Raw genomic sequence first — 115,343 nt, forward strand, 5'->3', positions numbered from 1 at the left:
GTCGCCACCACAGTAATGTTATGGATGTTGCTGGCAAGCTCATAATCGTTAGTAAACGCGGTTACGCCTGCTGCGGTTAACGAAATTTCACCCTCGTCATTGATTTCAAACAGACCATCGAGCGGATCGCTCTCGCCATAAGCAATGGAATAGCTCACGGTCTGCGCTTCAGGATCAGTGGCCGAGACTTGGCCAATCACGGTGCTGTCGAGCGAGTTTTCGTTGTAGCTAAAGACGTAACTGTCGCCTTCGGTTGGCGGCACAAACACCGGCGGCTCGTTGATATCCAACTCATTGAGTGTCACCGATATTTGGTTGCTGTTGCCGGCTGGGTCAGTCGCCACCACGGTAATATTGTGGGTATTGCTGGCGAGCTCATAGTCGTTAGTAAACGCGGTTACGCCTGCTGTGGTTAACGAAATTTCACCCTCAGCGTTGATTTCAAACAGACCATCGAGCGGATCGTTGTCGCCATAAGCAATCGAATAGCTCACGGTCTGCGCTTCCGGATCGCTCGCCGATACTTGGCCAATCACGGTACTATCGAACGAGTTTTCGTTGTAGCTAAAGACGTAACTGTCGCCTTCGGTTGGCGGTACAAACACCGGCGGCTCATTGATATCCAGCTCATTGAGCGTCACCGATATTTGGTTGCTGTTGCCGGCTGGGTCGGTCGCCACCACAGTAATGTTATGGATGTTGCTGGCAAGCTCATAATCGTTGGTGAATGCGGTTACGCCTGCTGCGGTTAACGAAATCTCACCCTCAGCATTGATTTCAAACAGACCATCCAGTGGATCGCTCTCGCCATAAGCAATGGAATAGCTCACGGTCTGCGCTTCAGGATCAGTGGCCGAGACTTGGCCAATCACCGTGCTGTCGAGCGAGTTTTCGTTATAACTAAAGACGTAACTGTCGCCGTCGGTTGGCGGCACAAACACCGGTGGCTCATCGACATCCAATTCACTAAGAGTGATTTCAATCGGCGTAACTTGGTCACCAACAGTAACTAGCACAGTTATGGTGTGCTGATTAGCATCTAACTCGAAATCGTTAGCAAATGAAGCCACACCCTCTTGAGTTAAATGTATTTCGCCTTGTGCATTAATTTCAAAAAGTCCCTCGAGAGGATCGCCTGGCTGAAATTGAATAGAGTACTGAGGAACTTCTCCTTCAAGTAATTCCAAATTGACGACAGCCAGCACATCATCTACCGACGAATTTTCAAAATACTCGAACAGATTAGTGCCTTCAAATACGACCAAGCTTTCTGATACCAACTCAAGTAAAGATAGACTTTGGGTTTCAGACAAGCCTTGAGACTCAAGCCCTGAAGTATCAAAGGAAGTCGATGCCAACAGCTCAGCGCCAGTGCGCTCAACTGTACCAGTTCCGGTAGGGCTTGAACCATTTTGCCCCGCAGCGGTTGCCAAATCAGGATTTTGAGTCGGGTCTTCCCCAGCTTGAATTTGCTCGATCAATTGCGCAATTTCATTATCTACGGAAATATTATTTGCTTCCCCCGAAGTCTCGACCAGTTGAACTTGAATCCCTTCGCTACTGGTTAAGTCTTCTCCTAGCTCGACAATTACCTCACCTGGTTTAGGTGTCTCGCCCGCGGCTAACGTACGAATTTGACCATTAACATCAATAATAATGGTGGCCAACATGATGTTAGAAACATTCGCAGTGTTCATGGTTTCTATCCTTGTATTGCGATGTCGAAGCCAAGCGTTAAATAGACTCGGGGCTTCTATATTGTTTCTTCAAAATTAGCCGAGCCCTTCTATGTTATCTATGTTAATAACAACAAAGTGCTATCGAAAAAATACAACCTATCAATTACATTGATAATTTTTTATTGAACTAACTTCGCACTTTTTAGGCTATTAACTAAGCTTCTTATGATTTAGTTATGTTACCCGCCGTATTTTCTCTGTTATGAAAATTAGGTAGCTCTCACCGACGAATAAGGAGAGTCCTGTGAACTGGAAATATCCCTTGCTCATGAGCTGTACAGCGCTTGCGACCTGGCAGGTAAATGCTCAAACACTCGAACAAGCCGTCGCTATTACGTTAGCGACCAACCCCGAGATCAAAGGCATTTTCAATGAATACGTTAGTTCAGTAAAAGACAACGATGCTAGTGGTGGTGCCTATCTACCCAAACTTGGCATTGATGCTGGAATTGGCTACGAAGGCCTAAGACCACCAACGGAGACTGGTAGACAAGACACCGATTTAACTCGTAAGGAAGCATCTATCACGTTTACACAACTGATTTGGGATGGTTCTTCAACGTGGAATGATATTGATAGAACGGCTGCAGAAGCAGAATCAATTCGTTGGCAAATATTCGCAGATGCATCAGACATCGCGCTGCGAGTCACTCAGGTGTATTTAGAAGCGGTCAAAGCAACCGAAGTATTAGCACTATCAGAGAGTAACTTATCGGTTCACAAAGATATCTATCGTGATATTAAACGCCGCGTGGACTCAGGAGTCGGTTCAACTGCGGATCTATCACAAGTTGCAGCACGTATATCCAAAGCTCACGGCAATTTACTGGCGGCACAAAATAACCTTTTCGATACTCATACTCAGTTTCGCCGTCTAGTCGGACAAGAACCTCTTGGATTGATCTACCCTCGCGCTGACGAATCTAAGCTGCCCCTGTCGTTAAACGATGCATTGGCCGACGCGTATGATAACCACCCTGTGATTAAAGTGGCTAACACTGATGTCGATTCCGCCCGTTTTCAGTACAAGCAATCCAAAGGATCATTCTTTCCCACCTTTTCAATTGAAGCCAGCCAAACCTGGCGTGATGATGCAGCTGGAGATGAAGGACGCAGCGACGAGACTCTAGCCATGCTACGAATGCGTTTCAATCTCTACAATGGTGGTATCGACAATGCTTTGTCGGAGAAAGCCGCTTATCAACTCAATAAATCGAAAGATTTACGCGATGATGCCTATCGTCAAGTCGAAGAGAGTTTACGTCTGTCTTGGAGCGCTCTGGATCTTACCTTGCAACAAAAAGATTTTTTAAGCGATTTTGTCGATTCGACATCGAAAACCGTGATTGCTTATGAGAAACAGTACCAAATTGGTCAGCGCACTTTACTCGACCTACTCAACACCGAAAACGAGTTGTTTGAAGCGCGTAAAGACTATCTTGATGCGCACTATGCTGAGCAGTACGCCAAATATCGTGTGATGAACGCCGCGGGCAACTTACTCGACGCCTTACTGGTCGACATTCCTGAAGAATGGACTCAACGAGTGGAGTACTGATTATGAAGCTTATCAACACAATTTTTATAACCCTCTCCATCACCGTGTTATTGAGTGCCTGTAGCGCAGATAAATATGCCTACATCGACACGCCAGTTGCTAATCAGATTGCCGATCTGCAAGATGATGATCAAGATGGCGTAGTCAATGCTCGCGATTTCTGTCCAGGCACACCAAGCGGAGCTCAAGTTGATAACGATGGCTGCGGCGCGACCATGCGCACCGAAGACAAACGACAATTGAGAATTCTGTTTGCTAATGATTCCTATGAAATTAACCCTGTATTTAGCGACCAAATTCGTAGCATGGCGGAATTTCTAAAAGCCTATCAATCGGCTTCAATTGAAATTCAAGGCTATGCGAGCAAGGTAGGTGAAACCGACTACAACTTAGCACTGTCTAAAAAACGCGCTGTTGCGGTAGAAAAGAAACTGATCTCTTATGGTATTACCCCTAAACGAGTACGAATTGTCGGCTATGGTGAAACTCGATTAGAGGCTTCTGGCGATGACCCAGCTTCGCATGCTGTGAACCGAAAAGTAACCGCAACCGTCGTGGGTCTTACGGAGAATGTTGTCGAAGAGTGGACGATATTTTCTATCAAAGAGAAATAATAAAAGGCCCCGAATCGGGGCCTTTTAATTTCCAAAACCGTCAGTGCTATTTTGCTTTTGGTAGCGATTTACGCAGTAGTGTATAGCCACAAACCGCCGCCAGCGTTGAGCCCATTAAAATGCCTAGGCGGGCATAAGTGTCAAATTCTGCATTCACATCACCAAACGCCAGTGAAGAGATAAAAATCGACATGGTAAAGCCAATACCGCACAACACAGACACCGCAAAAATATGTTTTAAGTTAATACCTTCTGGTAACTTCGCCACACCTAATTTCACTGCAGCCAAGCTAAACGTGAAGATACCGAGAGGCTTACCAACAAACAAACCGAGCGCAACACCAAGTGGCAACATAGAGGTCAAACCGTCAACCGATACACCTTGCAGTGAGATACCCGCGTTAGCAAACGCAAACAGTGGCAAAATAGCGTACGCGACATATGGATGCAATGCGTGTTCTAGATGTTTAAGTGGCGATGACTCGCCTTCTTTACCTTTCAACGGAATCGCGAAACCAATGACTACGCCAGCAAGCGTTGCATGGACACCCGACTTAAGTACCGCTACCCACAAAATCGTACCAGCAATCAAATAAGGCGTTAGCTTAGTAACACGTTTAGCGTTAAGCATGAATAACACGCCGGTCATAATAAACCCGATGGTCAACGCTAATGTCGACAAATCGCCTGTGTAAAACAGCGCAATAATTATGACCACGCCCAAATCATCGATGATCGCCAAAGCCAATAGGAAGACTTTTAAACTGGTTGGAACACGGTTACCAAGCAGCGCCATAATGCCCAGAGCAAACGCAATATCCGTAGCCGCAGGTATTGCCCAGCCTTGAATGGCTTGTGCATCACCCATATTGAATGCCACATACACAAGTGCAGGAGCAAGCATACCACCTAAAGCAGCAATCGCAGGAAAGATCGCCGTTTCTTTAGATTTCAACGCACCATCAAGCAGTTCTCGTTTTACTTCCAAGCCAATTAACAGGAAGAAAATCGCCATCAAGCCATCATTAATCCAGTGAGAAAGTGACATTCCAAAAACATAAGTATGTAACGTACCTTGATACAACTCATTCAACGGTGAGTTGGCGATAACCATAGCGATCGCCGCGGCGATCACAAGCAAAATACCGCCTGCAGACTCCATTTTGAAAAAATCACGAATCACATTAGCCATCAAGCATCCCTTAATAAATATTCATAATTACTAAACAAACAATGCAACAAGTGTAGCGATAACGCTAAGCAAGGAAAAATCGCTTGTTTAGATGTTTTAATTCGGTTTTTCCGATAAAAACCTTTTAATTGAACGTAAAAACCATAGTTATTATACGTCTTTACAGGATAGTTGATTTTAAGAGGATATGACGAAAGAATTGCAGAAATTGGGCAGTTAGTAGCCGACCAACTGCATGAATCCATTACTATTATGGCTGCCAATTGTCTGAATCGCACCCTGCCAATATGGCACCACAAATGGCAACCACTGATGGGCGTTAAGCGGGCTTATTCGAACATTGACACCATACTTAGGTACACGCAGTTCCCACTCGAGTGGTACGGTGCGACCATTTTCTAAAATGTGATGTAGAAGCGGTTCTAGAATAATTTGTTGGTCGTTAAGAGGAATATATTTTCCGTCATTGGTTGCGACATAGCCGATGATAAACGGCGATTGATCTTTCTGCCGGTAGCGGTGAATAGACAAAGTGGAATTATCATCAAGGTGAAGAACAAACCAGTCCCACCCCTGCTGCTTGTCCGACAGCAAACCACTGCCCCACTCTTTGCTCAACCAACCTTGGCCACTAACATCAAGCTCGCGCCCATTATTGAGTTTTAGTTTGCCATTTACATTAAGAAACGGAGAAGCAACATTATAGGAAGCGATCGGCAAGAAAGCGTCCTTTTTAACATAGCCTTTCTCACCAGGTAGCACATAAGGCCCTGTTGCGTTGATATTCAAATCCAGTGAAAAATCATCAGATTGCGCATTAAACTGACCAGGAAATGGCGTGCGTCCCAACGAGCGCCAGCGCCAATTATCAATCCAGACTCGAAACGGACGAACATCCATGCCTGCTTGTCCAATACCACCGCGCGCCACACGTTGTTCATGAATACCCGTCTCCGCGCTGGCAATCGATATATAAGAAATGTAGATCTGCGGGTTGTGCCAGCCGCTTTGGTGCGATTCATCGTTGGCTACGCGAAAGTAACTCCATTCTATTCCGTACTTTTTGCCTCTTTGATCTTCGACATTAGCGAAAAAGTGCCACCATTCATGTTGAAATTCATCATGGAAGCGAAAATCCTTTGGCAGCTCAACCGAAGTATTCGGTAACACCGGCTCAAATACCGATTTGTTTGACGTCGTTAATACCGATTCGTATTCATTGAGCGAAGGAAGTTCAGTGTGAGAGGTTTTCTGCCAATAGAGCCAACCAAACGCAGCCACAGAAACAAAGCCGATAACCGCAACGATTAAAATCAAAATCTTGAAATTTCTTCTCATTACAACGCGTCTCTGAGTAGTTTAATTGGCGTGTTTTTAGCAAGTCTTATCACTGGAATCGCACCAGCGATAACCAAAGACACCATCGCTAGAATACTGGTGTAAAGATAAGAACTTGGAATAAATTGCAGCTCAAGCGTCCAACCAAATGACTGTTTAATGATGATATCAACCACCAATTTCGCCAGCACGATACCAAGTGGCATGGCAATCAAAATCGCAATCGCACCAAAGACGCACAGTTGCAAACACCCAGCCAAAATCAGCTCTTTTCCTGACATGCCTAAACAGCGCAGCAACGCAGAATGCCGCTGACGAGAGATCTCGCCAGCCAAAGTAGCAAAGAAAATACCAAACACGGCAATCACCAAGGTGATATTGCCAAGCGTATCTGCAATCGAGAAAGTACGGTCAAAGACTCGCATCGCCTGCTTGTGAATTCGACTGTTATCGTACAAACGCTCAGAATTGAGTCTAAACACCGACTCTAAACGGTGCTTAAGATTGCTCACATCTGCGCCAGATTTAGCCACAGCACCAAGCGCCACGTTGCCGCTGCCGGCATAAGAATACAGCCAGTTGCGATGCGAAAGCATGATCTGGTTGTACGGATTACCGTAATCGTAATACACCCCGACCACGAGCCAGCTTTCCCCAAGCGTACCTGGTAAGTTGATCTTATCGCCCGGACGAATACCCTGCTTAATTGCCATTGATTCACTGATCATCAAACCGCGGGAATGGTGCAAATGGTACCAGTAATCCGGGATACCGATTTTCACGGTCAACGCATCAAGCTCACCTTGTGAAGCACCAATACTCACCACTTGCATGGTGCCAGTATTACTCGTGACTTCTTTCTCCCAGCGCCACCACACGCTCTTCACATCCGGCTGTTTAATGAGCCAATCACTCATGCGCGCGGCATTACTGGTATTTGGATAAATGTATAAATCCGCCGCTAAACGCTGGTTCAACCATTTGTCGGTGGTGTCGCGAAAGCTGCCCACCATGGTCTCAACGCCAATATTGGCTGCCATCGCAAGCATAAAGCCCATCGTTGCAACACCGCGATAACTCATGCTGGAAGCCGCATCAGCAAAAAACCAGCGGACTTTGACCCAGCGCAGTGAGAACGACAAACTATTAAAGATTTTCCAGATCAGGAATGGGGTGAATAATGCCGCGCTGAGCAACATTAAGCCGATGATAGCAAAGCCCGATTGCTGAGTTTTTGGCGCTTGGTACACCGCAATCGCAGCGACACACAATCCACAAGCCACCAAAGCTTGAATCGCAAACTCGATACCGGCAAAACGCACTAATGACAAACGAGCGCTCAAACGAATCGGCTGAGTGCGAAGCAAACGCACTAAAGGCCATGCACACGCCAAAATGGAGCCTAGGATCGTCATCGACAAACTGTACATACTCGAAGACCAGCTCCAGTTGATCGATAAACCGACGTTGGCGTTATACAGGTCATTCAAACTGTCTGACACCGCAGGAATCAGCTGGTTTGCAAGCAACAGACCAAATATATTGCCGCACAGCCAACTGATGATGATCAGTAGCATTAACTCCAGCATCAGTGCTTGTGCTAATTGCCAACCCGATACGCCCAGTTGGCGCAGCGACCCAACCAAAGGTTGGCGTTGAATAAACGACAGAGAAAGCGCTTGATAGAAAATAAATAGCCCGACAAGGAAAGCCAACATTCCCATCGCGCTCAGGTTAACGTGAAACGCTTTAGTCAGTGATTCAAGCTCGGCACGCGAGCTGCGTGACAATGACATGCCATTTGGTAACAGAGAACGTAAAGCAGACAGTTTTTGATTCGACATTTCGCCGCAAGCAATGACCGAAATCCCCGAACTGCGCTCCATATGACGTAATAGCGAGAGATCGGCGATCACTTGCGTTCCGCTGACCACATCGTTTTCGTCAACCAATAATGGCCCGAGCTTACGGCCATCATCCAGTTCTAAGTAATCGTTAGATGTGACGCTTAAATATTTAGCTAAATCTTCACTGATAAGCACCGGATACGGCGCATGCATTAAGGCTAAGGTTGGAACGTTACCCAGTAACGTATCTTTTTTCAGGTCGATCATTGCCACCGGGTCAATACCGACCAATTGAAGATCACGACCAGACTGGGTTCGCAGACGCAATAACTCCAGCGGCGCACACTCTTTAAAACCATCACGGCGCAACTGAATATAAAAACCTTGGGGAATTTTGTTGATACTGTGTTTAGGGCGGATACGATATGGAAGCGGATTAGCGAACAGCTTTTCGCCATGCTCATAACTGACGCGAGCATGGTGGTTAATAGCCGTTACGCCAACCAAAACCGACACGCCTAGCGTTAATCCTAGCCAGACGAGTAATATTTGGAATGGATAACGTCGGTAATGACCAAGCAGCGCTTTAACTACGGGCCATAACATTCAATACGCCTCCCTGTAGTCGAATACACCCTTCCATATGCTTAGCCACGTGCTCACTGTGCGTCACCAGTAATAACGTGCAATTTAGCTGGCGAGTGAGTGAGGTCAATAAACGCATCACCGCTTCCGCATTGCGTTCATCTAAGCTTCCGGTTGGTTCGTCTGCTAGCAGAATTTGTGGCTCCATGTACAAAGCACGAGCAATCGCCGCGCGTTGCTGTTGTCCACCCGAGGCCTCTTCTGGATAGCGACCAAGTAGAGGCATGAGATTCAGTGACGTGACAATTTGGCGCCACAGCCCTTCATTCTCAGGCAGACCTTTAAGCTGACGGCAAAAACGAATGTTATCGGCGATGTTAAGCGTTGGAAGCAAGTTAAACTGCTGAAAGATAAGACCAATATTGTTACGGCGATACGCGGTACGTCGAGTTTCGGTAACTTCGTGCATGGCAAAATTCGGAAACAGAATTTCACCAGAATCCACAGTATCTAGCCCTGCTATCATATTCAGCAAGGTACTTTTACCGGAACCGCTTTCCCCCATCAGGGCAACTTGTTCACCACGGTCTAAAAACAACTCAGCGCCCTGTAAAACCGGGTGAAATTCTCCACCATCCACATAGCCTTTACAGAGATCTTTAAGTTGTAACATTCAACATCTCACATTCGTTTCATAGGGGTATGTGAGCCTACACCAAAACCGCGCTGGTAGAAAGTGTTTTGGCGGTAGCGTCACAATCTATGCAACTAATATCGTTAACAAAGTCATCTATGCTCAATTCTCAATCAGGTTACGCATCCATTTCTGGCTACGTAGCCGATACAAAGATCCAAACCACTTCACCGCTTCTTCAGTCAGACACAGCCAATACATCCACCAAGCCGCGGCTTGAAAACATAATACGTTGCAGCGTAATCGGTAAAGCGATAGTGATCAGTCGACGCAGAAAGTCGCCTTTAGTATGCTGTAACGCAGTGGAAAACAAAGACAAAGTATCACTCCGTGAATAAATGGCTGACGATGGGAAATTGAAGTGGCCGTTAATATACTGAGATGTTGATAGCCAAACTAGCGAAATCACAGGGGTTGAAAGTGAAGAAAATTTTGGTTTTGGGCGCATCAGGCTACGTCGGTTCGCAGTTACTACGCCAACTGATTGACGAAGGTCATCAAGTCACCGCAGGCGCACGTCAACTCAACTATTTGAAAGCACGCACCAAAAGTCATCCGCTGCTTGAATACCAATACATTGACTTGAGTGACCGTCAAGCCACTTTGGATTTGGTGCGCGATTTTGATGTGGTGTACTTTTTGGTTCACGGGATGGCGCATGGCCACGATTTTATCGATTATGAACTCGCATTAGCCGAAAACTTTCGTGATGCGCTGGCAAACAGCCAAGTAAAGCACGTGATCTATTTAAGTGCGCTGCAACCGCAGACCGCCCATTCTGATCATTTAGAAGCGCGGCGCAAAACCGGTGACATCATTCGCCAAACCCAAGTGCCAGTGACAGAACTGCGCGCCGGCGTCATCATTGGCCCAGGCTCTGCCGCATTTGAGATTATGCGCGATTTTGTTTACAACCTACCGATTCTTATTACCCCTAAATGGGTCGATTCCAAAGCCAATCCAATTGCGCTGGATAACCTCAACCATTACTTGTTAGCACTCAGTCACCACGCTCCTGACCAGCATCAATGCTATGAAGTTGGCGGGCCGGACGTTCTCAGTTATCGAGAACAATTTCAGATCCTTTGCCAGCAAAGTCATCACCCTTATCGACTGCTCGCAACCCGCTGGCTTACGCCATCGATGGCATCGAAATGGTTAAGCTTAATTACCTCAGTGCCCGCCTCAATTGGTAGTGCGCTACTCTCAGGGCTTGAGCACGATTTTATTGCCGATAATCGCGCTATCGATAAACGCTTTCCACAAAATCTAATAAATTTCGAGCAAATGGTGCGCGTCAGCCTGAACCAAGAAGGTCAATTTGTGCGCAGCGATGTATGGGGGTTTGACCCCGCTGCGCTCAAACGCTGGCAACCGGGATTTGGTTACTACCCAAAACAGACCGGAGCCAGCATTGATACCGAGTTAACGGCCAAGGAACTGTGGCAAATCATTCAAACCATTGGCAGTAAAGAGCAAGGTTATTTCTTTGCCAATGCGCTGTGGCGAACTCGCGAATGGCTCGATGTCTTATTTGGTGCGGGAAGGCCGATTCGCCGCTCTCCACCCGGGCCAGATTTAATGGTTGGCGATTATATTGATTCCTGGAAAGTGATTCGCTGTGAGAAAGCACGCTTTTTATCGCTATTTTTTGGTATGAAAGGTCCTGGCCTTGGACGCCTAGAATTTACCATTAGCGATCTAGGCGACAAACGCCGCCTTAATGTCACGGCTTGGTGGCACCCCAAAGGCTTTCCCGGCCTTGTGTATTGGTTTGCGATGATGCCCGCTCACCTATTTATTTTTAAAGGTATGGTACGTGCGATTGTGCGAAAAGCGCGCCGAGCAAAGAAAACAACCTAAACACGCATCTTTTGGGCGAGCAACAGCCTAAAAATAGACACATTCGCATCTAACAACAAAAAGGCCGCAATCACGCGACCTTTCATTTTTAAAATAGATTTAGCGTAGCCAGTTCGTTTTACTCAACTCGACAATTTCATCTCCGCGACCATTGATGATCGCTTTCATCATATAGAGGCTAAATCCTTTGGCATGTTCCATTTTGATTTGTGGTGGCATGGCCAATTCTTGCTTCGCAGTGTCTACTTCAAGCACTACTGGCCCCGGATAGTTGACCGTTTCGGCCAGCGCGCCAGGCAGCGCTTCGGGATCTGAAACATGAATACCCTTGATACCACACGCATTGGCAATATTGGCAAAGCTCGGATTGTCCAAGTCGGTGTCGTCTGACAAATAGCCGCCTGCTTTCATTTCCATTGCCACAAAACCCAATGAGCGATTGTTAAACACCACAATTTTAATTGGCAAGTTTAACTGTTTAAGCGACAACAAATCGCCCATCAGCATCGAAAAGCCCCCATCACCACACATGGCAATCACCTGACGCTCACGGTCTACCGCCTGAGCCCCCATCGCTTGAGACATTGCATTAGCCATCGAGCCGTGATTAAACGAACCGATCAAACGACGTTTGCCATTCATGGCAAGATAACGCGCCGCCCAAACGGTTGGCGTGCCGACATCACACGTAAAAATCGCATCCTTCGCGGCATGTTCACTGACAAGACGCGCCAAATATTGTGGGTGAATCAAGTTATGCGAAGTTTTGCCACTGGCCAAATCGTCCAGATCTTTACGAGCGCTTTGATAATTGGCTAAGCAACTTTTTAAGTGTTTATCTGAACGTCCGGTATGAATCAATGGCAGCAATTTTTGCAGGGTGGTTTTGGTATCGCCCACCACACCAAAATCGATTTGCGCATGACGCCCCAATGAAGCCGGATTGTGGTCAATCTGGACAATTTTGGCTTTCTCAGGATAAAACTCTCGATAAGGAAAACTGGTGCCGATCAAAAGTAGTGTATCGGCTTGCTCCATCGCATGGTAACCCGATGCAAATCCGATCAACCCGGTCATTCCGACATCGTATGGATTGTCGTACTCAAGGTACTCTTTGCCGCGCATTGCGTGCACGATCGGCGCTTGTAGTTTGGCAGCGAGCGCCACCACTTGGTCGTGAGCATCTTTCGTCCCAGCCCCGCATAACAACGTAACTTTGCTGCTGTGGTTTAAGCTGTCGGCTAACTGCTCAAGATCGGCGAGCTCTGGAGTATAAAACGCGGGTTTTGGCAGGCTCCATTTCGGTTTGACGCCCTCTGGCATCGCTTTAAGCGCAACATCGCCCGGCAGAACTAACACCGCCACGTCATTATGCAGTATCGCTTGGCGCATCGCGGTTTCTAAAATAAACGGCATCTGCTCTGGGTTTGAAACTAACTCACAGAAAACACTACACTCTTTGAATAGTTCCTGTGGGTGAGTCTCCTGAAAATAGTTGGTGCCGATTTCTGAAGACGGAATGTGCGCCGCAATCGCCAATACCGGCACTTTATTGCGATGACAATCGTAGAGGCCATTTATCAAGTGCATATTACCCGGACCACAAGAGCCGGCGCACACCGATAATTTACCAGTGATATGGGCTTCTGCACCCGCAGCAAACGCAGCGACCTCTTCGTGTCGAGTACCTAACCATTCAATGCTACCGATTTTTCGTAAACTGTCGCTGATGCCGTTAAGCGAGTCACCAGTGACTCCCCAAATGCGTTCAACACCGGCTTGGCGCAGCGTGTCGGCAATAAAATACGCAATGCTATTACTCATATACTTTCCTCTTTGACTGACTTTATCGTTTTGAATTGATGAGGATTTCCATCAGTGAAAACGTGCTTAAGATCTCACTTTTCCATCATCCTCTTCGACCAAAACTTGTTCAAGTCAAAAATATTTGAATCTTTGCAATATTTTTTTATAAGAGAGTGTTTTTTAGAATTAATGCAACTATGCCCCATCGCTGGGCATTAAAACGCAGCCACAAAAAAGCCGCTGTCATGCAGCGGCGTGTTATGAGTAATAAGCTTGGCGGCTTGAATGCTAGTAATGGACTTATTTCACTTGAAAAGAGAGCGGAATTTCCGCAAGCTGAGTCCCTTGATTGGCCGGAAATACTTTGTATTCACCATGGTATTTCACATTAGACTTGTAGTCGGTGATCTTATGCACCATAAAGCCCGCTTTCGTTGCTGCTTCAACAAAGGCGGCGTGGTGTCCGCGTACAAACCAACTCATCGGCTTCACCAAGTTTTCACCATCAAAACAAGCCTCGCACTGGTTAGCGCACAGTGCCAACGAATTTTGTCCATCGGTATAAATTTGTACTTTACCTGCGCCGACCAAAGCTTCCGAAGTCGACACTTCCCAGCCAGCGGCTTCCATACAATCCAAAAACGCCTCAATCGCGCTGTCTTTAACCGAGTTTTCTGCTGGGTGGTTAGCGAAAAATTCGGCATAGAAACTCGAAATACGCTGAAAGATCATCATCAAAGCGGCATCGTTACCTTTTGAGCGCCCAGCTTTTTGCCAGCGCGTCAAATCATCGCCCACACAACGGTCAAAACGCTGATCTTTTAACGCTTTAGTCACCCAACGCACCAAATAGTGATTGTTGGCCACTGGCGCATTGGCCAATTTGCCGCTTTGGTGTTCGTTGCCAAGCTCTGCTAGAGCGGTGTTGACAAGGTTTTGAATTTCAACGGTATAAGAGGTCATTACGCTTTTCTTCCAAATATCCAATAGCATGCTGCTGACAGCACAGAACATAAACTCATTACGCATAGCATCGGCCAAACCACGCCTGATGGCATCGCGGCGACAATCATACCGATAATTGACCCCATGCCAAACCGTAATGTGCCCGCCAGAGAAGACGCTGTGCCAGCAATGCGCGGATAACCGCTCAACAGTAGCCCCATTGAGTTACTGCCGATAGTCGAGAGCGTACCGATGTACATCACTACAAACGCTACCGTGCCCCAAAGGCCCCAGCCCCAAACCCAGCAAGAGAGCAGCCCTAAACCTGCAATAAGCTGCACTGTCAAACCAAAGCGCAGCATGGCATGAGAACCCACTTTACGTACCAGTTTGCCATTGAGTGTGGTCATAAAGATCATCGCCACAATATTAAGGCCAAACAGATAACCAAAATGCTCTGGACGCACGCCGTAGATATCGATGTAAACAAATGAACCGGCGGTTAAAAACGCAAACATACCTGAAAATGAAAACGCACCGGAGAGCATCAAGCCCATCGCCACTGGATTGGTCAGCAACTTAGAATAGTTGCGCAGCGTGGTCCATAAATGCAGCGGCTGACGATTTTCAACGGGCAGCGTTTCAGGAATTTTCCACATCACCAGCACAATCACCAAAATGGCAAAGATCACTAAGAACCAAAAAATTGCGCGCCAACCAAGTAACACCGCGATATGGCCGCCAATCATCGGGGCAATCAGTGGGGCGATGGTGATGACCAAGGTCACGAACGACATAGTGCGAGCAAAATCTTCGCGGTCAAACATATCGCGGACCACGGCTTGAATGATGACCGCCGCCGCCGCACCAGCAAAACCTTGCGCAGCGCGAACGGTCGTCAGCGCATCGATGCCATGAGTGGTCGCGCTGACCATAGCCGCAACGCCAAAGAAGAACACGCCAAGCAGTAACACTGGGCGACGACCGAAGCTATCAGCAAGCGGACCATGAATTAACTGCCCAACAGCAAATCCCATGGTATAAGCCGTCAAGGTGATTTGTACCTCACCGGCTCCAACACCCAAATCCTTGGCAATGGAAGGCATCGCGGGCAAATACATGTCGATCGCCAGCGGTGTTAATGCGCCAATCGCACCTAAAACCAAAAACAGAAAAAAGCTCAGTTTCGGTGCATTTGTTGATGTTGAAGGCTGGGGTTGCATAAATCTCCTGTTCTCTTAACGATGAGTACCGCCATAAAAGGCGGTACGTCAGACTATTCTTACATTAAATACAAGCTATTAGGCCGGCTATGCTCACTGAAAATGGCGTAAAAAACTAGTTCTAATTAGGAAATAAACTATTTCCTTTGCTTAGTTATTATTTCTAATAACGCTTACTTCCAAATAGAGTCAATCTCTTGCTCTGTCAAAGCACGGTATTCACCAGGCTCTAAGCTCTCATCAAGGATGATGTCACCGATACGTTCTCGGTGTAGATGTTCAACTTTATTGCCAAGCGCAGCGAACATACGTTTCACTTGGTGATATTTGCCTTCATGAATCGTTAGTAATACTTCATGTTCTTTTGCATCGACGATTTCAAGTTTGGCCGGTTTGGTCAGTTCGCGCTCATTTCTCAATTCGATACCTTGGGCAAACTGCTCAACGTAGTGCGCTTCAATCGGGTCAACCAACCATACGCGATAGGTTTTCTCGCATTTGTGTTTTGGCGAAGTAATACGATGTGACCACTGGCCGTCGTCGGTGATCAAAACTAAACCTGTGGTGTCGACATCCAAACGTCCGGCAAAATGCAGGTCTTTACTGTTGACTTCATCAAGCAGCGTAAACGCCGTTTGGTTAAAACCATCTTCATGAGAACAAACAAAGCCTTGTGGCTTAAATAACATCAAATAGCGAGGGCCTGGCTTGGCAAGTTCGCGTCCTTGCCACTCTACACATGCGCCTTCTTGAACTTTAAACGCACCGCTTTTTTGCACGACGTCGTCAACACTGACCTCGCCACTTTTAATGATTTTTGTCGCTTCTCTACGTGTTGCACCCAGTGCATCACACAAATATTTATCTAAACGCATGAATACCTCATTGTTGCTTGCTGCGGTATTATAGTCAGCTAACACCAAATAGTTGAGCTATTTCACAGAATTTATGTACACCTTACGCCCTTACCAAGCCGATTCCGTCAAAGCGGTTCTGCATTACTTTCACAAACACTCCACCCCTGCGGTGATTGTACTTCCCACTGGCGCAGGCAAAAGCTTGGTTATCGCCGAGCTGGCAAGGCTTGCCAAAGGCCGCGTGCTGGTGCTGGCGCACGTCAAGGAGTTGGTTGAGCAAAACCACGGCAAATACGAAGGCTATGGTCAAAAAGGGGCGATATTTTCTGCAGGGCTTGGGCGTAAAGAGACCGACCAACAGGTGGTGTTTGCTTCGGTACAATCTGTAGTGCGTAATCTTGACGCGTTTAAAAACCAGTTTTCGCTGCTAGTGATTGATGAATGCCACCGCGTGCCAGATGACAAAAGCAGCAGCTATCAAAAAGTCATTAGCCATCTGAGAGAGCTCAATCCTGGAATAAAAGTTCTGGGTTTAACGGCAACGCCGTATCGCCTCGGAATGGGCTGGATTTATCAGTATCACACTCGTGGTCAAGTGCGCAGTGAAGAACCGCGCTTTTTCCGCGACTGCATTTTTGAATTGCCGATCCGCTATCTGCTTGATGAACAGTTTCTCACTCCAGCCAAAATGCTCGATACACCGGTACTGAGTTACGATTTCTCTCAGCTCAAACCTGCCAATACGGGGCGCTATAAAGAGTCAGAACTCGACAGCGTGATCGATAAAGACAAGCGCGCCACGCCACAAATTATTCACCAAGTGATTGATATGGCGAAAACTCGCCAAGGCGTGATGATTTTCGCCGCCACAGTGCGCCATGCGAAAGAGATCCACCAGCTTTTGCCGCAAGGTCAAGCGCAGCTTGTGATTGGCGACACGCCAACGCCAGAGCGTGATGACATCATTCAGCGCTTTAAGCAGCGTGAGATCAAATACTTGGTTAACGTATCGGTGCTCACCACCGGGTTTGATGCACCGCATGTCGATTTGATTGCCATTCTTCGCCCCACCGAATCCATCAGCTTGTATCAACAGATTGTCGGGCGCGGGCTGCGTTTATCACCGGGCAAACATGATTGTTTGGTGCTGGATTATGCAGGCAATAGCTACGACCTTTACCAGCCAGAAGTCGGCGATCCCAAACCGGACTCCGACAGCGAAATCATCACCATTCCCTGCCCGGCCTGCGGTTTCAATAATAACTTCTGGGGCAAACTCGATAGCAATGGCTTTTTACTTGAGCACTACGGCCGTAAATGCCAAGGCTTTTTCACTGACGAAGACACTGGCGAGCGTGAACACTGTAACTACCGTTTTCGCGCCAAGTATTGCCCTGAGTGCGGCGCCGATAACGACATTGCCGCGCGTATTTGCCATGAATGCGATGCAACGCTAGTCGACCCAGATAAAAAGCTCAAAGAGGCGCTCAATCTTAAAGATGCATTGGTATTCGAATGTTCCGACATGCAGTTGTCCGTGCACAAGCTTGAGTCAGGGAAAAGCCAACTCAAAGTCACCTACCTTGGTGACAATCAAGCGCAAGTACATGAGTTTTGGCCGCTTTCGACCCAAAAACAAAAGGCAGAGTTCAAAAGTCGCTTCGTGCGCCCACATCTTGCCGACAAACACCGCCCGTTTGAAGAAGCCTCACCAAGTAAAATCGTTGCCAATCAACACCGATTTCGTCCGCCACAATTCGTGATTGCGAGAAAAGTGGGTCGATTCTGGAAAATGCGCGATAAAGTGTTTGAGGATGAGTTGACCCAAGGCTGAACATCATTCACCCTAAATTCATACTAAAACGCGTAAACTCAAGATAAGTATTTGATAGAGGTAACACTTATGAGAGCAACCGTGCTGCCGATTTCACTCACGCTGAGCCTTTTTTTGCTCATTACGCAAGCCTTGGCGCAAGAGACCTCGTCACTCACTGATGGCAATCAAGATCCCCATGCTATCGTTAACGATGTGGTCAAACCTGGCACCGAAGTGGATATCGATGAAGACCAAGATGATGTCTACGAAGCGGTAAAAAATGGCAAAATCCGCCCGTTTTCAGAGCTATATGACGAAGTCGAAAGCGATTTATACGGACGCATTATCAAAGTGGAACTGGAAGAAAACGACGGTGAATGGATCTATGAGCTGAAAATCATCCACGATGGTACTATCGTGCAAGCGCAGTACGCCGCAGCAACATTAGAAATGCGCTTGCTCAAAGGCCACAATTTAAAAAACGTACTGAAAAGCGCCACATTAACAGTAGAGTCGCCCTAACGACAAGTCATAACCTAGCGTGCCACACCGTGCTAAACGCCAGCGCAATTGATAGATAAAAGAAGTGATATTGTTATGAAAATCCTCGTGGTTGAAGACGAGCCTCGCCTTGGCGAACAAATTAGTGAAACCCTAGAACAAGCCGGTTGGGTTCCCGAACTGTCAACCGATGGCATCGATGCTTTGTATCGTGCAACTTCCGAGCAGTGGGATGCGATTGTCCTCGATTTAGGTCTGCCCAAACTCGACGGTTTGACCGTACTAAAAGGCATTCGCGATGAGAACATTAACACACCGGTTGTTATCTTAAGTGCGCGCGATACACTCACTCAGCGCGTTGAAGGCTTAAATGCTGGCGCCGACGATTACCTCACCAAACCGTTCGAGCTTTTAGAACTCGTTGCCCGTCTGCGCGCGCAGCTACGCCGAGCATCAGGCAACGCCTCACCGGTATTACAAGTGGGCGATTTGAGCCTTGATACTCGCACCTCGAAAGTGTTGTGGCAGGGGCAAGCGGTCAGTTTGACGGCGCTGGAATATAAAGTCGTCGCCTACTTTATGCATAACGCCGATAAAGTGATTTCCCGCACCGAACTGGTTGAACATATTTATAAACAAGATTTTGACCGCGACTCCAACACCATTGAGGTGTTTATCGGTCGAATCCGCAAAAAAATTGCGCCACAAGTCATCAAAACCGTGCGCGGCCTTGGGTACCAACTGAATGCCAATTAGATTTACCGGTATCCTCAAGCAGCTCAGCCTGCGTAACCGCCTACTACTGGCTGCATTTATCTGGCTAACCGCGATGATATTGGCAGCGGGCATTGTGGTTCCGACTCAAGTCTACGGTTACATGGTCGACGAAACCAAATCTCAGCTCAGCATCTATATGGATGAACTGGCGGCGAATTTGGAAACCAATAACGCGGGTCAACTTCTGATGCTCAGCAAACTCTCTGACCCGCGTTTTCGCCGCCCATACAGCGGTTTGTATTGGTCGATTGATGCCGGTGAGCACCGTTTGCGCTCGCGTTCATTATGGGATCGCACCATCGAATCTAAACCGCTGAAAAATCGCTTAGTCGGTGCGCGTAACGAGCCATTGATCTACATCGAAAAAACCTTATATCTCCCCGAATACCGAAACCCTGTACACGTTACTATTGGTATTGATGAAAAGCCGATCCGCGCTTCGATTGCCAAATTAAAAAGCCAGCTGTGGATCATTCTTGGTTTACTGTTTGTTGGCCTGCTGATCGTGATGGGTGGGCAGATTTACTGGTCGTTGGCACCGCTTCGCAAGCTACAACAAGATTTGGTTAAGCTGAGAGCTGGCGAACAGAACAGTCTAAACCACAGCTATCCACAAGAAATCTCACCGGTCATTTCCGATTTGAATGCGCTGCTGTTTCATTATCAAGAGCTACTTGAGCGCGCTCGCCACCACGCCGGTAACTTATCGCACGCACTAAAAACCCCAATTTCGGTACTGCGCAATGAAATCGCGGCGCTTTCAGATGCCGACCGCGCTATACTGCAGCCGCCAATTGAGCAGATCCAACAGCAGATTGACTATCACTTAAGTCGCGCACGTATGGCCGGTTCAAAAAACATCCTCGCAGTAAAATCATCACCATCACAGTGTGTAGACACCATTGCCAGCGCCTTTGACAAACTTTATGCCGCGCGAGAATTAACCTTAGTCAACGAATTAGAATCGGAACTTTTGGTTGCGGTGGAAGAGCACGATCTTAGTGAGATGCTAGGTAACCTGCTGGAAAACAGTTACAAATGGGCCAATTCGCTGATTCGAATTTATCATCAGCCCGAGCAAAACGGCTCGGTCAGCATTGTGATTGAAGATGACGGGCCGGGCATTCCAACTGAGAAGCTTTCTAGCGTCCAAAAACGCGGGGTGCGCCTTGATGAGTCAACGCCGGGCAGCGGATTAGGGCTCAATATCGTTACCGAAATGGCGCACAGCTATCGCGGCGCATTCACACTTGAAACCAGTAACTTAGGCGGCGTTAAAGCGATTTTAACCTTAAAGCTCAATCAAGTGACGACCAAAAAACCAAAGCGCAGTTAACTGCCAGAGTCTCGATGGGCGGCATCGTCGCCCTTAACGATTGAAAACACGCGTAAGAATGTCCCTCTAGCCCTTGCTCAACACCCAATTGAATGCTAGTATCCGCGCTCGTTTTAGAAGAATCCTTTCTTTTGAAACTTTACCATAGACGACAAGGTCGCATTGTCGCTATGAATTTATGATTTCTAATTTGAGAGTAATACTATGAAATTTGAAGCAGTAGTACGTACTGAGCTAGGTAAAGGTGCGAGCCGCCGCCTACGTCACGCTGGTCAATTCCCAGGCATCGTTTACGGTGGTGAAGCAGAGCCAGTTTCAATCGCTCTAAACCACGACGAAGTGATCAACCAAATGGACAAACCTGAGTTCTACGAAGGTCTGGTTCTAGTGATCGACGGTGCTGAAGTGAAAGTTAAACCACAAGACGTTCAACGTCACGCTTTCAAGCCAAAAGTTGAGCACATGGACTTCATCCGCATCTAATTTCCCTACCAGGAATTAGTTGGATAAATCCAGCCTTTTGCATATCAGATTTATCGGCCTTACCAACCGAGACATCTAAAAATTCGAAACCCCAGAGACTTACCACCTCTGGGGTTTCACCGTTTTAGGTCCCTACTTTCATCGTTACACCTGGCTTTCTCATCCATCTAGCCATAACGCTTCATTGCGAAGTGCTGCAAAGACCTTAACTCGCACGCACAAAAAGCACGACGTAACATCGTGCTCTAAGTTCAATTCATTATTGAGTAATGACGTTCTTTTATGCCGCCTCACCGATGGCACTGTTTGGTTGTTCAACTCGAAAACCACGACGAATATTGGTAAAGGTTATTCCGGCAAACACTACAATCACCAGCGACAAATGCCACACTTGGCTAAGCCCCATTTGCACCAAAGCCATACTCAGCAGTGAAGATACGATCATCTGCCCGCCTCCCGACATTGCCGCCGCCGCGCCAGCTTGTTTTTTGTACGGTAACATCACCATCGCCTGAGCACACGGCAGCGCAATGCCGTTACCCAAGATCATCAACAGCTGACCGATCATCAAAAACAGCGGCTCGTTTGGACAGAAGAAGAACCACACCGCAGAGCACAGGTGCAGTACCGGAGTAAACATCAGCATTTTTCGAGTGCCGATACGCGGCCTAAAGCGGTTGCAAGTTGAAGTACCAATCAACATTCCCATTGCGGGAATCAAAGCCCACAGCGCGTATTGATCTGAACTCATGCCAATCTGGTTTTGCATGATAAATGGCATCACCGACACTGTGGTGATCATCAAGCTGAAATTGAGCCAGCCAATACTGGCAAAACTCATAAAATAGCTTGAACGAATCAGGCTAGAATACTGTTTCGCCATTGCTTTAACCGACGGGACGCGCGATTTGGCTTTCACGCTTTCTTCAAAACGAAAGGCGATAATAACCCAAGCAAATAACACATACCCCAGCAGCGATACAAACACCATCGACCAGCCAAAATGCGCATTGATAAAGCCGCCAATAACCGGAGCAAACAACGGCGTGATCGAAGCAACCATAGCAATATAAGACATTGCCAGCGGTAACTCGGCGCCGTTGTAACGGTCACGCGTAGAAGCTCGAGCCAACACCGCGCAACAACCAGTGCCTAGCCCTTGTAGAAACCGACCAAGCACCATCCCTGAAAACGACGCTTGGCAGGCGATAACCACACTCAAACCACTGACCGCAATAAGCAAACCACACAGCAGAACCTTTTTCCGGCCTAGCGCATCCGAAATCGGACCATATAAAAATTGCGATGGTCCAAAGCCGAGTAAATAAACACTGACCAGCAATTGGGCTTGGTCCAAGTTAATATTGAAATCTTTGGCAATCCAAGGCAGTGATGGCATTACCAGCCCCATGCTAAGTTGTCCCACGCTGATGATAAGGCAGGCCAAAATAATGGTTCTTTTCTGAATACTGTGGGTCATGAATTTCCTAATACTGAATAAGGCAGATAAATAGCGCGCGAATTACTCTTCGCTCATCGCTTGGCCACGCTGTCTACCATGATGATGGCGCCCCCCGCCATGATGGCCACGACCGCCACCTGCCCCATGTCGTGCACGGCGGCGCAGCGAGCCAGATTCATCATGCTCAATCACTTTGGATTTGACACGTTTAACGGTCGAGAGGCTGGTTTCTGTCTCATCGGCAACTTGCTGAAGGGTCTTTCCTTCTAGCAACAAAGTGGCGATATGCTGATGCTTTTCACGATTGGCCGGACGACCACGAAACTTCTCTTTCCATGCGTCAGGATTGCCTTTTAACGCGCGGCGCCCCATTTCTGCGGCAAAAAGACGATGTTGCTTTTCGGCGTCAGAATACCCTTTTAGTAGGCAAAGTAATACCTTAGTCTCGACGCTGTCTGGCTCAAATGTGAGTTCTTGACTCAAAGTTTGCAAGGTCACTTTTTTTTCTAGCAGTTGGCTGATCAGTTCATGACTGTGTTTGAAGTCAGGCGCTAATGCATTTAGCCACCACAGCGCAAGTGTATCGCCAGGTTGCAAGCTATCAAACAGCTTAGAAAATTGCTCTCGTTCAAGCGCAGGCACACGCCCTTTAACGCGGTCTTGAATCGCCTGCGCCTCAGGAAAGCGCTCTGAGAGCGCTTCAAGTTGGCTATCGAGCTCGCGGTTCTTCGGTGAATAACGGGTGTAAGTATAAACCGTCATACTGTTCTCCTTAATTCTTGTCACTATTAGCTTGTTCAGAAACCGAGGATGACGCTTGGCTTTCACAACATCTGATTTGCTTCACCACTCTCAATACTCACCCTGTCGGTACTCACGACTCATGCTTATCAATAAGCTCATATAACGTTATGGGTCAATATTAGATCGGTTCATAAATATTGTAAACACTAAATGAGCCATTTATTTTTCATCCTTGGTGATTCAATCATTAAACATGGCGTTCTCAACTGAGGTCTCTTTTTCAAGCCAAGGATGTCTGATATGTTGTAACAACAACTTAGCTAGGATCACCGTTTCAGATATAAGGAGATCACATGAAATTATTTGTATTTGAACATTGCCCTTTTTGCATTCGCGCCATGATGACGGCTGGCTACAAAAAGCTCGATGTTGAGCTTGAATACATTCAAAACCACGATGTGGATGCGAGAATCGAAAAAGTGGGCGCCAACATGGTGCCGATTCTGCAAAAAGACGATGGCAGCTATATGGCAGAAAGCTTGGATATCGTTGCTTATCTTGATGGCATTGATGAGTCGGCGCCAATGGCCGCTGCAACCAAAACCGCCGCGATAGACACATGGAAAAAACGCGCTCACCCTTATGAAGGGCCTTTAGTTCATCCTCGCTGGATGAAAATAGACCTGCCAGAGTTTCAGTGCCAACCCGCCAAAGATTGGTACACCAAGAACAAGTCGACCATGATTGGTATGTCGTTTGAGCAAGCACTTGAAAACAGCGCCGAGTATATCGCTCAGATGAACTCGCTGCTGACCAAAATCGACTGGCTCGTGCTGCCTTCAGAAAAGAGCCAAACACTCAGCTATGATGACATTCTCACCTACCCATCGCTGCGGAATCTCACGGTGATAAAAGGCATCGAATTTCCAGAGCGAGTACGCCAATACATCGATGAAGTCACGGCGATCACTCAAATTCCACTCTACGACGACGTCGCAGTTTAACCAGCCCGGCCATAATTACGGCTTCACAGTCAAAAAGCTTTCAATAAATATCGTCAATCCCGATTGCCCATCGGCTGGCGTTATTTATTGATGGCAACACAATTCCATTCGCGGCGTATTCAAGCTGTGTTAGAATCGCGCCCTTTCACCCGCTTGCGCGTTTAACCAACTTAGAGACGACTCATGCCATTTTCAACATTTGGACTGAACCCCGCACTTGTCACTGCCATTTCGGAGCTTGGCTACCAAAAGCCAACCACCATTCAAACCAAAGCAATTCCGGTTATTTTGCAAGGTAAAGACCTGATTGCTGCCGCGCAAACGGGAACCGGTAAGACCGCCAGTTTTGTCTTACCCATTTTGCACCAGCTCAGCCAAGCTCAAACGCAAAAGAAAAAACGCATTCGCGCGCTGATTCTGGTTCCGACCCGCGAGCTCGCCATTCAAGTCGATGAGAAAATTCAGCAATATGCTAAGCATCTGCCACTCACGTCGCTGGCAATGTATGGCGGTGTGGATGAAAAGGCGCAAAAACAAGCGTTGATCGATGGCGTCGACGTATTGGTCGCAACCCCTGGGCGCTTACTGGATATGTACGGCCAACGTGCGGTGTATTTCGAAGAAGTCGAAGTGATGGTGATGGATGAAGCCGACCGCATGTTAGACATGGGCTTTATCGACGACATCAACAAGATTTTGGACCGTTTGCCGAGCGATATTCAGCACCTGCTGTTTTCTGCAACGTTGTCAAACAAAGTGCGCGATTTGGCGAAATCGGCCATTCCCGATCCTTTTGAGATTAGCATTGCCGCCAATCAGGCGTCCAAAGCCAATATTGAGCAATGGCTTATCACCGTGGATAAAGACAAAAAGTCCGCGCTGCTTAGCCATTTAATCAAAGAAAACCAGTGGCAACAGGCGCTGATTTTCATTGAAACCAAACATGGCGCTGCCAAATTAGCCGCCCAGCTTGAAAAACGCGGCATTGAAGCCGAAGCGTTTCACAGTGGGCGTAGCCAAGCGATTCGCACGCGATTACTGGAAGAGTTCAAAGCCGGAAAAATTCGTTATTTGATTGCTACTGGCGTGGGTGCTCGGGGTATCGACATTCATGAATTAACCCGTGTGGTCAATTACGATTTACCCTTCCCTGCCGATGAGTATGTCCATCGCATCGGACGAACTGGCCGCGCGGATGCCAAGGGTGAAGCCATCTCACTGGTGTCAAAAGACAACTTCAAGAACCTGTGTATGATTGAAAGCCGTTTGGGCCACTTGATTGAGCGCCGCGAAGTAGCTGGGTTTGAACCGAAAAAACCGGTACCGATTTCGATTCTAAACTACGTACCCAAACATAAACGCAATCCGCAGCAGTAAAGCTTACACTAAGTCAGTATGAGTGCTGTGAAAGCGCTATACACAAAAAGGCGACCTGAGGTCGCCTTTTCTTTTCGATATCAATCTATGCAAATTATTCGTCGATATCGACGGTTTGCTTGATATAGAGCGAAGGATAGTTTTGACGCATATAACGCTGCTCTTCAACCATATCTTTAAAGGTCGGCCCTTCACTAAGTTTGAGCACCACCTCTTTGCCTTCCACTCTCAGCACGCTGCCTTTTACCCAGACTTGACGGCCTTCATGCAAATTCAACGTCCCAGTAATGCTCACTCCACGGCCAAAACTCGCGCCACCTTCCACTAGCACTCGCAAGCCTTTTTCAGAAACCTCACTCACGTGAAAACGGTATCCAGCTAAACGAATATCTGGCATTGCCCGTTTCGGATAGCAAAGCCGAAAAAATTCGCGCCGCTGTTCAAACTGAGAATCGTCCATAAAATTTCCACTCCGTAAGCCAAGTTCCTGAGTTGCTCGATAAACCGAGCTTTTGCTCAGTATACCGAAAGGTCTAAATGCAACAAGACTCTGACTTCACACAAGTTATTCATTTATGGCGATAAATCACATTTAACCAAACAACCAAGCGATAGCAAAAATCACCACGAAAAACACTAATGTGCATTTGACCAACAACTTGACGTTGGTCGTGCCTCCACGTGGAGGTTCATTACAGCAACCCATAATATCTCCTACTAATACGTTGGCGAGCCTCTACGTTACCCCTTTCCCCAAGGGGAAGGTCAAGCCACCAGCCCGCCTAAAGATGAATTTTTTATGACAGAGCAATCGCACTAAAAGATGGTGAGTTATTTGCTAAACAAACAGATACGCAAACAAACAATTTACATAATATTAACTTGCGCGCTGCATTTAAGAATTTTTGACTGAATTCTGAAAATTCAACATTGACGAAAAAACGCTCGATTTCTAAATTTTAGAGGTACTGTCACTGGGAGGTCATAAATATGAAACGTGCCACAAATTCGTATCGTCTACAAATCATCAAAGAAGTTGCTGTAAAACAAGAACGACTGAAAGGTGGCGATCCGATGGCAGCCTACATTCAAGATTTACTCGATCATCACCCCGAAGGGATTAAAAAAGACGTTGAGTACAACCAACGCTTTGCGGGAAGCCATTTTGACGAACATGTCGGAGGATGGATCAGTGACCGTTGGTCACTCAAATAAATCTTGTTGCGGGCTTACAGGTTGAGTCGATATTTCGCCTGAAGCAGACGGCTTACTTTGAGCCATTTTACGCTTATAGCGTTGCTGACATAACTTAATCACATGGCGCTGCTGAGCCGGCGTCATGTTCAGCCAACCAAATCGCTCTTCGCGTTTACGCATACACCCCTGGCAGTACCCTTTGGCATCCATGGAGCAGATGCCCACACATGGGCTTGGGACGGGGAAAAACTCAAGCTGTTGCATCGTCTCCTATTTGCCTCACATCAATATCGTAAATATAATCAATCACTTCCATTGAAATTCACCGTTAAACTATGACTTAGAGCTGACAAAAAGCTAACCTTGTCAAATATACTAACCAAACTTATTGCAGGACGATATAAAGTCAATACTTCCACACACTGGAGTCAATTTATATGAAGCTTAGTTCAAAAGCGTTACTTGCTACAATGTCACTTCCTTTTGTCATTGCCGGATGCTCAACCATGAAGCCTCAACAAGACATCACTGCCGCAGATTTACAAAATCACCGCTGGGAACTTGTCAATATCAATGGTCAAGACTTCAATCCGACTGCGCGCCAAAAACGACCATTTATTCAAATTAATGACACCCTAAAAACCTCAGGTAATGCGGGATGTAATAATTTTATCGGTCAAGGCGAGCTTAAAGACAATCAATTTCGCGTCGACAAAATGGGCATGACGATGAAAATGTGTATCGGCGACATCATGGACTTTGAACAGTCTATCTCGCAAGCGCTACAAGAGTGGAGTAGCCTGACTCTCGATGGTGATAAATTGATCATCGAAACGGAAGTCAACACCCTGACCTACCAACTCAACGACGCCAATCAATAACGCGAAATTCACGTTTATTACCCTATTGATCATAAACCCCCTATTGATCACAAACCCCATTGAACACAAAGCAGCCACCGGCTGCTTTGTTATTTCTACCGCCATCACAGCTTTATTTGTTTATGTTTCAGAAACATACCAAAGTGACTATTTTTCGTCATAATGAATAGAATCTCAGACTTTTCCGGTCTGAATCATTTAGATTCCATCATTTTACAGGACTTATTATGACAAGGTTGCTGTCACTGCTACTCACAGTTTTGCTTCCATTCTCTGCTTTCGCCCAAGACGATTGGCCCACGACGCTGGAAAAAGCCAAAGGTCAAACGGTGTATTTTCATGCTTGGGGCGGCAGCCAAGAAATCAATAACTACTTAAGCTGGGCAAATGAGCAACTTGAGAAACAATACCAAGTTACTCTCAAGCAGGTCAAAGTCGCGGACATTGCTGAGACCACCACGCGCTTAATCGCGGAAAAAGCCGCGGGTAAAAACAGTGGCGGCAGCGTCGATATGGTTTGGATCAACGGCGAAAACTTCAAATCAATGAAAGACAATAAATTGCTGTTCGGACCGTTTGTTGACCAACTTCCAAACTGGCAATACGTCAATCAATCTCTGCCTGTCGACAGCGATTTTTCCGAACCGACCATGGGGCTTGAAGCGCCTTGGGGCGTAGGCCAGCTAGTGTTTATTTACGATCAAGACAAGCTCAATAATCCTCCGCAATCATTTGCGGAGCTACTGAGCTACGCCAAAGCTTTTCCTAATCGTGTCAGTTACCCTCGCCCACCAGAATTTCATGGCACCAGCTTTTTAAAAGCGCTGTTGATAGAGCTCAGCGGCAACGATCCCGCTTTAGCAAGCCCTGTCTCGGAGGCCGATTTTGCTAAAGTGACCGCGCCGCTGTGGCGTTATCTTGATGAATTTCATCGCTACGCTTGGCGTTCGGGTCAACAATTTCCTGCTAGCAGCGCAGAAACCGTGCAACTGCTCGATGATAACCAGCTCGACCTCGCCATCACATTCAACCCTAACTCAGTGTACGCAGCGCAAGCGAATGGCACACTCGGCAAATCGACCAGCGTCTATGCAATGCAAGCTGGCGCATTGTCTAACATTCACTTCCTTGCCATTCCATGGAACTCCAATGCCAAAGCGGGGGCATTGGTCGCCATCAACTTCTTGCTGAGCCCAGAAGCTCAGTCACGTAAAGGCAATCTCAAAGTATGGGGCGACCCATCGGTACTTAAAAACGACTATTTAACCGGCAGTGCTCATCGCACTCGTCTGTTTGCATCAATCAAAGAGCCACATCCTAGCTGGCAGACAGCACTTGAAAAAGAGTGGCAGCGCCGTTACGGCCATTGATGATTGGTCATCCACGTTCGACTATGCTGTTTCGAATTATTTATTTACTGGTCATTTTGCTATGTATTAGCCCCACACTTCCGGGGCTAATTGGCGTAGTGTTCGCCGCGGTCGGGTATTTGCCTGTCATCGGCTTGAATCATGCTAGCAGCGCCGCTTTTACCGCGTTATGGCACTGGCCCGGCATATCAGATTCAATACTCTTAACGATACTTTCCGGGCTAGTCAGTACTTGCGGGGCAGCACTATTGTGCTTTTCCGTACTGCAACAATTTTGGTTACACTGTCACTGGAGACGTATTGAACCTCTTCTCGCCCCGCTTTTGGCCATGCCTCACGTGGCCTTTGCAATCGGTTTTGCGTTTTTGTTTTCGCCCACCGGGGTTATCGCCCGTCTGGTAACGCAATTCGGCGCCGATTTACAAGCCAGTCAAACCACTTGGTTCATCAATGACCCTTACGCTGTCGGACTAACCTTCGCGCTCGCGCTTAAAGAAATGCCATTTCTAGTGTTGATGAGCATTCCGGTGCTGCAGCAACTCAACCTCAATCACCTGCATCAGACCTGCGCCTCAATGGGCTATAGCCAAAGTCAGTTTTGGTGGAAAGTGGTCTTGCCACAATGGTTAGTAAAAATGCGTTTTTCGCTGTTTGCGGTGCTCGCATATGGCGTATCTGTGGTCGACATTAGCATCATTGTCGGGCCTAAATCGCCGCCTACATTAGCGGTGCTGGTATGGCAGTGGTTCAATGACCCCAATATTGCCATGCTGCCACAAGCCGCCGCTGGCGCCCTGCTACTGTTCGCGATTTTGTCCCTGCTCATGACAGCGATGTGGCTGGGAGAAAAACTGCTGGTGACGGTCAATCGCCAATGGCAATTCTCAGGGCGTTTTGGCATCACTTTACCGGGTAAAAGCGTGTTCGTCTCGGTTATCAGCTTAGTGAGCATAATGATCCCGCTACTGCTGTTGTGGAGCTTTGCTCAGCGTTGGCGCTTCCCTGATTTGTTGCCTTCACAATTCACTGCGCGGTTCTGGCTTTCACAGTGGAATGCTTTCGTCCCGACACTTACCGATAGCCTTATTATTGCCACCATTTCAGCAAGCCTTGCGGTCATCATGGCGCTGATTGCGCAGCAGTATCGCGTCCATCATAGATGGTCTCTGCCGGGCTATATCATTGTGTTGCCAATGTTGATTCCGCAGCTCTCGCTGTTGCTGGGTCTGCAAGTAGCCGCGCTCTCGATAAGTGAACAGAGCTATTATCTATGGGTGATATGGTCACATCTGTTCTTCGCCTTTCCGTTTGTCTATCTAGCGCTCAATGGCCCTTGGCAGAGTTACGATCATCACTACTCACAAATATCCTTAAGCCTTGGCAAGTCGCCGCTGCAGACCTTTTTTAAAGTCAAACTGCGTATTCTGCTCCCGGCGGTTTTATATGCTTGGGCGCTCGGGGCGAGCGTCAGCCTTGCTCAATATTTACCAACGTTAATGCTCGGCGCAGGGCGTATTTCCACCGTCACCACCGAAGCGGTAGCACTGTCGAGTGGCTATGACCGACGCATTAGTGCGATTTACGCACTTTGGCAAGCCATACTGCCCGGGCTGTTTTTCGCTCTGGCAATACTGCTTGGTAAACGCCGCCGTGCAAACCTTGTCTATCCATATTCATCACAGGAAACCGCGAAATCATGACGCTACGCGTAAAAAACCTGACCATTCGCCATCGTCAATCACAGCTGTGCCTATGTGACAACGCCAACTTTGTTATCGAGCCTGGCCGGGTGTTAACCCTGATGGGTCCCAGTGGCTGTGGAAAATCGACTCTGCTTGCGAGCCTTGCAGGCCATCTTGCGCCAGATTTTCACCTCACGGGCAGCGCGACATTAGCGCAAACAGAATTGCTAGATTTGCCCGCTCACCAGCGCCAAGTTGGGATTTTATTTCAGCAAGACTGCCTATTTCCCCATTTGAATGTATGGGAAAACTTAGCGTTTGCTCTGCCCAATCACATCAAAGGCAAGGCCCGCCGCCAGCACGCACTCGACGCACTTGCCACTTTGGAGTTGAACGCTATTGCCGAGCATTTTCCGCAACAAATTTCTGGCGGCCAACGGGCTCGTATCAGTTTGCTGCGCATGCTGCTTGCCCAACCTAAGCTCGCCTTACTCGACGAGCCGTTTAGCCAACTGGATGCCAAATTGAGAACTCAGTTTCGAGATTGGGTGTTTGCCGAACTGCGCCGCGCTAATATTCCAACGTTGCTTGTCACCCATGACAGCCAAGACGCCCCGAACGGGCAAACCGTCATTCACTGGCCTTTGGAGAATCACCATGCTTGATCGCTACAGCACGCGCTGGGTAAAACATCCACTCACCCGTATTGCCATGCTGCTCGATGACGCCGACATCACCGCTAACCAAGTCACCATCGCAGGCTTTGTGGTGGGATTAATTGCCCTTCCCGCACTTGCCTACCAACAATACACTTTGGCGCTGGTTGCGATCCTGCTAAACCGATTATGTGATGGCCTCGACGGCGCACTGGCGCGCATTCAAGGCGTCACTGACGCGGGTGGTTTTCTCGATATTTGCTTAGATTTCTTGTTCTATTCACTGGTGCCGTTCGGCTTTGTTCTTGCCAATCCAGAGCACAACGCCATAGCGGGTGCGTTACTGATTTTTTCTTTTGTCGGCACCGGCAGCAGCTTTTTAGCCTTTGCGATTCAAGCCAGCAAACGCGGCATTATCAATCCGGTTTATCAACATAAATCGCTGTATTACATGGGAGGTTTAACCGAAGGCACCGAAACCATCGGTTGCTTTGTTATCTTGTGTTTACTGCCAGAGCACTTTGCTACCATCGCTTACGTATTCGCGACCGCATGCTGGTTCACCACCGCCACCCGCATTTACTCGGGTTTTCAAACCCTCAAACAAGACTCGGCGGCATAACCCTTGATATACATCAACCGCTAAGCCAATTCATACCAAAGGCGATGTCAAAATAACAACAACGCGGTTAGGCTAAGTTTTTACCCGTTTTCGAGTTCAGCTATGCCAGCCAATTTAGACCGAATTTTGCTCGACATTGCCCTTGGTTTAAGCGCCAACCTCACTTCACACAACCAATATCAACGCTTGATTAAAGGACTTAATCAAGTGATGCCGTGTGATGCCAGTGCATTGCTGGTGTTTGATAACGCAGGTTTTCTGACTCCAGTTGCCAGCAGTGGTCTGCAATCGACAGTCATGGGTCGGCGTTTCTTACCCAGCGACCATCCGCGTCTTGAAGCAATTACCAGTAGCAAAGTACCAGTGCGATTTGATGCCGACTGCACGCTGCCTGATCCGTTTGACGGCATGTTGCTCGCGACCGATCAAGATATTGATGTACACGATTGCATGGGCTGCAGTTTGTATGTCGAACAGCAACTGGTCGGCGCGTTAACCATGGACTCGCTCACGGTAGGCGCCTTTGATAAAGTCGACCATACCGTACTGGAAACCTTTGCCGCTCTCGCCGCAGCCTCGCTTCGCAACCGTGCGATGCTCAAAGCGCTGCGAGCCAAAAACGTCAAACAGCAACATGTCACTGAAATGCTGATCCAACAAGCGCGTAAACAGCAGGGCGAGATGATCGGCTCCAGTAACGAGATGCGAAAACTGCGTCTTGGCATCGACACTGTCGCAACGTCAGATTACTCGGTACTGATAAGCGGTGAAACTGGCAGTGGTAAAGAGTTGGTTGCCCACCAAATCCACGCCCAATCTAGGCGTTGCGATCAGCCGATGGTTTACGTCAACTGCGCAGCATTGGCAGAAAATTTGGCAGAAAGTGAGCTGTTTGGTCATGTCAAAGGCGCGTTTACTGGTGCCAATCAAGCTCGCGCAGGTAAATTTGAGCTTGCCGATGGTGGCAGCTTATTTCTCGATGAAATCGGTGAATTACCTTTGATGTTACAAGCCAAGTTGCTACGCGCAATTCAACACGGTGAAGTGCAGCGTGTTGGCAGTGACCGCAATGTGTTGGTCGATGTAAGAATCATCGCGGCCACCAACCGCGACTTAGTTCAAGAAGTGGCCGACAAGCGTTTTCGCGCCGACCTCTTCCACCGATTAAATGTTTATCCGATCCACGTTCCACCGCTAAGAGAACGCGCGGCGGACATCGCCATGTTATCAGGGTATTTGTTGGATAAGGTTCGCCATCAATTTAATGTTCATGGTCTGCACCTCGACAGCAAAAGCCTTGTTATGCTAGAAAAGCAGCATTGGCCCGGTAATGTTCGCGAGCTTGAACATAGCCTAACCCGAGCGGCACTCAATGCCATTCAGGCGCAAAGCCAAGTGATTCGACTTGAGCATTTTTATCCTCAAGCCGTGATAGCCTCACATTCTGAAAGCGACCCTTTACCCGCTCAACCGACGGCGCTGCGCGAACTTGTCACTGACTATCAAGCACGCATCATTTCCCAAGCACTTGAGCGGCACGATGGCGTTTGGGCCAAAGCAGCGCAATTTCTCAAAACCGACCGCGGTAATCTGTATCGATTGGGTAAAAAGCTGGGGATAGACACCTCCTCAAATAGCCGCTGACCTAGGAGCATTCAGCGCTTGGATGTCAAAAACACACACTCACTGGGTGTCTTTTTGACATCAAAAGATCTTTAAACAACATTAAAGCCTTTAAATTTCAATACTTTATTTAATGGCACGTTCTCTGCTATGAGCAGCAGATAAGATTACGCGTCACTGCGTAAACCCCATCTATCAGCTCAAGGGAGAACAGCATGTTTTGTATTCAATGCGAACAGACCATCAACAGCAAAACCAAAACCGGTTGCAGCTTTGCCAAAGGTATGTGCGGGAAAACAGCCGAAGTATCCGACTTACAAGACGTATTGGTTTACAGCTTACATGGGCTATCAGAGCTTGCCGCTTTGGCCTGGAATCAGGGCATCATCGATGTCGAAATCAATCGCTGGGCGCCACAAGCGTTTTTTGCCACACTCACCAATGTAAATTTCGACCCAGAGCGTATTTTTCAGTTGGCCATGCAAGCGGAAGATTATAAAAGCCGCCTGAAAAGCCAACTTGCTGGCGACATTGTATTCGGTCAAGCCGCCCAATTGACTTTACCTAACGATCCTCAAGCACTGCAGCATTTGGCGCCTGAGCTTGCAGTCAACCGAGGTAAAGATCAGTTGGATGAAGACATCATTAGTCTAAGACTGCTGTGCTTGTATGGTTTGAAAGGCGCTGCGGCCTATTTAGAACATGCGCGAGTCCTTGGTCAAACCAACGACGACATTGACTTACAATACCACCGAATCATGGCTTGGCTCGGCAGCGACCCCACTGACGCCACTGAGCTATTTGATCAAGCGATGCAAATCGGCCTGATGAACTACCAAATCATGGCGATGCTGGATAATGGCGAAACCCAAACCTTTGGTCATCCAACGCCTTCATCGGTCAATACCAAACCGGTAAAAGGCAAATGTATTTTGGTCTCGGGTCACGATTTGCACGATCTAGAGCAAATTCTTATTCAGACTCAAGGCACGGGCATTAACGTCTACACCAATGGCGAAATGCTTCCCGCACATGCCTACCCTGAGCTAAATAAGTACCCTCATTTGGTCGGCAATTACGGCAGTGCATGGCAAAACCAACAACACGAATTCGCCAACTTTCCTGGTGCAATTGTCATGACCTCTAATTGTCTGCTAGACCCAAATCCGGGCGCTTACGCTGAGCGCTTATTTACTCGCAGCATCGTTGCTTGGCCGGGAGTCAGCCACATTGAAGGCGATGATTTTAGTCCTGTGATTGATACGGCCCTAACGCTAGCGGGGTTTGAACACGATGAAATCGAACAGAGGTTAACCGTGGGTTTTGGCCGCAACACTTTGCTTCAAGCTGCACCTGAGGTAGCGAAGCAAGTCAAACTCGGTAACATTAAACACTTTTTCTTAGTCGGTGGCTGTGATGGTGAAAAAGCACAGCGAAGCTACTATCACGACTTTGCCTGCGCAGTCCCTGACGATGCACTTATCATGACACTTGCATGTGGAAAATATCGCTTCAACCATCACCAATTTGGCGATATTGAAGGCATTCCACGCCTATTGGATGTCGGCCAATGCAATGACGCTTATTCGGCAATTCAGTTGGCGCTGTGGCTGAGCAAAGAGTTTGACTGCGACATTAACCAGCTGCCATTAACACTGGTATTGTCATGGTTTGAACAAAAAGCCATCGTTATTCTGCTCACCCTTTTTGCGCTTGGTGTAAAAGGCATCTATGTCGGCCCAACTGCGCCCGCGTTTATGACTCACGGTGTGCTTGAAAGCTTAATTGAACGCTTCGACCTACATCTTATTTCCACCCCACAAGCGGATTTAGAGCAAATTTACGCGGCGTAGTGGTCGACAATGCCTTCAATGTTTACATTCTTACATGTTTAACGGATAGCTAGATCCTTGGACAATAAAAAAGCCAGTCTATCGACTGGCTTTTTCTGCTTTGAATACAGTGAGACTTAATCGTCTGACGTGGCGGAAATACGGTGAATCGACAAATCTGCGCCGTTAAACTCTTCTTCTTCACCAAGACGTAAGCCCATGGTTTTATGCAAAATCCCATACACTATGGTGGCGCCAATCAGCGCAATCGCGACACCGAGCAAGGTGCCAAGAATTTGCACCGTTAAACTCACGCCGCCAAGCCCAGCAAAGCTCTGTTGGCCGAAAATACCTGCTGCAATACCGCCCCATGCGCCGCATACACCGTGAAGAGGCCAAACCCCCAGCACGTCGTCAATTTTGGTTTTTTGTAGCCAAGTAAACAGGTAAACAAACAGTACACCCGCCAATGCGCCAGTCACCAAAGCGCCGATAGGATGCATCAAGTCAGAGCCGGCACATACCGCAACCAAGCCTGCGAGCGGCCCATTGTGTAAGAAACCTGGGTCATTTTTACCCGCGAGAAGCGATGCGATGATACCGCCGACCATCGCCATCAATGAGTTAATTGCCACCAAACCGCTAATGCCATCAAGAGACTGAGCCGACATCACGTTAAAACCAAACCAGCCGACACACAAAATCCACGCGCCCAACGCAAGAAATGGAATATTGGATGGCGCGAAGTTGGTGTGCTTACCCGCTTTAACGCGCCCTTTACGCATACCAAGAAAACACACTGCAACCAATGCAATCCAGCCGCCTACCGCGTGGACGACAACCGAACCAGCAAAGTCATGAAACGGAGCGCCAAATTGGTTTTCAAACCAGCTTTGCACACCGAAATTGCCATTCCAGATGATGCCTTCAAAAAATGGATAAACCAAACCGACCGTAAAAAAGGTAGCGAATAAGATTGGATAAAAGCGCGCACGTTCAGCAATACCACCCGATACAATCGCAGGAATGGCCGCGGCAAAGGTTAACAAAAAGAAAAACTTCACTAACTCATAACCATTGCCTTGCGATAAGGTTTGCGCGTCTTGGAAGAAATGCCCACCATAGGCAACCCAATAACCGATAAAAAAATACGCCAGCGCAGAAACACCAAAATCGGAAAGAATTTTCACCAGTGCATTCACTTGGTTTTTTTGTCGCACCGTGCCAACTTCCAAAAACGCAAAGCCCGCGTGCATTAAAAACACCATAATTGCCCCTAACAGCAAAAATAACGTGTTTGAACTTTGGGTTAGGACTTGTACGACTCCTTGCACCTGCTCCACCGTGGCTGCCATTGATATCACTCTCCGTTATGCCTTTGCACAATTAATGCGCTTAAAATTATTAACAATCACCAAAATGGTGATAAAACATGACTACTGAGCGGAGAAAAGCAAAATACGAGCCAACTCACAATTTAATTCCATTAAATAATTTTATATAAATATCAATATTTTATATTTTAAAGCATCATAAACAGTCACTAAGTAACACTTAAGTGCACCAGTTTGGATCATGATGCGCACCAATAAACACCACCATTGCGCATCATATTGGTGATAGCAATAATTAATTTCAGTTTAATTTACACCATAAATCCTCAAGTTAGTGCAGGCGTTTATTCACTTCCAGTGAGCAAATCGCGAGATATAAAAAAGGCCAGTTTCAAAACCGGCCTTATAACCCAAAGCATCAATGTCTAGCGAAACAGCAGCGCCTTCAACGAAGCTTGTTCATCGATATCGGCAAACTCTGGTGGGTTACTCAAACGCTGCTGGAATTGAAGCTCAGGGGCTTCTTGTTTCATTCCATCAATCAGAAAGTCGCAGCTGACCGCTGGTGAGTTAACACACGCAAGCACTTCACCTTGCTCTGCAAGCAACTCCGGAAGACGGCGCAAAATGCGCTGATAGTCTTTGGTCAAAGCAAAACTGCCTTTTTGAAATGATGGCGGATCGATGATCACTAAATCATAAGGGCCAAATTTCTTAATTTTTCCCCACGATTTGAAAATGTCGTGAGCAAAAAACTTCACTTGATTGAGGTTATGGCCGTTGAGATGATGATTCTCGCGCCCTTTGGATAATGAGGCTTTCGCCATATCAACATTGACGACGTTATCGGCTCCACCCGCAATTGCTGCAACCGAAAAGCCACAGGTATACGCAAATAGGTTTAGGACGTTCTTATGTTTCGCATTGTCACGCACCCAATTACGACCATAACGCATGTCCAAAAATAAGCCGTGGTTTTGGTTGCGGCCAAGGTTTAATTGATAGCGAAGCCCGCTCTCTTCCACCACGGGTGCGGCATCCAACTCGCCCATGACAATCTCAGCGGGATCGCCATCTTGATAGCGATGCTGAATCACAATACTTTGCAGCGCTCTCTGCTGGCAAACAGGCTGCTGGCTTAAATCAACCAATCCACTTCGCAGCGCAGCAAGGAACTCATCCTCTACCTGTTTAAAAACACTGACGATCAGTTGCCCTTGCAGCCAATCGCAGGTCAACTGCTCCAAACCGGGCCAACGGCGACCACGGCCGTGAAATAAACGGCGCACCTCATTCGGTGTGGATTGTAAACTTTCACTAAGGTGTTGAAAAAAAATCGGCAATGCACTTACTTGCATGGGAAAACTCTTGTTATTTGATCGCGTGACGCTAATGCGCCACTGTTTATAATTTGGGCCAATCTAACTGCCATGGCGTTTGCCAGGCATCGAGAGTTTGACTGACTTGCGGCGCAGTCCACTTCTCACCTAAACCATGATATTGGCGCGGGTCGCACACCAGTTCAATCGGTTGTTCTTGATAGTCAAAACGCAGCGCAAAAGCGTGTAGATAACCCCGGTCTGCTTGGCTTGACGGCGAATAAATACTATCGCCAACAATCGATGAACCAATCGAATTAAGCGCGACGCGAATCTGATGAGTCTTTCCCGTATGAGGCTTACAGATAAACAATCGTTCGCCCGGCTGCGCGGCTGCCGAGAGAAACTGCGTCACCGCCGGATTCTCACAGCTATTGACTAACTTCCAACTTGAACGGCGCGAGCGCTGCATGTCACCGCGAATGAGCCCCTGCTTCTTTTTCGGTTTTTTACTGCCAATGGCTACGTAGTACTTTTCCACCTTGCGCTTGGCAAACAGGCCTGATAACTCACTCGCGGCTTGTTGATGCTTAGCGAGTATCAGCAAGCCAGAGGTCATTTTGTCGAGGCGATGCACCAAATATAGCCGTTCAATCCCAAGTTCAAGGGCGACGTGTTGCAATAGCATGGTATCGCCATCGTCTTTATGCACCGACACATTCGGGTGCTTATTAATCACAACAAAGTCTGGATGAGAAAAAACGCTATCAAACATAACCACCGCTCCAATTTGAAGCCATGAAGTATACCGTTTGAAACGGCGAATACCAGTTCAGTGCTACGTGACAGGCATAAAAAAGCCTCCCAATTGGAAGGCTTGATGCTGTGAGGTACCAAAGCACTTAAAGAATCGAGAACAGGAACACCATCACGATAGCAATTGGGCACACTAGGCGTACATACCACGGCCAGATTTTCCAGAACAAACCTTGTTCGATGTCTGGGTTACCTTGCTTAATTTCGTTAAGCAAATTGTTGCGATGCCAGATCCAACCGACAAATACCGCCCACACGGCGCCAAGTAGCGGCTGCATATAAACAGTGGTGAACGTCGCCACAAAGTTAAACAGCGCGCCAAAGTTTAACGAGATAATAATGCTGGTTACCGTGATCAGACCGCCAATCAACCAAGTAGCTTTGCCACGCGTCATATTAAGCTCATCTTGAGCGCACGACACTGGAACTTCAAGTAGTGAAATAGACGACGTCAACGCCGCAATCACCATTAAAACAAAGAACGCGGTACCAATAATGATGCCTGCGCCGCCCATGGTATCAAACATTGATGGCAACACTTGGAACACCAAGTCGCTTGAGCTTATTAGCTCGCCTGCATCATTGAAGATTTGTACGCCGTTATGTTTGGCAACAAACATTGCAGGTAGAATCAATAAGCCAGCACCAAAGGCAACACCAGTATCAATCGCAGCAACTTGAGCGGCTGTTTTTGGAATGTTGACGTCTTTTTTCAGGTAAGAGCCGTAAGCGATCATCGACCCCACACCCAAAGAGAGTGAGAAGAATGCTTGTCCTAATGCGTCAACCAACAGCGGCGCTGTGATATGAGATACATCTGGAATCAAATACATTTTCAGCCCGTCAATCGCGCCGTCTTGGGTGAAGATATAAGCGATCATCACGGCAAATAGCACGAACAGCATTGGCATCAAGCGGGTTGACCATTTTTCAATCCCGTCTGCCACACCGTTTTTCACCACATAGATGGTCAAAAGCGAGAAAATCACTGCCAATACCACGTTACGAGTATCGCCAAAGCTTACCAACCAATCGGAAACGTTGTTCATTCCTAGCACTTCAAAAGTGGGCGCAGCGGAAAAGCCAATTAACCAACCTGCAATAATAGAATAGAAGCTAAGAAGAAGTGACGCCGTCACCATTGCAATCAGACCAAAAAATGTCGCCCCTACACGGTTACGAGTCCAGATGCTGCGCAATGACGCAACCGGGTTAGATTGACCGTGACGACCAATGGTCAACTCTGCCACTAACATCGGAAATGCGAGCAGGAAAACCATGATCAAATAGATCACCAAAAACGCCGCACCACCGTTGCTCGCCGTTTTGGTTGGAAAACCCCATACATTACCAAGACCAACAGCAGAGCCCGCTGCTGCCATAATGAACCCTAATCGTGAAGAAAAGTGTTCTCTTGAATTACTTGCCATAATCGTTCTTTACCACAGTTGTGTTTGTGTTCATCACCTTTCAAAAAGGTGTAAATTAATTTGTACACTTTGCGAAAAAATTGGCTGTTCGCGAAGTGTGGCAAGTAAAGCAGTTTAAAATTAGAATTGGAAGCCCAAACGGTATATTTTTTGGCTTTTGACTTATTTTATACCGTTAAATGCTGATTTTTTGCACACCTATAATCCATCCTTCTTTGTTCCTGCTTTTATATACATTTTTTCACTTATTACTTTACTTGTGGATATTGCTTTCGTGAACTCAAAGCACTGAAGCGGGTTTCTCTGAACTTTATTTCGTTTTAGTATCTAACATCGAAACACTTGATCGGGACCTTACATGGAAAAGTTCTACCATTTCTTAACCTTAGCAAGCATTGTCGTCTACTGGCTGCTGGTTGCCGGTGTGACGCTTCGTGTCGTGCTCAAACGCCGCGCGGTAAGCATTTCTCTTGCTTGGTTGATGATCATTTATATCCTGCCGATCGTCGGTGTTTTGTGCTATTTCCTATTTGGTGAACTCAATTTGGGTAAGAAGCGCGCAGAACGCGCCAAAGACATGTTCAAACCCTTTGAACAGTGGTTTACCGGACTCAACGACTGTAATGCTCACTCCCCTGAAACCTTTGGTCGTCACATCTATAAAATTGACGAACTGTGTAACCACCGTTTAGGCCTGCCAGCCTTAAGCGGTAACACTTTGTCTTTGCAAAGTGCGCCGAGCGATATTCTGCACTCAATCATTAAAGATATTGAAAAAGCAGAAACCTCGATTCAAATGGTGTTTTATATTTGGCACCCAGGCGGTTTGGTCGACTCGGTCGGTACCGCTCTGATTCAAGCCGCGAAACGAGGCGTCAATGTACGGTTGCTGCTCGACTCTGCAGGCAGTCCACGCTTTTTCCGCAGCCCTTGGCACACGATGATGAAAGATGCCGGTATCGAAGTGATTCAAGCACTGGAAGTCAGCCCATGGCGGATATTCCTACGTCGCCTCGATTTACGTCAGCATCGCAAGATCATCGTTATCGATGAAAAAGTCGCTTATACCGGGTCCATGAACATGGTTGACCCGGCTTATTTCAAGCAAAACTCCGGCGTTGGCCAATGGATCGACATTATGGTGCGCGTGACTGGCCCAACGGTAAACGTGATTTCAGCCATTCACTGTTGGGACTGGGAAGTGGAAACCGGAAAGCGCATGTTACCCTCTTTACCAGAATGCCATATTGAACCTGAGCAAAGCCCACACCACCCGATTCAGGTCGTGCCATCCGGTCCGGGCATGCCGGAACATCTCATCCATCAAGTGCTGACGCTGGCAATCAATCAAGCGAATGAATCGGTGCGTATTACCACTCCGTATTTCGTCCCAAGCGCCGATTTAGTAGAAACGCTAAAAATGACCGCTCAACGCGGAATTGAAGTGGAGTTGATTATTCCGCTTAAAAACGATTCGCTCATGGTGCAGTGGGCATCGCGGGCATTCTATTCAGAGTTGATGTACGCTGGAGTGAAAATTTACGAATTTTATGGCGGCTTGCTGCATACCAAATCGGTGGTGATCGATAAGCAGTTTTGCTTAGTCGGAACCGTCAATATGGATATGCGTAGCCTATGGCTCAACTTTGAACTTACGCTCGCGATTGACGATGAGGCCTTTACCGAGCAGATGTATCAACTGCAGCAGAGCTATATCGAAAACGCTCATGAAGTGGTGCTTGAGAAGTGGCAACAACGTAGCTTTTATTCTCGTTTTTTAGAAAGGCTTTTCTATCTTTTCAATCCATTGCTGTAAATTATTGCCCTAACTTAAGTTATTCAGCACTTTTTTATCTGAGATAGAAGAAACTGACTGGCTAACAATTGTGCACAAAGCCATTTTAGCCCTTGATATTCAAGCGTTCACATGATTTAAATAGATCATAACTTTAAGACAAGGAACGCTTATGTCGCAAGACAAACAAACCAAGTTAATCACCGCTGGTCGCGATAAGAAATGGACCAACGGCGTGGTTAACCCTCCCGTACAAAGAGCCTCGACTGTGGTGTTTGATACCGTAGCAGATAAGAACTACGCCACCATCAATCGCGCGAACAAAACCTTGTTCTATGGCCGTCGAGGCACCACCACCCATTTTGCTCTACAAGATGCAATGACCGAAATCGAAGGCGGCGCAGGATGCGCCCTGTACCCATGTGGTACGGCCGCGATTTCAAACAGCATTTTGGCGTTTGTTGAAACTGGCGATCATATCTTGATGGTCGATACCTGTTACGAGCCAACGCGCGATTTTTGCGAAAAAATCCTTAAAAAGATGGGCATAGAGACCACCTATTACGAGCCAACTATTGGCGCTGGGATTGCGGATCTGATTCAACCCAACACCAAATTACTGTTCTGTGAATCGCCAGGCTCGATCACCATGGAAGTGCAAGACATTCCGACCTTGTCGCGTATCGCCCATGAAAACGACATCATCGTAATGCTAGATAACACTTGGGCCGCGGGCGTCAACTTCTCACCATTTGAACACGGCGTTGATATCTCCATTCAAGCCGCGACCAAATATATTGTTGGCCACTCTGATGTCATGCTTGGCACGGCTGTGGCGTGCAGCGAATATTGGGATCAACTGCGAGAACAGAGCTACTTGATGGGTCAATGCATCTCACCAGATGACGCCTATTTGGGCCTGCGCGGTCTACGCACGTTAGATTTGCGCTTAAAACAGCACGCAGAGAGCAGTTTGAAAGTGGCCAAATGGCTGCAAACCCGCCCAGAAGTGGATCATGTTCGTCACCCTGCGCTTGAAAGTTGCCCCGGCCATGAGTTTTTTGCCCGCGATTTTACCGGCGGTAACGGTCTGTTCTCATTTGTACTCAAAACCAGCGAACCTCGCGCGACCACAGCCCTGCTTGATGGTATGACACACTTTAGTATGGGTTACTCATGGGGTGGATTTGAAAGCCTGATTTTGGCGAACGAGCCGAAGAGCTTCAACAGTTTGAGAACGGTTGCCAATCCAGGTTTTGAAGGTACTTTAATTCGCCTACATATCGGCTTAGAAAATGTGGATGACCTAATCGCGGATTTGGAAGCCGGCCTTAGTCGCTATAACTCTATGGTGCTTGAGAAAGCCGCCAGCGAAGAGTAATTTCCGGTCAGCCAATCCTAAAAAGTCTGCGTAATGCAGACTTTTTTATTGCTCTCAAAAAGCTATTTTACAAACGCTCAATTGAGCTTTTTACTGCAACCCACCAGGTGGTCGTCAACCATGCCCATCGCCTGCATAAATGAATAGCAGATGGTTTCACCGACAAATTTAAAGCCACGTTTTTTGAGAAATTTACTCATTGCCTTGGAAATATCCGTCGACACGGGCACTTGCTCCATGCTTTGCCAATGATTGACAATCGGCTTATGGTCAACAAACTGCCACAGCGCGTTTGAAAGCGAACCAAACTCCTGCTGCAAGGCTAATGCGGCGCGAGCATTACTAAATACCGAAGCAATTTTGCCGCGATGTTTCACCACATCAAAGTTGTCGATGATCGCCTCGACATCTTGCAGTTGCTTTTGTGCTAATCGGATCAAGTCGTAGTTATCAAACGCCGCGCGATACCCTTCACGTTTTTTTAAAATCGTTATCCAACTTAAACCCGCCTGCGCCCCTTCAAGGGTAATGAATTCAAACAGCACCTGATCATCGTAAACCGCCACACCCCATTCGCGGTCGTGATAGTCTTTTTCGAGTGGATGCTTCAACGCCCAAGCGCACGTCATATCGGTGGTCATCATTTCCTCACTTTTCGGGCAAAAAAATACGCTGTAAATTCACGACAGCGTATCATCCTTTGGGCATGAGTGTATTCGCTAGCGGTCATAAAGTCGCGCGTTGAATAGACTAAAGATTTTTAAATTCTCGGTTAACCTTGAACGATTCCGAGGTCACGTAAGCTTCCATATTCTTAATTTTATTTTCAATGCTGCCAAAATCGCGCTCAAGCGTCGCCAACAGTTCACTCACGCCCTGACCTGACTGCCACGGCTTATTTTTCAGCGTGTGTTCACGAGTCGATTGAACATTATCACGATAGTTCTGCGGCGTTTTTTCCAACATCAGCGTCATGGCAAAATACACCAACACAACTAAAAAGCTGCCGCCAAGTAGAAAGGCAGAAATCACCAGTATGCGCACCACCCAGACTTCCATGCCGAAGTAATTCGCTAGCCCCGCACACACACCAGCAATTTTGCCATTAACCGGATCGCGATATAAATCACTCATAACGGTTTCTCCAACTTGGTGACTCCGCATCTAAAATACGCTCAAGTGTTTCTAGGCGAGTTTGTAAGCCGCGCGCTTTTTCCGTCAGCATATGAATGCGTTCGTGATCATCACTCGACAAGTTATTACTCATTTTTCGTTTGCTACGGTAATGAAGAATAAGCCAAAGCGGCGCCACAAAAATCAGGAATACGATCAGTGGACCAGAAAACAAAACCGAAGACATCATAGTTAGCTCCTGTAAAAGACAAAGCCGCTAGGCCGCGGCCTTGTCTAAATAGATAAGAAATTGAATAGACTCTATTTACTACTGTTTATTTTCCATTTCTGCTTTCAGCTTGGCGAGCTCTTTTTCAATTTCGTCTTGTGCTTGCAGCTCAGCAAATTCTTGTTCTAAAGATTTGCCTTCAGAACTGGCGGAATAGAGATCCGCTTCCGCTTCAAGCTCATCAATTTTACGTGAATACTGCTCAAACTTTGCCATTGCTTCGCTGGTGCGAGCGGTATGCAGATGCTTTTGTACATCGCGGCGATTCGACGCAGCTTGATTACGAATGGCCAGCGCTTGTTGCTTAGCGCGTGTTTCAGTAATTTTGCTCTCAAGCTTAGTAATCTCACCAGTGAGCTTTTCGATGGTTTCTTCGACCAGCGTTTGCTCGGTACGCAGACCTTTCAATACATCTTGCAACTTTTGTTTTTCAATCAGCGCTGCACGAGCGAGATCTTCACGTTGCTTGGCCAAGGCTAGCGTGGCTTTGTTTTGCCACTCATTGACTTGCGATTCAATGCTGTCGACTTTACGAGATAACTCTTTTTTATCGGCAATCGCTTTGGCCGAATTGGTGCGAACTTCCACCAAGGTGTCTTCCATCTCTTGAATGATCAGGCGAATCATTTTTTCTGGGTCTTCCGCTTTATCCAGCAGAGCGCTGATGTTGGAATTTACAATATCGGTGAATCGAGAAAAGATGCCCATGTGACACTCCTTAACTAAGATAAACAATCAAGCGCAAAAACTCGCTCAGTTGCTATAGGTATATCAACAAGCGTGCCAAAAATATAATCCTTAAAAATCAAAATGTTATAAAAATGGTACTTGTATAAAACTCTCAACCATGATGAATTTAACCAACTATTGGCGAAATTCACCAACTGGACAACCTCGATGGAACAAAATTTAATCGGTCAGTCGCCGGCATTCCTCAGCGTGCTGGATAAAGTGTCGAAATTGGCGGCAATTGACCGCCCAGTATTGATCATCGGCGAACGCGGTACTGGTAAAGAACTGATTGCGCAGCGCCTGCACTATTTATCCAAACGCTGGGATCAGCCGTTAGTGTCATTAAACTGCGCAACCTTAAGTGAAGGATTGATCGACTCCGAGCTGTTTGGTCACGAATCGGGGGCGTTTACCGGCTCACGCGGTCAACACAAAGGTCGTTTTGAACGCGCGGAAAACGGCACCTTGTTTCTTGACGAGCTCGCCACGGCGCCGCTGTTGGTACAAGAAAAGCTGCTGCGAGTGATAGAATACGGGCAATATGAACGTGTCGGCGGCGATAAACTTCTCAGCGCCAATGTCCGTTTGGTTTGTGCGACCAATGCCGATTTGCCGCAAATGGCTCAAGACGGCGAGTTTCGCGCCGATTTGCTCGACCGTTTAGCCTTTGACGTGGTGCACTTGCCGCCGCTTCGTCAGCGCCAACAAGACATTCTGCTGCTTGCCGAGCACTACGCGATCAAAATGTGCCGTGAAATCGGTTTAAGTTACTTTGTCGGCTTTACCACCCATGCTCAGCAAGCCCTGCTCGACTATCCGTGGCCCGGCAATGTCCGCGAGCTGAAAAATGTCGTGGAACGTGCGATTTATCAGCACGGCTTTAACGAACAAGCGATTGATAGCCTGCAGTTCAACCCGTTTGCAGCGGATGGGCAGAGCGAACAACCATCTGACGACAGCATTGAGCCATCCACAATATCGCCAAACAGTGAAGAACCTACTAGTAAATTTCACTTTCCTATTGATTACAAAACCTGGCAGGCAGACCAAGACATTGCTGTGCTGACCGCTGCAATGGAGCACGCCAAATTTAATCAACGCAAAGCGGCTGAAATAATGGGTTTGAGCTACCATCAATTTCGCGGAATGATTAGAAAGTATCAACTCTCTAACCTATCTTAAACTAAAAGGTTTTACTGTTTTTCATTTGGTCTGTAATAGCAAAAATGGTAAATTACACGGATCCACAGACATCGGGGAAAAACGCCCTGTCTTGTTTATCAACATTGAGCTCTCTATGAAGGCTTTAGCACAACTGACACTAGGTTTAATTAGTCTCAGCTTACTTGCTGGGTGTGGCAAAGACATTGACCACTCCAAAATCAAACAAACAGGGTTTGTCTATTGCGGACAAGCGGGACCAGAAACCTTTAATCCACAGTTGGTGGATAGTGGTATCACCTCGGAAACGTTGAGTCCTCAACTTTACGATACGCTGCTCACCCTTGATCCAAGCAGCTATCAACCGATCGCCAATTTGGCGACCCATTGGTCGGTCAATGATGCCGGCACGGAATACACTTTCCATTTGCGCAGCGGCGTTGAGTTTCATCATACCGCGTGGTTCACCCCAACACGTCCGCTTAACGCAAGCGATGTGGTGTTTAGCTTTGATCGCATCATCAATGAAAACAACCCTTATCACGACGTTGGCGGTAACCGTTACCCTTGGTTTTATGGCATCGATTTTCAGAATTTAGTCACCAAAGTCGAAGCGCTGTCAGACTCCGAGGTGAAGTTTACTTTGAGCCGCCCCGACAACAGTTTCTTGTCCAATATCGCCACCAGCCATGCGGTAATTTTGTCTGAAGAGTACGCCAATCAACTGGAAATCAGCGACGATAAGGCCAAGATCGACACTCAGCCAGTGGGGACTGGGCCGTTTTATCTTGAAGATTACCAAGTTAATGATTTGATTCGCCTAAAGCGCCACGATTTATATTGGAAGGCGCCTGCACTAATGAAACAGGTGGTGTTTGACATTTCTCACCGTGGCACAGGCACACTCGCGAAATTACTACGCAATGAGTGCGACGTTTTAAGCTCGCCGATTTCGAGCCAGATTCCGATCATCGAAGCGAGCAAAAATATTGAGCTCACCGCCAAGCCAACCATGAATGTGTCGTTTATCGCCGTCAATACCAAACACCCGGCGCTCAACGACGTCCGTGTTCGCAAAGCGCTCAACTACGCCATCAACCGTCAAAACATTCTCGATTCTGTCTATTACGGTACTGGCACACAAGCGTATTCCCTGCTGCCACCGGATTCTTGGGCTTACCAAAAAGACAACACGCAAATTCGTTACGATCGTAACTACGCCATCGCACTGCTGCGTGAAGCCGGGTTTGATAAAGGCTTGTCGCTCACCATGTCAGTGCCACTTGAACCGCGTTCTTACAACCCAAGCCCACGTAAAACCGCAGAGTTGATTCAATCCAATTTTGCCGATATCGGTGTGCGTTTGAGAATTATCACCGACGACCGTTTTGACCGCCAGCAAGCGGTGCAAAGCGACAGCGACTTGTATCTGACCGGTTGGATTGCCGATACCGGCGACCCAGATAACTTTTTGCGACCGCTGCTCTCTTGTTACTCACACAGTGCTGGCGTTAATATTGCAGGATGGTGTAACCCAGATTTTGATTTCTTGCTCGATCTCGCTTTGGAAGTCGATAAAATGCGTTACCGAATTAACTTATACAAGCAGGCACAAAACATTCTCAATGAGACGTTTCCAGTGATACCACTTAGCCACGGAATGCAATTTCGCGCTCACACTAAAACGCTGAAAGGTTTTCGCGTCAGTCCGTTTAATGCTCAGCCGTTTGATCTTGTCGAGAGGGTGAAATAGATGGTTCTGTATTCAATTCGACGTTTTAATCTCTTTATCATCACCTTGCTGATTTTAACCATGGTCGGCTTCAGTTTAGTGCGCCTAGACCCAACTTCTCATTGGAGCGATTTGGGCTTTTGGCAAGGCTGGTCAACCTATGTCGGCGAGTTGCTGCACCTCAATTTCGGCGTCAACAAAAATGGTGTCGCGGTGATCGAAGAGCTCAAAGTGGTGTTCCCGGCAACGCTTGAGCTATGTTTGATCGCATTTGTGCTATCGCTGCTAATAGGCATTCCACTTGGTACCATGGCGGGAATGCGCCAAGGAAAATGGACCGACAACATTATTTCGTTTATCTCGATGTCTGGTTATTCAGCGCCGATTTTTTGGGTCGCGCTGATGATGATCATGTTGTTTTCACTAAAGTTTCAAGTTTTTCCCGTGTCTGGACGCTACAACTTACTGTATGACTTTAAACACGTGACAGGCTTTTCTATCATCGACGCGTTTTTGTCCCAGGGCGAATATCGTGCCCACGCACTGAAAAGCGTGCTTGAACACATCATGCTGCCCTGCTTTGTGCTTGCCCTTACGCCAACCACTCAAGTGATTGGCCAAATGCGCACCGCCGTTGCCGAAGTGATGCGTCAAAACTACATTCGCGCGGCGCGCATCAAAGGTTTATCGACTTACGAAATCGTCACCCAGCATGTGCTGCGAAACGCCATTCCCCCCATCATTCCAAAAATCGGCGTACAGCTATCGACGATGTTGACGCTGGCGATTGTCACCGAATCGATTTTCAACTGGCCAGGCATTGGCCGCTGGCTTTTGGACGCCTTGTCTAATCAAGATTACGTTTCAATTCAAGCTGGAGTGATTGTGGTTGCCAGTTTGGTGTTGACTGCCAATATTCTCTCAGATCTTATCGGCGCGATGATCAACCCGCTCGTCAGGAAGGAATGGTATGCTAACAAATAGTGTTTATCAGGAAGAGCACATTCCGACTCAGTTTGAACGCTTTTGGCGCAGCTATCGTGCCAACAGTATGGCTATGTTTGCGCTGTGGTGCTTGGTACTGATTGTGTTGATTACCCTTACCGCGCCGTGGATTGCCCCTAATGATCCGCAAATGCAAACCGGCGAACTGCTGCTACCGCCATCCTGGAACCCAGCGGGAACCGTGGACTACTTTCTTGGCACCGATGATTTAGGCCGCGACATCTTATCGCGCCTGATTGATGGCTCGCGATTAACCTTTGGCTACGCGGTGGTGATTTCCGCTATTGCCGCGATGATCGGCTGTATTATCGGTATTTTTGCGGGCATGACCAAAGGTTTACTATCCAGCACCCTGAACCATTTGCTTGATACTGTCATGTCAATTCCGTCGCTGCTGCTAGCGATCATTTTTGTCGCCTTTTTAGGCTTTGGCGAATTCAATATCTTACTCGCCATTGGTCTTGCTTTGATTCCACGCTTTATTCGTTCCGTGTACCTTGCAGTGCATCGCGAAGTGGAAAAAGATTACATCATGGCGGCGCGTTTGGACGGTGCTAACGATTTCTACCTATTGTGGAACTCGATTCTGCCCAATATTCTCGTGGTTATCGCCTCTGAAATTACTATGGCGCTGACTATCGCGATTTTAGACATTACCGCGCTCGGCTTTTTGGGCCTTGGCGCTCAAGCGCCAAGTACCGAATGGGGCGCCATTTTAGGCGACTCGGTAGAACTGATTTACTTAGCGCCTTGGACGGTAACCCTACCCGGCCTTGCCATTATGTTTACCGTTATCATTATTAACTTAGTCGGCGAAGGCGTTCGACGCGCACTCAACGCAGGTACTGAATAATGGCTCTTTTAGATATTCGCCATCTGACGATAGAGATCGAAACGCCGCAAGGTTTGATGAAGGCTGTTGACCGCATGAGCCTGACCATGACCGAAGGTGAAATTCGCGGTTTGGTGGGCGAGTCCGGCTCTGGAAAAAGTTTGGTGGCCAAAGCCATCGTTGGGGTTATGAAAGATAACTGGCGCGTGTCGGCAGACCGCATGCGCCTTGGCAATATTGATCTTTTACAACTCACGCCTCGTGAACGGCGCCGCGTCATTGCGCGTGATATCGCGATGATTTTCCAAGAGCCATCAACCTGTTTGGACCCTTCCGAAGAAGTGGGTCGTCAGCTTATCGAATCGATCCCCTCACGGGCATTTGAAGGCAAATGGTGGCAGCGTTTTAAATGGCGCCGTAAACAAGCGAAAGGTTTGCTGCACAAAGTCGGTATTAAAGATCACCGCCGAGTAATGAAAAGCTACCCGTATGAACTGACCGACGGTGAGTGTCAAAAAGTGATGATCGCGATGGCGATCGCCGCCAAGCCGAAATTGCTGATTGCCGATGAGCCAACCAATGACTTGGACCCGATCACCCAGTCGCAAATTCTGCGCTTGTTAAGTCGTATGAATCAGATCAACAACACCACTATCATGTTGATTGGCCACGACTTAACCACGATTACTCAGTGGGCGAACCGTATTACAGTGATGTATTGCGGCCAATCGGTGGAATCGGCCGACACCAAGAAAATCATGACCAAGCCGAAGCACCCGTACACTGCGGCACTACTCAAAGCGATGCCGGATTTTGATGACAAGATTCCGCACAAGCAGAAACTGCAGTCTTTGCCAGGCTCCATTCCACCACTTCAGCATTTACCTATTGGTTGTCGTCTGGGTCCGCGCTGTCCATATGCGCAAAGACAATGCGTTGAAATTCCGCGTACCCAACGAATCAAAAATCACAAATTTGCGTGCCATTTTCCGCTCAATACAGAAAAGAAAACCTTAGACAAAAAGCCGCTGGAGAAAAAATTGGCCGACAAAAAAGTGGATAAAGCTTTGATGGAGAAACGCGCATGAGCTCGTTGCTAGAAGTTGCCGGTCTTAGCAAAGACTTTGTCACGCGCCCAGGCTTGTTTCGCAAACAGATTCACCATGCGGTGAAACCAGTCAATTTTACCCTTGAAGCCGGTCAAACCATTGGTTTTATGGGTCAAAATGGCTCGGGAAAATCCACTCTGGCGCGCATGCTGGCGGGTGTGGTTGAACCCACTTCCGGTGAAATTCGCGTCAATGGCGAGTTGTTGGAGCATCAAGACTATTCGACTCGCTGCAAGCTGATTAGAATGATCTTTCAAGACCCAAACACTTCACTCAATCCGCGAATTCAAATCGGGCGTATTTTAGAAGGCCCACTGATTCGAAACACCAGCATGAGCCCAGAAGCGCGCACCAAACGGGTGAAAGAAACGCTGCTGCGCGTCGGTTTGCTGCCTGAGCACGCCTACTTCTATCCGCAAATGTTGGCAACCGGTCAGAAGCAGCGGGTCTGTTTGGCCAGAGCACTGATTCTACAGCCGTCGATCATCGTTGCCGATGAAGCGCTCAACGGTTTGGACATGGCGATGCGTTCGCAGATTTTAAACCTATTCTTAGAACTTCAAGAAGAGATGGGCGTATCGTTTGTCTACGTTTCGCAACATATTGGCGTAATTAAACACATCACCGATAAAGTGATTGTGATGCACGAAGGTGAAGTCGTCGAAGCCGGCCCGACCCAAGATGTGCTCGCCAACCCAAGCCACCCTATTACACAGCGAATGATCGATAGCCACTTTAATAAAGCGCCACTGGTCAAATAAGTTGCGGTTAAACACCATAAGCCCAAGCCCATTGCTTGGGCTTTTTTATTGGCTAAATTTCATCCACATGCCGCAACTTGATGCAGATGTCAATTCAGCCAATTGAGCGACTTTTATTGAAGTGTGATTGAGACAAGAATTTCGTTACGCCCTATCACTGATTTTGTGAACCAATTGTCCTTTCTAGTTAACAACCGTTCTCAGCTAATAATATTAGTAATAATATTATGGACAACAATAATACCTCATAAAAACCCTACACAAGAATCAGACAAGGAAGAACCTATGGCTTCATCGATTGAGATCAAAAATCTAACCAAAGCGTTTGATGGCTCAAAGGTTTTAGACGATATCACCTTCCATATTAATGAACGAGAATTCATCGTTTTCCTTGGCCCATCGGGCTGTGGAAAATCCACTTTACTGCGCATGATCGCAGGCCTTGAAAACCTCAGCGACGGCGAAATCTGGATGGACGGCAAACGTCTCGATACGCTGGCACCGGGCAGTCGCAATATCTCAATGGTTTTCCAAAGCTACGCACTCTACCCGCACATGACAGTGGAAGAAAACATGACCTTTGGTCTAAAAAACATAGGGACAGAAAAAGCAGTGATCAATAAACGTGTCGCCGAAGCGTCACGTATCCTAGAAATAGAACATTTACTCAAACGTAAGCCAGCAGAATTGTCGGGGGGTCAACGTCAACGTGTTGCAATTGGCCGCGCCATCGTCCGTGAGCCAAGCGCGTTCCTATTTGATGAGCCGCTGTCTAACCTTGACGCCGCGCTACGAAGCCGCACTCGTATCGAATTGGCTCAGCTTCACCAACGCGTTAACGCAACCATGATCTACGTTACCCACGATCAGGTTGAAGCAATGACACTGGCTGACCGCATCGTTGTGCTCAACCAAACCAAGATTGAACAAATTGGCACGCCAATTGAAATTTATCAGCGTCCAGCAAGTAAATTTGTCGCGGGGTTTGTCGGTTCGCCAGCGATGAACTTCCTTGCCGTTGAGCGTTTAGATGTGCAGCACCAACGCGCGGTGCTCACTGTGGCCAATTTCGAACCTCTAGCCACCACCATTCATGCCGACAGTTTGCCGCTCAATGACCAATTTGAAATGGGCATTCGTGCTGAAGATCTCTATGTCACAGAGGCTGACGCTCGCTGCCATGCGACCGGTATCGTTAATTTCATTGAACGTCTTGGCGATCGTACTTTGGTGTATGTGGAACTGGCAAATGGTCAAATGCTGATTGCCGAAGCGAGCAGTAAAGAGCACATCGAAATCAACCAAGCCATCGGCTTAAATGTTGACCTTGAATCCATTCACCTATTTGATTCCAAAGAAAAAGCTTATCACGGGGGTGCGCTATGATTCAGCCAGCCGCCTCCGCCAAAGAGCGCTGGGGGAATTTTTTATTCGTCACCCCCTATTTGATCGTGTTTGTCACCATGATCGTGATTCCGCTGATCTGGGGCATCCATTTAAGCTTTCAAAAAGTCGACCTGTTTGGTCCAGGGAAATTTGTTGGCTTAAGTAACTACGAACGCCTGTTCAGCAATAAAATCTTTCTTCAGACCGTTTGGAACACGTGTTATTTCGTGCTGTTTACCGTGCCGATTCTGGTGCTTATCGGGCTATTTTTAGCCTTGGCGCTCAATCAGCAAACTCGCGTTGCTAACGTACTGCGCGGCATTTTCTTCGCTTCCACTATCTTGTCGGTCACTGTGGTGACGCTTATCTGGCGAATCATTTTCATCCCCAATGATGGCTTCATGGCGATGGTGTTTCAGTGGTTTAACTTGCAGCCGATTCCGTTCTTATCGAGCCCCGATTGGTCTTTGCACTCGATTGGTATTGCCACGATTTGGTGGTGTTTGGGTTTGCCGATGATTCTGTTTACGGCGGCGTTGCAACAAATTCCAAAAGAGCTGTATGAAGCCGCTGCGCTGGACAATGCCAGTAAGTGGACCACGTTCAGACGCATCACCTTGCCGTCTATCACGCGCACTATCATTTTGGTCACCATCATTGAAATCGTGATGCAATTCCAACTGTTTGGCCAGGCGCTGTTGATGACCAACGGTGGACCAAACAACTCATCACGCTCAATCGTCATGTTCATTTATGACGCTGGCTTCCGTCGTTGGGATATTGGTATGGCGGCCGCGGCATCACAAGTGCTGTTTTTGATTATTCTCCTCGCCGCACTGGCCCAATTCGCCATCAGCCGTAAGAAAGGATAAGGATTATGAGTGAAATGAGAATCTCCTCAACCCAAGGTATGGCGCAAACATCGTCCAGTAATCGCCAGCAAGAAACCTATCAGCCCAACGCGCAAAAGACCACCAAAGCGATTTTGTGGCTCACTATTGTGCTGTCTTTCATCATGCTGGCACCATTTTTATGGATGGTTGGCCTGAGTTTGAAAGACAACCAGGAGCTGATGCTAGGCACTGACGCGGTATTCCAGTTCCCTTACACATTGCAAAACTATATCGATATTTTCCACAACTCAGCGGTATTCCAATGGTTGTTGAACAGCATCGTCGTATCCGGCTCAATGACACTGGGGGTACTTGTACTATCGTCATTAGCCGGGTACGCGTTCGCCCGCTTGGACTTTCCATTTAAGAAAACCCTGTTTGTGATTGTATTGATGGGCCTTGCGGTACCAGAGCAAGCAGTGATCATTGCGCGCCACCAACTATTTAGCGAGTTCCAGCTGCACAATACCTATTTAGGCCTTGTGCTACCTGGTTTATCTGCGCCGTTTGGGGTGTTTTTGATGACGCAGTTTTTCAAAGCCATTCCGAAAGAAATTGATGAAGCGGCGATCATGGATAACGCCTCGAAATTCAAAATCTTTTGGAAAGTGCTGTTGCCACTGACAGTTCCCGCGCAGGCAACCTTAGCGATTTTAACGTTTTTAACCTCGTGGAATGACTACTTCTGGCCGCTGATTTCGGCGACCGATAAGTCGATGTACACCATCACCATCGGGATTGCTTCGTCGCAAACCAACTTTGCACAAAGTGAAGGCTTGGGCTTTTTGAGCTCGCAAGCGATTTTCTCAGCAATTCCAATTATTTTGGTTTACATCTTTTTCCAAAAACACATTGTTACTGCCGTTGCCGGCGGCGCAGTGAAACAGTAACCGCAAGGAAACTGGACCCGCAGTCGCGGCGCTATGTCGCGACTGCAAACAACAACCAAAGCAAAACATAAATAACCCAAACGTGAACTGCCTATCTGCTCAACCTAGGGTCAATAGGCAAACCCCAACGATAACAAAAGGCTTTGCTATGAAAACCTACTTATCCACTCTGTCATTAGCCATAGGCTGCTTGGTCTCTGCGACCGCAGTTCAGGCTAAAACCGAATTGAACATACAGCGCTTTTTTGGCGCGTGTGAAGCGGAGTACGGTCAGTCAACTGACGTCAGTTCCGCTTCCGGCGAGTGTGGCATCATGACCACCCTGCTGAATAAATTTGATAAAGAAAACCCCGATATCGAGGTTCACGTTTCCACCGTGGAATGGCCGGGATACGATCAGCTCACCGCGCAAATGGCTTCTCGCACGCCGCCAGATGTCGTCACTATGCACAACTCGGTGATTTCCGACTACCAATCACGTAATTTGATTGTGCCGATCGACCAATTCTTAGCTCAAGAGAAAATCGATAAATCGACCTTCACACCAACCGCAACCAACGGTGTGACTCGTGATGGTCAATTTTACGGCTTGCCAATCGATACTTGGACCATGTTATTCCACATCAATATGGACTTGATGAAACAAGCCAAATTGGTCGATGATGCCGGTAAACCGATTTTGCCAAGCTCACCAGATGAGTTGCTACAACAGGCAGAGCAATTTAAAAAAGCCACCGGTAAACCGTATTTCATTCAAATTTTGTCCAATGAAACCGCGGCGTATGCGCGCATGTTCTACACCTACATGTTCCAGCAAAACAGCCACTTCTTTGATGACCCAAGTAAAGTTTCCCTCAACACTCCAGAGGCAAAAAACATCGTTAATCTGTTTAAGCAAATTTACGATCAAAACTTGACCACCAAAAACATGGACTACCCGGCAACGGTTTCAGCGTTCAGTAACGCCAAAGGCGGCATTTTGCTCAACGGTAACTGGTTATTAGGTACCTACGAAGAGCAATCGCACCAACAAAGCAGCCCGCTTTACAACAACTACCAAGTCGCGCCTTACCCATACCTGTTTGATGGTGCAAAAGCGCACTACGTGGATGGCCACTCTTGGGTAGTACCAAACCAACGCCGCTCAGACGAAAAAGATGCAGCGATTGCAAAACTATTTAAATTCTTTGCAGACAATGACATAGAATGGTCTCGTACCGGTCACTTACCAAGTGTCGCCAGTGTATTGAAAGATCCAGCATTCCTTTCCCTGCCTCATCGTGAAGACATTTTGTCGATCACTCAGACAGGTCGAGGTTTGCCAGCTGGCGTGAAACGTCAATGGGCTGTTCAAGACATCATTGGTGAAGAGTTGGCAGCGGCAATCACTGGCAATAAGTCCGTCGATGACGCGCTGGCGGATGCCGAGCATCGTATTAACGATATGTTAAGCAACCTCTAATCACTTATTTATCCATCGCTAATAGAAGTAGAGCTATGCGCAAGAAAAAAGTCACTATGTTAGATATCGCGACCGCTGTTGGGGTGTCACAACCGACTGTGTCGATCATTTTAAATGGTTCCGACAGCGTGAAAATATCGCAAGAAACACAAGACAAAGTGATCAGCAAAGCCAAAGAGCTGGGCTATAAATTGCGCACTAACGTGTATCACGCCAAGTCGCATCGGCGCATCGCTCTACTGGTTAACAGCATGAACATGCATGACCCGTTTATTAATGCCATCAGTTCGGCAAAAGTGCGGGCATGGGAACTTGATACCCTGTTAGTGGTGTATGACTACGAAGACAACGACGAGCTCAAAGCGAGCATGCTTGATAGCATATTGAACGGTAATTTTGATGCATTAATTTATGCTCTGAACACCCCCGCTCAAGTCGATGATGCATTGCCAACCAGTTTGCCTGTGCTACTGCTCAACTGCACAAACCCAGCTTATCAGCAGCAAATTCCAAGTGTCGTGACATCGGATTTTCTCGGCGGTTATCGCGCCGCTCAGCACCTGATTGACCGTGGCTACTCTGATATTGCCATGATCACCGGGGAAAGCTGGTCTGACTCTTCGATTCAACGCCTTAAAGGGTTTCGCCAAGCAATGACCAACGCCGATTTACCACTTCGCGAGGAGTGGATAAAACCGGGTAACTGGTCAGTCAAACAGAGTTATCTTGAGACCGAGTCTTTACTTGAATCTCACCCACGACCTGACGCCATTTTTTGCGCCAGTGACTTGATGGCGCTCGGCGCGTATCAGGCGATTTCTCATCGTCATCTCTGTATTCCAGACGATATCGCCATTATCGGCTACGACAACCAGTTGCTCGCCAGCCAGCTGACACCATCACTCTCGTCTGTTGACCTGCCCTACGATGAAATGGGCCGCGTCGCCGTCGAGACTTTGTTATCACCGACACCGCCAGACATTCTAATGATGAAAATCGAAGGCGATCTGGTACCAAGAGAATCTACCTGAGTACCTCAATACCTAAGTGTCGACCCTTTTTTACCAAAAATGAACAACCATGATTTCATGGCTAGGAGCCCCAATGCGTTTAACCAACCCATTAATTGAACAACGTGCCGATCCTTTTGTGTACTTGCACAGTGATGGTTATTACTACTTCACCGCCTCAGTACCCGAGTACGATCGCTTAGAGCTGCGCCGTGCAAAAGCGCTAGCTGAGTTGGCCACCAGCAATGAAATTGTTGATGTTTGGCATAAACCCGATACGGGTGCGTATTCCGATTTGATCTGGGCACCAGAAATTCACTACATCGACGGTACTTGGGCCATCTATTTTGCCGCTGCGCCCAACCGTGAAATCGTCAATAATGCCTTTCAGCACCGTATGTACGCGATTACCACCACGGCAGAAAACCCGCTAACGGGCACTTGGAGCGAACCGACTCAAGTCGACAGCGGTCTGTCGAGTTTTTGCTTGGACGCCACTTGCTACAAACATAATGACCAGTGGTATTACATCTGGGCGCAAAAAGATGCCGTCATTGAAGGTAATTCATGCCTGTACATCGCAACGATGGACTCGCCAACCACCCTATCCAGTGCGCCAGTGTTGCTGACAAAACCGGAATTTGATTGGGAAGTGCGCGGATTTTTGGTCAACGAAGGTCCTGCGATTTTACATCGCCACGGACGCATCTATCTGACCTATTCTGCCAGTGCTACCGATGAACGTTACTGTATGGGACTGTTGTCGATTGATGAGAACGCCGATTTACTTGATGCCAGCGCATGGCATAAATCGCCGCAGCCCATCTTTGTGACCGATGAAGAGAAAAAGATTTACGGCCCAGGCCATAACAGCTTTACCACCAGTAAAGATGGCAGCCGCGACTATATGATTTATCACGCGCGCAATTACAAAGGCATTGAAGGCGATCCACTATGGGATCCAAACCGTCATGCGTGTATTCAGCCCATTGAATGGAGCGAGCAAGGCGAACCGATTTTTGGCACGCCGCAAAACCACGTTGAGTTTAGCGAGTAATCGAGGGCAAGCAGACACAAAAAAGGGGCCAATGGCCCCTTTTTTAATCGATTTAACGCTAAATCAGATTACCTTTCATTAACTGGGTGTTGCGCTTAAGCAAGCTCAGTTTGCAGCCAAGGCCAGCCTTGTTTCTTACGACTCAGAGTGTTTTCCATCATCAGCATGCCATTTTGCTGGTGTTTCTCGAGCTTGGCGGCCCACTCACCTTTGTAAAGCAAACGTGTTTGCGCGGTGGTAATGTCCGTTAGCATAACCGCGGCAAACGCTAAACCGTCTTGCTCACAGCGGCGTTCAAGGTCGGCTTCCAGCGCTTCAATCATGCCATCAACCTGCTCAAGAGTTGCCAATTCAACTTGGCCCACGACCACGTCACGACCGTTAAACGGGTATGCTTTGAGGTCTTTTTCAACCAGTTCAGCCGCGCTTAACCCTTCGATATTGGTTTTCGCAATTAGCAGCGCTTTAATGAAAGCGTCAAGGTCAGCCACTTCAGCAATTGACTTCAACTCTTCAACGGCCGCTTTGTCTTTATCAGTACAGGTTGGCGAAGCAAAACCGACGGTGTCTGACAAAATTGCCGACATCATTAACTTAGCAAGCGCAGGTGTGATTGGCGCGTGTTCCATCTTGAACAGATTAAACAAAATGGTGCTGGTACAGCCCACTGGCCAAATCCAAGCTTCAAGCGGGTTTACTGTCATGATATCGCCAAGACGGTGATGGTCGACAATACCAAGAATTTCGGCATCTTTAATATCGTCCGGCGCTTGCGCCACATCGCTGTAATCCACCAGCCAAACTTGTTGACCCGCGACACTGGTCGATAGTTCAGGCTGATCAACACCCGCAATTTCAAGAATGTGTTGAGTTTCACGGTTAATTTCGCCTTGGCGAACCGCTTTGGCTTCAAGACCGCGCGCTTTAAGTAGCTCAGCCGCTACTAAGGCACTACAAATGCTATCACTATCTGGGTTTTTATGACCGACAACTGAAATCATTGTTTTTCCTAATTTGCTTACCTAAACACCTACTAACTGTAGGATTATTAAGTGCGCTACTTTACCTGATTTAAAAAATTTGTCATGGCTTACAAAAAAGAATTGTCGAGATTATATTTTATTGAAAATAATTCTCATTAGCATAAACTTGATAATGGTTATCACTATGAATCAGGACAACGATGGACGCCTTAAAGTTATCGCGATCACTTCCTCCATGGCTGTGCGTATCTCAATTTAAATTGGCGCATAAGCGCCTATTACTGCCAGTGGCACTGTTGGCGCTACTTGCAGCGCCTATCACTCGTGACGTCACCGTGAACACACTCTCTGATGCATTTTGGGCGGTATCGAGTTATGTCGCGTTTACCTTGGCGCTGTATCACTATATTGCGCTGTTTTTTACCAAGCGTAACGCAGCAGTCGAACTGTATCTCAACTCCCGCCACTACCAAGTGGTGTTCGCCGCTTTACTTGGCGCACTACCCGGCTGTGGCGGCGCGATTATCGTCACCACCCAATTTGTCAGTGGCAAAGTGGGCTTTGGCGCGATTGTCGCCGTATTAACCGCCACCATGGGTGACGCCGCATTTCTGCTGCTTGCCAGCAAACCAAGTGTTGGGCTTGGCGTAATTGCGCTTGGAGTGATAGTCGGCTGTATCAGTGGTTGGGTAGTAAACATCATTCATAGCGATGATTTTATGCGCCCAAGTCACAGTTCATTGCCCGAGCGTTGTACTGGTGAAGACTCCTCCCCTGTTGAAAGTCGCGCGATCAATCTGCAAGGTCGATTCTGGAAATGGTTGATTATTCCTGCCACCATTATTGCGTTTTTAGGATCATTTCAAATCGATATTAACCAATTGCTGAGCCTGCCTGAAATGAGCATTGAATGGATCGGGTGCATTTGTATCATCACCAGCATGCTGCTGTGGTCGTTGACCAAAGAGATCAAAAATTATCAATCCACCGTATCTGAAGATGACAAACCTGTTGCGTCACATCCACTGCAACGGGCTGCTCAAGACACTAATTTTGTCACCGCTTGGGTCATCATCGCATTTATGTTATTTGAACTGACCCGCCACTTTGGCCACCTTGATATGGGCAACATGTTTAACGGCCTAGGTGTCTGGATGCCACTGATGGGCGTCGTGGTTGGCTTATTGCCCGGCTGCGGGCCGCAAATTCTGGTCACCAGTTTTTACCTCACTGGCGCAGCGCCAATGTCAGCGCAGCTTGCCAATGCGATTTCTAATGATGGTGATGCCCTATTCCCGGCTATCGCCATGGCGCCAAAAGCGGCGTTGGTCGCCACCATTTACACTTCGATCCCGGCACTGATTGTCGGCTACAGCTATTACGCATTATTTGAGATGTAATCGACGCCTCGCCCAACTCATATTAAGCACGTGACCAATATTCCCCACACGACACATAAGAGCGGCTAACTCGCCGTTCTTTTTTTGCGCAGATTTTCAGCCGCTAAGAATAAAATTTTACTGTGTCTCGGATTTCATAGACGCCGTAGCGATAAGCTCATACTATTGTTTTATCGCTCGGTTGTTCGCTAGGCTTTTGATAATGAAACACAATAAAATTTTAATTCTTTACGCTCACCCTTCACCTCATCGCAGTGAAGTGAATAAACCTATGATAAGAGCAGCAAAGAAAATCGCCGGCGTCACTGTGGTCGATCTCTATTACGAATACCCCAATTTCGACATCGATATTGATAAAGAGCAGCAACGCCTGCGCGACCACGACGTGATCATTTTTCAATTTCCACTCTACTGGTATTCCACTCCATCGATTCTAAAAGAGTGGCAAGACTTAGTGCTTGAGTACGGCTTTGCATACGGCAGTGAAGGCACGGCGCTACACGGTAAACCTATGCTGTGCGTATTGAGCGCCGGTGGAAAAGAGCAAGCCTACGATCTCAACGGACTCAACCACTTTACTATTCGCCAGTTACTGGCGCCGATTGAACAGATGGCCAATCTTACCGGTATGCGTTATTTACCGCCATTTACGCTATTCAATGCTCGTACGGCTTATGAGGAGAGGCGCATCCCTGAGCACTTAAAGCAATACAAACGTCTGCTCCATGCATTGGTAGAAAATCGCTTGGATATCGAACAAGCGGCGCCGCTCACGTTGCTCACTCACAAGCTCGATGATTTGATCGCCGCCAAGGAGGACTAAGATGACCGGTTACTTTATTCAAACTTTCATCTACCTGCTGGCGGCGGTAATCGCGGTGCCGTTAGCCAAACGCTTTGGCCTCGGCTCAGTCCTAGGTTATCTGGTTGCGGGTGTGGTGATCGGCCCTATTATTGGCATCGTTGGCGAAGAAGCGGCCACGATTCAACATTTTGCTGAATTTGGCGTAGTCATGATGCTGTTTTTGGTTGGCTTAGAGCTTGACCCAAAACATTTGTGGGCGATGCGTAATCGTTTAATGGGTCTTGGCGGATTACAAGTCTTGCTCTCGACGGCTGCCGTCATGGTGATTGGTGAATTTTTCGGTTTAAGTTGGAGCATCGCCCTAACCGTTGGTCTGATATTTTCACTATCATCAACCGCCATCGTACTGCAGACCTTTAATGAAAAGCGCTTAACCAAAACCATCGGCGGTCAAAACGCCTTTTCAGTGCTGTTATTTCAAGATATCGCGGTCATCCCGATGCTGGCGTTTATTCCTCTGTTAGCCATTCCCGAGTTGGTGGCCAGCAGCGAAACTTTAGCTGCTAGCGCCGAGCATCACAGCGATCTGAGCTTAGTGGCTGACCTGCCGGGTTGGGCTTACGGCTTAGTGCTGACTGGCTCGATCGCGGCGATTGTGATTGGCGGACACTACTTGAGCCGACCACTGCTGCGCTTTGTGGCCAGCTCAGGCGTTCGTGAAATCTTTACCGCCACCGCGCTGATGTTGGTGGTCGGCATTGCAGCGCTGATGAGCTTAGTGGGGCTATCCCCGGCGCTGGGCACTTTCCTCGCCGGGGTTGTGCTTGCCAACAGTGAATTTCGCCACGAGCTCGAGTCCAATATCGAGCCATTTAAAGGTTTATTACTTGGGCTGTTTTTTATCACCGTCGGCGCGAATATTCAGTTCAGCGTGTTATTTGGCGAGTTTTTTACCATTCTCGGTTTAACCCTGATCGTCATGTTGCTTAAAGCGCTGGTACTGCTGGCACTGAGCTTTATCTTTGGCATCAAACAGAGCGATCGGTGGTTGCTGGCGCTGAGCCTAGCACAAGCTGGTGAGTTTGGTTTTGTGCTGCTGACCTTCTCGGTACAAAATCATGTATTGCCAAGTGATTTGGCGCAAACTCTCTCGCTGGTCGTGGCGCTTTCGATGTTCCTGACGCCGCTGCTGTTTATTGTGTTTGAAAAGGTCATCATGCCGCGTTTTGTCGCCGCATCCAATGAGCGGGAAACCGACGAGATAGACGAAAAAGGCGCAGTGATTATCGCCGGAGTTGGTCGTTTCGGTCAGATCGTCAACCGCATGTTAGTCGCTAATGGCATTAAAACCGTGGTACTCGACCACCAAGCTTCGCAAATCGATAACCTGCGACGTATCAATATCAAAGCCTATTTTGGCGATGCGACGCGACCTGATTTGCTGCATCAAGCAGGCATCGAGGAAGCGGCCATGGTGGTGGTTGCCATCGACAGCCGGGAAAAAAGCATCGAGCTGGTGCAATATCTCAAACACGCCCATCCTCACGTAACAGTGTTGGCGCGGGCGTTTGACCGCGGCCACAGCTATCGACTGCGTCAAGCAGGCGCAGATTTTATCGAACTGGAAACCTATCACTCTGCTATGGAAGTGGGGGCAATCGCGATGCGCCGTCTGGGTCACCATCCATTTGCGGTAGAAAAACAAAAAATCGCTTACAAGCGGGTTGAAAAAGCTTCATCGGATGAACTATATCGCGCTTGGCTTGGTGAAGCTGGCTCTGAACCACGCTTTGATAACAACTTTATTAAGCTGTTTATCGAACTGGAAGAGCGGCTGAAAAACGAAATGTCCTACGAGCACACCGAGCAGCACTCTCGCACCGAAAGGGGCTGGGCTCCGCCGCCCAAAGGCTATGCCGATAAACTCGACGATCCAACTCTCGAGTCCAAACCGCAAAGCGACTGAGTTGTAAGCCAATCGCCATAAAAAAACAGCCCCAATTGGGGCTGCTTTTTTATCTATGAGTTGAGCGAAAAGCCGTTTAAACGTTACTTATGACGCTCTTTCAGTTTGTTCACCACATCGTTAAGTGACAGACCTTGGTCTTGCAGCAGCACCAGCAAGTGATAAATCAGGTCGGCCGATTCACACACTAGCTCCGCCTTATCGCCCGACGTTGCCGCAAGCGCGACTTCAACGCCTTCTTCGCCCACTTTTTGCGAAATACGTTTGGTGCCGCGAGCGTAGAGACTTGCGGTGTAGGACGATTCAGGATCAGCACTCTTACGTTCGCCAAGCAGCTGTTCAAGTTGATGAAGCCAAACCATTTGCGATTCCGGTTGTGCGTCACCATCCCAACACGTGGTCGTGCCTTTATGGCACGTCGGGCCAACCGGGTTGACTTTGACAAGCAGAGTATCGTTGTCACAATCAAGCGCAATATTTTGTAAATTCAGTACGTTGCCTGAGGTTTCCCCTTTGGTCCAAAGGCGCTGTTTTGAGCGGGAATAGAAGGTCACTTGCCCTGTCTGTAAGCTTTTTGCCAAGGCTTCTTGGTTCATGTATCCCATCATCAGCACTTGGCTAGATTGATAATCTTGCACAATTGCCGGCACCAGACCGCCGACTTTTTCCCAATCAATGCGCTGTGAAAGTGCCTGTGTTTGTTCTGAACTCATAATCTTACCTCGACACCTTGTTGCTTCAGATACTGTTTTAATTCGCCAATGTTGATCACTTGCTTGTGAAATACCGAAGCCGCTAATGCGCCATCAACATTGGACTCGTTAAATGCGTCGCTAAAGTGCTCCATTGCACCGGCACCGCCAGAGGCAATCAATGGCACATGGCACACGCTACGCACCATATCGAGCTGCTCAAGATCGTAGCCATTACGCACACCATCTTGGTTCATCATGTTCAATACGATTTCACCAGCGCCACGTTTTTGCACTTCCTTGACCCAATCGGCGGTTTGCCACTGAGTAGCTTTGGTGCGCGCTTCATCGCCGGTAAATTGGTACACCTGATATTGACCGGTGTTCTTGTCATAGTAGGAATCAATACCGACCACGATACATTGCACGCCAAATTTGTCTGATAAATCGGTAATAAGGCCAGGGTCTGCAAGCGCTGGTGAATTTATTGACACTTTATCGGCGCCAAATTCAAGCAGCCGCGCGGCATCTTTGGATGATTTGATACCGCCCGCAACACAAAACGGAATGTCGATGACCTCAGCCACGCGCGCGATCCAGCTTTTATCCACCACGCGACCATCGCTCGACGCGGTAATATCGTAGAACACCAACTCATCGGCGCCTTCTTCAGCATAGCGTTTGGCTAGCGGTACAATGTCGCCAATGATTTCATGATTGCGAAATTGCACGCCTTTAACCACTTGGCCATCACGAACGTCTAAACAGGGAATTATGCGTTTTGCCAACATGCGAATGCCTCCTCGGCGGTGAATTTGCCATCCAATAGTGCGCGTCCAACGATCACACCGGCCACGCCAGTGTCTTTTAATGCAGCAATATCCTCTAAGCTACCGATACCGCCAGACGATTGAAACTCAACTTGCGGGTACGCTTGGCATAAATCTTTGTACAGCTCGACATTAGATCCTGCCAAGGTGCCATCACGGGAAATATCGGTGCACAGCACGTGTTTCAAACCGACGGTCAGGTAGTCATCAATCAAGGCTTCAATGGTGACTCCGGAGTCTTCCTGCCAACCCGAGATCGCGACTTTGCGCACGCCTTGCGAATCGATGTTGATGTCGAGAGCCAAGACAATTTTCTCGGCGCCGTATTTACTCATCCAACCTTTGACCAATTCAGGCTGTTTTACTGCCGTTGAGCCCACCACCACGCGCTGCGCGCCAGCTTCAAGTAGGTCAACCACATCTTGCTCGCTGCGAACGCCACCACCAATTTGAATGTTCGCTGGCGTACTGGCGAGCAACTTAGCAATTAAATCCAATTGACGCGCACTGGTGTCTTTAGCGCCGGTTAAATCCACTAAATGCAGCCAGTTGGCACCGGCTTGATGATAAAGATTAAACTGCTCAGCAGGGTTTACTTTATATTCGGTTACTTGGCCATAGTCGCCTTGATACAAGCGAACCACTTGACCTTCGATTAAATCGAGAGCGGGAATGATCACGAAATCACATCCTTATAATTCTAAAAAGTTTTGAATCAGCTTTGAGCCAGCTTTTGATGAGCGCTCTGGGTGAAATTGCACGCCATAGAAATTGCCACTTTGCATCGCTGCGGTAAACGCATTGCCATAATCGCATTCAGCAATCGTGTATTCACCAACTGGCATCGCATAGCTGTGCACAAAGTAAAAATATTCGCCCTGCTCGATGTCTTTAAACAGCGGATGCCCAGCCGATGCCACAAGCGTATTCCAACCCATGTGTGGCAGAGGTAAATCGCCGGTTTCCATCAAACGCACTTCTGCATCACATAAGCCAAGACATGGCACTTGTTCGGTGCTCATGTGGGCTTTTTCTTCAGATAATTTGCCAAGCAGCTGCATACCAAGACAAATACCCAGTACCGGCTTTTTGATCTGCTTAACCAGTTCAATCAATCCGCGCTGCTCAAGATTACGCATTGCCTCAGTTGCGGTGCCCACCCCAGGAAGAAAGAGTTTATCGGCACCTAATACGATCTCGGGTTCGCGAGAAATCACCACCTCATAACCGAGGCGTTGAATAGCAAATTTCACCGAAGAAACGTTGGCACAACCGGTATCAATAATGACTACTTTTTGTTCAACCATTACAGCACTCCTTTACTGCTTGGCAGTTCATCGCCCTCAACCTTAATTGCTTGACGCAGTGTACGGCCAAAAGACTTAAACAGACTTTCAATAATGTGGTGATCGTTATCGCCACTTGAAGACAGGTGCAGCGTGCAAGCCAGAGTATCCGTGAGCGAGCGGAAGAAATGCACCACCATTTCAGTGGAAAAATCGCCAACTTGTTCGCGGCCAAAACTGGCATCAAACTTAAGATACGGACGGCCTGAAAGATCCAGTGCGCACTGAGCCAAACACTCATCCATTGGTAAGCTAAACCCGAAACGACCAATACCGCGCTTATCACCCAGCGCTTCTTTCAACGCTTGACCAAGAGCCAAGGCGGTATCTTCAACCGTGTGATGATCATCGATGTGCAAGTCACCTTCAACTCGGCAGGTCATCTGAAACCCACCGTGAGTCGCAATTTGATCCAGCATGTGGTCAAAAAAGCCTAACCCGGTCGAAATTTGATTGCCGCCCTGCTCATCCAAATTCACTTTAACGCGAATATCGGTTTCTTTGGTGGTACGCACCACTTCGGCAATACGCTGAGTTTGGGTAAGATCTTTAACAATCGCTGGCCAACCCATGGTTTGTGGGTGGTATTGAATACCGCGAATCGCCATATTCTCAGCCAGCTGTAAATCGGTTGGGCGATCGCCAATCACTACCGATTTTTGAAAATCGACTTTGCCACCTTGCAGATACTCTTTCACCATACCCAATTTTGGTTTGCGGCAGCTGCAGTTGTCTTTTTCAAAGTGTGGGCAGATCAGCACGTCATCAAACTTGACGCCTTGAGATTCGAAAATCTCCATCATCATGTTGTGCGGCGCATCAAAATCCGCTTGTGGATAGCTATCGGTGCCTAAACCATCTTGATTGGTCACCATCACTAATCGATACCCTTGAGCTTGCAAGGTTAACAAGCTTGGAATCACATAAGGTTCTAGTTTTAATTTGTCTAAGCGGTCGACTTGAAAATCCACCGGAGGCTCAACAATTAAGGTGCCATCACGGTCAATAAACAGAATTTTTTGTTGCTTGCTCACTCGAACGTCCTTTTAATTTAGACTTGGCCACGCGGCCATACCGCGCAGCATCAATAAGGGTAATTATCACGCTATGGTGTTCATTTATAGATAAAACTTTTCGATAAAGTCGACGACTTTCTCACACTCTGTGCGATCGCCGATACTGATACGAACACCGTTTTCAACTGGTGAATTACGTAGGATCATGCCGCTATCCCACGCCGCTTTAAACAACTCATCACCGTTTGGAAAAATAACCAGCAGGTAGTTGCCCCAACCTTCGCATACTCGAAGCCCATCAATCGCAGCAAGCGCTTCCCCCAAATACGTGCGATTTTGGTTAAGCGTTGCCACTTGCTCAGCTGCGCGCGCCAAACCTTGTTCAGATAACGCTTGCAGCGCAATGTCTGCCACCGGAATTGGCACTGGATACGGAGCAATCACTTTAAGCAGCACATTGATAATTTCGGCGCTTGCCAAAGTATAGCCACAGCGAAGACCGGCCAGCGCAAACGCTTTTGACATGGTGCGTAAGATCGCGAGATTATCGTATTGCTCCAGCAAATCCACCGTAGACGCTTCAGGACAAAAGTCGATATACGCCTCGTCCATCACCACAATCGCGCGGTCTTTAGTCATCTCAAGTAATGCGATGATGTCTTCACGACGAATCAAATTCCCGGTTGGATTATTTGGGCTGCACACAAACACCAATTTCACGTTATCGAGCTTGGCTTCGATGCTGGTTAAATCCAGTTGCCACTCAGCGGTTAAAGGCACGGTTTTACGCTCAACACCAAAAGTCTCGGCACTGATCGCATACATTCCATAGGTTGGCGGACAGTAAAGAATCGCATCATCGCCAGGTTCACAATAGGCGCGAACCAGAAGTTCTATCCCTTCATCCGCGCCGCGAGATGTTAAGGTTTGCTCAGGCTTCACCCCAGCATAGCTGGCATAGGCTTCGATCAGCGCTTTCGGCTGACATTCGCTGTAACGATTGAGGCTTGAAACCGCGCCTTGGTATGAGTTGTCAAACGGCGATTCATTGGCGTTAAGCCACACGTCACCGCTGCCACCGATGCGGCGCGCTGACAAATATGGGGTTAACTGCTGAACTTGTTTACGGGCGAGCTTTTCCATTACGCTTCTCCTTGTAGCTTTTCAACGCGAATTGTCACTGCGCGTTTGTGGGCATCCAGCCCTTCAGCCTCAGCCATAGTGACCACGGTTGGCGCAAGATTTCTTAGCCCTTGCGCGGAAAGCTCTTGCACCGTCATGCGTTTTGAAAAATCGGCTAATCCTAGGCTCGAATAGGTTTTCGTGTAACCGTAGGTTGGCAACACGTGGTTGGTACCAGAGGCGTAATCCCCAGCCGATTCTGGTGACCATTCACCGAGGAAAACCGAGCCTGCATTGTCGAGAAGCGGTAACAGCTCACGTGGATTTTTGGTTTGCACGATCAAGTGCTCAGGACCGTAATAGTTAGAAATCGACACCGCCTGCGGCAGTGATTCAGCAATAATGATCAAACTCGACGCTAGCGCCTTTTGCGCGATATTCGCTCGTGACAGCTGTTTCAATTGTTGGTCCACTGCGTCGCGAACTTGGTCAGCAATCACGGGTGACGGCGTCACTAAAACCACTTGTGAATCTGGGCCGTGCTCGGCTTGGCTCAGCAAGTCAGCAGCAACGAATTCAGGGATTGCCGTGTCATCAGCAATCACTAAGACTTCAGAAGGGCCCGCTGGCATATCAATGGCTGCGCCGCGAAAATCGTTGCTCACCTGGCGTTTCGCTTCAGTGACGTACGCGTTACCTGGGCCAAAGATTTTATCCACTTTCGTCACGCTTTCTGTGCCATACGCCATCGCAGCGATCGCTTGACCACCACCGACGTTATACACTTCGTCAATACCGCATAGTTTAGCGACATAAAGAATTTCATCAGCGATTGGCGGCGGTGAACATAGCACCACTTTATGACAACCGGCGATTTTTGCAGGAACGCCCAGCATCAAAACCGTTGAAGGTAGCGGTGCACTGCCACCTGGAATATACAAACCCACTTTTTGAATTGGGCGCGTGGTCAATTCACACACCACACCCGGCTGAGTTTCTACTTTAATCGGTTGCGGCTTTTGCGCTTTGTGAAACGCCGAAATATTGGCATACGCCTGCTCAAGAGCCTGGCGCATCGTGTCGCTTAAACGCGCTGATGCTTGCTCAATTTCTTGGCTTGAAACACGAATCGACTCCGGTTTCACTTTGTCAAACTTCTCGGTCAATTCAGCCAAGGCTTGGTCACCGTTACGACGCACATTATCAATCACGTCCGCGACTGCAGCGGTGATATTTGCCCCTTCGGTGATCGCAGGGCGCTCTAAAATCGAATCTTGCTGAACTTCACTTAGTGATTGCCAAACTACGGTTCTCATCGCCCTACTCCATCATTTTATCAATTGGTAATACCAGAATTGAGCTGGCACCTAACTCTTTAAGCTGTTCCATGGTTTCCCAGAACAGATTCTCAGTACTCACGAGGTGAACCGCGACTTTCTGTTTCTCTGCGGAAAGTGGCAATACCGTTGGGTCTTCGGCGCCAGGCAGCAAGGCTTTCACTTGATCAAGCTTATCAATTGGCGCGTGCAGCATGATGTATTTCGATTCTTTGGCTTGTTGCACACCCTGCATACGAGTGAGGAGTTTGTTGATAAGTGCAGTTTTGTCAGCATCGAATTCGCCAAGACGCTGAATGAGTGTCGCTTTTGAACGGAAAATGACTTCGGCTTCTTTAAGGCCATTGGCTTCAAGGGTTGCCCCTGTTGAAACTAAATCGGCAATCGCATCGGCAAGACCTGCTCGCGGCGCAACTTCTACTGAGCCGGTTAACATACACGTTGAGAATGGCACGCCCTGCTCATCCATAAAAGCTTTCAGCAATTGTGGGTAAGTCGTTGCGATGCGTTTACCCGCCAAATCTTGTGGACCGGTGTATTTCTCTTCTTTGTTGATCGCGATAGAAAGTCGGCAGCCACCAAAGTCAAGGCGACGTAAGGAGACAAATTCACAAGGCTCACCTTGCGCTTGACGGTCAAGACGAACTTCTTCTAGTTCGTTTTCACCGATAAAACCTAAATCGACAACACCATCCATGATAAGACCAGGAATATCGTCATCGCGAACCAGTAGCAAATCGATAGGCATATTTTGCGAGTGCACCACGAGACGCTCGCCCATGATATTGAACTTAACACCGCACTGCTTGAGCAAAGTTTGGCTCTCTTTGCTTAGACGGCCTTTTTTCTGGATGGCAATTCTTAATCGTTGTTGTGCTTGCATTACTGGTTTCCTTTGCAGAATAAGTCAAAATATCAATGGTTAAAAACTAAAAAACCCTTGGAAGTTTGTCTCCCAAGGGTTTGAATCTGTATTTAACTCTGATTTCAACCACCGGGAGATTCCTGCCTCCCGGGTACGCGTACATCGCCCGAAAGACTAGATTGGGTGATGGTGATGATGAATGTTCATTACTGAAATACGCATACTTATTTTCTTTGGCTTCTGAGTTTTATTGAACTGAGATCAACACTAACTAAGCTGGCGGCTTTTTTCAACCTTTTATTTCTGTTTTTTGCCATTTGTATAATACAAATAAAAAAGGCGCCGCAGCGCCTTTTACTATTTATATATTAATCAGCAATTTACGAAACCTTTGCTGCCACCATTTTTGACTTAGATAATGCCGAAAGCACAACACACAGCAATACGAAAGCAATACTTGATGCCGCTAGAGCCAAAACTTCTGATGAAGTAAATCCTAAAACCACGAAGCCGACACAAGAAACCAATGCTACGGTAAGTGCATAAGGAAGCTGAGTAGACACGTGATCGATATGATTACAGCGTGCCCCTGTCGATGACAAAATCGTGGTATCGGAGATCGGTGAGCAGTGATCGCCAAACACAGAACCGGCAAGTACCGCACTTAGCATTGGCAACATCATAGCGATGTCGGTTGCACCAGCCATATCACCTGCGATAGGCAGCATAATGCCAAACGTGCCCCAAGATGTGCCAGTCGAGAACGCCATAATGCCAGAGAGCAGGAACAGAATAACCGGAAGCCAGTGCGCGCCAATGTTGCCCTGAGCAAGCGTTGACAAGTAACTGCCGGTTTTCATGTCACCGATAACAGAACCAATCGTCCACGCAAACAACAAGATCAGAATGGCGCCAAACATCGATTTAGCCCCTACCCACAGCGTATGAGCAATCTCGCCAATCGCAATGCGCTGTTTGAGTACCGTATATAAAGCAACGATTAAACCGACAATACCGCCATAAATAAGCGAAGTGCCAACATCGGTATTTTCAAATGCACCAAGTACGTTGAACGCAATATTTTGTGTCGCAAGTGCCTGGGCGCCGGTGTACATCATAGAAATGATCGTGGCAACAATCAGAAATACGATCGGTAAAACCAGGTCAGACACTTTGCCGTTATCGCTTTCACGAATATCCAATTCTTCCGTTAGATCGCGAGCTTCAGCGTCGACATCGCTTCCTTTGTCGTAACCATGACCTTGCGATGCAGCAATTTCATGCTCGCGCATTTTGCCAATATCTAGCCCAAACCAAGCCACTGCAAAGACCATCAATAACGCAAAGATTGCATAAAAGTTCATTGGCACAATACGTAAATAAGCGCCGAGTGGCGAATAATCGGTAATGCCATGGGCAACCAAAATGCCACTGATGATAGTCATAATATAGGCGCCCCAACTGGATGCAGGCATAATGACGCACATCGGCGCTGCAGTTGAATCGAGAATGTAAGCCAGTTTAGCGCGAGAAACATAAAAGCGATCGGTCACTGGGCGCGAAATAGCACCAACGGCGAGACTATTAAAATAGTCGTCGATGAAAATAAACACGCCAAGAAATGCGGCGAGGAGTTTGGAACCACGTTTGCTTTTAACCCGCGACTGAGCCCAAATAGCGAACGCTTTGGTCCCGCCCGATAACGCTAGTAGTGCCGTCATCATACCGAGCAACAATAAGAAGCCGACGATACTCATATTCCAACTATTGATGGCACCATCATCAATAAAAACGGCTTTGACTGTGGTAGCGACATAATTCAACGCGCCGCCGACGCTCAAATCCGCGAGCAAAATCGCGCCCAGCAGAATGCCAACACCCAAAGACAACAAAACGCGACGAGTAATGATCGCAAGACTAAGAGCTACCAAAGGTGGCAGCAAAGACATCGGTGACGATGCAAAATCAATTAAATTCATGATCTTCAAAAACCAGTTAAATTGGCTAGAGATCTACTGCAGACAACGTGATGCTAAATAGAATCAGCACCCCATTATGTTGAAGTTAGCGAAAGGAAAGCGAATACTTTACCCACACCCTACAGTAGCGCTCCATAGTTTTACAAATAAATAGACTATGGCAGTGTTGGCCCTATTCGACCCCAACCCCAGCCTGTTGTTTTGATATAAAACAGACTTCGGCAAGCAGACCTTTCACAGCAATTCATTGGCATCACCCCAATCACTGTTACTGATTCAACTTGCTCCTCTACCGCTCATGCGAAAGATTACTCTACTGTTCGAACAAAATTAGAACAATAAATCCAACCACGAGCATTAGGTGGCGGCCATTTTACTCATTTGAACTCTCATTGCAACATATCATTCCAATCAATGATTTTTATCATTCATCACACTTTAAATAGAGAAATTGCATTTGAAACTTAGGTTTATGAGTAAAATGTCATAAGCAGGATTTAAAACTAATTAATTAATCAACAATAGGCTATGGTTAATTATTGCAATTTGAAATTCACCTATTGCAAAAGAATATCTTTGGACTCAGATCCATATTAGTGCGAGGTATTATGTAAAGAATTGAACTTTATTAACCCAATTGCACTCATATATTGAGATCACAAAACCCAAAAATTCTAAAAAATTTAAATAATATTGACAGCTTAATATTGTATTAGATAAATTTGCGGATTAATATCTATATATAAACTCAATTCAGTAGGTATGAACAATGTCGGAACTGACAAAAACTCTTTTAAATATTCGTAGCCTTCGTGCTTTTGCTCGTGATTTAACTATAGAGCAATTGGAAGAAGCACTAGATAAACTCACAATTGTTGTTGAAGAACGCAGAGAAAAAGACGAAGCAGAGCAAGCTGAAAAAGCAGCACAAGAAGCGAAACTTGCTGCCATTGCAGAAAAAATTGCTCAAGATGGTATCGACGTTACTGCATTAATCGATGCATTATCAGGCGAAACTAAAACGAAAAAATCAAAATCGAAGCGCACTCCTCGTCCAGCAAAATACAAATACATTGATGTAAATGGCGAAGAGAAAACTTGGACAGGTCAAGGCCGTACTCCTTCTGCAATTCAAGCAGAATTAGATTCAGGCAAATCTCTTGATGAATTCTTAATCGATAACAAATAATCACTCTCATTTGAGAACGATATATTGTAAGAAAAAAGCCCGCTATTTTTAGCGGGCTTTTTTTATTTTCGCGTTATGTTAACGTTCCCAATATGCTTCTTCTAGACTATCTTCCCGTTCTGGCAAACCTTTTGATAAACGAGGAGAATGTTGAGCAAGAACTTCATAACTTGCACGGTTTGCATATTTGCACACTTGCGAGAATGAAGAGTAAGTCAAAAATGTATGAGCGTGTTTGCTTGAATTAGGTACATTTTCTTTATGGTATTTATTCGCTGCCATATCATGGAGCAACGCAGATAACGCCGCATCGCCTGCACCATTGGTATTTTTTATTTTTTCCGGCCCACCCATATATGGGGATATATGCGAATAAACACGTATTGGATTTTCACATTCATCCTTGAACACCGGGCGACTAAATTCATAGCGGTTAAATTCAGCAATGCAGCCCGGTAATAGAGGTAAAGTCGTTTCGCGCTTAGCACTCTCTTCCGTATAACCTGCCATAAACAAGCCAATTGGCCCAGCGGTACATAACACTAAATCGACCCACTCTAGCGTTTTATCTGAAGCCGCAAGTGGATCCGATTCACCGGTTAATGCTTGTGCTTCGTCTTCGTTCATTGCGACAACAGAAACATGATCTTGCAAAAATTGCTGCCAAAATTGCGGATCGTCTTGAATCACAAATTTTGTACCAAGCGTTAATACCACAGGTACGTCATATTTTTTCGCATATTCAATTGCGCGCAGCGTCGCTTCCGGCATTGGGTCGCCGGCTTTACAGCGCACCAAATAAGCGGTTAAAACCAATGCTGACGCAGTTTCAAAAATCTTTTCCGGAATATTATCTGGATGCAGTTGGTTCATTTGCCCTTCGCTGATCGCAAAGGTACGTTCGCCATCTTCAGTAATAAGTGCAAAACAGCGACCTATCGCGCCATCAACACCTTGCAAATAATTGAGATCCATACGGCTAGAGGTATTGCATAAATAGCGATAACCATAACTGCCAATTTTAATGTCTTGGCTCATCACACCCAAAAGTGTCGAACGATCATCGGCTAACACAGAATAATTGTGCAACGTATTTCCGATCGTGCCCCCTGCATATTCGCTGGTAATTAAGCCGTTGTCTTTTAATTCGTTATATAAAGCTTCAGCACTTTGATCATCAATAACCAATGAGTGACCTTTGCTTAATCCATAACGTTCGATCAAATCACTGCATACTTTCGCTTCAATATCGACCAAAGTTTGGTCAATGCCAATAATGTGAGTTCGCGTCATCGTCTTACTCTCTTGAGTTTGAGCGACTAATGGATCACGGGCATGAACAGGAAAGTAATGTTTGGATTTACGTTGACCAGGAAATTTCATAACAGGGTTCAAGTATGAGGATAAGGAGGCGCGATTTTACCGCGCACTATTTAGCGCGGCAATATAAAGAAGACAAAGCAAACGTTTGCTGATGAATTTATTCACCTTCCATAAAAGAAAGGTCGGGTAATTCATCTAAATGTTGGCTATAGCGTTTTAAATTAAACTCCGCATCATTTTTCATAACATCAAACACTTCGATAGACACGGCACATGCCATCATCGCGATAGCATCTTCGCGAGATGTGCCTGTCATCATTAAGCGCATCAATGTTTCTTTGGTTTTTAGTGGCTGACCATCAGATAATTGATTTTCAATAATTTCAATTAATTGTGCTTCTTCAATAAAATCTTGTTGCTGCATTATTTCGACTCTTTGGATTTATTGCGCCCAAATTAACATAGCTGGTCGCTGCATTGATACGAACATTCAACATTTTTTCATCAATTAGAAGTGTGATTGGAGTCCAAGATCTGTCGCACTCAAACTCTTTCTGTTAGAATTTGCGTCCGGTTAAATCAAGTGGTGTTAAGTAATGTCTGATAACAGCCAAAAGAAAGTCATCGTCGGCATGTCTGGCGGTGTAGATTCCTCAGTTTCTGCCTATCTTCTTCAACAGCAAGGCTATCAAGTTGAAGGCCTATTTATGAAGAACTGGGAAGAAGATGATAATGAAGAGTATTGTACGGCAGCGGAAGATCTCGCCGACGCTCAGGCTGTGTGTGACAAACTTGGCATTCATTTACATACCATCAATTTCGCAGCGGAATATTGGGACAACGTTTTTGAATATTTCTTGGCTGAATACAAAGCTGGCCGCACACCGAATCCAGACATTCTTTGTAACAAAGAAATTAAGTTCAAAGCGTTTCTTGAGTTTGCAGATGAAGTATTAGACGCAGATTATATTGCGATGGGTCACTACGTTCGCCGCACTTTTCCAATCAATGGCGAAAAACCGCAAATGCTACGTGGTTTAGATGGCAATAAAGACCAAAGTTACTTTTTATATACCCTCAGCCATGAACAAGTTGCGCGCAGCTTATTCCCGGTTGGTGAACTGGAAAAGCCAGAAGTTCGTCGCATTGCCGAAGAGCAAGATTTGATCACGGCGAAGAAAAAAGACTCGACCGGTATTTGTTTTATTGGTGAGCGTAAATTTACCGATTTCCTATCGCGTTATTTGCCAGCACAACCAGGGAAAATTGAAACCCCGGAAGGTAAAGTGATTGGCGAACACCAAGGTTTGATGTACCACACTCTTGGCCAGCGTAAAGGGCTGCATATTGGCGGTCAAAAAGGTGGCGGCGGTAACGAAGACCCATGGTACGTCGCAGAGAAAGATCTTAAACGTAATGTGTTGATTGCAGTACAAGGTGCAGAGCATCCGCTGCTTAAATCACAAGGACTTATCGCATCGCAACTGCACTGGGTTTCTCGTCAGACCGTGACCGAACCGATGCGTTGCAGCGTAAAAACACGCTATCGTCAAACTGATATTCCTTGTACCATTACGCCTATTGACGATAACAATATTAAGGTCGTCTTTGATGAGCCTCAAGTAGCCGTAACCCCAGGTCAATCGGCGGTATTTTATCAAGACGATGTATGTCTTGGTGGCGGTATCATCGAACAACGCATCTGATCATAAAGACCAAATTAAGGAGTAGATTACGTGGCCAACACTTTATATGACCGTACCATTGCCTTTGCCGGAATATGCCAAGCAGTGGCCCTTGTTCAACAAGTCGCAAAAAACGGTCATTGTGATTCTGACGCGTTCGAAACTTCGCTTAAAGCTGTACTCAATACCAATCCGAGCAGCACGCTTGATGTCTATGGACGTGAATCATCGCTTAAACTTGGCCTTGAGTGCTTGGTTAAAGGCATTGACAGCACGCCTACAGGCAGTGAGATTACGCGCTACATCATCAGTTTGATGGCGTTGGAACGTAAGCTTGCTGGGCGACGTGATGCCATGTCGCAGCTAGGTGACCGTCTGCAAACACTCGAAAGACAAGTCGAGCACTTTGACTTACTCGATGAGCAGATGATCAGCAACCTTGCCAGTGTCTATCTTGATGTCATTAGCCCGATTGGACCTCGTATCCAAGTCACAGGCACACCATCAGTACTGCAGCAAACAAGCCATCAACACAAAGTCCGCGCCCTACTGCTTTCAGGCATTCGTAGCGCGGTTCTTTGGCGCCAAGTGGGCGGCAGACGACGCCACCTTATCTTCGGACGCAAAAAAATGATCGAGCAGGCGCAAATCCTGCTGGCCAGAATCTAATGTTAGCTCGCGTATATCGCGAGCTTATTTTTTCGACCCAAGCAAATTCCGCGCAAACGTTTGCGCAATGTTCGTGACAATTGCCGCAGTTATTGGTATAACGCTCACGAAATTTAGCAACCCAATTCAGGAGAACATCATGGAACTGTCAGCATTGACTGCTGTTTCACCAGTAGACGGCCGCTACGGAAGTAAGACGATTGCTTTACGCGAAATTTTCAGTGAATACGGTCTACTCAAGTACCGTACTATCGTTGAAGTTCGCTGGTTACAAAAGCTCGCGGCTACTGCTGAGATTGCCGAAGTGCCAGCATTCAGCGCCGAAGCTAACCAATTCCTAGACGACTTAGCTGCCAACTTTTCTGAACAAGATGCTCGCCGAATCAAAGAGATCGAGCGCACCACCAACCACGATGTAAAAGCGGTGGAATACTTCTTAAAAGAAAAAGTCGCTGACGTTCCTGAACTGCACGCTGTAAATGAGTTCTTCCACTTTGCTTGTACTTCTGAAGACATCAACAACACCTCACATGCGCTAATGCTTAAAGAAGCGCGTGAAACCGTTATTCTGCCAGAAATCCGTAACCTGATTGACGCGATTAAAGCGCTCGCGGTGGAATATCGTGACATTCCATTGCTTTCTCGTACTCACGGTCAGCCAGCATCGCCATCCACAATGGGTAAAGAAATGGCTAACGTGGCCTACCGTATGGAGCGTCAATACAAGCAAATTGAAAACGTTGAAATCCTAGCGAAAATCAACGGCGCTGTGGGTAACTACAACGCACACCTATCGGCTTACCCAGAGCTAGACTGGCACAAATTCTCTGAAGAGTTCATCACTGAATCTCTAGGCGTAACTTGGAACCCATACACGACTCAAATCGAACCACACGATTACATCGCAGAGCTTTTCGATGCGGTTGCTCGTTTTAACACGATTCTGATCGATTTCGACCGTGACGTTTGGGGTTACATCGCCCTTGGCCACTTCAAGCAAAAAACCATTGCTGGCGAAATCGGCTCTTCAACCATGCCACACAAAGTTAACCCAATCGATTTTGAAAACTCTGAAGGTAACCTTGGTCTTGCCAATGCAGTATTTGCTCACCTTGCGCAAAAACTGCCAGTTTCACGCTGGCAGCGTGACCTGACAGATTCAACCGTACTTCGTAACCTAGGTGTGGGTGTGGGTTATGCGATCATCGCTTATACTTCGACGCTAAAAGGCATCAGCAAGCTGGAAGTAAACCGTGACGCGCTATTAGCGGAACTGGATAAAAACTGGGAAGTATTAGCAGAACCAGTACAAACCGTGATGCGTCGCTACGGCATTGAAAAACCTTACGAGAAGTTGAAAGAATTGACTCGTGGTAAGCGCGTTGATGGCGAAGCCATGCGTCAATTCATTGATGGCCTAGAACTGCCTGAACATGAGAAAGCACGTCTTAAACAAATGACGCCAGCCAACTATATTGGTCAAGCCATCGAACTGACTGATAAGCTGTAATCGCAGTTTAGTATTGTAGAGGCTCTTTCTCACGAAAGAGCCTTTTTTATGTTCATCCTTTTTGCGGTTCACTGCTTTTTGCGGTTCACTGCTTTTCAAAAAACAGCGTTACTCGCCCAACTTCAACGCCCCATTTTTTTATCGACGTCAGATTGAACACGCGCTTGCTGTCTTGGCGATATAGCCAGTCATCGAAAGCGACCACCACCGATGAATCATCAAGTTTAAGTTCAAGGTCGTACTGCCATTGCAAAGCGTTGCCCTGCTCTTTGCCGCTCGCCGTCCCAATAATGTCATCGGCGCGGCCAAGGTATTTTCCGTCTCCGCTGCGAGTAATAGTCCAAACTCGGCTGTCCGTTTCGCCATCGTCGTAAATAAAATCTTCTTGAAGCGTAAGTGTGTCACCGTCAACAATGCCCCAAATACTGACCTCAAAGCGCCGCGTTTGCATGTCAGTGTAGTCTTGCACCATGCCGTACGCTTGGGTTTGGCCTTGAAAGTATTCGAATAAATTAAACGTTGGCGTCGCCGCTCGGTAGTCATTTATCTCTGCCGAGCAAGCGCTGAGCAGCAAAACCCAAAGTGAAATGAAAAGCGATCTGATCATCGAGTCTCTCCTAGTAACTGTGCGCGTAATTTGGGATAGGACGTAGACGGTGATAGCCAAATCGCTAGGAATGCTTGGTTCAGCTCCATATCGTCAATCTCGCCAATCAAGTTAGAAGCAGAATTCGAAGCAAACCAAAACTCACCACGCTGATTATGACTCACATAAGTCAGCGAATCACCTTCGGCTACATTGGGAAATATACCTTCAAGTTTGGAAATCCAAGGTGTGATTTGGGCCTGGCTAAAACCGAGTTTTTGCCACTGCTCTTCAGTCGCATTGATAAAATCGGTTGCAGAAATATCTCGTAAGTAGGTAATCGATAAGGCCGTAGGTTGATGAGTGATTTGAGGCCAATTAGCCACTTGACCGCTAGGCGAATAAAGCACCGAGTCATAAATATCGAACCAAAAAATCGATAGCCGAGCTTGGCCAACCTTTTGCCATGCCCGCCACTCATTATGCTGACTTGGGTTAGCCTTAGCTTGGCTGACCGTCGATGCAAAGGCTGGTTTTTTTACGGCCCCTAGTATCGCCATAAAAGATATCGTTAGCAGCACTATTTTTAGCCATGATTGCTCAGTGCGATTTTTTCCTTGTTCTATCACTAAACACCACCTTAATTATTAACCACATGATTAATGTCCACTCGATAAACAGCGCCGTCAATGACCAGCCAAGTGGGTATGGCAGTGTCACTGCGCCTAACTGATAACCAGCAAAATAGCTTATTGCCCCAAGGAGACCGCCTACAGGTACAACGGCCAAAGAAGAAAAGCGCTTTAACACCGGCACTAAGTTATACGCGTACCAAGCGAAAATGAACCAAAGAGAAATTAACCAAGTAGGAAGAAAATCATCGGGGAATTCAAGGAGGTGAAATTTAACGTTGAGCCAGTCGACTGCGATGCCGATAAAACTGACAAAAAACAGCCTGTCGAGCGGAATCGATTGGCGCAGTAATACATATAGATAGGTGGCAATAACGGCCAGCAGCAACCACCACTGGGTCTCTTGCCTGCCGATGACAGCAAGAAACCACAGCAGTTGGAACCATATCGAAATTAAGGTAAGACGCATACTTGCCTACCACTTAGACAAGCGGTTTAACGCGCTTGGAAGGTCAATTGCACAGTGCTAATACTGCGAGCTAAAAAGCCACCTTCGCAGTAACAAAAATAGTAACGCCACATACGAATAAAGCGCTCGTCATAACCGAGTTCACGCACTCGCTGCTCTTGTAGCGAGAATCGGTGATGCCACGCCTGTAAGGTTTTAGCGTAATCCAAACCAATGTCTTTCAAGTTACGCATCACAAAATCGGTATGCTTCGCACTGGCGTTGGTTAGCGCTGATACTGATGGCAAGAAACCACCAGGGAAAATATACTTCTGAATGAAATCGACGTTACGACTGTACTCTTCATAGCGTGAATCAACGATAGTGATCGCCTGCAGCGCCATTAAACCTTGCGGCTTAAGAAGCTGACGACACTTAACGATAAAAGACTCCAAATACGACTTACCGACAGCTTCAATCATCTCTATCGAAACCAACTTATCGAATTGCCCCTCTAGTAAACGATAATCTTGTTTCAATAACGTAATTTGATTCTCTAGCCCAAGCGCTTCAATACGTCGCTTAGCATAATCATACTGCTCCTCTGAAATCGTGGTGGTGGTGACTTTGCATCCATAACACTGCGCCATATAAATAGCCATCGCTCCCCAACCGGTGCCGATCTCAACCACATGGTCCTGTTCACTCAGTTGCAATTGCTGACACAAACGATCCATTTTCTTGATTTGAGCTTGCTCAAGGGTGACGTCGGCGCGATCAAAAATGGCTGATGAATACAGCATATTTTCATCAAGAAACGTTTCATACAGCGCGTTGCCAAGATCGTAATGGGCGTGAATATTTTTCTTCGAATTACTTAACGTGTTGCGCTTTAACCAGTGGCCAAATTTAAGCGCGATACGTCCAAACCAATTGGCACCTCGCTCAATCTGGTCAAGAGCGTTCATATTGAGTGCCATCAATTCCATCACAGCGGTCAGGTCGGGGCTGTCCCACCAGCCATCCATGTACGCTTCAGAAGCACCAATACTGCCAGCTTTTAAAAACCGTGCGTACAAACTCGGGTGATGAATTTCGACTTTTGCGTCGGGTTGATTGTCTGAGAGCTTGCCAAAAATTTGTACCTTCTCTTCCACTCCATCAAACGTTTCAACCACAGTTAAGCGCCCAATGCTTATCTGATTTAAATAACGAAAAACCCAGTTTCGAGCGGATAGTTCAACTTTTGACGCTTGAGATAGATCCAAAACCGCACTTTGTGACTCTGACATTCGAGTTCTCCTATTCCTTGTCGTTGTTATAGCAACTCTGCCCTGCCGTCGAGCTTGGATGAGAGTAGATTGGCGCGCCTTTTAGCCACAATTTCAAAGCATGCCAGTAAATTCCAGCCATCACTTTGACCGCCATTAAAGGGGTTTTCACGAGCTTTGCTAACAGCGCTCGCGTTGTAAATGGCAGAGGTTTCATCGAAAGCGTGGCGTCGAATTCCTTCTCGTCACGTTGACAGGCCAGATGAATACTCACGCCTTTATTGAGTGGCTTAACCCGCCAGTGGTACTGCTGAGAAATCGGGTTAAACGGTGAAACATGGAACGCTTTGCCATGTTTAAAGTCATGTGCTTCTGAGGCAGGAACTACGTAATAGTGCCTCTCGTTCCAAGGTGTATTGCTTACTTCGGCTAAAAGATAACGCCAATGATTACTTTCATCATAAACATAATAAAAATTCACTGGGCTAAAATACAAGCCCAAATAACGTAAATGTATTAAAGCTTCTACCCGCCCAGAGACTTTTTCACCAGTAAGCTCATGAATTTTATCAAAAATAGCCAGTTTTAAATCACCTTGACCGAGATAGTCTTGGCGACGAAAACGCGCCCAATGCCACCACCTTGAGCCAAATCCCCAAACGTTTTTTTCGAGTTCCTTGATTTCATCAAGGTCAATGCACGGCATGAAGAGAGGCACATTAAGTTGATGTTTGACTGGCGTAAAACGTCGGTGCCTGACCGAGCCATCCATGATCGTACTGTGCATCACGCCGCCCCTTTCTGATTGAGGCTAGCCACTTTCCTTTCAATGCGTTTCACCACATCAAGCGCGCTGCGCACCCCATCTTCATGGAATCCGTTGTACCAATATGCGCCGCAAAACCAGGTTGAATAAACGCCATTAATTTCCTCACGACGCTGCTGAGCCGCCATCGTTTGAGTGGTAAATACCGGATGCTGATAACAAAACTCGCGAAGAATTTTGTCGTTATCGATTAGATGGCAGCTGTTTAGCGATACGCAGAATGTCGTGTCAGAATCGATGTGCTGCAAGATATTCATATTGTAAGTCAGCGTCGGTTTGCGCTCGAATTCGTCTTGATCCCCCGCCAATCGGTAGTTCCAAGCCGCCCAAGCGCTGCGACGCTTAGGTAGCAAAGTGGTGTCAGTATGCAGAATCACTTGGTTATCTTGGTATTCTAAGCCACTTAAAATCTCTTGCTCGGCGCTTGAAGGGTCGCTCAGTAAATGCAGTGCTTGATCGCTGTGACAGGCAAAAATCACTTCGTCAAAGTGGTCAATATGACCTTTGCTTTCGACATGAACGCCAAAATTGTCTCGCCACACGCGTGTAACAGGTGAATTGAGCCGAATCGACTCAGTAAAGCCACGCGTTAGGGGGTCAATATAGTTACGAGAACCACCTTCTATTACCCGCCATTGAGGACGGTCGGTAATATCAAGTAAACCATGATTGAGGAAGAAACGTGTAAAAAAGCTCAGCGGAAATGCACGCATATCGGCAAGTGTTGAAGACCAAATCGCCGCCCCCATAGGCAGAATGTAGTTTTCACAAAAGTAATGGCTGAAGTCATGCTCGGCGAGGAACTCGCCAAGGGTCGCGCTATGGGAATCGCCGTTCACGGTATGGGCTTTCGCCAATTGATTGAAGCGCAAAATTTCAAAAACAAAGCGGTAAAACTTGGGGTTAAACCAATTGCGCTTTTGAGCAAACAAGGTGGTGAGAGTGTGGCCGTTGTATTCTAAATTATGACCGAGATTACTCACGCTAAAGCTCATTTCGGTCGGCTTGCCAACCACACCTATCTCTTGCATAAGGCGAATAAAATTGGGATAGGTTTTGTCGTTATAAACGATAAATCCCGTGTCAATTGCGTAGTGCTCACCGGCGACCTCGACATCGATGGTCGCAGTATGCCCACCAATATAGTCGTTCGCTTCATAAACGGTCACATCATGCTGCTGATGAAGGTAATAACCGCAAGTTAATCCAGATATTCCAGTACCAATGATGGCGATTTTCATCGTGTTATCCTTATGATGGTGAACGTATTAATTTGCTAACCACCCACTGCTGGCAGCGATAGGGCAATAAAGACAAAGTGCGCAATATCCAGGTAAATCGCGCAGGAAAATAAATAGCCGATTGGTGATTTGCCAAGCCGCGAGCAATGTATTGAGCCGCTTGCTGAGCACTTATCATCATCGGCATCGCAAAATCGTTTTTGTCAGTTAGGGGGGTCTCAACAAAGCCGGGAAAAATAATCGATGTCTCAATACCCTGCTTTTGCCAATCCAGCGCTAATGAACGAATCAAATAGCTCACGGCGGCCTTTGAGGCGCCGTAAGCCCCGGCTCGAGGCAATGCCAATTCACTCGCGATTGACCCAACGACAGCAACGTGGGTTCCTGATGTAAAATGAGGCTGGGCTGCATCTAGCGCGTAACTAAGGCCGAGCACATTGACCGTCATTACTCGCTCGATAACGTCACTGTCTGCGCAGCCGTCATCTAAATACTCGCAGTCACCGGCATTAAACATCCATAAGTCAGGAATAAAGGGCAGTTGAGAAAATGCGCTGACAACTTGGGATTTATCAGTGAGATCAAAAGCGAGTGGCTGAATCAATGTCGAATAACTGCACAGAGCGGATAATCGCTCTAGGCTGCGTCCACAACCTATCACTTGCCATCCTTGAGAGGCATAATGTTTGGCGAGTTCAAACCCGATACCGGAGGACGCCCCTGTGATCAGTACTTTTCTCATTGGCCTAACCGAGTTTTTATTGCGATAATAATTTTGCCCAGTACTGGTAAATGCTCATAAAGCATTTCGCCTAAGTCGAAATAATCTCGATGGTAAATGACCTTGCTATCGCGAAACTTCATGTGACTCACCCCCTTAACTAAGATCAAACGCCCAGATTTCAACTTGGGGTGCTGAAGTTGCATCGTCCATGTCAGAAAGCCGTCTTGGCCTGATTGATGACGTTCCTCGATAACGAATTGGCAATGTTCAACGTTTTTATACAATGCTGAGAAGTACTGCTCTAACCTCTCCCACCCTTCGAGGCGATGCGCTGCATCTTCAAACACCACGTTTTGGTGATACACAGATTCGAGCATATTGAGATTATGTTTATTGAGTTGCTGATAGACATCTCCGACTGAACTAATATCCATACCCTTACCTCGAACTAAAGTTTACATATGCAACTTATTGAAATTTAGAAGACAATCTAAAGTTGTACAAATCACATCAACGGATAATTGACCGATGACATTTCTCAGCCCCAATATCGCTGTGATATAGAGCTGTTACGAAACAAGATTCTAAATGGATCAAAAAAGGCTTGGTAAAAACCAAGCCTTTTCAGGAGATTAAATACTGCGTCGCCATTAGGGCAATGCGGTAGAGTTTAATACCTTACAGTTTACGTAGTGCTTCAATGCGTTTATCCAGCGGTGGATGACTCATCAAAAGCTCAGTTAACGAACGTTTACCATTGATACCAAATGCCATCATCGAACCTTCAAGTTGAGACTCTTGGCTCATTTTCAATCGCTCAAGTGCCGCAATCATCTTCTGCTTACCGACCAACTGCGCAGAACCTGCGTCCGCATGAAATTCACGGTGACGGCTATACCACATCGTAATAAAGCTCGCTAAGAAGCCAAATACTAGCTCAAGGACCGTTGAAATCGCGAAATACACCATGAAATTAGTGCCACCGTTACCTTCTTCGTCACGGTTGTTTGACGCAACTAGGTTGGCAATCACACGTGATAAGAAAATAACGAAGGTATTCACGACACCTTGTAGCAAGGTCATCGTTACCATATCGCCATTTGCAATATGACTCATTTCATGGGCAAGAACCGCTTCGGCTTCATCGCGTGTCATGCTATGCAAAAGGCCGGTTGATACAGCAACCAAAGAATCGTTTTTCTTTGCACCGGTGGCAAACGCGTTAATATCAGGAGAATCGTAAATCGCAACGGTTGGCATACCAACACCCGCTTGTTGGGCTTGGCGAGATACGGTTTGCATTAACCAATGTTCCGTTTCATTGCGTGGACTCTCAATCACCATACCGCCAACCGAGCGCAGCGCCATACTCTTTGACATTAATAGCGAGATGAAAGAACCGCCAAAACCAAACACTGCGGCCATCAGCAATAAACCTGACAAACTGCCCGGTTGCATACCCGTTGTCGCATAAACGATATTTAACACAATACTGAGCACGAACACGACGGCTAAGTTCGTGGCTAAAAACAGCAAGACTCGTTTCATTCTTCCTCTCCAAGCAGGAAACATATTTTATAATGCACTGAATGTGCGTTGATTTTTAGTGGGCCCAATTATTGAGCCTTGGTGTATAGATATAGTCTAAGTGTTTTTAAAACAAGGTTAAGCGCTAAATTGAAACATTTGTTTTCCTATACGGTGTTTTGGATTCGACATCTCTTTTCTATACTTTGAATACTGGGCTTAGACTTTGGTCTTATTGAGGATGATTTCAAAAGGGGTATAGTCAAAGCCACACAACACCTCCAGATGATGAAGGGAATGTATCATGGTAGAAACCAACAACTATCAAATGGCGATTGACTTACTGTGCTGCCACCTAGGGTTGACAGAAGAAGAAGCGAAAGAGCAATTAGGTCTGACTGAAGATAAGCATACTCATAAAAATGTGGTCGAGACTCATCATGCTTTAATGGGATTTACTGCAGAAAAGTAATTATCCTAGCCGACAATAAAAGGGCTGCCATTGGGCAGCCCTTTTATCATTGTTCAAGTAACGCATCGATATGGATGAATTTCCCCAAATCTTTACGTTTCGCGCTTGGTACATAAGGAATTTCACCAATTTTTGGGGCTGCAATTTTTTGCTCCAACATGGCGATAATATCCGCGTAATGTTCCGTGCCTGGGTTAATTCTGTTCGCCACCCAACCCACGATGTTTAAACCATCCGCTTCAATCGCTTCCGCTGTTAATAACGCATGATTCAGACAACCAAGCTTGATACCCACCACAAGCACCACAGGTAACTTTTCGTGTTTTACCCAGCTTGAAAGATAGTCAGAGTCTGAAACAGGTACTCGCCAACCACCCGCCCCTTCTACTAACACCACATCACTGACCGCTTTATTACGGGCCAATTTGTCACTCAGAAGTTGAAAATCAATCTTTGCGCCTTCGGCTCGCGCAGCGATATGTGGCGAAGTCGGTAATTTTAATGTGTAAGGATTGATGTCTTGATAATCACACGCAACGGTGGCGACCGATTGTAAATGCAGTGCATCAGAATTTTTCAGCTCACCTTCCACCAATTCGCTACCAGCAGCGATAGGTTTGTAACCGACGGTTTTTAAATCTTTTTCTGCTAACGCTTGCAATATCGCCTTGGACGCTACCGTTTTGCCGACATCGGTATCGGTTCCCGCTATAAAAAATGCATCAATCATCGGTAAATAACCCCTAAACATAGATGATAAGTGGCAGGCAAAAGCCCCTTATCATTTCTAACTTCTTGATAAGCTTGCTCTAACTCAAGCAACGTTCGACGACCGGTTAATCCACTCGCCCGACCTGAAACATGGTTGGCTCCAATGCCTTTAAGATCTCGCATCAATTCAAAGGCAGACGGATACCACATCGTGATATTCGGCCAGTTTAAGTGATAGCGCTCACATTCAGCTTGAGCTAAAGCAATTTTTACCTGAATGTGTGAGTGGAAATGATTAACATGTTGATATTGGTCAACTTTTCGCCATGCCGTTTTCAATTCATGAAGAGAACCTTCCATCAAAGTGGCAAACAATGCTTGCCCGTTTGGCTTTAATACTCGACGAATTTGGGCAAAAGGTGTTTCAAGCCTATGGCACCACTGAAGTGCCAAACTGGAAAATACATAGTCAACACTCTTTGCAGGCAAACAAAGAGATTCAGCGTCCATACACACATAATGTATATTGGCGTTCCCGCAGCGCTGCTGTGCTTTTAATAGCATCTGAGGCGAGATATCGACACATATCACTTCAGCCCCTCTAGCGAGTAGTTGCTGAGAGAAATATCCGGTGCCACAGCCAAGGTCGACAATCACTTTCCCCGAAAGATTACAGGGTAACTTTTCTAGAAGTAGATGTCCGACTTGACGCTGAAACTCGGCATGTTGATCATAAGTGTTAGCCGCCTTGCTAAACGCTTGGCGAATGGCACTTTTATCACTGGCGCAACCGATAGTGTGTTGCATTGAATTCGCTATCATGCACTCACCTCTAGCCATTGCTCGACATGTTCCGCTAATTGATCGATATGCGATTGTTCATGTAATGCCGTTAATGTGATTCGCAACCTGGCTTGATGACGGGCAACTGTTGGCGCGCGGATCGCACTGAGCCAAATGCCGTGCTGACTTAAAAACTTGGCGCAATCAAGCGCTCGCGCGCTATCGCCAATAATAAAGGGTTTTATTGCTGTCGGTGTACTGCGAAAACCCGGTAAATGACACATACTCTGCTCATAGTAATCACTCAATTCATCAAGCTTAGTGCGCCGCCAATCATCGTGTTGAACCTGATTAATTGCCTGAGTCAATGCATAAGCCTGAGCCGGAGGCATCGCCGTCGAATAAACAAAATGGCGCGCCATTTGAGTCAAATAATCGCCCGCTGTCGCATCGCACATAATTGCCGCACCACTGATACCAAGCGCTTTGCCAAATGTGACCACCAGAAAATTGGGTTTCACTCCCGCGGCTTGACAACTTCCTCCACCCTTTTCGCCCAAAACGCCGATACCATGAGCATCATCAACCGCAAATAAGGCATTACCTTGAATCTGCGCGATATCTTTTAGCGGCGCCACGTCGCCATCCATACTAAACACGCCTTCGGTCACGACGAGAGATGATGCATCTACGTTGGCAAGCTTTCGGCTAAGGTCCTCAACGTCATTATGCGCAAAACGCTTTAATGTCGCGGGTGACAGCATGGCCGCTTCAATTAACGATGCGTGATTAAGCTTATCTTGAAAAACCACATCACCCTTTTCCAGTAGTGAAAACAGCAGTGCTTGATTAGCGCTAAACCCAGAGTTAAATAAAATCGCCCTTTCAAAACCAAGCCAATCACACAGCTTATCTTCAAGCATTTGATGTGCAGTACTATGACCCGTTACAAGCGGAGAGGCACCACTGCCGGCACCAAATAGACGCAATCCTTGTTGCCACGCTAGTACTACCTTGTCATCATTGGCGAGCCCCAGATAATTGTTACTGGCGAAGTTCACCCACTGCTGATTATCACGACAAATCATCAGCTGATTACCGCCTTCAACACAGCGCAACTGGCGGTCTAACCCTTGATTAATCCGAGTTTGCAAAGTTTGTTCAATACGCTGATTAAATGCTTGCATCGTAAAACAGATCATCTTTGGTTGGACGAGAGGCGACTTGCAACGCAACACGGTCAAGCAGTTCGGTTTCTTGGATTTGATCTGGCTTTTGAGTTATCTCAGTACTATTAATCCCCAGTTTTTTAAACAACTGCATGTCTTTATCTTCCGACGGATTCGGTGTGGTAAGCAATTTACAGCCATAAAAAATGGAATTGGCTCCTGCCATAAAACACAGGGCTTGCATTTGCTCGTTCATATTTTCGCGCCCAGCAGAAAGCCTGACCGCCGAACCTGGCATCATGATGCGAGCCACGGCTATCAAACGAACAAAATCAAATGCATCAACATCGTCGACATTTTCCAGCGGCGTACCCTTCACTTTTACCAACATATTGATTGGCACACTTTCCGGATGCACGGGCAGATTGGCTAACTCGACTAATAAGCCCGCTCTGTCATTCGCACTTTCGCCCATACCGATAATGCCACCAGAACAAATTTTCATCCCCGCATCGCGCACATGGCTCAGCGTATCGAGCCGGTCTTGATAGGTCCGCGTTGTAATAATGTTGCCGTAAAACTCAGGCGAGGTATCAAGATTATGGTTATAGAAATCCAACCCTGCGTCTGCAAGGAGCTTGGCTTGCTCAGGCGATAGCATTCCAAGCGTCATACATGTTTCAAGCCCCATCGCTTTGACGCCTTTGATCATCTCGGTCAGATATGGCATGTCACGCTGCTTAGGATTTTTCCACGCCGCACCCATACAAAAACGTGTCGAACCCGCTTGTTTTGCCTTTTGCGCCGCATCGAGTACACGCTCAACATCCATTAAACGCTCTTTTTCTATATCTGTGGTGTAACGAGCACTTTGGGGGCAATATTTACAATCTTCTGGGCAGGCACCGGTTTTTATTGAAAGTAAAGTGCTTACTTGTACGTAATTGTGCTGCTGGTGCTGACGGTGTACTTGTTGAGCTTCGAACAACAGATCCATAAATGGCTTATTGAGTAACTCTGCGACTTGCTGCTTTGTCCAATCGTGACGTATTTCCACACTGATTCCTTGCGATTTATTTTATGAATATGGCTTGGCTAGTCTATTCGTTATCGCTACACTGTCAACACTGTGATTTTTAACAAGTTTACAATTGGATATTATTTAGGCATGAATCTCGATTTCGACTTAAACCATATTTGGCATCCGTATACGTCAACACTGTCGCCTCTTCCGTGTTATCCGATAGTCTCAGCGCAAGGCGTGTACCTGAAGCTTGAAAATGGCAAGACGCTTGTCGACGGTATGTCTTCCTGGTGGGCAGCCATTCATGGTTATAACCATCCGCTGCTTAATCAGGCTGCTCATGAACAAATCGACAAAATGTCCCATGTGATGTTTGGCGGGATCACTCACCAACCTGCGATTGAGCTTTGTGAGCGATTGTTATCTCTGGTGCCAAATAATTTAAGCAAAGTGTTTCTAGCAGATTCCGGCTCCGTATCCGTTGAAGTAGCGTTGAAAATGGCACTGCAATATTGGCAAGCAAAAGGGGAAAATCGAAGTCAATTCTTGACACTCAAACATGGCTATCACGGCGATACATTTGCCGCCATGTCAGTCACCGACCCTGATAATTCAATGCACAAACTGTATAAAGGTTTTCTCCCAGAGCATCACTTTGCGGATTCGCCTCAAACTGGCTTTTGGCAAACTTGGCAGCCTTCGGATATCGACAGCTTTGCTGCCAAGCTGGACATGCATCAATCAGAAATTGCAGCGGTGATCCTTGAACCTATTGTCCAAGGTGCGGGAGGGATGCGTATCTACCACCCAGAATATTTACGCCAAGTGCGAAAACTGTGTGACCGATATAATGTGCTGCTCATTGTCGATGAAATCGCGACTGGATTTGGACGTACAGGCAAACTGTTTGCCTGCGAGCATGCCAATATTCAACCGGATATCATGTGTGTGGGTAAAGCTCTGACTGGCGGCTATATGACTTTAGCGGCAACGCTTACCACCAAGCATGTCGCTGATACTGTCTGCTCTGGTGAAGCGGGTTGCTTTATGCATGGACCGACGTTTATGGCTAACCCACTCGCCTGCGCAGTCGCAAATCAGAGTTTAGCCTTATTGCAAACCAATCAATGGCAGCAACAAACTCGCCAAATTGAAACTTGGTTTGCACAGTTGCTACCTAAGCTTAATCAATATGAAGAGGTCAAAGATACACGCTGGCTTGGCGCGATTGGCGTGATAGAGTTGCATAAACCCGTTGATATAGCATTAATCCAACAGCATTTTGTCGCGCAAGGGGTATGGATTCGTCCATTTGGCAAGTTGATATATATGATGCCGCCTTTTATCAGTAATCGAAAACACATTACTCAACTTGTTAATGCTATAGAGTCCGCGATTATTCAAAGCGACAATTTACTGGTGCATTAAGTGCAAAAAAGCGAGCCTAAAGCTCGCTTTTTATTTATTCAGTCATTGAATTACTGTGATACGGCCCATTGCAAGAAGGCTTTACGTTCTTGTTCATTCAATTTTAAGTATTGCTGCTTAAAGGTATCCAATGTTTGTTGGACTTGAGGTGATTGAGAAAAAGTCTTAGACGACGTCACCATATTAAGTGATGCCTTACCCCCACTTTGATTATATTTTTCAATATCACGAATATAATCACGTCCCAAAGTCACACCACGAATACTTAAAGTATCTTCGACCACAGGAATAGATTGCCCCGCAGAGTTTTTAAGCGCCCACTTCAACTTATCGATTTCAGCGTTGGCTTGACGAGCATTACGATAATTCGGCAAATCAAACGTTAATGTGGTATCTGCCGCATCAAATTTCGCCACTATATATTGACCGTAGACCTTAGTGGCATTATCACGGTCAACAAATGCAGGAATATATTGGAAAAGAATCTGATTCACACCATTAGAGAGCGATAATGTTTTATCTCCACCTAAAAAATTACTATCAAATTCTGGATTGTCTTGATTAACCACGTAAACACTTACGTTGTCTGGTATCTCTAGCTCAACACTTGCCAATGCAGAGAAGGACACCAAGGCAGATAACGCACAAGCACTAACAATTCTAGATAACATCACAATTTTCCATTCTTTATAAAATAATAAACCCAGCCGAAGCTGGGTTTATTTTAACAACTAAGCAACTGATTACCAGTAAACGCGAACGCCTACACCCCAGTAGCTATCATCTGTACTTTCGGTTTGAGTATGGGTAGCGTATTCTGCATAGGTGCGTGCCCAACTAGCGAGTTTGTATTCAACACCAGCGTATACGTTGTTATAATCGTTGCCTTCAGTACTGAAGTCTTTAATAAATTCGTAACCACCGTATACAGAAGTTTTATCTGCAACTTTTGCGCTACCAGCTACAACGATAGAGTCAGAAGATAGATCTAACGCATCATTTTTAGAGTGCCAGTAAGTAGTACCGATGTTCCAATTATCAGCGTCGTAAGCAACGGTAATCATGCCATGTTTGATATCATCGCCACCGTCGATGTTGTAAATACCACCACCACCATACACAGAAATAGCGCCGAATGAAGTACCTGCGAAAGCTTCAGTCGTTGATAAATCAGCACCGATATCACCACCAGCATAGTCTGCACTGCTGTTATCTGCTGAATAAGCAAGTTTAAACCAAGCTGAATCACTTTCGACTTCATACTTGATCATACCTTGCTGCAACCAACCAACATAATTACCGCCACTTTCTGGAAGTACGCTAGCACCACCAAACTTTGAGTTTTCTGCACCCCAAACATCATCTGAAAGAATGCTGTTTAGACCTACAGAAACTTTACCGTATTCATGAGCGTCGATACCTACATAGTGCTTGCGCATGAAGTTATCGCTATCGGTATCACCGATGTTAAATTCGATAGAACCGAAAACATCGTAAGCATCAGAAGCTGCATAACGCGCGTCAACGCCAGCGCGAGATGAGCCAGATTTTAGAGTTACATCAGCATCTTCTTTCTTCTGACGAAGTTCTTCACGAATTTGACCCCAGAAATCAACAGAAGCTGTATCTGTTTTCAAGATTTCAGCTGCATTTACAGATGTTGCTGCTGTTGCAGCTACTACGATAGCTAATAGCGTTTTTTTCATAATTAATCCACTGCCTTTTCTATTGTATGGGAATTCCTTATCCGGTTCCCTTTATGTTTTTTGATGGTGACTCAACCAGTTAGATTAGAAGCCGCCCTCAACAAATCTGCAGCTAAGATTGCAGAATATTCACCTAACTGTCAAATATTGTAAAAAAACATCTAAAAAAATAAAAAAATAAATATTAATCATATAGTTACATTATTAGTTGTATTTTTTTCGACCAAGATCTAACCGGAACAAAAGTTTATCCCCATTCCCTAACTTAGAGTCCAGCCGATATTTATTCCTGAAAAAGCATAAAAAAACAAAAATATTAGAATTTTAATCTATTAGAAGTGGCTTTCTAGAGTTATATATTTTTCACATTTAGAATTTAATCCATTTCGTTGAGGGTTCAGTTTTTTTTTGTGAACTCGATCTCCCTTTGAAACAAAAGGATTCTGTTTCGTGAGCTAGGTACGTTTTAGCAAACTGTGCTAACATCGCGGCACTTATGTTAGGGGCCCCGCATGACCACCAGTAAAGTTCAACAAGCCATCCGCAATAGTTATCAAAACCTTCAGCATCAACTCGAAAATTTTATTCCGCGTCGAGCGCAGAATTATCTGGTAGCGGAAATCGCCAAAACCTTATGCGGTAGCTACCACAAGCGTAATCGCATGATCGTTGCGGAAGCGGGGACCGGAATTGGCAAATCCCTGTCCTATTTGATGGCGACTATCCCTGTTGCGCGTTTTAACAATCGTAAAATCGTCATTTCTACCGCGACCGTTGCTTTGCAAGAACAGCTGATTAATAAAGACTTGCCTCTTTACCGTCGTCTTACCGATTTTGAATTCAGTTTTTTGTTGGCAAAAGGTCGCCAGCGCTATTGCTGCAGTGAAAAAATGGCGGCGGCATCCGGGGTTGATGGTGGACAACTCGCGATGTTTGAAACCAAACCTAAAGCCAAAGATATTGAACTGTTAAAAACGCTATATGAGAAATTGCAGCAGGGGAAATGGGATGGTGATAGGGATTCGTGGCCACGGCCTATCAGCGAAGAACTTTGGCGACTGATTGTGAGCGACAAGCACAGTTGCAACGGTTCATTGCATGCCCACCGTAGTTGCCCGTTTCAAAAAGCGCGCTCTGAACTGGATAAAGTCGATGTCATTATTGCTAACCACAGCCTGGTCATGTCGGATATTAGCTTAGGTGGCGGTGTTATTTTGCCTGAGCCAGATAACACTATTTATGTGTTTGATGAAGCGCATCATCTCCCACAAGTGGCTCGTGACCACGCATCAGCAGCAGCCAGTTTAAAAGGCGCAGCATCTTGGCTCGAGAAGCTCAACCAATCTGTGACAAAACTGGCAAACTTAGCCGATGAAAAGCGCGTAGCTCGGTTTAGAAATGAGCTGCAAAATGCGGCGCAGGAGCTGATACCCGCTTTAAGCCAGCTAAGCCAACGATTTCACGCATCTGAATTCGTGGATAAAACCTACCGTTTTGAACACGGCGAACTTCCAGAGTGGTTAGAACAAGAATCCAAACAACTAAAACAGCTATCCAGTAAAGCTTGTCTCGCGGTCGCCAAAATTGCCGACCTTATTGCAGAGCGGGTCAAAGACGGAGAAATTGCGAGCCGATTAGCAGAACCCGCTCTTGCTGAGCTGAGTTTTTACATTCAGCGTACTGAAAACTTAGCCCAGGTTTGGCAGCTCATGGCCCAACCTCAGCCCGAAAAAGGCGCCCCACTGGCACGCTGGCTCGAAGTGAGCGATGAGCGTGAAGGTGACTTTGTTGTCAATGTTTCACCGCTCGAAGTGGGCTGGCAGCTTGATCAACAAATTTGGAGTCGATGCGTTGGCGCGGTGTTAGTGTCAGCCACGATTCGAGCCCTGAATTCGTTCAGTTTTTTCTGTCGCCAGACGGGCATCAGCGACAAACCTGACGATGGCGTACAATTTCTCGCTTTGGCTTCCCCTTTTGATTATCAGCAGCAGGCTGAGCTCTATGTACCAAAGATGGCTTACGAGCCTCAAATGCCAGAATTTACCGACCACCTTATTGAGCGTTTGCCTAATTTGATGGCAGAAAACAAAGCCAATCTCGTTCTGTTCGCGTCTTATTGGCAAATGAACCAAGTCGCGAAAGCCTTGTCGATGGAATTCACCAAAAAAGGCTGGTGCTTGCAAATTCAAGGCGAATCATCTCGAACAGAAATTATAAATAAACATAAAAAACTTATAAAAAACCACAAAACTAGTATTTTATTTGGCACTGGTAGCTTCTCCGAAGGTTTAGATCTTCCCGGAGAACTACTAGAAAACTTAATCATTACAAAAATCCCGTTTGCGGTGCCTACTTCACCCGTGGAACAGGCGCACTCAGAGTATATTCAAGCCAAAGGTGGCAATCCTTTCATGCAAATTGCGGTGCCCGAGGCGAGTAAAAAGTTGATCCAATCGGTCGGTCGTCTGCTGCGTAAGGAGAAAGATTCTGGTAGAGTCATCATCCTTGATAGGCGCCTAATCAGTAAAAGGTACGGCAAATCCCTGCTCGACTCTCTGCCGCCGTTTAAACGTCATATTGAACACTAGGGCATCAACACCCAGCGTTTGATACCAACAAATAAAAAGTAGAAGAAAGATTTATGGAGATGTTTGAGCCAACACTGCTGTTGGTGCTGGCCCTAGTCGCCTTTATTGCAGGATTCATTGACGCGGTCGCTGGAGGCGGGGGTATGCTCACCGTGCCTACCCTATTGTCGATGGGGTTACCCCCTCATTTAGCACTGGGAACCAATAAACTGGCCGCCACCTTTGCCTCATCGACAGCCGCATTTACTTATTATAAAAACAAGCTGTTTGAACCCAAGAATTGGTACCGCGCTTTCGTTTCAACCCTGATTGGTGCAACGCTTGGTACGTTATTCGTCGATGCCATCAGTACCGCTTGGCTTGAAAAGATTCTACCGCTGATCATTCTGGCGGCAGCCATGTACACCGTTTTTCATAAACCTTCGGCATCGCAGCATAATTCCCTACCGCCACAATGTGCTAAATTCCATAAAAAGCAATACACTCAAGGTTTCGCGATTGGTTTTTATGACGGTCTCGCCGGACCTGGCACCGGAGCATTTTGGACAGTGAGCTCCATGGCGCTGTATCGATTAAATATTTTGCTTGCGTCTGGCTTGTCGAAAGCAATGAACTTTACCAGCAATCTAACATCGCTCGTGACCTTTGCGCTGCTCGGTCATATCGATTGGACATTAGGCTTAACCATGGGATTTTGCTTGATGGCCGGAGCTTTTGTCGGCGCACATTCAGCCATTCGCTTTGGCGCGAAATTTATTCGTCCAGTATTTGTCACTGTCGTGAGTATTCTTGCCATCAAACTGGCTTACCAAGCGTGGTTTATCAATCTATGAAAGATTTTAATCAGCTAAAAGTCACCTTCGAGCAGCTTGAACAACAAGCAGCTGAACTGGATAGACGTCGCGGTGAGCACCACCAGCCACTATTTGATGAACGATTGTTCCGTGGTCAATCTCGCTTATTAACCCCTTGTGTAAAAGAAGCCATTTCGACCTTTGATGCCATCAACCGAGAAAAACAAAACGGCCTGTTAACGTCGGCTCGCGCTGAGTACCTTACCGAGCGTCTTTTTGCCCAGCTTAATGCAATCCAAAGAGAGCTGGCCACCACCACTATTCGCGGCAATGAACCTAAGCACTCGAGCTATTACCGAAAGCCGATCAACACCCTCTACCAAGAACTCGCCCAACATCAAGATTGGGAGCGACGATTAAAAGATATGGTTCGAGAGAAAGAATATCTGGTCGCCCATTCCAGCTTCAGCGAGCAGCAGGCCGCGCAAAAAGCATTATTTGCAACCGAGCAGCGCCTAAAACGCTGCCAAGCCGCTAAACTCAAACTAGAAAATCAAATCACTTACCGAGAGCGAAATCAGTAGTCATGTCGACCTTCACGCCAGACAAGCCTAACCAAGCCACGCATTCCCTTGAGAATGCCCCTGATGATATCAAACTTGCCGTTGACCTAATCTATCTTCTTGAAAGCAATAAAATTCCGGTTGAAACTGCACTGTCTGCATTAGAAATTGTAAAAACTGATCTAAAACGTCAATTGACTGAGGAAAATCGCTAGATGTACCAACTGAGCTTTGATATGACGACCTTTATGCAGCAGGTTTGGCAAAAAAAGCCGCTGGTGATTAAGCAAGGATTCATCAATTTTGAAGACCCGATTAGCGCCGATGAACTTGCTGGGCTGAGCTTAGAGCAAGAGATCGATTCACGCTTTATTAGTAACTTAGATGGTCAATGGAAGGCTATCCATGGACCACTGGAAGAAAGCTTATTCACCGAATTGCCCGAAACCCACTGGCAACTTGTGATTCAAGCAGCGAATCACTGGCATGCAGGACCAAGCGAGTTGATGGCGCCATTTAAGTCACTGCCGCAATGGTTATTTGATGACGTGATGGTTTGCTACAGTGCACCGGGAGGCGGTGTCGGCCCACATATTGATCAATACGACGTTTTCATCATTCAAGGTCAAGGGAAACGACGTTGGCGCGTGGGAGCCAAAGATCATGGCCAATATCAAGAGGTCATCCAAGGTGGCGCTCTAAGGCAAATTGAATCGTTCGATGCCGAGATTGATGAAATATTAGAACCTGGGGATATTTTGTATATTCCGCCAGGTTTTCCTCATCAAGGCGATACCCTTGAAGCGAGCCTAAGCTACTCGATTGGTTATCGCTCACCAAAAGAGCAAGAACTGCTGAGTAACTTTGCCGATTACGTGCTAGCGCACGATATTGGTGACGAACATTTACATAAACCAGAGATGTTACCGCAGCATAATTTCGCTGAAATTCGCCATAGCGATTTAGCCAGTTTAAACGACATGCTGCGTAAAGCGCTCAATGATGAACATTGTGTGCAAGAGTTTATCGGTGCAATGCTGAGTCAATCTCGTCACCAACTTAATATCATTGCCCCATCACAACCATTGAGCGAGCAAGATATCCAGCAATTTTTATTTCAAGGCGAATGTCTTTATAAAGTACCCGGGCTCAAGAGCTTATACCATCAAGGTGCTGAACACGTCGCGTACATTAATGGTGAGCGCTTTGAGGTGGAACCCGAGTCTTCAGCGCTGCTGACGACACTGTGCAACCATGAGCAAATATCACTGAATCAACTGCCAAAGTCACCGAGTGGTGAGCAGTGGCAACTGATTACCTCTCTCGTCAACAAAGGTTATTGGTATTTCGATGTTGAAGAGCAGTATTAAGCCCCTGCTTTGAGAAAAAATAAGCCGCTTTCTGCGGCTTATTTTTTACCTGTTACAGCCAATTACACCTTAAATTGATTCACTAGCTGTTTTTGTTTCTCTGACAATTGACCGATTTGCTGACTCACTGTTTCCGATTCTTCTGCCTGCGAGAGAATCTGCGCACTTAAATCGCGAATATTCGCCACACTGGTATTCACTTCGGTTGATACCGATTGCTGCTCTTCTGCTGCTTTCGATATTTGAGTGTTCATATCAGTAATCGATGCTATCGATGAAAACACATGCTGCAATTCGTCGACTGCGACTTTGACTTGCGACGCCGAATTATTAGCAAGTTGGTTACTTTCCTGAATCACCGTCACCACATCGTTAGTGCCAGTTTGAACTTTATTAATCACGTGGCGAATCTCTCCCACCGAGTCTTGGGTACGCTTGGCCAAATTGCGAACTTCGTCAGCCACAACCGCAAATCCACGTCCTTGCTCACCCGCCCTAGCCGCTTCAATTGCCGCATTCAATGCCAGCAAATTGGTTTGCTCGGAAATTTCTTCAATCACCTGCAAAATATCGGTGATATTAGCGTTACTCTTGGCCAGTTCTTGAACAATTGGCACCGCTGCATCCATGGTTTCAACCAAACGACGCATTTGCGCCTCTGAAGACTCAATGACCTGCTGACCCGTCATTGCCGATTGGTTCGCCTGTTGCGCCGCTTGAACTGCGTTTTCGGCATTTTGTACCACCAAGGTTGCCGTTTGAGTCATCTGTTCTGATGCCGTAGCAACTAAGTCCACTTCCTTAAACTGCGAATCACTGCTCTGGCGAGTTTGCTGGGCGGCTACCGTCGATTGCTCTGTGGTGGTGGCAACCAAGTACGTGTTGTTAACCACTTCGCGAATGATGTCTTGTAGCTTATCAAGAAATGCATTGAAACCTGCCGAGAGCTGGCCGATCTCATCGTGACTTTTCACATCCAAACGCTGAGTTAAATCCCCCTCTCCCGATGCGATATCGTCAAGGCGCCTTGCGACCTCTTTAATAGGTTTCACCAGCCGAACCGCCATAATGCCGATGACCAATAAACCGATAACGACAAAAATACTGCCGGCTACAACTTCAGTGACGACACCTTTTGAAACTTGCTCACTGATCAAACCATCCAAAGTGTTCGCATCGGCCAGCACACTGGCTCGCGGCATTTCAAATAAAATACCCCAGCTTTGATTGGCAATAGTGATCGGCGCGAAAACCATCAGCCACTGATTATTTTCACTCCATTGCGTCACCACTTCTTGACCATAAAGAAGATCCACCAAATCATCGTTACTGATATTCGGGCTTTCAAATGGCTTGCCTACTGGCAAACTGGCATCGTCACTGGCGATCAACGAACCATCAAGACTGACGATATTCATGCGCCCTTGGCCGTCGAACAAATTGGCATCCGACTCACTCGCCAATTCAGCCAGTTTATTAAGTCGCAGATCGATCCCAAAATAACCAATCGCGATATGGTTACGTAAAATAGGCACCGAGATAGAAGTGGTTAAAAAATGGTTGGAGCCTGATTCTACGATACGTGGCGTACTGACACAGGTAGTATTGCGAATCAAAGGACAATAAAAGCGCTCACTATTATCACCATCGGCTAAGTCTTTTTCGCTCAACACGTGCTCTTCGACCGATTGACCATCGGCTGTCGTTTGCCAATATGGCGCGAAACGTCCAGTCTCGTTCGAACCCACGTAGGCTGCGTTAACATAATTGGCGTCTTCGCTATCAAGGCCGTCTTGACGAAAAACCAAGTAAGCACCTTGAATGGTGTCAAAATTGGTCACCGCATTTCGCACGATGTCATTAAGCGCGGTACGCAGCGCTTCGCTCTCGCCAAAATTTTCTTCGGAATTGTTTTTCTGGAATGACGCACTGTCAGCCAGCATTTCGGCGCGATAGAGCGCTTCATTCAGATACTCAGATATTTCCGTTGCGTTGAGTAACGCTGTGGTTTGCACCAACTGCTGAGATTTATCTTTTACTGATTCTGAGCTACTGGCTTTGATGATTTGTTGATTTGAAACCGCATTATATACTGAAAAACCAATCAACGAGAGTGAGGTGATAAGCAGGCAAATGCCCGATAATAAAGTAATTTTCCATTGAACAGACAAAGTTCGCATTTTACTTCCCTTTTCGCAAACTGAATTAGAACAATTACACCATAATGCGTCTAATTATCAAACAAAAGTTAATTTTTTGTTGTCAGTAATCAAATTATCAACAGCAAAAAACACGCTCGATTTTAGAGTTTCACCACGGCGCATGTTAATATTCGCTATCAGCCGAACAAAGGACGAAAAATGAAAGTAATCAGCTTCAATATCAACGGACTACGTGCCCGTCTGCATCAGCTTCAAGCTTTGATCGACAAACATCAGCCCGATGTCATTGGCCTTCAGGAGATCAAAGTCCATGATGAGGCGTTTCCCTTGGAAGACGTTCAAGCCATGGGCTATGAAGTGTACTTCCATGGTCAGAAAGCGCATTATGGCGTCGCTATGCTGTGTAAAAAGACGCCGATCAGCGTACAAAAAGGGTTCCCAACCGATAACGAAGACCATCAAAAACGTATGATTATGGCGACGTTTGAAGATGATAACGGCGATAAAGTGACGGTGCTCAACGGCTACTTCCCACAAGGCGACAACATCAGCCACGAAACCAAATTCCCATACAAGCGCCAATTCTATCAAGACCTTATGGGCTATCTGAATGACCATCACAGTAGTGATGAACAGTTGATCGTAATGGGTGACATTAATATCAGCCCAATCGACTTGGATATCGGTATTGGTGAAGTGAACCGTAAACGCTGGCTAAAAACCGGTAAATGTTCATTCCAACCGGAAGAGCGCGAATGGTTGCAGACGCTGCTTGATTGGGGATTTGAAGATACGTTCCGCAATCTTCATCCAACGGTCGATGATCAATTTTCGTGGTTTGATTACCGCTCGCGCGGATTTGATGACAACCGCGGACTGCGCATTGATGTGATTCTTGCCACCCCTTCTCTAGCAGCTAAGTGCCAAGAAGCAGGCATAGACTACGAGCTCAGAGGCATTGAAAAACCATCGGATCACGCGCCAATCTGGAGTGTATTTAAATAATCATCAGCCTCTGGCGTTGTATATTTTATATGCTTTGATAATAAAAAAGGGCCAAACGGCCCTTTTTTTGTGTTTTGTATATAACCTTAGCTACGCGGTTTTAGATAGGCTAGGAAGCGTTTTTCAGCGTTCTTAAACACCCACAAAATGATAAATGTCAGGCACATATAGAAAAGACCTGCGGTTAAAAACGACTCAAACGGCGCATAGTAACGCGAGTTCACTAAACGTGCGGCTCCAGTCAAATCCATAATGGTGATGATGCCCGCCACGGCGCTGCCATGCAGCATAAAAATCACTTCATTACTGTAGGCAGGAAGTGCGCGGCGCAGTGCGCTTGGCAGTACAATACGACGCAAAGTTTGCGTTGAGCTCATGCCATACGCTTTCGCCGCTTCTACTTCACCCTTAGGCAAGCCATTGATTGCGCCGCGAATGATCTCTGCGGTATAAGCCGAAGTATTGAGAACAAACGAGACTAAAGCGCAAAACCAAGCATTTTCCCACAGGGTGTCTTTGACTGGAAAAAATTGGTCCATTCCGTAGTAAATCAAATACAGTTGCACCAGAAGTGGCGTCCCACGGAAAAAATAGATAAATGCCCAGCAAGGAAGGCGTAATATTGCGTTATGGCTGTTTCGTGCAATCGCCAGTGGAATCGCCACAAAAATACCAATCACTAAGGATAATGCCACCAACCATACGGTCATCCACAAACCGTGGAGATAAATCGGAAAGCTTTCAGCTATTAATGAAAAATCCATCTTGTTCTACCTCGTGTGCATGGAGAATTTGCGTTCAACCAATTTGAGTAATCCGGTTGACACACTGGTAAAGAACAAAAAGATCACCGCCACAGCCATATAGAAAGTAAATGGCATTTTGGTCGAACCCGCGGCTAGCGAACTGATACGCACCATATCTTCAAGACCGATGATCGAAACAAGCGCTGTTGTTTTAAGCAATACCAACCAGTTATTACCAAACCCAGGCAGAGCATGACGAATCATTTGCGGCAATAAAATGCGGCGAAATGACAATGCCGGGCTCATACCATAAGCCTTTGCCGCTTCCATTTCGCCCTGATCGACCGCCATGATCGCGCCGCGAAACGTTTCGGCCATATAAGCGCCAAAGATAAAACCAATCGTCAGAACCCCTGCTGAAAACGGACTAACGTCGATGTAATCAGGTAAGTAAGAAGTCCATTCGTGGTTAGGATCGGTTGATGCAAACCAGTTATTCAGCCACTCATTGACAGCATACAAACTGTTATTCAGCAGAATTTGACCGCCGAAAAAGATCAGCATCATCAGAACTAAATCGGGAATACCACGGATGATAGTGGTGTACAAGGTTGCAATTGAACGTAAAAAACGGTGAGAAGAGAGCTTTGCTAACGCACCTAACATGCCCAAAATCATGGCCAAAACTAGCGATAACACAGCGACTTCAATCGTTAGGAGTGCCCCCTTTAAAATAGAGGCTTCATATCCATGTAAATTCAGCATAGATGAGTTCCAATAACTAAACTCAAGAAGCGCTGACCACTGAACTCAGTGGCCAGCAAGATTACGCGTGGCGAAGATTAATCGCCGTAAACGTCGTAATTGAAGTATTTGGCTTCGATTTTCTTATACTCGCCGTTGTCACGTAGCGCTTGGATCGCTGCGTTCAATTTAGCGGTTAAGTCTTTATCTTGTTTACGAACGGCAATGCCCATGCCGTCACCAAACCATTTTGGATCCGTCAGTGATGGACCGACGAACTCGTACTTATCGCCGCCATCTTTATTGATAACACCTTCTTCAAGCGCAGACGCATCACCAAGAACTGCTGCGATACGACCGTTAGCAAGATCTAGGTACGCATCATCAAATGAACCGTAGCGCACGATGTCGACTTTATCGCCGTAGTTGTCAGTTAGGTATTTATCGTGGGTAGTCGCGCGTTGTACACCAATTTTCACGCCATCAAGATTGCTGAAATCTAGACCGGCGCCTTTTTTAGCGATGAATTTATTTGGAATTTGCGCATATTTGTTAGTGAAATCGACTTTCTTTTTACGTTCTTCGGTAATCGACATTGCCGCGATGATCGCGTCGTATTTACGTGCCAACAGCGAAGGAATGATACCGTCCCAGTCTTGCGGTACGATTTTACACGTCACTTCCATTTGCTTACACAAAGCGTTGGCCATATCCACATCAAACCCTTTCAGTGAGCCATCCGCTTCTGTCCAGCTAAACGGAGGATAAGCGCCTTCAATACCAAAGCGAACTGTTTTCCAGTCTTTAGCTTGAGCCATACCTGTCGCTGCGGTAGCAGCTAAAGCTGCAACAACTAACCACTTTTTCATTTCCATACTCCTGTGATTGTATTTTTTTGTTTTGTTTGTGTTGTGTTTAATAGAACTTATCTGTTCACAGTCATTTGAGCTAACTGCAAATCTGGATTGTTATTCGATATTGATTCGGCTTACCTGCAGCAGATAGCCGTTTTTAGCGCTTTATATGCGCCAAATGCCATTAGTAAATCGACGAAATAAACTGTTTTAGACGCTCGGATTTTGGCTGTGAGAATAACGTTTTTGGGTCGCCCTGCTCTTCCACTTTACCTTGATGCAAAAACATCACATGGTTAGAGACATCGCGAGCAAACGCCATTTCGTGCGTTACTACTAACATAGTGCGCCCTTCTTCGGCCAAATCGCGCATTACGCCAAGCACTTCACCGACTAACTCTGGGTCAAGCGCGGAAGTCGGTTCATCAAACAGCATCACTTCAGGGTCGACAGCCAGCGCCCTAGCAATGGCTGCGCGTTGCTGCTGACCGCCCGAAAGGTGGCCTGGGTAGTAATCTTTACGCTCATATAAGCCGACTTTATTCAATAATTGCTCTGCTTTTTCAATCGCTTGCTGTTTAGGTACACCAAGGACATGAACCGGAGCTTCAATAACGTTTTCAAGTACCGTCATGTGTGACCAAAGGTTAAACCCCTGGAATACCATAGCGAGACGAGAACGAATTCTTTGAACTTGTTTATCACTGGCAGGCACTGACACACCTTGGCGGTTACGCTTCATTTCAATCAATTCACCATTGACCCAAATGTCACCTGCAGACGGCGTTTCAAGTAAGTTGATACAACGAAGAAAGGTGCTCTTTCCTGAACCGGAAGAACCAATGATAGAAATTACGTCGCCTTTGTGCGCTTCTAAAGAGATGCCCTTTAGCACTTCATTTTGGCCAAAGGTTTTATGTAGTTCTTTGATGTTCAGCGCGGGTACATCATTCATGCGCTAGTGCTCCCTATGTAGATATGGCTTGGCGTCCAGTCCCAAACTGCTAATCAAACTATCACTACCAAAAACGACATGCAACAAATTATTAACCTAAAACTGAAAAATAATCAGTCACATAATGCGATTAAAAAATCACAAATCAGCGGAATATTCTAACATCGGTGCATATTTAATAAAAAGCCCACTTTTCCAATTAATGTTCACTTTTTCAGATTATGCTGGAAACAAGATCCAGTTCAATTATTCAATGCGTTATCTATACAGGTTGCAGATTAATCGCGGTAATAATCTAGGAAATATCACGGATTGAAAGAATATTTCATCTTAAATATCAGGAAGGTGGCAAGTTATGGCTTAGTTTGTAGTTTTATTTCACATTCAAACTTAAAGTGATCTAAATCAATCACCCTAAAGGGTAGCCAAGATAAACTCGCCACTATAGAACAGTGTCTTTAAAGCGAGATTTGCTTTGACCTCAAACTTTTAAATTGAGCTCAACGAATACGTGCCAGAAGACAAACTTCGCCTCTGCAGCTTGCAGAATAAACCATAACGGGCGGTGGATTTTTAATACAAACCATTACCCACAAGCATGAACCACTTTGTGTAATAAGAGGGAATCTATGTCAGACGCAGTCAATAAACCGCACTCTGATTCGGATATCGAAACAAAAAGCTACAGCGAACTCCACCGCCCAGCTTCCGAGTTTGCTAGTCGATCAGATTATCTGGATCACGAGCTCCAAATAATGAAACCACGCCGTTTTGGCCTAAACCTTCCTGGTCGTGATTTCCGTTTTGAACTGGAAGACCTAGTTCCTGCACTTGCTGGAACCATAGGCATCATCGCGATGTACTCTGCGGTAATGATGTCATGGGCTGATGGTTTAACTCAGGCATGGGACCATGTACACCTAACCAAAGAGTTCGCCATCGAAGTGGCACGTGTGGAAATGTTAATTCCTGCACTGCTATTTTGTATTTTAGCCTCCGGCGTATTCAACCCGAAAGCAAACCTTGCTGGTAACCACGGCCCGATGATTCCTTTGATCGGTACCATCGCTCTTGCCGGTGCTCACCCTCTCGCTCTCGCTATTTTGATCGGTATTTTCGGCCTTTTACTTTCCTTCTTTAAAGGCGGCTCGAAACTCGTCAACCTCACTTCCGAAGGTACCGCAGGCGGTTTGCTTATTTTCTTAGGCTTAACCGGTACCATCAGCCAAATCAACTCTATTCAGGCATGGGCCGTTGGCCTTCAGTCTGCCGATGTCGCTGCGGGTAGCATGGGTTATGTTGGTTTAGTCGTGCTTGGTATCACTGTCGGTATCTACGCTTTCCTTGCAAAAATTAACATGCGTTGGCTAGCCATCCCTGTTTGTGCATTTACCGGTCTCGCGATTGCCCTGTTACTGGGCGCGGGTTTCGACATCGTATTTACCACCAAAACAGGCTTGCCAAATCTTAACCCAGTTTACTGGTGGGGTAGCACAGAACAAGGTTGGATGTTGGGACTACCGAATGTTGAGCACTTCATTGCATCACTTCCGTTCGCCATTCTTGCGGTTGCAATGTGGTCACCTGACTTCCTAGGTCACCGCATCTTCCAAGAGATGAACTATCCGAAGAAGACCGACAAAGTATTGATGGACGTTGATGACACTATGACCATGTGTTCGGTTCGTCAAATGGTCGGTACCGCGGTCGGTGGTGGTAACATCACGTCATCTTGGGGAACTTACATGATCCCTGCGGCGATTGCTAAGCGCCCTATTCCGGCTGGTGCCATCCTGTTAGGTTCGCTGTGTATTATTGTTGCAATTCTTGGTTTTCCAATGGACGTTGCGGTTTGGCCACCAGTAATGCGTGTTGCACTTCTTGTTGGCGTATCACTACCTCTACTTGAAGCGGGTATGCAAATGGTTCGTGATACTAAAGATTCACAAGCTGCGGGCATTTGTATCTTCGCATCGATTGTTGCCAACCCGGTACTCGCTTGGGCTCTGACCATGTTCCTAGACAACAATGGCTTAATTGGTGATAAAGAACGCGCGGCTCGCTTGTCATTCATGGATAAGATCATTATCCCAGTGACTGTCTTTATTATCTGTCTCGTTGCGATGCTAGCGGTCGGTATGCTAGAAGCGCAATACGGCTTAAAAGCTTGGCTGTAAAAGATAAATCCGATTGGGTAGCGCACGTCGCTACCCTTTTTTTTAAGCCCAATTTTTGAAAAGCAATTTTTTTAACTGAATGATTACTTTTTGTTCGAGATTACGCGTTTTTTTAGTTTTTATTGATTTAGTTTAAGGTTTGTAATTTTTTTTTAGTCTAACTTAAGAGGTAAGGAAGAGGATTCCTACAATCTAGACAGTAATTTCCGAGTAACAGCATCTATAGTTTTAGGGACGAGATTTGAAGCTATATATATTGTTATTTATACAGAGTGTACTGGCTCTATTTGATTAGAGGCACTGGCTCAACAGTGTATCAGTACGGGTTTTTTCTACTAAAAAGGTAGGTATGTCATGGCAGAGCAATTTGCTAAAGCTTGGGAAGGTTTTGCTGCAGGTGATTGGCAAAACGAAGTCAACGTTCGTGATTTCATTCAAAAAAACTATACACCTTATGAAGGTGACGAATCTTTCCTAGTTTCTGAAGGTACTGAAGCGACCAACACGCTTTGGGCTAAAGTAATGGAAGGTATCAAACAGGAAAACGCGACTCACGCACCTGTTGACTTCGATACTTCTGTTATTTCTACCATCACTGCTCACGATGCAGGTTACATCAACAAAGATCTTGAAACTATCGTTGGTCTACAAACTGAAGCGCCTCTAAAACGCGCTATCATCCCTAACGGTGGTATCCGTATGGTTGAAGGTTCTTGTAAAGCCTATGACCGTGAACTCGACCCGATGGTGTCAAAAATCTACACTGAATACCGTAAAACACACAACCAAGGTGTTTTCGATATCTACACTCCTGACATCATGAAATGTCGTAAATCAGGCGTTCTAACTGGTCTTCCAGATGCTTACGGTCGTGGCCGTATCATCGGTGACTACCGTCGTATCGCGCTTTACGGTATCGACTTCCTGATGAAAGACAAATTCGCACAATTCACTTCTCTACAAGAGAAATTCGAAAACGGCGAAGATCTACAAATGACTATGCAACTTCGTGAAGAAATTGCAGAACAACACCGTGCTCTAGGCCAAATCAAAGAGATGGCAGCAAAATACGGTTGTGACATCTCTCGTCCTGCAGAAACAGCGCAAGAAGCAATCCAATGGACTTACTTCGGCTACCTAGCAGCAGTTAAATCTCAAAACGGCGCAGCAATGTCTCTAGGTCGTACTTCGACTTTCCTAGACATCTTCATTGAGCGTGATATCGCAGCAGGTAAACTGACTGAAGACCAAGCTCAAGAAATGATCGACCACTTCGTAATGAAACTACGTATGGTTCGTTTCCTACGTACTCCTGAATACGATGAGTTGTTCTCTGGCGACCCAATCTGGGCAACAGAATCAATGGGTGGTATGGGTCTTGACGGACGTACGCTAGTTACTCGTACTAACTTCCGTTTCCTAAACAGCCTATACACTATGGGTCCTTCTCCAGAGCCAAACATCACTGTTCTTTGGTCTGAGAAACTACCTGAAGGCTTCAAACGCTTCTGTGCAAAAGTGTCTATCGATACTTCATCTATCCAGTATGAAAACGATGACCTAATGCGTCCAGACATGAACTCTGACGACTACGCTATCGCATGTTGTGTATCACCAATGGTCGTTGGTAAACAAATGCAGTTCTTCGGTGCTCGTGCAAACTTGGCGAAAACCATGCTTTACACCATCAACGGTGGTGTGGATGAGAAACTGAAAATCCAAGTCGGTCCAAAAATGGACAAAATCGCTGGTGAATACCTAGATTACGACGAGTTGTGGGAAAAAATGGACCACTTCATGGATTGGTTAGCAAAACAATACGTGACAGCGTTGAACTCTATCCACTTCATGCATGACAAATACAGCTACGAAGCGTCTCTAATGGCTCTACACGACCGTGATGTGAAACGTACAATGGCTTGTGGTATCGCTGGTCTATCTGTTGCAGCTGACTCTCTATCTGCAATTAAATACGCGAAAGTGAAACCAGTTCGTGACGAAGACGGTCTAGCAATTGACTTCGAAATCGAAGGCGATTTCCCTAAATTTGGTAACAACGACCCACGCGTTGATGACATCGCATGTGAACTTGTGACTACATTTATGAACAAGATTCGTGAGCTGAAAACTTACCGCAACGCGATTCCGACTCAATCTATCCTAACTATCACTTCTAACGTGGTATATGGTAAGAAAACAGGTAACACACCTGACGGTCGTCGCGCAGGCTCTCCATTCGCACCAGGTGCCAACCCAATGCACGGCCGCGATGAGAAAGGTGCAGTAGCATCATTGACTTCAGTAGGTAAACTACCATTTGCTGACGCTCAAGATGGTATCTCTTACACCTTCTCTATCGTACCTAACGCACTAGGTAAAGAAGAAGATAGCCAACGTTCAAACCTTGCTGGCCTAATGGATGGTTACTTCCACCACGAGTCTGGTATTGAAGGTGGTCAACACTTGAATGTGAACGTTCTAAACCGCGAAACACTACTAGATGCAGTTGAGCACCCAGAGAAATACCCTCAATTGACTATCCGTGTATCAGGTTACGCTGTTCGCTTCAACTCTCTGACTACAGAGCAGCAACAAGACGTTATCGCACGTACTTTCACTGAATCTCTATAAGATTCACTGCTAAGTTTCAAAGCCCCGCCCAGTGCGGGGCTTTTTGTTTTGCCTTGCTGTCAGGTTTTCCTCATGACCACTTAAGTCAAAAGCATCAATTTTATCGGTCAAAATCTCACTTTATCGGTTTGCAAATGGTTTACTATGAGACGTCTTTTGCCAACTTGATGATTGTTCATGCATACACGCCATTTGTTACCGCTGCTTTTGCTATCTGGCTCTTCGGTTTTCGCTTCAACCCAAAGCACCGTAGCTTTTTCCTTAGACAATGACGGTATCTATGGCGTCGACCAAGATTACACCAATGGCCTATTTCTCAATTACACCTCAGCGCAAATCACACCGCCCTCTTGGCTATCGATGCTTAGCCTTTCCGATGCCGAGCACAGCTCGATAGATAAATGGCAACTGACATTAGCCCACAAAATCTGGACGCCTTCCGATATTGAAATTGACGCGCCAAGCGCCAATGATCGCCCTTATGCGGGCTACTTCCATGGCGAACTCAACTATCTCAGCCTAACCACAGAGCGCGTTCAAAAGTTCAATTTAACCCTAGGGATGACTGGCAAACATTCACTGGCGGACAAAGCGCAAAAACTGGTTCACGGCATCACAGGTTCCGATGACCCGAATGGTTGGGATTACCAAATTGAAAGTAAAGTCGCGGGGAGTCTTGGCTATTTAAATCACCAAAACTTAAAGCGTGGACAAATGACACTCAATTCAGAGTGGGAAGTTTCAAATGTATCAGAGATCAATGCAGGGAATTTTCGCAGCGACGTCGCAACCGGTGTGATGTTTCGCTGGGGAACCGATTTGGACCACAATATGGGCGCGGCCAACATCAGTAATGAACATCCGTTTCAAGCCGGTATGATTGGCAATTCCAAACACGCTTGGTTTGTCTTTAGCGGCATTGAAGCACGTTACCGCTTCAATGATATGACCATCGAAGGGCATCGCCCAGCGATTGAGAATAACCCAGCGATTAGCGATCCAACCGTGTACGATGTTGACCTTGAGCATTTACAGGCCAGTGCCGTACTTGGTGTTGCTTGGTACAATCAACACTTTGGCGCCAGCTTTACGACTACGATAAAAACCGCAGATTATAAACAGGCCACCACCGATATCTACGGTACTGGCGGCCTGTCATTGTTTGCGTTTTTCTAGTCGTTCGTATTAGCTATTCAAGGCTACACGGTAAATTTCTGGCAATCTTGACTTAAGCTGGTAGAGCGCTGATTGACTAACTCACTGATGTTTTTTAGCTGTCCGTTGTTTTCTTCCAACTCTTGCATTGCCGCAGAAATTTGCGTCATGTTGTCCGCCATCGACTGGCTGGTTGTAGCAAGCTCTTTGATTGAGTCAAAGATTACTTCGGTTTTTTGCGCCGCATCATCGGCTTTTTCGGTAATCTGGGTCATGGCTTGCATCGCGCTGTGGCCACGTTCGCGCCCCATTTCCATCGACTTTTCCGACTGACCGATATATTGAATCACTTCTGCGCTCTCGTGCTTCATCTTCTCAATCGTGCCGGAAATATCTTCAACCGCTGTCACCGTGCGCACCGCGAGGCTACGAACTTCATCCGCCACCACAGCAAACCCGCGACCTTGCTCCCCTGCGCGCGCCGCTTCAATGGCCGCATTGAGCGCCAGCAAATTAGTTTGTTCCGCAATGCTATTGATAATGTCCATCACGGTATCGATTTTACTCGACGCCTGTTCTAACTGCGTAATATGCTGCGACGCCGACTCGAGAATATGCCCAATGTCTTCAATCGACTGAATTGCCGAACCAATGATTTTGGAGCCCTCAGCCGCGGCTTGAGTCGATGCACGACTGACTTCCGCAACAAATTCCAGTGAGTTAGAGACCTCTTGCGTGGTTGCACTTACCTCTTCTGTGGCCGACGCGAGCAATTGTGTTTGTCCAAGCACTTCTGATTGGCTGAATGCGAGTCGATCCAATCCTTCATTCAATTCAGACGCATTTGCCGATAACGCATGGGAACTATCTTGCACTTCATGGACCAATGCGCCGAGATTTTCACAGCTGGCGTTAATAGTCTGCGCCAATTGGGTAAATTCATCTTTATTGTTGTCGCCGACAGTCATACGCTGTGACAAATCACCAATCGAGACGGCTTTCATGACCTGAGTGGTTTGATTGAGAGAACGAGTTTGAGTGATACCGATAACAATGAAAGAAGCAATCGAAAAAAGCGCCAAAATGCCGCACGCCAGCAAAACAGACCACACGGTTTGGCTGGCATCTGCATTGGCGGTTTCGCGATAGGTTTGGCTCATGCTCTTGAGCTGTTCACCAACCCCTGAAACCACTTCTTTCATGCGCTCTTCAGTGGCTAACAAAGTGCTTTCTGCTTGTTTAACTTGCTCAGATAACTCATTGACTCGTAAAAAGGTTTGTTTAAATTGGTCGACTTCCTTTTGATACAGATCCAGCATGGCGTAACTGTTCGACATGTTGACGAAAGTACCTAAGGCGCGATTAAAGAGTTTGAGATTGTTATCACTAGGTTGGAGCAAGTAATTTTGCTGCGCTTTGATCATGGCTTGGAAATCGGAGTTTATCGTCACCATGCCCGTTTCATTGATTTTGTTCTCGATGATCGAAGCCAAAGACTTCAATTCACCAAGTTTGCCTTCTTCAACTGAGAAGCCAAGTTCTCCTTTGAGGTCAAACCAAGGCAACACCGCTTGCTGGTACTGCGAGACACTGTCGCTTAGCTGCGTCGCCGAATCCCCTAGCCCTACTTCGCTTAAAAACGCAGTGTCGTTACCCACATTGTCAGTAATCTGTTCTAAGCTCTGTTTTGCATTCGCAACATCACTGTTGCTCATTGATTTGAGTTCACTGGCTAAAGTCAGAATATCGCTTTGTAATTGCAATATAGATACCGACCCTTGTGCAACCTCCGAACTTCGCTGGTATTGCTGACTCATGCCGTTTAAACGTGAAGACGTAAACAACGCCAGTACAACAAATCCCAAGGTAAGAATAACGAGGAATAACCCCATCTTTTGTCTCTGGGACAAAGCAAGCATATGCATGAAAAATCCTTAATCATCATATAGATGAACTTCTAGTACTTCCTGTCTTAAAAAATTTATTCTTGTGTAGTGCTTTTGTAGTAATTATTGCGATTTTATATCACACAATTCGTGAATATGTTGATATTTTCAACAGCAATTTTCTTATCAATGAACCGAGAAATGCTATTTAATCCTTACAATTTATAATAAAATACCAGTTAAAATTTCCAATAAGAGATGAGCTCATGTCAACAACTGGTCGTATCCATTCCTTTGAGTCGTGCGGAACAGTCGATGGACCCGGAATTCGCTTTATCGTGTTTATGCAAGGGTGTCTAATGCGCTGTATGTATTGCCATAATCGCGATACTTGGGATACCCATGATGGTAAAGAAATTACCGTTGACGAAATCATCAACGAAGCAAAAAGCTATCGTCATTTTATGAAAGCGTCGGGTGGCGGCGTGACCTGCTCCGGCGGTGAAGCCATGCTACAACCAGAATTTGTGCGCGATTTTTTCAGGGCAGCGCAAGCTGAAGGGATGCATACCTGCTTAGATACCAACGGCTATATTCGTAAACACACTGAAGTGATTGATGAAGTGCTTGATGCCACCGATCTTGTCATGTTGGATCTCAAGCATATGAACGATGAAGTCCACCAGCAATTAATCGGAGTTTCCAATCGTCGTACTCTGGATTTTGCCCGTTATTTAGCCAAAATCGGTCAAACAACTTGGATTCGATACGTCATTGTCCCTGGTTATACCGATGACGAAGCGTCTGCTCATTTACTTGGTGACTTCATTAAAGATATGAAAAATATCGAGAAAATTGAGCTACTTCCCTATCACAAACTCGGCGCTCACAAATGGGAAGCACTCGGTCTTGAATACCCACTGGAAGGCGTCGAACCACCATCAAAAGAGACTATGAATAAGATTGTCGCCGTCTTAGAGCAGTATCATTCGAATGTAAAATATTAATATTTGGGGTCACATTATTGATAAAAATGGCGGCTCTGCGATAAAAAAATACCACTCTTATAAGAGTGGTATTTTTTTGAGTCGCGCCTTTGATTATTGAAATTTTTATCGCTGCAATTTTAATTGTCGTCACCACATATTGGGTAAAAAATGATTTTGCTCGTGTGTTTTGGCCAAAGTTTACTGTGGAACGTCGTTTCCAACATCTAACACTCGCCGTACTCGTTGTGATCACTCTGCTTTGGTCGCTACGAGCTGGTATATTGGCTGGTCTCGACATCCATTTTCTCGCTTTAACGGCACTCGCTAT

At 46.6% G+C, this 115,343-nt stretch carries 106 protein-coding genes, 1 pseudogene, 1 riboswitch and 1 other annotated feature (1 of these 109 running past the window's edge); of the genes and pseudogenes, 52 read left to right on the plus strand and 55 right to left on the minus strand.

From position 1 onward, the window contains the following. Positions 1–1,697 (minus strand): annotated as a pseudogene (locus tag BLS03_RS01685) (cadherin repeat domain-containing protein); the annotation flags it as partial. A gap of 310 nt (positions 1,698–2,007) precedes the next feature. Between BLS03_RS01685 and BLS03_RS01690 the strand changes: the two are divergent. Beyond that, on the plus strand, positions 2,008–3,297 hold the full coding sequence (locus tag BLS03_RS01690) for a TolC family outer membrane protein (RefSeq protein ID WP_093268796.1): 1,290 nt from the start codon (positions 2,008–2,010) through the stop codon (positions 3,295–3,297). A gap of 2 nt (positions 3,298–3,299) precedes the next feature. Next, a complete protein-coding gene (locus tag BLS03_RS01695; RefSeq protein ID WP_245696537.1) occupies positions 3,300–3,911 on the plus strand; it encodes an OmpA family protein in 612 nt (203 codons plus the stop codon). A gap of 46 nt (positions 3,912–3,957) precedes the next feature. Here the strand turns inward: BLS03_RS01695 and nhaA are convergent, their stop codons facing one another. The 5 genes from nhaA to BLS03_RS25590 form a co-directional block, all read right to left on the minus strand. Beyond that, the gene (gene nhaA / locus BLS03_RS01700; protein WP_093268803.1) at positions 3,958–5,103 is read right to left on the minus strand and encodes a Na+/H+ antiporter NhaA; all 1,146 of its coding nucleotides are present in this window, start codon (positions 5,101–5,103) and stop codon (positions 3,958–3,960) included. 216 nt (positions 5,104–5,319) lie between these two features. Then, positions 5,320–6,441, minus strand: a complete 1,122-nt coding sequence (locus BLS03_RS01705) for a lipocalin-like domain-containing protein (RefSeq protein WP_093268806.1) — start codon at positions 6,439–6,441, stop codon at positions 5,320–5,322. Continuing rightward, positions 6,441–8,894 (minus strand): ABC transporter permease, encoded by a 2,454-nt coding sequence (locus BLS03_RS01710; protein ID WP_093268808.1) that lies wholly within the window; start codon positions 8,892–8,894, stop codon positions 6,441–6,443. Before BLS03_RS01710 ends, BLS03_RS01705 begins: the two co-directional genes overlap by 1 nt. Next, positions 8,875–9,546: an ABC transporter ATP-binding protein gene (locus BLS03_RS01715; RefSeq protein ID WP_093268811.1), complete on the minus strand. Its 672-nt coding sequence runs from the start codon at positions 9,544–9,546 to the stop codon at positions 8,875–8,877. Before BLS03_RS01715 ends, BLS03_RS01710 begins: the two co-directional genes overlap by 20 nt. Before the next feature lie 199 nt (positions 9,547–9,745). Then, positions 9,746–9,886, minus strand: a complete 141-nt coding sequence (locus BLS03_RS25590; RefSeq protein WP_176765497.1) for a hypothetical protein — start codon at positions 9,884–9,886, stop codon at positions 9,746–9,748. A gap of 101 nt (positions 9,887–9,987) precedes the next feature. On the opposite strand from BLS03_RS25590, the gene BLS03_RS01720 reads away from it, so the two are divergent. After that, positions 9,988–11,430, plus strand: coding sequence for a DUF2867 domain-containing protein (locus BLS03_RS01720; protein ID WP_093269557.1), 1,443 nt, complete (start codon positions 9,988–9,990; stop codon positions 11,428–11,430). 99 nt (positions 11,431–11,529) lie between these two features. On the opposite strand, the gene poxB is transcribed toward BLS03_RS01720, so the two are convergent. The 4 genes from poxB to rsuA all read right to left on the minus strand — a co-directional run bounded on the left by poxB (position 11,530) and on the right by rsuA (position 16,279). Continuing rightward, positions 11,530–13,254, minus strand: a complete 1,725-nt coding sequence (gene poxB / locus BLS03_RS01725; protein WP_093268813.1) for a ubiquinone-dependent pyruvate dehydrogenase — start codon at positions 13,252–13,254, stop codon at positions 11,530–11,532. Between the two features lie 282 nt (positions 13,255–13,536). Beyond that, on the minus strand, positions 13,537–14,199 hold the full coding sequence (locus BLS03_RS01730; protein WP_093268816.1) for a DUF2913 family protein: 663 nt from the start codon (positions 14,197–14,199) through the stop codon (positions 13,537–13,539). Then, complete coding sequence (locus BLS03_RS01735; protein WP_093268818.1) at positions 14,199–15,404, minus strand: Bcr/CflA family multidrug efflux MFS transporter; 1,206 nt, start codon at positions 15,402–15,404, stop codon at positions 14,199–14,201. Before BLS03_RS01735 ends, BLS03_RS01730 begins: the two co-directional genes overlap by 1 nt. 173 nt (positions 15,405–15,577) lie before the next feature. After that, positions 15,578–16,279: a 16S rRNA pseudouridine(516) synthase RsuA gene (gene rsuA / locus BLS03_RS01740; protein WP_093268821.1), complete on the minus strand. Its 702-nt coding sequence runs from the start codon at positions 16,277–16,279 to the stop codon at positions 15,578–15,580. 73 nt (positions 16,280–16,352) lie between these two features. On the opposite strand from rsuA, the gene radD reads away from it, so the two are divergent. The 5 genes from radD to rplY all read left to right on the plus strand — a co-directional run bounded on the left by radD (position 16,353) and on the right by rplY (position 21,174). After that, positions 16,353–18,095 carry a DNA repair helicase RadD gene (radD, locus tag BLS03_RS01745; protein WP_093268823.1) on the plus strand — a complete coding sequence of 581 codons (1,743 nt, stop codon included), beginning with the start codon at positions 16,353–16,355 and terminating at the stop codon, positions 18,093–18,095. Between the two features lie 69 nt (positions 18,096–18,164). Further along, complete coding sequence (locus BLS03_RS01750; protein WP_093268826.1) at positions 18,165–18,599, plus strand: PepSY domain-containing protein; 435 nt, start codon at positions 18,165–18,167, stop codon at positions 18,597–18,599. A 75-nt stretch (positions 18,600–18,674) separates the two neighbouring features. Beyond that, a complete protein-coding gene (locus BLS03_RS01755) occupies positions 18,675–19,334 on the plus strand; it encodes a response regulator transcription factor (protein ID WP_093268828.1) in 660 nt (219 codons plus the stop codon). Beyond that, entirely contained in the window at positions 19,324–20,691 is a 1,368-nt protein-coding gene (locus BLS03_RS01760) for a sensor histidine kinase (RefSeq protein ID WP_093268831.1), read from the plus strand. The genes BLS03_RS01755 and BLS03_RS01760 overlap by 11 nt, the downstream gene beginning before the upstream one ends. Positions 20,692–20,895: 204 nt before the next feature. Beyond that, a complete protein-coding gene (gene rplY, locus BLS03_RS01765) occupies positions 20,896–21,174 on the plus strand; it encodes a 50S ribosomal protein L25 (RefSeq protein ID WP_093268833.1) in 279 nt (92 codons plus the stop codon). A gap of 280 nt (positions 21,175–21,454) precedes the next feature. Here the strand turns inward: rplY and BLS03_RS01770 are convergent, their stop codons facing one another. Then, positions 21,455–22,654, minus strand: a complete 1,200-nt coding sequence (locus BLS03_RS01770; RefSeq protein ID WP_093268835.1) for a multidrug effflux MFS transporter — start codon at positions 22,652–22,654, stop codon at positions 21,455–21,457. 42 nt (positions 22,655–22,696) lie between these two features. Continuing rightward, on the minus strand, positions 22,697–23,398 hold the full coding sequence (locus BLS03_RS01775; RefSeq protein WP_093268836.1) for a recombinase family protein: 702 nt from the start codon (positions 23,396–23,398) through the stop codon (positions 22,697–22,699). Between the two features lie 335 nt (positions 23,399–23,733). Here BLS03_RS01775 and grxB point away from each other — a divergent pair, with 335 nt between their 5' ends. Both grxB and BLS03_RS01785 read left to right on the plus strand, forming a co-directional pair. Further along, a complete protein-coding gene (gene grxB / locus BLS03_RS01780; RefSeq protein ID WP_093268839.1) occupies positions 23,734–24,384 on the plus strand; it encodes a glutaredoxin 2 in 651 nt (216 codons plus the stop codon). Positions 24,385–24,567: 183 nt separating this feature from the next. Beyond that, positions 24,568–25,761 (plus strand): DEAD/DEAH box helicase, encoded by a 1,194-nt coding sequence (locus BLS03_RS01785; RefSeq protein ID WP_093268841.1) that lies wholly within the window; start codon positions 24,568–24,570, stop codon positions 25,759–25,761. 94 nt (positions 25,762–25,855) lie between these two features. On the opposite strand, the gene BLS03_RS01790 is transcribed toward BLS03_RS01785, so the two are convergent. Then, positions 25,856–26,221 (minus strand): PilZ domain-containing protein, encoded by a 366-nt coding sequence (locus BLS03_RS01790; protein ID WP_093268844.1) that lies wholly within the window; start codon positions 26,219–26,221, stop codon positions 25,856–25,858. Between the two features lie 530 nt (positions 26,222–26,751). Here BLS03_RS01790 and BLS03_RS01795 point away from each other — a divergent pair. Next, complete coding sequence (locus tag BLS03_RS01795) at positions 26,752–26,976, plus strand: hypothetical protein (RefSeq protein WP_093268848.1); 225 nt, start codon at positions 26,752–26,754, stop codon at positions 26,974–26,976. Here the strand turns inward: BLS03_RS01795 and BLS03_RS01800 are convergent. After that, complete coding sequence (locus BLS03_RS01800) at positions 26,965–27,222, minus strand: DUF1289 domain-containing protein (protein ID WP_093268851.1); 258 nt, start codon at positions 27,220–27,222, stop codon at positions 26,965–26,967. The genes BLS03_RS01795 and BLS03_RS01800 overlap by 12 nt on opposite strands. Before the next feature lie 173 nt (positions 27,223–27,395). Between BLS03_RS01800 and BLS03_RS01805 the strand changes: the two genes are divergently transcribed. The 7 genes from BLS03_RS01805 (at position 27,396) to hcp (ending at position 35,645) form a co-directional block, all read left to right on the plus strand. Beyond that, positions 27,396–27,839, plus strand: a complete 444-nt coding sequence (locus BLS03_RS01805; protein WP_093268852.1) for an META domain-containing protein — start codon at positions 27,396–27,398, stop codon at positions 27,837–27,839. 227 nt (positions 27,840–28,066) lie between these two features. Further along, entirely contained in the window at positions 28,067–29,209 is a 1,143-nt protein-coding gene (locus BLS03_RS01810) for an ABC transporter substrate-binding protein (RefSeq protein ID WP_093268855.1), read from the plus strand. Next, positions 29,185–30,909 (plus strand): ABC transporter permease, encoded by a 1,725-nt coding sequence (locus BLS03_RS01815; RefSeq protein WP_245696539.1) that lies wholly within the window; start codon positions 29,185–29,187, stop codon positions 30,907–30,909. Before BLS03_RS01810 ends, BLS03_RS01815 begins: the two co-directional genes overlap by 25 nt. Continuing rightward, positions 30,906–31,556, plus strand: a complete 651-nt coding sequence (locus BLS03_RS01820) for an ATP-binding cassette domain-containing protein (RefSeq protein WP_093268857.1) — start codon at positions 30,906–30,908, stop codon at positions 31,554–31,556. The genes BLS03_RS01815 and BLS03_RS01820 overlap by 4 nt, the downstream gene beginning before the upstream one ends. Beyond that, entirely contained in the window at positions 31,549–32,169 is a 621-nt protein-coding gene (locus BLS03_RS01825; RefSeq protein WP_093268859.1) for a CDP-alcohol phosphatidyltransferase family protein, read from the plus strand. Before BLS03_RS01820 ends, BLS03_RS01825 begins: the two co-directional genes overlap by 8 nt. Positions 32,170–32,271: 102 nt before the next feature. Next, the gene (norR, locus tag BLS03_RS01830) at positions 32,272–33,813 is read left to right on the plus strand and encodes a nitric oxide reductase transcriptional regulator NorR (protein WP_093268861.1); all 1,542 of its coding nucleotides are present in this window, start codon (positions 32,272–32,274) and stop codon (positions 33,811–33,813) included. A gap of 194 nt (positions 33,814–34,007) precedes the next feature. Next, positions 34,008–35,645 (plus strand): hydroxylamine reductase, encoded by a 1,638-nt coding sequence (hcp, locus tag BLS03_RS01835; protein ID WP_093268863.1) that lies wholly within the window; start codon positions 34,008–34,010, stop codon positions 35,643–35,645. A gap of 116 nt (positions 35,646–35,761) precedes the next feature. Here the strand turns inward: hcp and BLS03_RS01840 are convergent, their stop codons facing one another. The 4 genes from BLS03_RS01840 to BLS03_RS01855 all read right to left on the minus strand — a co-directional run bounded on the left by BLS03_RS01840 (position 35,762) and on the right by BLS03_RS01855 (position 40,523). Next, positions 35,762–36,979, minus strand: coding sequence for an ammonium transporter (locus BLS03_RS01840; protein ID WP_093268866.1), 1,218 nt, complete (start codon positions 36,977–36,979; stop codon positions 35,762–35,764). 404 nt (positions 36,980–37,383) lie between these two features. Then, the gene (locus BLS03_RS01845; RefSeq protein ID WP_093268868.1) at positions 37,384–38,316 is read right to left on the minus strand and encodes a class I SAM-dependent methyltransferase; all 933 of its coding nucleotides are present in this window, start codon (positions 38,314–38,316) and stop codon (positions 37,384–37,386) included. 46 nt (positions 38,317–38,362) lie between these two features. Continuing rightward, positions 38,363–39,052, minus strand: coding sequence for a TIGR01621 family pseudouridine synthase (locus tag BLS03_RS01850; RefSeq protein WP_093268871.1), 690 nt, complete (start codon positions 39,050–39,052; stop codon positions 38,363–38,365). A gap of 127 nt (positions 39,053–39,179) precedes the next feature. Beyond that, positions 39,180–40,523, minus strand: coding sequence for a sodium-dependent transporter (locus BLS03_RS01855; RefSeq protein WP_093268874.1), 1,344 nt, complete (start codon positions 40,521–40,523; stop codon positions 39,180–39,182). A gap of 358 nt (positions 40,524–40,881) precedes the next feature. Between BLS03_RS01855 and cls the strand changes: the two genes are divergently transcribed. Together cls and BLS03_RS01865 are read left to right on the plus strand one after the other, a co-directional pair. Next, a complete protein-coding gene (gene cls / locus BLS03_RS01860) occupies positions 40,882–42,339 on the plus strand; it encodes a cardiolipin synthase (protein ID WP_093268876.1) in 1,458 nt (485 codons plus the stop codon). A 151-nt stretch (positions 42,340–42,490) separates the two neighbouring features. Further along, positions 42,491–43,699 (plus strand): cystathionine beta-lyase, encoded by a 1,209-nt coding sequence (locus tag BLS03_RS01865; protein WP_093268879.1) that lies wholly within the window; start codon positions 42,491–42,493, stop codon positions 43,697–43,699. A 77-nt stretch (positions 43,700–43,776) separates the two neighbouring features. Here the strand turns inward: BLS03_RS01865 and BLS03_RS01870 are convergent, their stop codons facing one another. The 4 genes from BLS03_RS01870 to pspA all read right to left on the minus strand — a co-directional run bounded on the left by BLS03_RS01870 (position 43,777) and on the right by pspA (position 45,809). After that, the gene (locus BLS03_RS01870) at positions 43,777–44,343 is read right to left on the minus strand and encodes a DNA-3-methyladenine glycosylase I (RefSeq protein WP_425445091.1); all 567 of its coding nucleotides are present in this window, start codon (positions 44,341–44,343) and stop codon (positions 43,777–43,779) included. A 106-nt stretch (positions 44,344–44,449) separates the two neighbouring features. Then, positions 44,450–44,863: an envelope stress response membrane protein PspC gene (gene pspC, locus BLS03_RS01875; protein WP_093268884.1), complete on the minus strand. Its 414-nt coding sequence runs from the start codon at positions 44,861–44,863 to the stop codon at positions 44,450–44,452. Beyond that, positions 44,826–45,059: an envelope stress response membrane protein PspB gene (gene pspB / locus BLS03_RS01880; protein WP_093269560.1), complete on the minus strand. Its 234-nt coding sequence runs from the start codon at positions 45,057–45,059 to the stop codon at positions 44,826–44,828. Before pspB ends, pspC begins: the two co-directional genes overlap by 38 nt. A gap of 81 nt (positions 45,060–45,140) precedes the next feature. Beyond that, a complete protein-coding gene (pspA, locus tag BLS03_RS01885; protein WP_093268887.1) occupies positions 45,141–45,809 on the minus strand; it encodes a phage shock protein PspA in 669 nt (222 codons plus the stop codon). 189 nt (positions 45,810–45,998) lie between these two features. Here pspA and pspF point away from each other — a divergent pair, with 189 nt between their 5' ends. The 12 genes from pspF (at position 45,999) to BLS03_RS01945 (ending at position 59,131) form a co-directional block, all read left to right on the plus strand. After that, entirely contained in the window at positions 45,999–47,015 is a 1,017-nt protein-coding gene (pspF, locus tag BLS03_RS01890; RefSeq protein ID WP_093269562.1) for a phage shock protein operon transcriptional activator, read from the plus strand. A gap of 115 nt (positions 47,016–47,130) precedes the next feature. Further along, on the plus strand, positions 47,131–48,747 hold the full coding sequence (sapA, locus tag BLS03_RS01895; RefSeq protein WP_093268889.1) for an ABC transporter substrate-binding protein SapA: 1,617 nt from the start codon (positions 47,131–47,133) through the stop codon (positions 48,745–48,747). Further along, positions 48,748–49,710 carry an ABC transporter permease gene (locus tag BLS03_RS01900; protein WP_093268892.1) on the plus strand — a complete coding sequence of 321 codons (963 nt, stop codon included), beginning with the start codon at positions 48,748–48,750 and terminating at the stop codon, positions 49,708–49,710. Further along, positions 49,697–50,584 (plus strand): ABC transporter permease subunit, encoded by an 888-nt coding sequence (locus BLS03_RS01905; protein WP_093268894.1) that lies wholly within the window; start codon positions 49,697–49,699, stop codon positions 50,582–50,584. The genes BLS03_RS01900 and BLS03_RS01905 overlap by 14 nt, the downstream gene beginning before the upstream one ends. Then, positions 50,584–51,651, plus strand: coding sequence for a peptide ABC transporter ATP-binding protein (locus BLS03_RS01910; RefSeq protein ID WP_245696541.1), 1,068 nt, complete (start codon positions 50,584–50,586; stop codon positions 51,649–51,651). The genes BLS03_RS01905 and BLS03_RS01910 overlap by 1 nt, the downstream gene beginning before the upstream one ends. Continuing rightward, positions 51,648–52,433 (plus strand): peptide ABC transporter ATP-binding protein, encoded by a 786-nt coding sequence (locus BLS03_RS01915; protein WP_093268896.1) that lies wholly within the window; start codon positions 51,648–51,650, stop codon positions 52,431–52,433. Before BLS03_RS01910 ends, BLS03_RS01915 begins: the two co-directional genes overlap by 4 nt. Before the next feature lie 285 nt (positions 52,434–52,718). Further along, on the plus strand, positions 52,719–53,819 hold the full coding sequence (locus BLS03_RS01920; RefSeq protein WP_093268898.1) for an ABC transporter ATP-binding protein: 1,101 nt from the start codon (positions 52,719–52,721) through the stop codon (positions 53,817–53,819). Continuing rightward, entirely contained in the window at positions 53,816–54,691 is an 876-nt protein-coding gene (locus BLS03_RS01925) for a carbohydrate ABC transporter permease (RefSeq protein WP_093268900.1), read from the plus strand. The genes BLS03_RS01920 and BLS03_RS01925 overlap by 4 nt, the downstream gene beginning before the upstream one ends. Before the next feature lie 5 nt (positions 54,692–54,696). Beyond that, positions 54,697–55,602 carry a carbohydrate ABC transporter permease gene (locus BLS03_RS01930; RefSeq protein ID WP_093268902.1) on the plus strand — a complete coding sequence of 302 codons (906 nt, stop codon included), beginning with the start codon at positions 54,697–54,699 and terminating at the stop codon, positions 55,600–55,602. Between the two features lie 148 nt (positions 55,603–55,750). Continuing rightward, a complete protein-coding gene (locus BLS03_RS01935) occupies positions 55,751–57,064 on the plus strand; it encodes an extracellular solute-binding protein (protein WP_093268904.1) in 1,314 nt (437 codons plus the stop codon). 35 nt (positions 57,065–57,099) lie between these two features. Further along, on the plus strand, positions 57,100–58,095 hold the full coding sequence (locus tag BLS03_RS01940; protein WP_093268906.1) for a LacI family DNA-binding transcriptional regulator: 996 nt from the start codon (positions 57,100–57,102) through the stop codon (positions 58,093–58,095). A gap of 73 nt (positions 58,096–58,168) precedes the next feature. Then, positions 58,169–59,131: a glycoside hydrolase family 43 protein gene (locus BLS03_RS01945; protein ID WP_093268909.1), complete on the plus strand. Its 963-nt coding sequence runs from the start codon at positions 58,169–58,171 to the stop codon at positions 59,129–59,131. Between the two features lie 95 nt (positions 59,132–59,226). Here BLS03_RS01945 and BLS03_RS01950 read toward each other — a convergent pair whose 3' ends face one another. Then, on the minus strand, positions 59,227–60,132 hold the full coding sequence (locus BLS03_RS01950) for a manganese-dependent inorganic pyrophosphatase (protein ID WP_093268912.1): 906 nt from the start codon (positions 60,130–60,132) through the stop codon (positions 59,227–59,229). 182 nt (positions 60,133–60,314) lie between these two features. On the opposite strand from BLS03_RS01950, the gene BLS03_RS01955 reads away from it, so the two are divergent. The 3 genes from BLS03_RS01955 to BLS03_RS01965 all read left to right on the plus strand — a co-directional run bounded on the left by BLS03_RS01955 (position 60,315) and on the right by BLS03_RS01965 (position 64,285). Next, positions 60,315–61,514, plus strand: coding sequence for a putative manganese transporter (locus tag BLS03_RS01955; protein WP_093268915.1), 1,200 nt, complete (start codon positions 60,315–60,317; stop codon positions 61,512–61,514). Positions 61,515–61,716: 202 nt separating this feature from the next. After that, the gene (locus BLS03_RS01960) at positions 61,717–62,337 is read left to right on the plus strand and encodes an NAD(P)H-dependent oxidoreductase (protein ID WP_093268918.1); all 621 of its coding nucleotides are present in this window, start codon (positions 61,717–61,719) and stop codon (positions 62,335–62,337) included. A 1-nt stretch (position 62,338) separates the two neighbouring features. Further along, positions 62,339–64,285 carry a monovalent cation:proton antiporter-2 (CPA2) family protein gene (locus BLS03_RS01965; RefSeq protein WP_093268921.1) on the plus strand — a complete coding sequence of 649 codons (1,947 nt, stop codon included), beginning with the start codon at positions 62,339–62,341 and terminating at the stop codon, positions 64,283–64,285. Positions 64,286–64,368: 83 nt separating this feature from the next. On the opposite strand, the gene hisIE is transcribed toward BLS03_RS01965, so the two are convergent. From hisIE to BLS03_RS02010, 9 genes are all read right to left on the minus strand, one after another. Then, positions 64,369–64,998 (minus strand): bifunctional phosphoribosyl-AMP cyclohydrolase/phosphoribosyl-ATP diphosphatase HisIE, encoded by a 630-nt coding sequence (gene hisIE / locus BLS03_RS01970; RefSeq protein WP_093268924.1) that lies wholly within the window; start codon positions 64,996–64,998, stop codon positions 64,369–64,371. Then, positions 64,995–65,768 carry an imidazole glycerol phosphate synthase subunit HisF gene (gene hisF / locus BLS03_RS01975; protein ID WP_093268927.1) on the minus strand — a complete coding sequence of 258 codons (774 nt, stop codon included), beginning with the start codon at positions 65,766–65,768 and terminating at the stop codon, positions 64,995–64,997. The genes hisIE and hisF overlap by 4 nt, the downstream gene beginning before the upstream one ends. Then, entirely contained in the window at positions 65,750–66,487 is a 738-nt protein-coding gene (gene hisA, locus BLS03_RS01980) for a 1-(5-phosphoribosyl)-5-[(5-phosphoribosylamino)methylideneamino]imidazole-4-carboxamide isomerase (protein WP_093268929.1), read from the minus strand. Before hisA ends, hisF begins: the two co-directional genes overlap by 19 nt. A gap of 12 nt (positions 66,488–66,499) precedes the next feature. Further along, the gene (gene hisH / locus BLS03_RS01985) at positions 66,500–67,114 is read right to left on the minus strand and encodes an imidazole glycerol phosphate synthase subunit HisH (RefSeq protein WP_093268932.1); all 615 of its coding nucleotides are present in this window, start codon (positions 67,112–67,114) and stop codon (positions 66,500–66,502) included. Then, positions 67,114–68,187 (minus strand): bifunctional histidinol-phosphatase/imidazoleglycerol-phosphate dehydratase HisB, encoded by a 1,074-nt coding sequence (gene hisB, locus BLS03_RS01990; protein ID WP_093268934.1) that lies wholly within the window; start codon positions 68,185–68,187, stop codon positions 67,114–67,116. Before hisB ends, hisH begins: the two co-directional genes overlap by 1 nt. 84 nt (positions 68,188–68,271) lie before the next feature. Further along, complete coding sequence (gene hisC, locus BLS03_RS01995) at positions 68,272–69,312, minus strand: histidinol-phosphate transaminase (protein WP_093268936.1); 1,041 nt, start codon at positions 69,310–69,312, stop codon at positions 68,272–68,274. Then, complete coding sequence (gene hisD / locus BLS03_RS02000; protein ID WP_093268939.1) at positions 69,312–70,607, minus strand: histidinol dehydrogenase; 1,296 nt, start codon at positions 70,605–70,607, stop codon at positions 69,312–69,314. Before hisD ends, hisC begins: the two co-directional genes overlap by 1 nt. Before the next feature lie 4 nt (positions 70,608–70,611). Further along, positions 70,612–71,511, minus strand: a complete 900-nt coding sequence (hisG, locus tag BLS03_RS02005; protein WP_093268942.1) for an ATP phosphoribosyltransferase — start codon at positions 71,509–71,511, stop codon at positions 70,612–70,614. Between the two features lie 45 nt (positions 71,512–71,556). Further along, positions 71,557–71,692, minus strand: a sequence feature (His leader region). 181 nt (positions 71,693–71,873) lie between these two features. Further along, positions 71,874–73,472, minus strand: coding sequence for a Na+/H+ antiporter NhaC family protein (locus BLS03_RS02010; RefSeq protein ID WP_093268945.1), 1,599 nt, complete (start codon positions 73,470–73,472; stop codon positions 71,874–71,876). A gap of 117 nt (positions 73,473–73,589) precedes the next feature. Next, positions 73,590–73,772, minus strand: a riboswitch (Lysine riboswitch). 469 nt (positions 73,773–74,241) lie between these two features. Between BLS03_RS02010 and BLS03_RS02015 the strand changes: the two genes are divergently transcribed. Then, positions 74,242–74,661: an H-NS family histone-like protein gene (locus tag BLS03_RS02015; RefSeq protein ID WP_093268948.1), complete on the plus strand. Its 420-nt coding sequence runs from the start codon at positions 74,242–74,244 to the stop codon at positions 74,659–74,661. Positions 74,662–74,739: 78 nt separating this feature from the next. Here BLS03_RS02015 and BLS03_RS02020 read toward each other — a convergent pair whose 3' ends face one another. Both BLS03_RS02020 and BLS03_RS02025 read right to left on the minus strand, forming a co-directional pair. Beyond that, on the minus strand, positions 74,740–76,044 hold the full coding sequence (locus tag BLS03_RS02020) for an inosine/guanosine kinase (RefSeq protein WP_093268950.1): 1,305 nt from the start codon (positions 76,042–76,044) through the stop codon (positions 74,740–74,742). 97 nt (positions 76,045–76,141) lie between these two features. Continuing rightward, a complete protein-coding gene (locus BLS03_RS02025) occupies positions 76,142–76,408 on the minus strand; it encodes a hypothetical protein (RefSeq protein ID WP_093268953.1) in 267 nt (88 codons plus the stop codon). A 172-nt stretch (positions 76,409–76,580) separates the two neighbouring features. Between BLS03_RS02025 and mnmA the strand changes: the two genes are divergently transcribed. From mnmA to purB, 3 genes are all read left to right on the plus strand, one after another. After that, positions 76,581–77,690, plus strand: coding sequence for a tRNA 2-thiouridine(34) synthase MnmA (gene mnmA / locus BLS03_RS02030; protein ID WP_093268956.1), 1,110 nt, complete (start codon positions 76,581–76,583; stop codon positions 77,688–77,690). Between the two features lie 30 nt (positions 77,691–77,720). Next, positions 77,721–78,338, plus strand: coding sequence for a high frequency lysogenization protein HflD (gene hflD, locus BLS03_RS02035; RefSeq protein WP_093268958.1), 618 nt, complete (start codon positions 77,721–77,723; stop codon positions 78,336–78,338). 139 nt (positions 78,339–78,477) lie between these two features. Continuing rightward, positions 78,478–79,848, plus strand: a complete 1,371-nt coding sequence (purB, locus tag BLS03_RS02040; RefSeq protein WP_093268961.1) for an adenylosuccinate lyase — start codon at positions 78,478–78,480, stop codon at positions 79,846–79,848. A gap of 85 nt (positions 79,849–79,933) precedes the next feature. Here purB and BLS03_RS02045 read toward each other — a convergent pair whose 3' ends face one another. The 9 genes from BLS03_RS02045 to htpX all read right to left on the minus strand — a co-directional run bounded on the left by BLS03_RS02045 (position 79,934) and on the right by htpX (position 87,124). Beyond that, positions 79,934–80,455, minus strand: coding sequence for a DUF3833 domain-containing protein (locus BLS03_RS02045; RefSeq protein WP_093268963.1), 522 nt, complete (start codon positions 80,453–80,455; stop codon positions 79,934–79,936). Then, complete coding sequence (locus BLS03_RS02050) at positions 80,452–80,994, minus strand: chalcone isomerase family protein (RefSeq protein WP_093268966.1); 543 nt, start codon at positions 80,992–80,994, stop codon at positions 80,452–80,454. The genes BLS03_RS02045 and BLS03_RS02050 overlap by 4 nt, the downstream gene beginning before the upstream one ends. 40 nt (positions 80,995–81,034) lie before the next feature. Beyond that, positions 81,035–81,535, minus strand: a complete 501-nt coding sequence (locus BLS03_RS02055) for a DUF2878 domain-containing protein (protein WP_093268969.1) — start codon at positions 81,533–81,535, stop codon at positions 81,035–81,037. Between the two features lie 26 nt (positions 81,536–81,561). Beyond that, on the minus strand, positions 81,562–82,806 hold the full coding sequence (locus tag BLS03_RS02060; RefSeq protein WP_093268971.1) for an SAM-dependent methyltransferase: 1,245 nt from the start codon (positions 82,804–82,806) through the stop codon (positions 81,562–81,564). Between the two features lie 10 nt (positions 82,807–82,816). Next, positions 82,817–83,572 (minus strand): DUF1365 domain-containing protein, encoded by a 756-nt coding sequence (locus BLS03_RS02065; protein WP_093268974.1) that lies wholly within the window; start codon positions 83,570–83,572, stop codon positions 82,817–82,819. Then, the gene (locus BLS03_RS02070; RefSeq protein ID WP_093268977.1) at positions 83,572–84,852 is read right to left on the minus strand and encodes an NAD(P)/FAD-dependent oxidoreductase; all 1,281 of its coding nucleotides are present in this window, start codon (positions 84,850–84,852) and stop codon (positions 83,572–83,574) included. The genes BLS03_RS02065 and BLS03_RS02070 overlap by 1 nt, the downstream gene beginning before the upstream one ends. Before the next feature lie 10 nt (positions 84,853–84,862). Beyond that, the gene (locus BLS03_RS02075) at positions 84,863–85,594 is read right to left on the minus strand and encodes an SDR family NAD(P)-dependent oxidoreductase (protein ID WP_093268980.1); all 732 of its coding nucleotides are present in this window, start codon (positions 85,592–85,594) and stop codon (positions 84,863–84,865) included. Next, entirely contained in the window at positions 85,591–86,010 is a 420-nt protein-coding gene (locus BLS03_RS02080; RefSeq protein ID WP_093268983.1) for a nuclear transport factor 2 family protein, read from the minus strand. Before BLS03_RS02080 ends, BLS03_RS02075 begins: the two co-directional genes overlap by 4 nt. A 244-nt stretch (positions 86,011–86,254) precedes the next feature. Then, positions 86,255–87,124 carry a protease HtpX gene (gene htpX / locus BLS03_RS02085; protein ID WP_093268985.1) on the minus strand — a complete coding sequence of 290 codons (870 nt, stop codon included), beginning with the start codon at positions 87,122–87,124 and terminating at the stop codon, positions 86,255–86,257. Between the two features lie 283 nt (positions 87,125–87,407). On the opposite strand from htpX, the gene BLS03_RS25595 reads away from it, so the two are divergent. Beyond that, positions 87,408–87,575 (plus strand): hypothetical protein, encoded by a 168-nt coding sequence (locus tag BLS03_RS25595; protein WP_093268988.1) that lies wholly within the window; start codon positions 87,408–87,410, stop codon positions 87,573–87,575. 46 nt (positions 87,576–87,621) lie between these two features. Here the strand turns inward: BLS03_RS25595 and bioD are convergent, their stop codons facing one another. The 4 genes from bioD to bioB are packed head-to-tail and all read right to left on the minus strand — an operon-like array spanning position 87,622 to position 91,295. Then, positions 87,622–88,305, minus strand: a complete 684-nt coding sequence (bioD, locus tag BLS03_RS02095; protein ID WP_093268990.1) for a dethiobiotin synthase — start codon at positions 88,303–88,305, stop codon at positions 87,622–87,624. Continuing rightward, the gene (gene bioC, locus BLS03_RS02100) at positions 88,302–89,108 is read right to left on the minus strand and encodes a malonyl-ACP O-methyltransferase BioC (RefSeq protein WP_245696542.1); all 807 of its coding nucleotides are present in this window, start codon (positions 89,106–89,108) and stop codon (positions 88,302–88,304) included. Before bioC ends, bioD begins: the two co-directional genes overlap by 4 nt. After that, the gene (gene bioF, locus BLS03_RS02105; protein ID WP_093268993.1) at positions 89,105–90,256 is read right to left on the minus strand and encodes an 8-amino-7-oxononanoate synthase; all 1,152 of its coding nucleotides are present in this window, start codon (positions 90,254–90,256) and stop codon (positions 89,105–89,107) included. Before bioF ends, bioC begins: the two co-directional genes overlap by 4 nt. Continuing rightward, complete coding sequence (gene bioB / locus BLS03_RS02110; RefSeq protein ID WP_093268996.1) at positions 90,243–91,295, minus strand: biotin synthase BioB; 1,053 nt, start codon at positions 91,293–91,295, stop codon at positions 90,243–90,245. Before bioB ends, bioF begins: the two co-directional genes overlap by 14 nt. 111 nt (positions 91,296–91,406) lie before the next feature. On the opposite strand from bioB, the gene bioA reads away from it, so the two are divergent. Next, positions 91,407–92,690: an adenosylmethionine--8-amino-7-oxononanoate transaminase gene (bioA, locus tag BLS03_RS02115; RefSeq protein ID WP_093268999.1), complete on the plus strand. Its 1,284-nt coding sequence runs from the start codon at positions 91,407–91,409 to the stop codon at positions 92,688–92,690. Positions 92,691–92,740: 50 nt separating this feature from the next. On the opposite strand, the gene BLS03_RS02120 is transcribed toward bioA, so the two are convergent. Then, positions 92,741–93,361 (minus strand): DUF2057 family protein, encoded by a 621-nt coding sequence (locus tag BLS03_RS02120; RefSeq protein ID WP_093269002.1) that lies wholly within the window; start codon positions 93,359–93,361, stop codon positions 92,741–92,743. 72 nt (positions 93,362–93,433) lie between these two features. Continuing rightward, positions 93,434–94,396, minus strand: coding sequence for a porin (locus tag BLS03_RS02125; protein ID WP_093269006.1), 963 nt, complete (start codon positions 94,394–94,396; stop codon positions 93,434–93,436). 512 nt (positions 94,397–94,908) lie between these two features. On the opposite strand from BLS03_RS02125, the gene dinG reads away from it, so the two are divergent. From dinG to BLS03_RS02150, 5 genes are read left to right on the plus strand one after another with little or no spacing between them, the layout of a single operon-like run. Beyond that, a complete protein-coding gene (gene dinG / locus BLS03_RS02130) occupies positions 94,909–96,984 on the plus strand; it encodes an ATP-dependent DNA helicase DinG (RefSeq protein WP_093269009.1) in 2,076 nt (691 codons plus the stop codon). Positions 96,985–97,037: 53 nt separating this feature from the next. Continuing rightward, positions 97,038–97,817 (plus strand): sulfite exporter TauE/SafE family protein, encoded by a 780-nt coding sequence (locus BLS03_RS02135; protein WP_093269013.1) that lies wholly within the window; start codon positions 97,038–97,040, stop codon positions 97,815–97,817. Further along, entirely contained in the window at positions 97,814–98,362 is a 549-nt protein-coding gene (locus tag BLS03_RS02140) for a primosomal replication protein (protein WP_093269016.1), read from the plus strand. Before BLS03_RS02135 ends, BLS03_RS02140 begins: the two co-directional genes overlap by 4 nt. Positions 98,363–98,364: 2 nt before the next feature. Next, positions 98,365–98,556, plus strand: a complete 192-nt coding sequence (rsmS, locus tag BLS03_RS02145; RefSeq protein WP_093269019.1) for a pleiotropic regulatory protein RsmS — start codon at positions 98,365–98,367, stop codon at positions 98,554–98,556. Next, the gene (locus BLS03_RS02150) at positions 98,557–99,711 is read left to right on the plus strand and encodes a ribosomal protein uL16 3-hydroxylase (RefSeq protein WP_093269022.1); all 1,155 of its coding nucleotides are present in this window, start codon (positions 98,557–98,559) and stop codon (positions 99,709–99,711) included. Between the two features lie 62 nt (positions 99,712–99,773). Here the strand turns inward: BLS03_RS02150 and BLS03_RS02155 are convergent, their stop codons facing one another. Beyond that, positions 99,774–101,891 (minus strand): methyl-accepting chemotaxis protein, encoded by a 2,118-nt coding sequence (locus tag BLS03_RS02155; protein ID WP_093269024.1) that lies wholly within the window; start codon positions 101,889–101,891, stop codon positions 99,774–99,776. Positions 101,892–102,071: 180 nt separating this feature from the next. Here BLS03_RS02155 and xthA point away from each other — a divergent pair, with 180 nt between their 5' ends. After that, positions 102,072–102,878, plus strand: coding sequence for an exodeoxyribonuclease III (gene xthA, locus BLS03_RS02160; RefSeq protein WP_093269027.1), 807 nt, complete (start codon positions 102,072–102,074; stop codon positions 102,876–102,878). 86 nt (positions 102,879–102,964) lie between these two features. On the opposite strand, the gene BLS03_RS02165 is transcribed toward xthA, so the two are convergent. From BLS03_RS02165 to BLS03_RS02180, 4 genes are all read right to left on the minus strand, one after another. Further along, positions 102,965–103,642, minus strand: a complete 678-nt coding sequence (locus BLS03_RS02165; protein ID WP_093269029.1) for an ABC transporter permease — start codon at positions 103,640–103,642, stop codon at positions 102,965–102,967. 6 nt (positions 103,643–103,648) lie between these two features. Beyond that, on the minus strand, positions 103,649–104,389 hold the full coding sequence (locus BLS03_RS02170) for an ABC transporter permease (RefSeq protein ID WP_093269032.1): 741 nt from the start codon (positions 104,387–104,389) through the stop codon (positions 103,649–103,651). A 77-nt stretch (positions 104,390–104,466) separates the two neighbouring features. Further along, positions 104,467–105,237, minus strand: a complete 771-nt coding sequence (locus BLS03_RS02175) for an ABC transporter substrate-binding protein (RefSeq protein WP_093269034.1) — start codon at positions 105,235–105,237, stop codon at positions 104,467–104,469. Between the two features lie 169 nt (positions 105,238–105,406). Next, on the minus strand, positions 105,407–106,177 hold the full coding sequence (locus tag BLS03_RS02180; protein WP_093269037.1) for an ABC transporter ATP-binding protein: 771 nt from the start codon (positions 106,175–106,177) through the stop codon (positions 105,407–105,409). Between the two features lie 629 nt (positions 106,178–106,806). Between BLS03_RS02180 and BLS03_RS02185 the strand changes: the two genes are divergently transcribed. The 3 genes from BLS03_RS02185 (at position 106,807) to BLS03_RS02195 (ending at position 112,161) form a co-directional block, all read left to right on the plus strand. Further along, positions 106,807–108,354: a DUF3360 family protein gene (locus BLS03_RS02185; RefSeq protein ID WP_093269041.1), complete on the plus strand. Its 1,548-nt coding sequence runs from the start codon at positions 106,807–106,809 to the stop codon at positions 108,352–108,354. A 354-nt stretch (positions 108,355–108,708) separates the two neighbouring features. Then, entirely contained in the window at positions 108,709–110,985 is a 2,277-nt protein-coding gene (gene pflB / locus BLS03_RS02190; RefSeq protein ID WP_093269043.1) for a formate C-acetyltransferase, read from the plus strand. Positions 110,986–111,162: 177 nt separating this feature from the next. Beyond that, positions 111,163–112,161 carry a lipid A deacylase LpxR family protein gene (locus BLS03_RS02195; protein WP_093269047.1) on the plus strand — a complete coding sequence of 333 codons (999 nt, stop codon included), beginning with the start codon at positions 111,163–111,165 and terminating at the stop codon, positions 112,159–112,161. Positions 112,162–112,184: 23 nt separating this feature from the next. On the opposite strand, the gene BLS03_RS02200 is transcribed toward BLS03_RS02195, so the two are convergent. After that, on the minus strand, positions 112,185–114,065 hold the full coding sequence (locus BLS03_RS02200; protein ID WP_093269050.1) for a methyl-accepting chemotaxis protein: 1,881 nt from the start codon (positions 114,063–114,065) through the stop codon (positions 112,185–112,187). A gap of 227 nt (positions 114,066–114,292) precedes the next feature. Here BLS03_RS02200 and pflA point away from each other — a divergent pair, with 227 nt between their 5' ends. Both pflA and BLS03_RS02210 read left to right on the plus strand, forming a co-directional pair. Then, positions 114,293–115,033 carry a pyruvate formate lyase 1-activating protein gene (gene pflA, locus BLS03_RS02205; RefSeq protein WP_093269054.1) on the plus strand — a complete coding sequence of 247 codons (741 nt, stop codon included), beginning with the start codon at positions 114,293–114,295 and terminating at the stop codon, positions 115,031–115,033. A gap of 89 nt (positions 115,034–115,122) precedes the next feature. Continuing rightward, on the plus strand, positions 115,123–115,343 hold the start of the coding sequence (locus tag BLS03_RS02210) for an energy-coupling factor ABC transporter permease (protein ID WP_143015586.1). The gene runs 445 nt beyond the window's last position; only the first 221 of its 666 coding nucleotides appear in the window; its start codon is at positions 115,123–115,125; the stop codon falls past the right edge of the window.

It is taken from the genome of Vibrio xiamenensis, from assembly GCF_900100015.1.
GTDB classification, from domain to species: domain Bacteria; phylum Pseudomonadota; class Gammaproteobacteria; order Enterobacterales; family Vibrionaceae; genus Vibrio; species Vibrio xiamenensis.

Excerpts from the sequence above, each read along its gene's own strand:
- BLS03_RS02020 (WP_093268950.1), bottom strand. The coding sequence starts at position 76,044 with ATGAAATTTCCTGGTCAACGTAAATCCAAACATTACTTTCCTGTTCAT.
- BLS03_RS01775 (WP_093268836.1), bottom strand. The coding sequence starts at position 23,398 with ATGACGGTTTATACTTACACCCGTTATTCACCGAAGAACCGCGAGCTC.
- BLS03_RS01695 (WP_245696537.1), top strand. The coding sequence starts at position 3,300 with ATGAAGCTTATCAACACAATTTTTATAACCCTCTCCATCACCGTGTTA.
- BLS03_RS01920 (WP_093268898.1), top strand. The coding sequence starts at position 52,719 with ATGGCTTCATCGATTGAGATCAAAAATCTAACCAAAGCGTTTGATGGC.
- rsuA (WP_093268821.1), bottom strand. The coding sequence starts at position 16,279 with ATGCGTTTAGATAAATATTTGTGTGATGCACTGGGTGCAACACGTAGA.
- BLS03_RS01960 (WP_093268918.1), top strand. The coding sequence starts at position 61,717 with ATGAAACACAATAAAATTTTAATTCTTTACGCTCACCCTTCACCTCAT.
- hcp (WP_093268863.1), top strand. The coding sequence starts at position 34,008 with ATGTTTTGTATTCAATGCGAACAGACCATCAACAGCAAAACCAAAACC.
- BLS03_RS01845 (WP_093268868.1), bottom strand. The coding sequence starts at position 38,316 with ATGCAAGTAAGTGCATTGCCGATTTTTTTTCAACACCTTAGTGAAAGT.
- BLS03_RS02140 (WP_093269016.1), top strand. The coding sequence starts at position 97,814 with ATGAAAGATTTTAATCAGCTAAAAGTCACCTTCGAGCAGCTTGAACAA.
- BLS03_RS01825 (WP_093268859.1), top strand. The coding sequence starts at position 31,549 with ATGCTTGATCGCTACAGCACGCGCTGGGTAAAACATCCACTCACCCGT.
- BLS03_RS02165 (WP_093269029.1), bottom strand. The coding sequence starts at position 103,642 with ATGGATTTTTCATTAATAGCTGAAAGCTTTCCGATTTATCTCCACGGT.
- BLS03_RS02155 (WP_093269024.1), bottom strand. The coding sequence starts at position 101,891 with ATGCGAACTTTGTCTGTTCAATGGAAAATTACTTTATTATCGGGCATT.
- sapA (WP_093268889.1), top strand. The coding sequence starts at position 47,131 with ATGAAGGCTTTAGCACAACTGACACTAGGTTTAATTAGTCTCAGCTTA.
- hisD (WP_093268939.1), bottom strand. The coding sequence starts at position 70,607 with ATGAGAACCGTAGTTTGGCAATCACTAAGTGAAGTTCAGCAAGATTCG.
- BLS03_RS02045 (WP_093268963.1), bottom strand. The coding sequence starts at position 80,455 with ATGATCAGATCGCTTTTCATTTCACTTTGGGTTTTGCTGCTCAGCGCT.
- rsmS (WP_093269019.1), top strand. The coding sequence starts at position 98,365 with ATGTCGACCTTCACGCCAGACAAGCCTAACCAAGCCACGCATTCCCTT.
- hisF (WP_093268927.1), bottom strand. The coding sequence starts at position 65,768 with ATGTTGGCAAAACGCATAATTCCCTGTTTAGACGTTCGTGATGGCCAA.
- bioD (WP_093268990.1), bottom strand. The coding sequence starts at position 88,305 with ATGATTGATGCATTTTTTATAGCGGGAACCGATACCGATGTCGGCAAA.
- bioF (WP_093268993.1), bottom strand. The coding sequence starts at position 90,256 with ATGCAAGCATTTAATCAGCGTATTGAACAAACTTTGCAAACTCGGATT.
- BLS03_RS01945 (WP_093268909.1), top strand. The coding sequence starts at position 58,169 with ATGCGTTTAACCAACCCATTAATTGAACAACGTGCCGATCCTTTTGTG.
- BLS03_RS01750 (WP_093268826.1), top strand. The coding sequence starts at position 18,165 with ATGAGAGCAACCGTGCTGCCGATTTCACTCACGCTGAGCCTTTTTTTG.
- pflB (WP_093269043.1), top strand. The coding sequence starts at position 108,709 with ATGGCAGAGCAATTTGCTAAAGCTTGGGAAGGTTTTGCTGCAGGTGAT.
- BLS03_RS02120 (WP_093269002.1), bottom strand. The coding sequence starts at position 93,361 with ATGTTATCTAGAATTGTTAGTGCTTGTGCGTTATCTGCCTTGGTGTCC.
- BLS03_RS01730 (WP_093268816.1), bottom strand. The coding sequence starts at position 14,199 with ATGACCTCTTATACCGTTGAAATTCAAAACCTTGTCAACACCGCTCTA.
- mnmA (WP_093268956.1), top strand. The coding sequence starts at position 76,581 with ATGTCTGATAACAGCCAAAAGAAAGTCATCGTCGGCATGTCTGGCGGT.
- BLS03_RS25595 (WP_093268988.1), top strand. The coding sequence starts at position 87,408 with ATGGTAGAAACCAACAACTATCAAATGGCGATTGACTTACTGTGCTGC.
- BLS03_RS01955 (WP_093268915.1), top strand. The coding sequence starts at position 60,315 with ATGGACGCCTTAAAGTTATCGCGATCACTTCCTCCATGGCTGTGCGTA.
- BLS03_RS01850 (WP_093268871.1), bottom strand. The coding sequence starts at position 39,052 with ATGTTTGATAGCGTTTTTTCTCATCCAGACTTTGTTGTGATTAATAAG.
- BLS03_RS01905 (WP_093268894.1), top strand. The coding sequence starts at position 49,697 with ATGCTAACAAATAGTGTTTATCAGGAAGAGCACATTCCGACTCAGTTT.
- BLS03_RS01925 (WP_093268900.1), top strand. The coding sequence starts at position 53,816 with ATGATTCAGCCAGCCGCCTCCGCCAAAGAGCGCTGGGGGAATTTTTTA.
- BLS03_RS02185 (WP_093269041.1), top strand. The coding sequence starts at position 106,807 with ATGTCAGACGCAGTCAATAAACCGCACTCTGATTCGGATATCGAAACA.
- BLS03_RS01810 (WP_093268855.1), top strand. The coding sequence starts at position 28,067 with ATGACAAGGTTGCTGTCACTGCTACTCACAGTTTTGCTTCCATTCTCT.
- BLS03_RS02125 (WP_093269006.1), bottom strand. The coding sequence starts at position 94,396 with ATGAAAAAAACGCTATTAGCTATCGTAGTAGCTGCAACAGCAGCAACA.
- BLS03_RS01965 (WP_093268921.1), top strand. The coding sequence starts at position 62,339 with ATGACCGGTTACTTTATTCAAACTTTCATCTACCTGCTGGCGGCGGTA.
- BLS03_RS02025 (WP_093268953.1), bottom strand. The coding sequence starts at position 76,408 with ATGCAGCAACAAGATTTTATTGAAGAAGCACAATTAATTGAAATTATT.
- BLS03_RS02180 (WP_093269037.1), bottom strand. The coding sequence starts at position 106,177 with ATGAATGATGTACCCGCGCTGAACATCAAAGAACTACATAAAACCTTT.
- BLS03_RS01805 (WP_093268852.1), top strand. The coding sequence starts at position 27,396 with ATGAAGCTTAGTTCAAAAGCGTTACTTGCTACAATGTCACTTCCTTTT.
- BLS03_RS01855 (WP_093268874.1), bottom strand. The coding sequence starts at position 40,523 with ATGGCAAGTAATTCAAGAGAACACTTTTCTTCACGATTAGGGTTCATT.
- bioA (WP_093268999.1), top strand. The coding sequence starts at position 91,407 with ATGAATCTCGATTTCGACTTAAACCATATTTGGCATCCGTATACGTCA.
- xthA (WP_093269027.1), top strand. The coding sequence starts at position 102,072 with ATGAAAGTAATCAGCTTCAATATCAACGGACTACGTGCCCGTCTGCAT.
- BLS03_RS01735 (WP_093268818.1), bottom strand. The coding sequence starts at position 15,404 with ATGCAACCCCAGCCTTCAACATCAACAAATGCACCGAAACTGAGCTTT.
- BLS03_RS02065 (WP_093268974.1), bottom strand. The coding sequence starts at position 83,572 with ATGCACAGTACGATCATGGATGGCTCGGTCAGGCACCGACGTTTTACG.
- BLS03_RS02200 (WP_093269050.1), bottom strand. The coding sequence starts at position 114,065 with ATGCATATGCTTGCTTTGTCCCAGAGACAAAAGATGGGGTTATTCCTC.
- BLS03_RS02070 (WP_093268977.1), bottom strand. The coding sequence starts at position 84,852 with ATGAAAATCGCCATCATTGGTACTGGAATATCTGGATTAACTTGCGGT.
- htpX (WP_093268985.1), bottom strand. The coding sequence starts at position 87,124 with ATGAAACGAGTCTTGCTGTTTTTAGCCACGAACTTAGCCGTCGTGTTC.
- BLS03_RS01790 (WP_093268844.1), bottom strand. The coding sequence starts at position 26,221 with ATGGACGATTCTCAGTTTGAACAGCGGCGCGAATTTTTTCGGCTTTGC.
- BLS03_RS02015 (WP_093268948.1), top strand. The coding sequence starts at position 74,242 with ATGTCGGAACTGACAAAAACTCTTTTAAATATTCGTAGCCTTCGTGCT.
- BLS03_RS01760 (WP_093268831.1), top strand. The coding sequence starts at position 19,324 with ATGCCAATTAGATTTACCGGTATCCTCAAGCAGCTCAGCCTGCGTAAC.
- BLS03_RS01865 (WP_093268879.1), top strand. The coding sequence starts at position 42,491 with ATGTCGCAAGACAAACAAACCAAGTTAATCACCGCTGGTCGCGATAAG.
- bioC (WP_245696542.1), bottom strand. The coding sequence starts at position 89,108 with ATGATAGCGAATTCAATGCAACACACTATCGGTTGCGCCAGTGATAAA.
- BLS03_RS01785 (WP_093268841.1), top strand. The coding sequence starts at position 24,568 with ATGCCATTTTCAACATTTGGACTGAACCCCGCACTTGTCACTGCCATT.
- grxB (WP_093268839.1), top strand. The coding sequence starts at position 23,734 with ATGAAATTATTTGTATTTGAACATTGCCCTTTTTGCATTCGCGCCATG.
- hisIE (WP_093268924.1), bottom strand. The coding sequence starts at position 64,998 with ATGAGTTCAGAACAAACACAGGCACTTTCACAGCGCATTGATTGGGAA.
- BLS03_RS02080 (WP_093268983.1), bottom strand. The coding sequence starts at position 86,010 with ATGGATATTAGTTCAGTCGGAGATGTCTATCAGCAACTCAATAAACAT.
- BLS03_RS01940 (WP_093268906.1), top strand. The coding sequence starts at position 57,100 with ATGCGCAAGAAAAAAGTCACTATGTTAGATATCGCGACCGCTGTTGGG.
- BLS03_RS01935 (WP_093268904.1), top strand. The coding sequence starts at position 55,751 with ATGAAAACCTACTTATCCACTCTGTCATTAGCCATAGGCTGCTTGGTC.
- BLS03_RS01820 (WP_093268857.1), top strand. The coding sequence starts at position 30,906 with ATGACGCTACGCGTAAAAAACCTGACCATTCGCCATCGTCAATCACAG.
- BLS03_RS01705 (WP_093268806.1), bottom strand. The coding sequence starts at position 6,441 with ATGAGAAGAAATTTCAAGATTTTGATTTTAATCGTTGCGGTTATCGGC.
- BLS03_RS01715 (WP_093268811.1), bottom strand. The coding sequence starts at position 9,546 with ATGTTACAACTTAAAGATCTCTGTAAAGGCTATGTGGATGGTGGAGAA.
- BLS03_RS01910 (WP_245696541.1), top strand. The coding sequence starts at position 50,584 with ATGGCTCTTTTAGATATTCGCCATCTGACGATAGAGATCGAAACGCCG.
- BLS03_RS02195 (WP_093269047.1), top strand. The coding sequence starts at position 111,163 with ATGCATACACGCCATTTGTTACCGCTGCTTTTGCTATCTGGCTCTTCG.
- pspC (WP_093268884.1), bottom strand. The coding sequence starts at position 44,863 with ATGCGGAGTCACCAAGTTGGAGAAACCGTTATGAGTGATTTATATCGC.
- BLS03_RS02075 (WP_093268980.1), bottom strand. The coding sequence starts at position 85,594 with ATGAGAAAAGTACTGATCACAGGGGCGTCCTCCGGTATCGGGTTTGAA.
- BLS03_RS01950 (WP_093268912.1), bottom strand. The coding sequence starts at position 60,132 with ATGATTTCAGTTGTCGGTCATAAAAACCCAGATAGTGATAGCATTTGT.
- BLS03_RS02170 (WP_093269032.1), bottom strand. The coding sequence starts at position 104,389 with ATGCTGAATTTACATGGATATGAAGCCTCTATTTTAAAGGGGGCACTC.
- purB (WP_093268961.1), top strand. The coding sequence starts at position 78,478 with ATGGAACTGTCAGCATTGACTGCTGTTTCACCAGTAGACGGCCGCTAC.
- pspA (WP_093268887.1), bottom strand. The coding sequence starts at position 45,809 with ATGGGCATCTTTTCTCGATTCACCGATATTGTAAATTCCAACATCAGC.
- BLS03_RS01710 (WP_093268808.1), bottom strand. The coding sequence starts at position 8,894 with ATGTTATGGCCCGTAGTTAAAGCGCTGCTTGGTCATTACCGACGTTAT.
- poxB (WP_093268813.1), bottom strand. The coding sequence starts at position 13,254 with ATGAGTAATAGCATTGCGTATTTTATTGCCGACACGCTGCGCCAAGCC.
- BLS03_RS01900 (WP_093268892.1), top strand. The coding sequence starts at position 48,748 with ATGGTTCTGTATTCAATTCGACGTTTTAATCTCTTTATCATCACCTTG.
- BLS03_RS02050 (WP_093268966.1), bottom strand. The coding sequence starts at position 80,994 with ATGGCGATACTAGGGGCCGTAAAAAAACCAGCCTTTGCATCGACGGTC.
- BLS03_RS01840 (WP_093268866.1), bottom strand. The coding sequence starts at position 36,979 with ATGGCAGCCACGGTGGAGCAGGTGCAAGGAGTCGTACAAGTCCTAACC.
- pspB (WP_093269560.1), bottom strand. The coding sequence starts at position 45,059 with ATGTCTTCGGTTTTGTTTTCTGGTCCACTGATCGTATTCCTGATTTTT.
- BLS03_RS01795 (WP_093268848.1), top strand. The coding sequence starts at position 26,752 with ATGAAACGTGCCACAAATTCGTATCGTCTACAAATCATCAAAGAAGTT.
- BLS03_RS02010 (WP_093268945.1), bottom strand. The coding sequence starts at position 73,472 with ATGAATTTAATTGATTTTGCATCGTCACCGATGTCTTTGCTGCCACCT.
- hisH (WP_093268932.1), bottom strand. The coding sequence starts at position 67,114 with ATGGTTGAACAAAAAGTAGTCATTATTGATACCGGTTGTGCCAACGTT.
- hisG (WP_093268942.1), bottom strand. The coding sequence starts at position 71,511 with ATGCAAGCACAACAACGATTAAGAATTGCCATCCAGAAAAAAGGCCGT.
- pflA (WP_093269054.1), top strand. The coding sequence starts at position 114,293 with ATGTCAACAACTGGTCGTATCCATTCCTTTGAGTCGTGCGGAACAGTC.
- pspF (WP_093269562.1), top strand. The coding sequence starts at position 45,999 with ATGGAACAAAATTTAATCGGTCAGTCGCCGGCATTCCTCAGCGTGCTG.
- BLS03_RS02150 (WP_093269022.1), top strand. The coding sequence starts at position 98,557 with ATGTACCAACTGAGCTTTGATATGACGACCTTTATGCAGCAGGTTTGG.
- hisC (WP_093268936.1), bottom strand. The coding sequence starts at position 69,312 with ATGGAAAAGCTCGCCCGTAAACAAGTTCAGCAGTTAACCCCATATTTG.
- radD (WP_093268823.1), top strand. The coding sequence starts at position 16,353 with ATGTACACCTTACGCCCTTACCAAGCCGATTCCGTCAAAGCGGTTCTG.
- cls (WP_093268876.1), top strand. The coding sequence starts at position 40,882 with ATGGAAAAGTTCTACCATTTCTTAACCTTAGCAAGCATTGTCGTCTAC.
- BLS03_RS01870 (WP_425445091.1), bottom strand. The coding sequence starts at position 44,343 with ATGATGACCACCGATATGACGTGCGCTTGGGCGTTGAAGCATCCACTC.
- BLS03_RS02060 (WP_093268971.1), bottom strand. The coding sequence starts at position 82,806 with ATGTCAGAGTCACAAAGTGCGGTTTTGGATCTATCTCAAGCGTCAAAA.
- BLS03_RS01690 (WP_093268796.1), top strand. The coding sequence starts at position 2,008 with ATGAGCTGTACAGCGCTTGCGACCTGGCAGGTAAATGCTCAAACACTC.
- nhaA (WP_093268803.1), bottom strand. The coding sequence starts at position 5,103 with ATGGCTAATGTGATTCGTGATTTTTTCAAAATGGAGTCTGCAGGCGGT.
- BLS03_RS01770 (WP_093268835.1), bottom strand. The coding sequence starts at position 22,654 with ATGACCCACAGTATTCAGAAAAGAACCATTATTTTGGCCTGCCTTATC.
- BLS03_RS02175 (WP_093269034.1), bottom strand. The coding sequence starts at position 105,237 with ATGAAAAAGTGGTTAGTTGTTGCAGCTTTAGCTGCTACCGCAGCGACA.
- BLS03_RS02055 (WP_093268969.1), bottom strand. The coding sequence starts at position 81,535 with ATGCGTCTTACCTTAATTTCGATATGGTTCCAACTGCTGTGGTTTCTT.
- BLS03_RS01930 (WP_093268902.1), top strand. The coding sequence starts at position 54,697 with ATGAGTGAAATGAGAATCTCCTCAACCCAAGGTATGGCGCAAACATCG.
- BLS03_RS02135 (WP_093269013.1), top strand. The coding sequence starts at position 97,038 with ATGGAGATGTTTGAGCCAACACTGCTGTTGGTGCTGGCCCTAGTCGCC.
- BLS03_RS01755 (WP_093268828.1), top strand. The coding sequence starts at position 18,675 with ATGAAAATCCTCGTGGTTGAAGACGAGCCTCGCCTTGGCGAACAAATT.
- rplY (WP_093268833.1), top strand. The coding sequence starts at position 20,896 with ATGAAATTTGAAGCAGTAGTACGTACTGAGCTAGGTAAAGGTGCGAGC.
- dinG (WP_093269009.1), top strand. The coding sequence starts at position 94,909 with ATGACCACCAGTAAAGTTCAACAAGCCATCCGCAATAGTTATCAAAAC.
- norR (WP_093268861.1), top strand. The coding sequence starts at position 32,272 with ATGCCAGCCAATTTAGACCGAATTTTGCTCGACATTGCCCTTGGTTTA.
- BLS03_RS01915 (WP_093268896.1), top strand. The coding sequence starts at position 51,648 with ATGAGCTCGTTGCTAGAAGTTGCCGGTCTTAGCAAAGACTTTGTCACG.
- BLS03_RS01800 (WP_093268851.1), bottom strand. The coding sequence starts at position 27,222 with ATGCAACAGCTTGAGTTTTTCCCCGTCCCAAGCCCATGTGTGGGCATC.